General features: G+C 35.0%; 84 protein-coding genes and 1 tRNA gene. 26 read left to right on the forward strand and 59 right to left on the reverse strand.

The genetic code is table 11. The features are described from left to right. The 5 genes from AC5YGG_RS18780 to AC5YGG_RS18800 all read left to right on the forward strand — a co-directional run. On the forward strand, positions 1-1,257 hold a 1,257-nt coding region (locus AC5YGG_RS18780; RefSeq protein ID WP_496145960.1), incomplete at its 5' end, for an RHS repeat domain-containing protein. 1 nt (position 1,258) lies between these two features. Then, positions 1,259-1,966 carry a hypothetical protein gene (locus tag AC5YGG_RS18785; RefSeq protein WP_496145961.1) on the forward strand — a complete coding sequence of 236 codons (708 nt, stop codon included), beginning with the start codon at positions 1,259-1,261 and terminating at the stop codon, positions 1,964-1,966. A 434-nt stretch (positions 1,967-2,400) separates the two neighbouring features. Further along, entirely contained in the window at positions 2,401-2,658 is a 258-nt protein-coding gene (locus AC5YGG_RS18790) for a hypothetical protein (protein ID WP_496145962.1), read from the forward strand. A gap of 336 nt (positions 2,659-2,994) precedes the next feature. After that, positions 2,995-4,527 (forward strand): M20/M25/M40 family metallo-hydrolase, encoded by a 1,533-nt coding sequence (locus AC5YGG_RS18795; protein WP_496145963.1) that lies wholly within the window; start codon positions 2,995-2,997, stop codon positions 4,525-4,527. A 237-nt stretch (positions 4,528-4,764) separates the two neighbouring features. After that, the gene (locus AC5YGG_RS18800) at positions 4,765-5,460 is read left to right on the forward strand and encodes a hypothetical protein (protein WP_496145964.1); all 696 of its coding nucleotides are present in this window, start codon (positions 4,765-4,767) and stop codon (positions 5,458-5,460) included. Between the two features lie 98 nt (positions 5,461-5,558). Here the strand turns inward: AC5YGG_RS18800 and AC5YGG_RS18805 are convergent, their stop codons facing one another. From AC5YGG_RS18805 to AC5YGG_RS18815, 3 genes are all read right to left on the reverse strand, one after another. Further along, positions 5,559-6,386 (reverse strand): porin family protein, encoded by an 828-nt coding sequence (locus AC5YGG_RS18805; RefSeq protein ID WP_496145965.1) that lies wholly within the window; start codon positions 6,384-6,386, stop codon positions 5,559-5,561. Between the two features lie 204 nt (positions 6,387-6,590). Further along, on the reverse strand, positions 6,591-7,505 hold the full coding sequence (locus tag AC5YGG_RS18810; protein ID WP_496145966.1) for a hypothetical protein: 915 nt from the start codon (positions 7,503-7,505) through the stop codon (positions 6,591-6,593). 87 nt (positions 7,506-7,592) lie between these two features. Continuing rightward, the gene (locus tag AC5YGG_RS18815) at positions 7,593-8,135 is read right to left on the reverse strand and encodes a helix-turn-helix domain-containing protein (protein WP_496145967.1); all 543 of its coding nucleotides are present in this window, start codon (positions 8,133-8,135) and stop codon (positions 7,593-7,595) included. A gap of 357 nt (positions 8,136-8,492) precedes the next feature. On the opposite strand from AC5YGG_RS18815, the gene AC5YGG_RS18820 reads away from it, so the two are divergent. Continuing rightward, complete coding sequence (locus AC5YGG_RS18820; protein WP_496145968.1) at positions 8,493-10,964, forward strand: TonB-dependent receptor domain-containing protein; 2,472 nt, start codon at positions 8,493-8,495, stop codon at positions 10,962-10,964. A gap of 76 nt (positions 10,965-11,040) precedes the next feature. Here AC5YGG_RS18820 and AC5YGG_RS18825 read toward each other — a convergent pair whose 3' ends face one another. The 3 genes from AC5YGG_RS18825 to AC5YGG_RS18835 all read right to left on the reverse strand — a co-directional run bounded on the left by AC5YGG_RS18825 (position 11,041) and on the right by AC5YGG_RS18835 (position 13,491). After that, positions 11,041-11,775, reverse strand: coding sequence for a hypothetical protein (locus AC5YGG_RS18825; RefSeq protein WP_496145969.1), 735 nt, complete (start codon positions 11,773-11,775; stop codon positions 11,041-11,043). 554 nt (positions 11,776-12,329) lie between these two features. Beyond that, positions 12,330-12,416, reverse strand: a tRNA-Ser gene (locus AC5YGG_RS18830). 46 nt (positions 12,417-12,462) lie between these two features. Continuing rightward, positions 12,463-13,491, reverse strand: a complete 1,029-nt coding sequence (locus AC5YGG_RS18835; protein WP_496145970.1) for an asparaginase — start codon at positions 13,489-13,491, stop codon at positions 12,463-12,465. 160 nt (positions 13,492-13,651) lie between these two features. Between AC5YGG_RS18835 and AC5YGG_RS18840 the strand changes: the two genes are divergently transcribed. Then, complete coding sequence (locus AC5YGG_RS18840) at positions 13,652-14,332, forward strand: TrmH family RNA methyltransferase (protein ID WP_496145971.1); 681 nt, start codon at positions 13,652-13,654, stop codon at positions 14,330-14,332. A 75-nt stretch (positions 14,333-14,407) separates the two neighbouring features. On the opposite strand, the gene AC5YGG_RS18845 is transcribed toward AC5YGG_RS18840, so the two are convergent. Genes AC5YGG_RS18845 through tsaD form a run of 3 tightly spaced genes read right to left on the reverse strand, consistent with a single transcriptional unit; the run spans position 14,408 to position 16,508 of the window. Next, on the reverse strand, positions 14,408-15,103 hold the full coding sequence (locus tag AC5YGG_RS18845; RefSeq protein WP_496145972.1) for an RsmE family RNA methyltransferase: 696 nt from the start codon (positions 15,101-15,103) through the stop codon (positions 14,408-14,410). Further along, positions 15,100-15,495 (reverse strand): hypothetical protein, encoded by a 396-nt coding sequence (locus tag AC5YGG_RS18850; protein WP_496145973.1) that lies wholly within the window; start codon positions 15,493-15,495, stop codon positions 15,100-15,102. Before AC5YGG_RS18850 ends, AC5YGG_RS18845 begins: the two co-directional genes overlap by 4 nt. After that, positions 15,492-16,508, reverse strand: coding sequence for a tRNA (adenosine(37)-N6)-threonylcarbamoyltransferase complex transferase subunit TsaD (gene tsaD / locus AC5YGG_RS18855; protein WP_076553629.1), 1,017 nt, complete (start codon positions 16,506-16,508; stop codon positions 15,492-15,494). The genes AC5YGG_RS18850 and tsaD overlap by 4 nt, the downstream gene beginning before the upstream one ends. Positions 16,509-16,512: 4 nt before the next feature. Between tsaD and AC5YGG_RS18860 the strand changes: the two genes are divergently transcribed. The 3 genes from AC5YGG_RS18860 to AC5YGG_RS18870 all read left to right on the forward strand — a co-directional run bounded on the left by AC5YGG_RS18860 (position 16,513) and on the right by AC5YGG_RS18870 (position 22,368). After that, complete coding sequence (locus AC5YGG_RS18860) at positions 16,513-21,315, forward strand: translocation/assembly module TamB domain-containing protein (RefSeq protein WP_496145974.1); 4,803 nt, start codon at positions 16,513-16,515, stop codon at positions 21,313-21,315. A gap of 134 nt (positions 21,316-21,449) precedes the next feature. Further along, the gene (locus AC5YGG_RS18865) at positions 21,450-21,920 is read left to right on the forward strand and encodes an Lrp/AsnC family transcriptional regulator (protein ID WP_034682046.1); all 471 of its coding nucleotides are present in this window, start codon (positions 21,450-21,452) and stop codon (positions 21,918-21,920) included. Between the two features lie 70 nt (positions 21,921-21,990). After that, complete coding sequence (locus AC5YGG_RS18870; RefSeq protein ID WP_496145975.1) at positions 21,991-22,368, forward strand: hypothetical protein; 378 nt, start codon at positions 21,991-21,993, stop codon at positions 22,366-22,368. 206 nt (positions 22,369-22,574) lie between these two features. On the opposite strand, the gene AC5YGG_RS18875 is transcribed toward AC5YGG_RS18870, so the two are convergent. The 24 genes from AC5YGG_RS18875 to AC5YGG_RS18990 all read right to left on the reverse strand — a co-directional run bounded on the left by AC5YGG_RS18875 (position 22,575) and on the right by AC5YGG_RS18990 (position 46,257). Further along, positions 22,575-23,492: a hypothetical protein gene (locus tag AC5YGG_RS18875; protein ID WP_496145976.1), complete on the reverse strand. Its 918-nt coding sequence runs from the start codon at positions 23,490-23,492 to the stop codon at positions 22,575-22,577. 39 nt (positions 23,493-23,531) lie between these two features. Continuing rightward, complete coding sequence (gene gwsS / locus AC5YGG_RS18880; RefSeq protein ID WP_496145977.1) at positions 23,532-24,599, reverse strand: grasp-with-spasm system SPASM domain peptide maturase; 1,068 nt, start codon at positions 24,597-24,599, stop codon at positions 23,532-23,534. Positions 24,600-24,774: 175 nt separating this feature from the next. Then, on the reverse strand, positions 24,775-25,677 hold the full coding sequence (gene gwsG, locus AC5YGG_RS18885; RefSeq protein WP_496145978.1) for a grasp-with-spasm system ATP-grasp peptide maturase: 903 nt from the start codon (positions 25,675-25,677) through the stop codon (positions 24,775-24,777). Further along, complete coding sequence (locus AC5YGG_RS18890; protein WP_496145979.1) at positions 25,674-26,573, reverse strand: hypothetical protein; 900 nt, start codon at positions 26,571-26,573, stop codon at positions 25,674-25,676. Before AC5YGG_RS18890 ends, gwsG begins: the two co-directional genes overlap by 4 nt. 74 nt (positions 26,574-26,647) lie before the next feature. Beyond that, positions 26,648-26,863 (reverse strand): TIGR04139 family peptide modification target, encoded by a 216-nt coding sequence (locus tag AC5YGG_RS18895; protein WP_496145980.1) that lies wholly within the window; start codon positions 26,861-26,863, stop codon positions 26,648-26,650. Positions 26,864-27,581: 718 nt separating this feature from the next. Beyond that, on the reverse strand, positions 27,582-28,529 hold the full coding sequence (locus AC5YGG_RS18900) for a transketolase family protein (protein ID WP_496145981.1): 948 nt from the start codon (positions 28,527-28,529) through the stop codon (positions 27,582-27,584). Positions 28,530-28,540: 11 nt separating this feature from the next. Then, positions 28,541-29,686 (reverse strand): hypothetical protein, encoded by a 1,146-nt coding sequence (locus AC5YGG_RS18905; RefSeq protein ID WP_496145982.1) that lies wholly within the window; start codon positions 29,684-29,686, stop codon positions 28,541-28,543. Between the two features lie 30 nt (positions 29,687-29,716). Next, on the reverse strand, positions 29,717-30,571 hold the full coding sequence (locus tag AC5YGG_RS18910) for a transketolase (protein WP_496146037.1): 855 nt from the start codon (positions 30,569-30,571) through the stop codon (positions 29,717-29,719). Positions 30,572-30,678: 107 nt separating this feature from the next. After that, positions 30,679-31,197, reverse strand: a complete 519-nt coding sequence (locus AC5YGG_RS18915; RefSeq protein WP_496145983.1) for a hypothetical protein — start codon at positions 31,195-31,197, stop codon at positions 30,679-30,681. Between the two features lie 27 nt (positions 31,198-31,224). Next, complete coding sequence (locus AC5YGG_RS18920) at positions 31,225-31,914, reverse strand: SGNH/GDSL hydrolase family protein (RefSeq protein ID WP_496145984.1); 690 nt, start codon at positions 31,912-31,914, stop codon at positions 31,225-31,227. A gap of 24 nt (positions 31,915-31,938) precedes the next feature. Next, a complete protein-coding gene (locus AC5YGG_RS18925; protein WP_496145985.1) occupies positions 31,939-33,498 on the reverse strand; it encodes a sodium:solute symporter in 1,560 nt (519 codons plus the stop codon). A gap of 605 nt (positions 33,499-34,103) precedes the next feature. Next, positions 34,104-34,391, reverse strand: a complete 288-nt coding sequence (locus AC5YGG_RS18930) for a GNAT family N-acetyltransferase (RefSeq protein ID WP_002984420.1) — start codon at positions 34,389-34,391, stop codon at positions 34,104-34,106. 3 nt (positions 34,392-34,394) lie between these two features. After that, positions 34,395-34,790 (reverse strand): OsmC family protein, encoded by a 396-nt coding sequence (locus AC5YGG_RS18935; RefSeq protein ID WP_496145986.1) that lies wholly within the window; start codon positions 34,788-34,790, stop codon positions 34,395-34,397. Beyond that, entirely contained in the window at positions 34,790-35,008 is a 219-nt protein-coding gene (locus AC5YGG_RS18940) for a (4Fe-4S)-binding protein (protein WP_496145987.1), read from the reverse strand. Before AC5YGG_RS18940 ends, AC5YGG_RS18935 begins: the two co-directional genes overlap by 1 nt. A gap of 1 nt (position 35,009) precedes the next feature. Beyond that, complete coding sequence (locus tag AC5YGG_RS18945; RefSeq protein ID WP_496145988.1) at positions 35,010-35,588, reverse strand: TMEM175 family protein; 579 nt, start codon at positions 35,586-35,588, stop codon at positions 35,010-35,012. Then, positions 35,581-36,120, reverse strand: coding sequence for an NADPH-dependent FMN reductase (locus AC5YGG_RS18950; RefSeq protein WP_496145989.1), 540 nt, complete (start codon positions 36,118-36,120; stop codon positions 35,581-35,583). The genes AC5YGG_RS18945 and AC5YGG_RS18950 overlap by 8 nt, the downstream gene beginning before the upstream one ends. Positions 36,121-36,137: 17 nt before the next feature. Next, on the reverse strand, positions 36,138-37,037 hold the full coding sequence (locus AC5YGG_RS18955; protein WP_496145990.1) for a pirin family protein: 900 nt from the start codon (positions 37,035-37,037) through the stop codon (positions 36,138-36,140). Between the two features lie 39 nt (positions 37,038-37,076). Further along, entirely contained in the window at positions 37,077-37,388 is a 312-nt protein-coding gene (locus AC5YGG_RS18960) for a GNAT family N-acetyltransferase (RefSeq protein WP_496145991.1), read from the reverse strand. A 176-nt stretch (positions 37,389-37,564) separates the two neighbouring features. Next, on the reverse strand, positions 37,565-38,440 hold the full coding sequence (locus AC5YGG_RS18965) for a pirin family protein (RefSeq protein WP_496146038.1): 876 nt from the start codon (positions 38,438-38,440) through the stop codon (positions 37,565-37,567). A 122-nt stretch (positions 38,441-38,562) separates the two neighbouring features. Next, positions 38,563-39,966, reverse strand: coding sequence for an MFS transporter (locus AC5YGG_RS18970; RefSeq protein WP_496145992.1), 1,404 nt, complete (start codon positions 39,964-39,966; stop codon positions 38,563-38,565). A 139-nt stretch (positions 39,967-40,105) separates the two neighbouring features. Next, positions 40,106-40,918 (reverse strand): hypothetical protein, encoded by an 813-nt coding sequence (locus AC5YGG_RS18975; RefSeq protein WP_496145993.1) that lies wholly within the window; start codon positions 40,916-40,918, stop codon positions 40,106-40,108. Between the two features lie 291 nt (positions 40,919-41,209). Next, positions 41,210-42,877, reverse strand: coding sequence for an asparagine synthase B (gene asnB / locus AC5YGG_RS18980; RefSeq protein WP_496145994.1), 1,668 nt, complete (start codon positions 42,875-42,877; stop codon positions 41,210-41,212). A 322-nt stretch (positions 42,878-43,199) separates the two neighbouring features. After that, the gene (locus tag AC5YGG_RS18985) at positions 43,200-44,867 is read right to left on the reverse strand and encodes a GLPGLI family protein (protein WP_496145995.1); all 1,668 of its coding nucleotides are present in this window, start codon (positions 44,865-44,867) and stop codon (positions 43,200-43,202) included. A 184-nt stretch (positions 44,868-45,051) separates the two neighbouring features. Further along, positions 45,052-46,257, reverse strand: a complete 1,206-nt coding sequence (locus tag AC5YGG_RS18990; RefSeq protein WP_496145996.1) for an RsmB/NOP family class I SAM-dependent RNA methyltransferase — start codon at positions 46,255-46,257, stop codon at positions 45,052-45,054. 536 nt (positions 46,258-46,793) lie between these two features. On the opposite strand from AC5YGG_RS18990, the gene AC5YGG_RS18995 reads away from it, so the two are divergent. Next, positions 46,794-47,138 (forward strand): zinc ribbon domain-containing protein YjdM, encoded by a 345-nt coding sequence (locus AC5YGG_RS18995; RefSeq protein WP_496145997.1) that lies wholly within the window; start codon positions 46,794-46,796, stop codon positions 47,136-47,138. Positions 47,139-47,416: 278 nt separating this feature from the next. On the opposite strand, the gene AC5YGG_RS19000 is transcribed toward AC5YGG_RS18995, so the two are convergent. Further along, the gene (locus AC5YGG_RS19000; protein WP_496145998.1) at positions 47,417-48,352 is read right to left on the reverse strand and encodes a sulfate/molybdate ABC transporter ATP-binding protein; all 936 of its coding nucleotides are present in this window, start codon (positions 48,350-48,352) and stop codon (positions 47,417-47,419) included. A 75-nt stretch (positions 48,353-48,427) separates the two neighbouring features. Here AC5YGG_RS19000 and AC5YGG_RS19005 point away from each other — a divergent pair, with 75 nt between their 5' ends. Together AC5YGG_RS19005 and pheS are read left to right on the forward strand one after the other, a co-directional pair. Continuing rightward, positions 48,428-49,087: a YceI family protein gene (locus AC5YGG_RS19005; protein WP_496145999.1), complete on the forward strand. Its 660-nt coding sequence runs from the start codon at positions 48,428-48,430 to the stop codon at positions 49,085-49,087. A gap of 127 nt (positions 49,088-49,214) precedes the next feature. Continuing rightward, positions 49,215-50,225, forward strand: coding sequence for a phenylalanine--tRNA ligase subunit alpha (gene pheS / locus AC5YGG_RS19010; protein WP_496146000.1), 1,011 nt, complete (start codon positions 49,215-49,217; stop codon positions 50,223-50,225). 277 nt (positions 50,226-50,502) lie between these two features. On the opposite strand, the gene AC5YGG_RS19015 is transcribed toward pheS, so the two are convergent. Next, positions 50,503-51,273, reverse strand: coding sequence for a DUF3108 domain-containing protein (locus tag AC5YGG_RS19015; protein WP_496146001.1), 771 nt, complete (start codon positions 51,271-51,273; stop codon positions 50,503-50,505). A gap of 150 nt (positions 51,274-51,423) precedes the next feature. Here AC5YGG_RS19015 and AC5YGG_RS19020 point away from each other — a divergent pair, with 150 nt between their 5' ends. After that, a complete protein-coding gene (locus AC5YGG_RS19020) occupies positions 51,424-52,479 on the forward strand; it encodes an NAD(P)/FAD-dependent oxidoreductase (RefSeq protein ID WP_496146002.1) in 1,056 nt (351 codons plus the stop codon). A gap of 12 nt (positions 52,480-52,491) precedes the next feature. Continuing rightward, positions 52,492-52,821, forward strand: a complete 330-nt coding sequence (locus AC5YGG_RS19025) for a 2Fe-2S iron-sulfur cluster-binding family protein (RefSeq protein WP_212650648.1) — start codon at positions 52,492-52,494, stop codon at positions 52,819-52,821. 76 nt (positions 52,822-52,897) lie between these two features. On the opposite strand, the gene AC5YGG_RS19030 is transcribed toward AC5YGG_RS19025, so the two are convergent. From AC5YGG_RS19030 to AC5YGG_RS19055, 6 genes are all read right to left on the reverse strand, one after another. Beyond that, on the reverse strand, positions 52,898-53,731 hold the full coding sequence (locus AC5YGG_RS19030) for a GLPGLI family protein (protein WP_496146003.1): 834 nt from the start codon (positions 53,729-53,731) through the stop codon (positions 52,898-52,900). A gap of 25 nt (positions 53,732-53,756) precedes the next feature. Then, positions 53,757-54,194 carry a hypothetical protein gene (locus tag AC5YGG_RS19035; RefSeq protein WP_496146004.1) on the reverse strand — a complete coding sequence of 146 codons (438 nt, stop codon included), beginning with the start codon at positions 54,192-54,194 and terminating at the stop codon, positions 53,757-53,759. Between the two features lie 214 nt (positions 54,195-54,408). Next, positions 54,409-54,990: an LOG family protein gene (locus AC5YGG_RS19040; protein ID WP_496146005.1), complete on the reverse strand. Its 582-nt coding sequence runs from the start codon at positions 54,988-54,990 to the stop codon at positions 54,409-54,411. A 188-nt stretch (positions 54,991-55,178) separates the two neighbouring features. Continuing rightward, positions 55,179-56,621 carry an aminoacyl-histidine dipeptidase gene (locus AC5YGG_RS19045; RefSeq protein WP_496146006.1) on the reverse strand — a complete coding sequence of 481 codons (1,443 nt, stop codon included), beginning with the start codon at positions 56,619-56,621 and terminating at the stop codon, positions 55,179-55,181. Between the two features lie 111 nt (positions 56,622-56,732). Then, the gene (locus AC5YGG_RS19050) at positions 56,733-57,224 is read right to left on the reverse strand and encodes a hypothetical protein (RefSeq protein WP_496146007.1); all 492 of its coding nucleotides are present in this window, start codon (positions 57,222-57,224) and stop codon (positions 56,733-56,735) included. Between the two features lie 22 nt (positions 57,225-57,246). Continuing rightward, on the reverse strand, positions 57,247-57,852 hold the full coding sequence (locus AC5YGG_RS19055; protein ID WP_496146008.1) for an LURP-one-related/scramblase family protein: 606 nt from the start codon (positions 57,850-57,852) through the stop codon (positions 57,247-57,249). A gap of 355 nt (positions 57,853-58,207) precedes the next feature. On the opposite strand from AC5YGG_RS19055, the gene recR reads away from it, so the two are divergent. After that, positions 58,208-58,819, forward strand: coding sequence for a recombination mediator RecR (gene recR, locus AC5YGG_RS19060; protein WP_496146039.1), 612 nt, complete (start codon positions 58,208-58,210; stop codon positions 58,817-58,819). Next, positions 58,815-59,654, forward strand: a complete 840-nt coding sequence (locus AC5YGG_RS19065; protein ID WP_496146040.1) for a glycosyltransferase family 2 protein — start codon at positions 58,815-58,817, stop codon at positions 59,652-59,654. The genes recR and AC5YGG_RS19065 overlap by 5 nt, the downstream gene beginning before the upstream one ends. Before the next feature lie 82 nt (positions 59,655-59,736). Here AC5YGG_RS19065 and secG read toward each other — a convergent pair whose 3' ends face one another. The 3 genes from secG to AC5YGG_RS19080 all read right to left on the reverse strand — a co-directional run bounded on the left by secG (position 59,737) and on the right by AC5YGG_RS19080 (position 63,712). Next, on the reverse strand, positions 59,737-60,093 hold the full coding sequence (secG, locus tag AC5YGG_RS19070) for a preprotein translocase subunit SecG (protein ID WP_496146009.1): 357 nt from the start codon (positions 60,091-60,093) through the stop codon (positions 59,737-59,739). A 267-nt stretch (positions 60,094-60,360) separates the two neighbouring features. Beyond that, positions 60,361-62,391 carry a M16 family metallopeptidase gene (locus AC5YGG_RS19075; RefSeq protein ID WP_496146010.1) on the reverse strand — a complete coding sequence of 677 codons (2,031 nt, stop codon included), beginning with the start codon at positions 62,389-62,391 and terminating at the stop codon, positions 60,361-60,363. Positions 62,392-62,398: 7 nt separating this feature from the next. Next, positions 62,399-63,712 (reverse strand): M16 family metallopeptidase, encoded by a 1,314-nt coding sequence (locus AC5YGG_RS19080; protein ID WP_496146011.1) that lies wholly within the window; start codon positions 63,710-63,712, stop codon positions 62,399-62,401. Between the two features lie 306 nt (positions 63,713-64,018). Here AC5YGG_RS19080 and AC5YGG_RS19085 point away from each other — a divergent pair, with 306 nt between their 5' ends. Both AC5YGG_RS19085 and AC5YGG_RS19090 read left to right on the forward strand, forming a co-directional pair. Further along, the gene (locus AC5YGG_RS19085) at positions 64,019-66,349 is read left to right on the forward strand and encodes an ATP-dependent helicase (protein ID WP_496146012.1); all 2,331 of its coding nucleotides are present in this window, start codon (positions 64,019-64,021) and stop codon (positions 66,347-66,349) included. A 228-nt stretch (positions 66,350-66,577) separates the two neighbouring features. Continuing rightward, on the forward strand, positions 66,578-69,355 hold the full coding sequence (locus AC5YGG_RS19090; protein WP_496146013.1) for a TonB-dependent receptor plug domain-containing protein: 2,778 nt from the start codon (positions 66,578-66,580) through the stop codon (positions 69,353-69,355). A gap of 61 nt (positions 69,356-69,416) precedes the next feature. Here the strand turns inward: AC5YGG_RS19090 and AC5YGG_RS19095 are convergent, their stop codons facing one another. Further along, on the reverse strand, positions 69,417-70,448 hold the full coding sequence (locus tag AC5YGG_RS19095; RefSeq protein ID WP_496146014.1) for an alpha/beta hydrolase fold domain-containing protein: 1,032 nt from the start codon (positions 70,446-70,448) through the stop codon (positions 69,417-69,419). Between the two features lie 387 nt (positions 70,449-70,835). Here AC5YGG_RS19095 and AC5YGG_RS19100 point away from each other — a divergent pair, with 387 nt between their 5' ends. Beyond that, positions 70,836-71,261 (forward strand): S1 domain-containing protein, encoded by a 426-nt coding sequence (locus AC5YGG_RS19100; RefSeq protein WP_496146015.1) that lies wholly within the window; start codon positions 70,836-70,838, stop codon positions 71,259-71,261. A 21-nt stretch (positions 71,262-71,282) separates the two neighbouring features. Beyond that, positions 71,283-71,621 (forward strand): helix-turn-helix domain-containing protein, encoded by a 339-nt coding sequence (locus AC5YGG_RS19105; protein ID WP_496146016.1) that lies wholly within the window; start codon positions 71,283-71,285, stop codon positions 71,619-71,621. 73 nt (positions 71,622-71,694) lie between these two features. On the opposite strand, the gene AC5YGG_RS19110 is transcribed toward AC5YGG_RS19105, so the two are convergent. Together AC5YGG_RS19110 and AC5YGG_RS19115 are read right to left on the reverse strand one after the other, a co-directional pair. Then, a complete protein-coding gene (locus tag AC5YGG_RS19110) occupies positions 71,695-72,078 on the reverse strand; it encodes a DUF3037 domain-containing protein (RefSeq protein ID WP_496146017.1) in 384 nt (127 codons plus the stop codon). Then, complete coding sequence (locus AC5YGG_RS19115) at positions 72,065-72,838, reverse strand: HipA family kinase (RefSeq protein WP_496146018.1); 774 nt, start codon at positions 72,836-72,838, stop codon at positions 72,065-72,067. The genes AC5YGG_RS19110 and AC5YGG_RS19115 overlap by 14 nt, the downstream gene beginning before the upstream one ends. A gap of 71 nt (positions 72,839-72,909) precedes the next feature. Here AC5YGG_RS19115 and AC5YGG_RS19120 point away from each other — a divergent pair, with 71 nt between their 5' ends. Together AC5YGG_RS19120 and AC5YGG_RS19125 are read left to right on the forward strand one after the other, a co-directional pair. After that, positions 72,910-73,752, forward strand: coding sequence for an alpha/beta hydrolase family protein (locus AC5YGG_RS19120; protein ID WP_496146020.1), 843 nt, complete (start codon positions 72,910-72,912; stop codon positions 73,750-73,752). 55 nt (positions 73,753-73,807) lie between these two features. After that, entirely contained in the window at positions 73,808-74,326 is a 519-nt protein-coding gene (locus tag AC5YGG_RS19125; protein WP_496146021.1) for an Ivy family c-type lysozyme inhibitor, read from the forward strand. 64 nt (positions 74,327-74,390) lie between these two features. Here AC5YGG_RS19125 and AC5YGG_RS19130 read toward each other — a convergent pair whose 3' ends face one another. The 6 genes from AC5YGG_RS19130 to AC5YGG_RS19155 form a co-directional block, all read right to left on the reverse strand. After that, the gene (locus tag AC5YGG_RS19130; RefSeq protein ID WP_496146022.1) at positions 74,391-75,215 is read right to left on the reverse strand and encodes a flavin reductase family protein; all 825 of its coding nucleotides are present in this window, start codon (positions 75,213-75,215) and stop codon (positions 74,391-74,393) included. An 84-nt stretch (positions 75,216-75,299) separates the two neighbouring features. Further along, on the reverse strand, positions 75,300-75,713 hold the full coding sequence (locus AC5YGG_RS19135; protein ID WP_496146023.1) for a GxxExxY protein: 414 nt from the start codon (positions 75,711-75,713) through the stop codon (positions 75,300-75,302). A gap of 96 nt (positions 75,714-75,809) precedes the next feature. Then, positions 75,810-77,057, reverse strand: coding sequence for a fumarylacetoacetase (gene fahA, locus AC5YGG_RS19140; protein WP_496146024.1), 1,248 nt, complete (start codon positions 77,055-77,057; stop codon positions 75,810-75,812). A gap of 352 nt (positions 77,058-77,409) precedes the next feature. Beyond that, positions 77,410-77,943: a phage tail-like protein gene (locus AC5YGG_RS19145; RefSeq protein ID WP_496146025.1), complete on the reverse strand. Its 534-nt coding sequence runs from the start codon at positions 77,941-77,943 to the stop codon at positions 77,410-77,412. A gap of 13 nt (positions 77,944-77,956) precedes the next feature. Beyond that, positions 77,957-79,504, reverse strand: coding sequence for a phage tail-like protein (locus AC5YGG_RS19150; RefSeq protein WP_496146026.1), 1,548 nt, complete (start codon positions 79,502-79,504; stop codon positions 77,957-77,959). An 84-nt stretch (positions 79,505-79,588) separates the two neighbouring features. Continuing rightward, a complete protein-coding gene (locus AC5YGG_RS19155) occupies positions 79,589-82,351 on the reverse strand; it encodes a phage tail-like protein (protein WP_496146027.1) in 2,763 nt (920 codons plus the stop codon). 771 nt (positions 82,352-83,122) lie between these two features. Here AC5YGG_RS19155 and AC5YGG_RS19160 point away from each other — a divergent pair. After that, positions 83,123-84,961 carry a tetratricopeptide repeat protein gene (locus AC5YGG_RS19160; protein WP_496146028.1) on the forward strand — a complete coding sequence of 613 codons (1,839 nt, stop codon included), beginning with the start codon at positions 83,123-83,125 and terminating at the stop codon, positions 84,959-84,961. Between the two features lie 30 nt (positions 84,962-84,991). On the opposite strand, the gene AC5YGG_RS19165 is transcribed toward AC5YGG_RS19160, so the two are convergent. The 6 genes from AC5YGG_RS19165 to AC5YGG_RS19190 form a co-directional block, all read right to left on the reverse strand. Then, positions 84,992-85,453 carry a hypothetical protein gene (locus AC5YGG_RS19165; RefSeq protein ID WP_496146029.1) on the reverse strand — a complete coding sequence of 154 codons (462 nt, stop codon included), beginning with the start codon at positions 85,451-85,453 and terminating at the stop codon, positions 84,992-84,994. Between the two features lie 68 nt (positions 85,454-85,521). Next, entirely contained in the window at positions 85,522-86,652 is a 1,131-nt protein-coding gene (hppD, locus tag AC5YGG_RS19170) for a 4-hydroxyphenylpyruvate dioxygenase (RefSeq protein ID WP_496146030.1), read from the reverse strand. Between the two features lie 237 nt (positions 86,653-86,889). Then, complete coding sequence (locus AC5YGG_RS19175) at positions 86,890-87,681, reverse strand: hypothetical protein (protein WP_496146031.1); 792 nt, start codon at positions 87,679-87,681, stop codon at positions 86,890-86,892. A gap of 127 nt (positions 87,682-87,808) precedes the next feature. Further along, positions 87,809-89,083 carry an acetyl-CoA hydrolase/transferase family protein gene (locus tag AC5YGG_RS19180; RefSeq protein ID WP_496146032.1) on the reverse strand — a complete coding sequence of 425 codons (1,275 nt, stop codon included), beginning with the start codon at positions 89,081-89,083 and terminating at the stop codon, positions 87,809-87,811. 210 nt (positions 89,084-89,293) lie between these two features. After that, positions 89,294-90,805: a succinyl-CoA:acetate CoA-transferase ScpC gene (gene scpC, locus AC5YGG_RS19185; RefSeq protein WP_496146033.1), complete on the reverse strand. Its 1,512-nt coding sequence runs from the start codon at positions 90,803-90,805 to the stop codon at positions 89,294-89,296. Between the two features lie 407 nt (positions 90,806-91,212). After that, positions 91,213-92,364: a homogentisate 1,2-dioxygenase gene (locus AC5YGG_RS19190; RefSeq protein WP_496146034.1), complete on the reverse strand. Its 1,152-nt coding sequence runs from the start codon at positions 92,362-92,364 to the stop codon at positions 91,213-91,215. A 122-nt stretch (positions 92,365-92,486) separates the two neighbouring features. Here AC5YGG_RS19190 and AC5YGG_RS19195 point away from each other — a divergent pair, with 122 nt between their 5' ends. Together AC5YGG_RS19195 and AC5YGG_RS19200 are read left to right on the forward strand one after the other, a co-directional pair. Further along, complete coding sequence (locus tag AC5YGG_RS19195) at positions 92,487-94,556, forward strand: TonB-dependent receptor plug domain-containing protein (RefSeq protein WP_496146035.1); 2,070 nt, start codon at positions 92,487-92,489, stop codon at positions 94,554-94,556. Then, complete coding sequence (locus AC5YGG_RS19200; protein WP_496146036.1) at positions 94,553-95,014, forward strand: thioredoxin fold domain-containing protein; 462 nt, start codon at positions 94,553-94,555, stop codon at positions 95,012-95,014. The genes AC5YGG_RS19195 and AC5YGG_RS19200 overlap by 4 nt, the downstream gene beginning before the upstream one ends. The last annotated feature ends 426 nt before the right edge of the window (positions 95,015-95,440 follow it).

A 95,440-nucleotide genomic window follows, 5' to 3' on the forward strand; every position in this document is an offset into this window, starting at 1 on the left:
GCTAAAGTAACAGATTACACCTATAGAGCAGACGGAATAAAGGTAAAGAAGCTCTTTGGAGATATTGAAACCAATTATTTGGATGGATTTCAGTATAAATCTACAAAACCTTCGGAAGGAAACTTATCAGGAGGAGGAATTATTTCTGAACCAGATCCTAATGAAGTAGCTGTAATGAAGTTGAGAATTATACCAACTTCTGAAGGGTATTATGATGCGCTTTTAGGACAGTATATTTATAATTTTACAGATCATTTAGGAAATGTAAGACTGAGTTATACAGATACTAATAAAGACGGGATTATCCAACCAAGGCAATATTACTGGCAGCAATGTGATGGACCGTGGAACCCTATGGATCCCCCTAATTGCATTGATGGATGGAAACCCGGAGAAATTGTCGAAGTCAATAATTATTATCCTTTTGGATTGCTGCATAACTATACAGTAACTACACAAAATGCTTATCAATACAAATACAACGGAAAGGAACTTCAGGAGACAGGTATGTATGATTATGGAGCGAGATTTTATATGTCGGATATCGCTAGATGGGGAGTTGTGGATCCGCTAGCAGAGAAAACGAGAAGTTGGACACCATATGTTTATGCTGGAGATAATCCTATGAGATTTATCGACCCAGATGGAAGGACTTGGGGAGATCCAAAAGACGAAAAAAGGTTAACAAAAAAAGTTAGTAATAGAATTGCTGGCTTAAATAAAAGCAATGCTAAAATTCAAGCAAAGATTGATAAGGGAAAATTAAGTGATAAACAATTAGGCAAAGCTAATGCACAAATGGCAGAAAATAGGGCAATGATTGGAAATATGAACAAATCACTTAAAGATATACGAACGATTGCTGATGCTAAAGAAAACTTTTATTTAACGGGCCCTAGCCAAGATAATGGAACCCACGGTGTTATTAAGACAACAGGAAAAGATGGGAAAGAGAGAATAAATATAGAAGGAACGGAAACTTCATTGCATTTGCACGAAATAAGACACGTTGGTCAAAGCTATGAGGCTGGAGGAATGAAATTTAATAGCAAAGGTCAATTAAAAACAAGTGCAAAAAGTTTTAGCGAAGGAAGAGATGTGGAAGTAGAAGCTTATAAAACAGGATATTCGTATGATACAAATAGTTACCCTGTTTCTGTAAAATCGGTAAATGATATTAACGAGGAGAACTTAATGGATATTAAGACAAGTGATGGAACTCAAGTTTATAAAGCATTAGATGTTAAAGATAAGTAAGATGAAGAATTATATAATAATATTATTACAACTCTGTTTTTGTGGTTATTTACAAAGTCAAACTACAAATGATTATTCAGGTGTTTATAAAATCAAAGATTCTGGACAAAAATTGGAATTAAATTCAAAAGGATTTTATATTTTATATAACCCCGATTCTTTTGGACACCTCGCTACAGATTTTTGTGAATATGCATCTAAAGGACAGTGGAAGAAGTTAACTGATGTTATAGATGTAACAAGTGAAAATTACTATTTAAAACAAGAAGGATTCCAATACGATTTAAAACGTGAATCAAAACTTTCTCAGGATACTGTATACATTGATATAATACTTCCTAAAGATTTTCAAGATATTGCTACTCCAGAATTTGATCTCTTATTTAACTATAATACTTCTAAAAGAATCAGGAGTATTAATAATAAAATAAAATTATCAAAAAAAGATTACTCTTTGATTGGAGTTAAAAATCAGTTGACCTTAAATTTAATATTCAATGCTAAAGGTGAGAGATTTTTACATAATAGATTGAAATATAATATATTACAAGATTATAATTTAGATATCGATCAAAATAACTATTTTACTATTAGCCTTCCTAATTTTAATCAATGTTTTTATGATTTTGAACCCTATTATCACAGTTATATTTATGTAAAAGATAAAAATACATTAATGTGGAAAGGGGAAGAGTGGGTAAGACAATAAATAAAACTTATTCCCCGCTGCGCAAAGTCTCTCGACTTTGAGCATCTTATTAACATTAGACCTTTATAACTTAATACAACAGAATTAGAGCAGAAACTGTTTCTGCTCTTTTTTATATTAAACTGCTATATTTACCAATGCAGAGACCATCTTGGAAATAGTAGAGTAAGTTTTGCAAAAAACAGCGCAGGAGTTCCTGAAATTATAGATACAAATAATTATTATCCTTTTGGGCTCAACCACACCGGAGGAAATGGAATTAACAGTTCTAAGTTTGGTGCACTTTATTCCTATAAATACATGGTAAAGAGCTACAGGAAACCGGCTTCTTTGATTATGGTTGGAGACAGTATTTACCGGACCTAGGAAGATGGAGCGGAGAACTCTGAATCCAAAATATGTTAAACGTTGGTGGTGACCTTTTTAATAAAATTATGAAAAAAGTAAAATTAGAATATAATTTGTGTGTATTTTTATTTGCTTATTTAAATCAAGCAGATTTATCATTACACAGAGCGGGATGGACAAGCATCCGAGAATTGAAAAATTTTTATTCCAATCAGGCAAAACCCAGAGAAGTAGTGAAATTTTTAATATTAAATGCAGATGTAAATGTGAATAAACTAGGGTATTATTACGGAATAAAAGGATATTCGCTAAAAAAATTATTCTTTCCCGGATATTTTTTTTAATTGGATTTACTCCTGTCTTCCTTAAGGGTGAAATTTATTACATATGCCAAAAATTAATAGATTTTGCAGAAATGCTTGAAAAAGATACTGAGGTTCATCCTTTGGAAATGGAAAAATTAAGGCTGGAGATGTCAAAATTTTCTTTTGATATATTAAGGTATAAAATATCTTATAAAGACTATAATAAAGCATTAAAATTGAACATTACATGCAACATGATGGGCTAAAGGATATTAAAATAAAAGAGTTTATATCCTGAAAACCTCACTTCTAAAATTGTTAAAAACCAAATACTTTACTATATTTATAGAACCAAACCCATCATAAAATCCCTCTATGAAAAAGTTCCTTTTAGCAATCCTTGGAATTCTTATTATTCTTGTCGCTGTATTGTTGATTAAAACATACACTTATCCTTTTAAGAAAAATATATCAGGAACAGGTGAAGGATGGAAACCTGTAAAAAATGACTCGGCGGTCTCAAGACTTTCAGGAGGAATAAAGATCCCTACCGTTTCCACAGGAAGCTTAGGAGAATTCGACTATGCGCCGTTTGATCAATTTAAAGAATATCTTAAAAAAACTTACCCATTGGTGTATCAACATACAGAAAACGTTGAGGTCAATAAATATGGATTAGTGTTCAGGCTCAAAGGAAGTAATCCAGCTTTGGAACCTATTTTATTTCTCTCCCATATGGATGTGGTTCCTCCCGGTGATGCTGATATCAAAAATGATGATCAAAATGTTTTCCGTCCGGATGATAAACCTTTAGAGCCCGCTGCAAAAGTAGCTGAAGATTGGGAATATGCCCCTTTTTCAGAAGCCGTGGCAAACGGAAGAATTTACGGAAGAGGAGCGATAGATATGAAAGGAATGCTTTTCTCTCTCATGGAATCCATGAATAATCTGATTAAAAATAAACAAGTTCCACAACGTGACATCTATCTTGCCTTTGGATTTGATGAAGAAGTAGGAGGGAAGAATGGTGCCATTCAGATTGCTGATTATTTTAAGAAAAAAGGATTGAGATTTGATGCCGTATATGATGAAGGAGGATTGATCATGAGAAAAGGAAATGTTGCCGGAGTAGATGCAGATGTTGCTGTAGTAGGATGTGCAGAAAAAGGGTTCCTTTCCGCAAAAATAAAAGTAAAAGGACTTGGAGGTCACTCTTCAATGCCACCTATGGAAAGTGCAATCGGGAAAGCAGCTGTGATCATGCAAAGACTGGAAGATCATCAGATGAAACCGGAGATCACTCCATTAATAAAAGAATTCTTTACAAATATCGGTGGTGCAATGCCATTTACAACCAGATTGGCATTAGCAAATCAATGGCTTTTAAAACCCGTATTGATTTCACAACTCACAAAAAACAACACAACCAATGCATTGGTAAGAACCACCACAGCACTTACCATGATGAAAGGTAGTGACGGGACCAATGTATTGTCTCCGGAAGTAGAATTTGTAGTCAATTTTAGGCTGCTTCCCGGTAATACAGTAAAAGATGTTCGGGAACATATCGCAGAGGCGACAAAAGGATTTGATGTAGAAGTAGAAGAGATCGACAATACAAGAGAAGCCTCAGCAATATCACCATCCAACACAAAATCTTTTAAACTGATAGAAGCTGCTGTCAAAGAGATTCATCCCGGAGCAATTGTTTCCCCATACCTTACGATGGCTGGAACTGATGCCGGAAAGTATGAAATCGTCAGCAAAAATGTATACCGTTTTATGCCTATTAAAATTAATAGCGCCGAACAGCAAAGCATCCACAGTACCAACGAATATATCAGTATTGAAAACTATCTTAAAATGATTCATTACTTTGAGTATATGATGACAAATTATGATAAATGAAAGTAGTTCCGAGGCTCGTGATTCGGTGCTTAGAGAGTAGAAACGTCAATAGTGAATGGTCAGTTCGATTCGTTTGTCAATTTTATACACAATGGAAATTCACTGTTCACTTGCCATGCAAGATTCACTATTGAAATTTAATCGTCTCACATTTCATATCTTTTTTACAAAAAAATAAAACACGTCAAGTTTTGTCGCTTTACGTCAATAGCTTTGTCATATCAAAATTACAGAGCTATGGAATTGCCATTTTACTTAAACTTTAAAGACTTTGAAACCCATTATTACGATAACCTTGAAAAATGGTTCGAAGAGTATCATAATACAAGTGAAGCAGATTATCTGAAGACTCTTGCAGGCATGTATAGTCCTTACCTCTATTATAATTTTGCCGAGGACAGTTTACAGGCAGATGCTACCATTGAGATCAAAGACTGTTTCTTTCCCTACCATGAAAAGATCGGCATTTCCTTCTGTACAGGATGTGAAAACGGCAAATCACCTCAAAAAGGAATGAACCACGTTTTTGAATGGAAAACGATTTCCATGATGGAATACGCTCAGCATATTTTGGATAAGATCAATCGTTTTTGCTCGAAAAACAAAGAAGCTTTGGACGGCAATAAAAATATCCTGGATTATATCAATGATTATGATATTGTGACTTCCAGAGAAGGTGCCGGATACTGTGTAAGCTATAACAGGCATCAAATGACAATCCCTTTCCTGAAAGCGTATTTACCCTATTATGGACAAACAGTAAATATGGCATTATACAGAGACTTTATTTTCTCCATTGTTCAGATAGCAGAATGTATTGATCAGAAATTAAAGACCATTCAGGCATTTGAGCACACCATTTATGCACATTCAAGAGCTGAAGCCAAATTTAAGGTACAGATGAGCCGTCAGTTTCTGACTTTATGCAATTAAATTTTACACCAACATTCATACTTAATTATATTGCGGAAAATCTTATGTTTTCCAACAAAAATCCCAGACAGTAATGGCTGGGATTTTTAATTTTCTGTTTAATCAAGATGATCCTGATCAGTAGTCTCTTTCTTTTTATAAGGAATATTCCAAACAAGATCTGCCGCAAGGTAATGAACTCCTCCATGATGAATACTTCTGCTTCCTCTGATCAGATCATTCATATAACCAATGTCTACTGTAAAAGGCGAATAAGGAATATTAAACATATAATAAGCTGCAAGTCGTAGCTCTCTATATCCAAAAGAATTCCAGTGCTGGTCATGCTCATTAAGGTGGCTTATCGAAAATAAAGCTTCCGCACTCAATGCCAGTTTCTGATTGTTTTTTGGAGATAAATTATAGGTTAATTGACTCTTAAGACGGGTTCGTAACTGAAAGTCTTCTTCAACTTTATGAAAATCAGCGTCAAAAAACTTTCTGAATTCCTGGCGAACCGTATTTTTTAACTTAAGTTTTTTCCCAAGATCAAATGTATAGGCATATCTTCCGTAAATCCTGAATTCCTGCTCCGTATTTTCTTTATCGTACGGCGCTTCACTTTCATATTGAGGCTGTCTTCTGTAGCTGATAGCATAGCTGTATTGCTGATGAGGTGCAAAAGAATTGTAAACCTCATGATTCAAAACAAAAATTGCCTGCTTTGAAAATAAATTTTCATGATCCGGACTGCTTTTACGTCCGATGGCAATATAGCTCATCGATTGTTTTTTTCCTAGAGAATCCAATTGTCGCTTTACTCCAAATGCCGACCAGAATGCTGTTTTAGCATCTCCAAGTCCCGGTGGGCTGATCTGTGCCTGTAATGCATTTCCCATGAAACCTAATATACCTGATATTACAAAAATTTTCTTTATACTGAACATGCCGGATAACTTTTTATTACTGTTAAAACCTGCGAAATCATAAGATCAGATAAGGACATCGGCGATACGCAGAGAAGATATTTTATCATTACAAAATTAGATGTTTTATTCATTGAGTAATTTCTCAAACTCATTTAATACTGTTTAAAAACATGACAAAATTATAACCGGATTTAGGATAGATTTAGGAATAACAATATAACTCTACTCAATCCCGATTTTTCCCTGAGAACAATCAATATAAATAGTATGATTTAAAAAAATCTTATTACCAAGCATTCCTGTCATCCCTGAAAACTTCATGAGCATATACTGACTAGTAGTAAAACCTTCCACATACGTAACCTCGGTAAGTGGCAGATTAGCATTTTTAAAACTGATCACGTGGTTGGTTTTGGTTGTATAACTCGTTAAAATATGGTCTCTTGACTGGTTTTTTTCAATCACTGTTTTTGATTTTGCAAGCTTCAGCTTTTCCCAAACTTCTTTAGAAGTAAGCAATTCATAAGCACTTGTTCCTGAATCGTAAAGAAATTTTTCATCTTTTCCTTCCAGTTGAGCCTGAATAATGATCTTTCTCTTTTTAAACGTAAAATCAATAAGTTTGTTTTTAAATTCTTCAGGAGTTTGAGGCAGATTAAAAGCCACACAATTCTCTTTTAAATTAATTAATGTTTTTCTATCCTCAAGAATATCAGCACCCAGAGTTCCGATCACTTTAATTACTGAATTATTGTCACTTGATTTTCCGGTATTAGAAATAAGTATACGATTGGAACTGATTTTTGTTTTTCCAAGATAAAATGAAGCTGTTGCACGATCATGATGAATTCTAATGCCTTTTATATTCTGAATAGCATTCCCGTAAAATTCTGTGTAAGTAGCTCCGGTATCAAATTGAAGATAATAAGTAATAGAGTCACCTGAAAAACGGATAGGCAAAAGCAGCACATTTTTGTTATCACCAATCCATTGAATAGGAATGCTTCCGCTCGCATTTTCTAATGCTAAATAATTTTTTTCCGGAGTAAATTTTTGATTGAAATAAATAAATCCGCCAATTGTGGTAAGGATAATTAGAATTAAAACAGATACTAAAATTCTTTTGATGGTTTTCATGCTGATTTTTTGCACAAGATTCGGAAATCCAATGCTGATTTTGCATAAAAAAGATATGACAGTTTTACGACAATTCTGTGACTTTAGTTATAAGAAATTGGTTTTCAGTTTTATACTTAAAATCTGGTTTTGCTTCAGACTGATTCCATTTTTGATGATAACGAATAATTTTAAAATTAAAAACAGGATCAAAAAAGCAAGAAAAAGCGGAAATTTAAATGATAAAAACTTTTGAATGAACGGGCTGATGATCATTAAAACAGAAAAAATAAGTGATATGATAATCTGAATACAGAGAATACCTTTTCCAAGCTCTTTATTTCGTAAATCCTTTGTATGATATGTTAGTATTGCAGGAACAATGACACCTCCGAAAGGAATAACAAGCCCGGTTAATGCAGAAAGATTAATGATTTTTGCTCTTTGAATATCTATTTGATCTTTTGAACTGATAATCAGCTTTTCCGGTGAGATTTCCAAAGCCTGGGCAAGCGCTTTTAAAGTAAAACCTTTTAAGATATTACCTGCTTCAACCCGCTGAACAGTTCGAAGAGACAGCCCAGACTTTTCTGCAAGTTCATTTTGGGTCATATTCATTTTCTCTCTCAAAATCTTAACCTGATTTTCCATGGTCGGTTTTTTAAACTGTTTTGCTAATTTAATAAAAGAAGACTAAGCACAGATGATATGTATATTTTTAATTGTGGATAACTTGTTAGTAATTTGTGGAAAACTCAAAAATCCAATTTTCAACTGTTTATAAAAGCGATATTCATCTACATGATATAATCGGAAATGGGCTGATAGATAGGATTATTTTAGAATAGAATTTTGATATAAGCTAGAAATTATTTCATCTTTTATCAAGTATAAAGAAATAAGATTCTGGATTTTATTTAGAATAATTCAAATTAATGTTGTGAGAAAATTTGTTTATCCTTTATTTTGCACCTTTATTTATAATTATTTTAAATAAGGCTGAAAAAAATGATACAATCAAGTGAAAGTGTGCTTCCCGTGAAGCCTGAAATTCATTTCAAACAAGCAGTTCAGGAAGACACTGTAACACGTAAAATAATTCAATGGTCTAAACCATTTCTAATCTTCTTCTTTTCTCTCATCAGTATAAACCAAATCTATGCTCAGGATATAAAAACCGGAATAATCGGTAAAGTGAGTATGGTAGATGGGCAACCATTGAGAGCAATATCTGTTTCTCTATTGGAAACTAACCGGCAAACCCTTACAGATGATGAAGGAAATTACCATTTTGATCAGGTAAACGCTGGAAATTATACTGTAAAATTACAAATCTTAGGTTCTAAGGAAATCCGTATTCCCATTGAAGTAAAAACAGGAGAAACAGCAACATTGGATTATCAGTTGACGAAAGAAAATATTCAGGCAATCCAGGAAGTTGTCATCATGAAAAATACCAATAGATTTTCTAAAAAAGAAAGTGGTTTTGTGGCTAGATTGCCTTTAAAGAATCTCGAGAACCCACAAGTATATAATACGGTTACCAAAGAACTTTTTCAGGAGCAGGTAGCAGTAGATCTGGGAAGCATTTCTAAAAATGTACCTGGTGCAGGAGTTCCGATGATTGCCAATCAGGGAAGAGTAACATTCCGCTCAAGAGGTTTTGAAACCGAACCTAATGCAAGAAATGGAGTAGCAGGAGCAGCATTTTCTGTGATTGATCCTGTGAATTTAGAACGTATCGAAGCCATTAAAGGTCCTTCCGCAACTTTATTTGGGAAAAGTGTAGCAAGCAGTTATGGTGGTGTATACAACCGTGTAACGAAAAAACCATACAACAGTTTTGGAGGTGAAATTGGATATGTAGGCGGAAGTTGGAACTATAACAGACTGACAGTAGATGTAAATACTCCGGTAAATAAAGACAGAACAGCATTGTTCCGTTTGAATGCAGCCGGAACTTTTGAAAAGAGTTTTCAGGATTTAGGCTTTACCAATTCATTGGCGATTGCTCCAAGCTTTTCATATCAGATTAATGATCGTATGTCGCTTCTTTTGGATGTAGAATTCAACCAGGCAAAAGGAACGTCTGTAGTTCGTTTCAATCCTTATACAGGAGGTAATAAAATTCAGTCGATTGCCGACATGAAGTTTCCATATTATAAAAACTTTCTTGGAGATGACCTTGCTTATGAAACACAGATGATGAATATCTTTGCTCAGCTGAACTACAAAGTTTCTGAAAACTGGACTTCACAAACGATTCTTTCCCGTGCAAGATCTACTATCAATGGGTATATTTCTGCCATCAACGGAAAAACAGATTCTACGGCAAGTGCACAGGTAATGGTGGGTACCACCTCATTTATTGCTACCAATATCCAACAGAATTTTATTGGAGATTTTCATATCGGACGTTTCAGAAACAGAATGGTCGTAGGATTAGATTACTATAATAATTCTAATCATTTTGACCGTTACCATACCAATACAAAGGTTTTTAATTTTGTACATCCTTCAGCAGATTTCAGAGTAAACAGAAGTATTATTGATGCGCTTACGGCAACTTCTACAATGAGAAAGGAAAATAATAGTGATAATACGTATGCTGCATATGTTTCTAACGTATTTAATGTGACAGACCAGTTGATGGTAATGGCAAGTTTAAGAGTAGACAGGTTCCAGTTTAAAGGAGTTCGTGATCTTGTAACCGGAGAAATAAAAGGAGGGCTAAGCAATAGTGGAACCCAGGCTGGTCCTTATGAGCAGACAGCTCTTTCACCCAAGTTGGGTCTTGTTTATGAAATTCTTAAAAATAAAGTTTCTCTTTTTGGAAATTATATGAATGGCTTTAATAATGTAAGTGGTTCCGATATCAACGGGAATACTTTCAAACCGGAATATGCCAATCAATGGGAATTTGGAGTAAAAGGAGATATCTTCAATCACAGGCTTGTAGGAACATTGAGCTATTATAACATCCGTGTAGATAATATTTTAAGAACTAATCCTGATGATATCAATTACTCCATACAGGATGGAACACAGTTGAGCAAAGGATTTGAAGCAGAAATAACAGCGAATCCTTTTGACGGATTGAATATTGTAGCTGGTTATGCTTATAATGACAGTAAATTTACCAATGCAAACCCTTCTGTGAATGGCTTAAGACCCGCATTATCCGGACCTGCAAATATGTTCAATTTCTGGATCAGCTACAGGATTTCAGAAGGAAAACTGAAAGGTCTTGGAATAGGAGGAGGTGGAAATATGGGATCTTCATCCTATCAGACCAATACACAAACAGCAAAAGTGATTATCCCATCTTATAAAATGTTTGATTTAGGAATCTTCTATGACCAGCCAAAATACAGAGTAGGATTGAAATTTGATAACATTACCAATGAAAAAGCGTGGTCGGTACGTTTAACACCACAAGCTCCGGCTCGCTTCTTAGGAAGTGTTTCTCTGAAGTTTTAATAATGATATAATTGATCATAAAAAAGCCCTCGATTCCAACGAATCGAGGGCTTTTTGTTTAATATATTTTCTTTTTTTAATTAATCCAAAGACAGTAATTATTACGGTATCTTATGGCAGAATAAGAAGTCCCCTGAAACATTCCCTTAATTTTATCCTGCCAATCCTGTCGGATAACATAAAGTCCCGGCATTGTTACTTTAAAAATTGCTTTGTGATTTTCATCTACCGGAATATTTTTTTCCCAGTTTTCAGGATTAAAAATTCGAAGCAAAGTTCCCTTTTCTACAGGCTTCATATTGCGATATGGAAAAACGGTGTAAACTCTATTCTTTTCCTGAAGAATAATATCCATAAGCTGAAGTGGCGAATTATTATTAAATACCGTTCCTACCTGATAAGCACCACACATAAAATCTATCGGGCGTACATTATCCTCGGGATCTTTTGAACGGACCAAAACAGGTTGTTGGTCATTAATCCCCAAAATTCGGTAAGTACCTTCTTGGTCAGGAATAAAAGTTCCTTCCCAATGATTTTCTTTAGGTTGTAATTGAATCTTTGATTTTTCACCTTCAGCATTGACAATAACGAAGCTAAAGTCTTTGATCCTTTGAAATTCAGGACCTGTAGTTCTGTGCCGTTCACTGAGATCATCAATAAAACCATAGCAAACCTGAATTTTAACCTGCTCTTTTACCTTTCCCGAACCATGAATTTCCATCCAATATGCACTTGCTTTTGTCAGTTGAGGCAGAAGAAAAACAGTTAAAAATAACAGCAGAGAAAATGCTGTTCGTACTTTGTACATCGTAATTACATTATATTAATCGTGCTAATTTAGGAAAAAGGATTTTGAAATAAAATATTTGAATATCTTCCTTTGCGATTTTAAAAAATGGGTTTCTTCAATAAAAAGTATGCAGATATTTTTTTGCTTAGCTTCCAGCCCTCAACCTTTACGCCTGCTTATAAAGGATTAGGTGCAAAAGTTGAGGACTAAGTAAAAAGTGTAGGTAATCTGAAGAAAAAAACAAATTATCTTTTTACTCCTCTAAGCTTTATACTTAAATTTTATTTAAACGCAAAGACATGATGGAATTGATTATTGATAAGGGAGCTAAGAAAGCGACAAAAGTCGCTGATGAAGCGATGTAGATACGCGTACGCTTAGAAAGAATCAATACAATTGATTCAAGCTTTGCTTCCTAAAATACAACACCAGATAATAAAATCTTTGCGTTAAATTTTAAAATTAAACAGATCTAAATATTCTAAGCCCTCCAACTTTTCCACCTGATTGTCAATTTGATAAAGGGGGGAAAACAAAAAAGTCTCAAGCGTAAAACTTAAGACTTTTCTTTGCAGAAAGGAAGGGATTCGAACCCTCGATACAGTTACCCGTATACTACCTTTCCAGGGTAGCTCCTTCAACCACTCGGACACCTTTCTTTTTGAGATTGCAAAAATAGGATATTTTCTTTAAATACCAAATTTTTTAATGCAATTTTTCAGCTGTAATCTCTCCGCAAAGGCTCTGGGTAAAGTTATCCGCAAAACTTCCTGAATAATTAGGATTATCAATCAGGTGCATGGCTTTGGTAATAGCTGTCTCAGCCGTCATATCTCGTCCGCTGATAGCTCCTATTCTTGAAAAGATATTACTGTTTTCATACTTCCCGAATGAAATACCTCCTGAAATACACTGACTTACCACCACGATCTCCGTTCCGTTATTTCTGATTTCCTGAAGTGTTTCCTGAGTCTTTTCACTGCTGAAAATTGTCCCCGATCCAAAAACCTGTAAAATAAGAACCTTCATTTTAGGAATTTCTCTGAAATGACTCAGATGCATACCCGGAAAAATTCTCCAGAAAAGAATATCTTCAGAAATGTATTCATCAACATGAAATTCTACCGAAGGATCACAACGGAAAAGATTCTCTTTAATAATATTTAAATGAACTCCGGATTGTCCTAAAATAGGGTAGTTCGGACTTGCATAAGCGTCAAAATATTCTGCAGAATACTTCAGAGTTCTGTTTCCTCTCAATAATTTATATTCAAAATAAATGGCAACTTCCTGAATTACTGCCTCATCATTTTCATATAAACTTGCATAATAAAGACTTGTCAGAAGATTCTCTTTGGCATCCGTTCTTAAATCTCCGATAGGAAGCTGAGAACCGGTCATGATCACAGGTTTTCTAAGCCCTTTCAACATAAAACTCAATGCTGAAGCGGTGTAAGACATGGTATCCGTACCGTGAAGGATTAAAAAGCCATCGTAATCGTTATAATTTTCAAAGATATAATTAGCAATCACCCGCCATTCCGTAGGTCCCATATCTGAAGAATCTAATGGTTTGGCAAATGGATGTACGAAAACTTCACATTCCATAAGTTTCATTTCAGGCATCTTTTCAAAGATATTTCCAAAATCAAAGGCACGGAGACTTCCGGTTTCATAATCTTTTTCCATACCGATGGTTCCTCCGGTATAGATGAGCAGGACTTTTCGCTTCATGTACAAATTGTATTAAGAATTTATGCCCGATTAGGCATCATAGCCCAAAATTACGTTAATTTGCAAAGATTTGAAAATGAATGAAACGCTTACCGCAAAATTTTGTCAGAATAATATAAAAAATGTAAGCGTTCTCTTTGGCTACTGAAAAAATAACTGAATGCAGATGAAAGACTTAGCACAAACCTATGAATATTTAAAACAGTTTTTAACAGAAGAAAGACTTACAAAAATTGAACATTTTTCTCAGGAAAGTTCTGATTTTGTACTTCCGGTTGTAGAAGATGTTTATCAGTTTAGAAATGCAGCGGCAATTGTACGTTCTGTAGAGGCTTGTGGTTTTCATAAAGTAGTGGCATTGCAGGAGGAATATAGTTTTGAACCGAATCTTCGTGTTACAAAAGGAGCTGATACCTGGGTAGAGGTTGAGAAACTTCCCAGAAATATGGAATCCTTTCAGAACATTAAAGACAGAGGATATAAAATTGTAGCCGTTTCTTTAGAAAAGAATGCCAAAATGCTTCCTGAATATGAAGTGACTGAGCCTATTGCTTTGGTTTTTGGAACCGAAATGGAAGGCGTTTCTCAGGAAATTCTGGATTTTGCTGATGAGACATTAGCAATTCCAATGTATGGTTTTACAAGGAGTTTTAATGTTTCTGTAGCGGCATCCATTTGTATGTATGAATTAAAACAAAAACTGATGAAATCCGGAATTGATTATAAATTAAATGAAGAAAAGCTTTTAAGAATGAAAATCCTTTGGACGGTAAATTCCATAAGAAGCGGACAACAGATTTTTGATAAATATCTAAGAGAAAATAATATTGACTGGAAATAATTAATTTAAATAAAATAGGAGGCTAGTAAACTAACCTCCTTTATTTTTGTAGTAAATAGATAAGAAAACTATTTATTATATCATGTTGTAGTAATTCCAGGCAGCGACAAATACGCCAGCAGTTTCAGTTCTTAATCTTTGATTTCCTAATGAAACGGCTTTGATTTTATGGTCAGCCAGAAATGCAATTTCCTTTTCAGAAAAATCTCCTTCAGGACCAATTAAAAAAGTAATTTCTTGCATTTGAGGAATATTTTTAAGTTCCATTCTATCCAGATTTTCATGACAATGTGCCACAAAAGTATGTTCGGGATTGATGGTCTTCAAAAAGTCAGTTAACTTTACAGAATCATTAACAATCGGAAAATGAAATCTTAAACTCTGTTTAGATGCTGCAATAGCCTGTTTTCTGATCTTATCAATATTGATATTCTTACGTTCTGTTTTTTCCGTAACGATAATACTGATCTCAGAAATACCCATTTCCACTGCTTTCTCCACGAAAAATTCTATACGGTCAATATTCTTAGTCGGGGCAATGGCGATATGAAGTTTAGGATTAAAGTCTGGAAGGTTATTTTTAATTTCTGAAACCTCAATACCAGCTTTTTTTCCTTCAATAATCAGTTTCCCTGAAGCCAAAGCTCCATGCCCGTCCGTTACATGAATTTTTTCACCATCTTTCATACGAAGAACTTTTACAATATGCTGCTGTTCCTCATCATTGATGATAACTTTATTATCTGCTATTTCACCGTAAAATAATTTCATATATCCTGCGTTAAAAATGCAACTCCTGTTTTGATTGTTGTGTAGATATCTGTGTCACATTCACGGTAGCTGCACATGTATATTTCCTCTATCCACTTATTATTAATAAAGATCAGATTCAGATATTCCTGTTTTCTTAAGTTGTTCTTTATAGACAGATAATCACCTTCTTTAGGAGTATAAGGAAAGCTGAAGAGATTTTCAGCATTTATTTTTTCAAGAATTTCTTCTTTGATATCCTGAATGTATCCTGTTTCAGAGCTTGTCGGAAAATAATCCATAGGATTGTCAGAATCTTCATTTTTACCCGTCACTGTTTCCAGAACCCAGTAATATTTGGAGTTCTTTTTAGAGTGGGTTCCCAGTACTTTTTCTTCTAAGAGTATTTTCATAAGTCGTATTTTGCCGTTGCTGTAGTTCTCAGATCGGTAAATTCCCCTCTTTCAAACTTCAGTTGTGCTACCATAGCAATCATCGCAGCATTATCCGTTGTATATTCAAATTTTGGAATGTAAATATTCCATCCTAATTTTTCTTTATTGTCTTCCATCGCCTTTCTAAGCGCAGAATTGGCAGAAACTCCACCAGCAATTGCAACTTCTTTTACATTAAGTTCCTTTGCCGCTTTTTCAAGCTTATTCATCAGGATTTCAATAATCGTTTTTTGTACAGAAGCACAAAGATCATTGAGGTTTTCTTTAATGAAATCAGGATTTTTTCTGACTTCTTTCTGGATGAAATATAAAACAGATGTTTTAATCCCGCTGAAAGAATAATCGTAATTTTCTAACTTTGGTTTATTGAATTTAAAAGCATCCGGATTTCCTTCTTTAGCAAGTCTGTCGATAATAGGTCCTGCAGGATAATCAAGATCAAAAATTTTCCCGATTTTATCAAAAGCTTCTCCGGCTGCATCATCAATTGTTTTCCCGATAATTTCCATATCGAAGTAGTCTTTCACCAGGACGATCATGGTATGTCCTCCGCTTACCGTAAGGCAAAGGAACGGGAAAGTAGGCGGCACAGGATTTGCATCCTCGATGAAATGGGCAAGAATGTGCGCTTGAAGGTGATTTACTTCAATTAAAGGAACATTAAGGCTCATAGCCAAAGACTTAGCAAATGATGTTCCTACAAGAAGTGATCCCAAGAGTCCGGGTCCACGTGTAAATCCTATAGCAGAAATTGCATTTTGTTGTATATTTGCTTTGGTAAAAGATTTTTCAACAACGGGGATTATATTTTGTTGATGGGCTCGCGAAGCCAATTCAGGAACCACACCACCATATTCTTTATGGATAGCCTGGTTCGCAGCTATGTTTGAAAGAATAGAATTCCCCTTGATGATAGCTGCTGAGGTGTCGTCGCAAGACGATTCAATACCTAAAATTATAGAGTCGCTCATAATAATGGCAAAGTTAGAGAATAATAACGAGAATGAGAATAAAAAATCAGTAGCTGAAAACCTAGGGGATCAGGTACAGAAAACTGTGGAGAATGTAGAGGGAAAGGTACGGGAAACAGTGAAAGAAGCATCTGAGCTCGCTTCGGATGCTATTAATCATCCTGTAGAAACAGCTGGAGAATTCGGAAAACAGGCAATAAAAGATGTTACCAGCTATACCTGGTGGGCAAAGCTTCTTCTTATTCTATTCTGGCTAGGTCTTTTTCTTGTTGCAGGAGTTCTTATAACAATCAATCTTCCGGTAACCAAACAATGGGCAGCGGATCAGGCTTTAAAGCTTGTAAATAATGATTTTAAATCTGGATTTTCCACTGAAAGTGTAGATGTAAACTATTTCGGAGATGTTACCATAAAAGGATTAAAAGTAAAAGATTATAAAGGATTAGACTTTATTCAGGCACGGGAATTTCGTGCAGATTCAGACTGGATTTCCCTTGCAGTGAATGCTATTTCTGGGAAAAGTAATTCTTTAAGCTTCAACTCCCTTACCCTTGTCAATGCAGATGTAAAAGTTATTACTTATAAAGGAGATAGTATTTCCAATTTTGTACGTTTCACAGAACTCTTTGATGACGGTAAAAAAAGAGATCCGAAGAAACCTCCTTTTCAGTTGAATTCAAGAGTGCAGATTCTGGATTCTAAAGTTTCTATTGTTAATGAAAACTCTCCCGGTGAGCAAGGAAAATGGCTTACCGCAACCAACTTTAATTTAAAAGCACCCAATGTAAAGGTTAACGGACCCAATATTTCGGCTTTAATTAATAATATGTCTTTTGTGACGACAAGATGGGGGAAATCTCATATCGTTGACACATTTTCCACTGAGCTGTCTTTAACCAAGCAGTTTCTATCATTAAAAGACCTTACTTTAAATACAGATCATACTTTACTTCAGGGAGATATAAAATTTAATCTCAACGATGGCTCATGGGCTGATTTTGCAGATAAGGTACGTTGGGATATGAATATCCAGCAGGGAAGCCAGATAAGTGGTTATGATATCAGTTATTTTGTAACGAACTGGGACAATATTAAGCCATTCAACCTTTCAGGAACAATGACGGGTCCTTTGAATAAATTTCATTTGGAAAACTTTCTCATCCGAAATCCTGATGTAAATATTGCTACCAAAACAATGAAGGTAGATAATATTCTGAAAGGGAATTTCTCTATCGAGACTAAAAATCTTTCCACAGACTTTACTTATAAGGATTTAAAAGCAATGATGCCTTCCTTTATCTCTAAAAAGATGAAAAACTTTGCAGATGATTTTGGAAAGCTGAAGTATAACGGAACAGCAAAGGTAAATCCACAGCAGGTATACGTGGATAACGGAAATCTGATAACGGGAATAGGGCAGGCGAAAATTTCAAAACTTTCCTTAACAGGCTACAGTACTGCCATGCCAAAATATTCAGGGTATCTTGAAGTAAAAGACCTGAATACCTCTGTCATTACTAAAAATAAAGCCGTAGGACTGATCTCCGGTAAATTTGATCTTAACGGTCAGAGCTTTGACGTGAATACCATGCGTCTTACCACAAAATCTCAGATCGCCAGCATTGAAATTATGGATAAGGAGATCAATAATCTTTATCTGGACGGATTGCTGGATCATAAAAAATATAACGGGCTTATCACGGTAAATGATGAACAGGCAAAAGCTACAATTAAAGGACTGATCGATTTCAGTACCTCAAGAATAGCAATGGATGTAAATGCAGATGTAAGCTATCTGAACATGAATTATTTCACCAATAAACCGGGAAATCAGATTGTAAGCGGACAGGTGGAAGGGAAAATGGCAATGTCATCCATTAATGATCTTACATTGGATGTTAATGCCAATAATCTGAACTTTGCTACCGCAACACAAAAATATAATATTCCGAATGCTAAATTAAAAACTTTTGTAGACGGAGGAGGACGTGTAATAGATGTAGATGCGCCAGGTGCAGCAACAGGTAAAATATCAGGAAGATATAGCCTTGCGGACCTCGCCGGAATGGTAGAAAACGGAATTGGGAAAATTCTTGTAGGACCACCACCCAGAAAGCTGTACAGAGGACAGAATTTTGCCATGAAATTTGATGTTCAGCAAGGATTGGTTAATTATTTCTTACCGGATCTTAAACTTCCTAACGGTGCTTTGGTAGAAGGTGAATATGATGGTAATTCCAATAATCTGGTACTCAATCTGGATGCAGCAGCATTGAAATACCTTATGACCAAAGAACAGGAGATTACAGATGCTGATAAGGCTTTGGCAGATTCTAATCCTGATTATAAGGTGAATGAAAGAAAAAACCTTAGTAAGGACAGCGCGATGGTAGACAGTGTGAAGGTAAGGATAAACACGGCTAACCTTGATCAGCAGATCTATGCAAGAATCAACAGATTAGAGTACAATAAAAATATTATCAAAGATTTCGAGCTTAAAGGAAATAACGAAAACGGAAATACTCTTCATCTTGCGACTGTATTCAAACACGGAAGTCCTGATGATGAAATCAATGAAAAGCTCAAAGAATATGCTATTAATGTAGATCAGTCTACGGATGCAGCAGGGGATTATGTCTTTAGGTTTGAACCTACCGAAGTTAAATTCAATGAGGTTACATGGGCAATAGATACCAGCCCCGAACTTAATCATTCCATTACTTACAGAAAAAATACCGGAGATTTTGATATTAGGAATCTTAGGGTTTATTCGGATAAAAGTGCTTTATTTATTAAGGAAGCTCAATTCAAATCTGCAAAAGACTTTTATGTAGATGCTGATATCAATGATTTTGCGATTGAAAAACTATTGGAAATGCAATCAGGAGGAAACGGTATGAATATTCAGGGTCTAGCCAATGGAAGTGTAAAGATCAAAATGGATAAAAGTACTTTGCAACCGCTTGTGGATCTTACTGTAGATGATATCAAGATGAATGGTAATGATATGGGAGATATTTCCATTTCAGCTACCAATGGATTCTCCCTGAATGTGTATGATATTGATGTAAAAGTACATTCTGCAGGTGTTTTAGGAAATAACAGCCTGAATCTGACAGGAACGGTAAATAATAATACATCCTCACCTGTCATTGATCTGACCGCTGAAATGCGCGATTTTGATTTATCTTTCACACAGCAGTTTGTTCATACGGTTTTTGGAAATCTAAGAGGAAAAGCAACAGGAGATCTTAAAATCAACGGGAAATTAAATAATCTTGATTATAGTGGTGATATTGCTTTAAAAGATTTTGGATTAAAACTTTTATTTACAGGAGTAGACTATTCATTCGATGATACCGTAATTCAGCTTACAAAAGGGCTTGCCATCCTGAATAATATTGAAGTACACGACGGAAGATCCAATTCAAAAGGGAATATTTCCGGGGCGATTCAATTTGAAACCCTTTCTTCTATGGGAGTATCGCTCGTAATGAGAGCAGATAATTTACTCATGCTAAATACCTCCCAAAAAGATTTTGACCTTTTCTGGGGAAGAGTTTACGGACAAGGAGATCTTTATGTGGACGGACCGGTTTCAGGATTAAGTATTACAACACCGAATATGAAGGCGCTTAACGGAAGTACCTTTACATTTAACTCGAGTTCTACATCAAACGTTGAAGAATTTAAGATGCTGAGATTCCTTAAAGAAGGTAAAGACGGATTGGTAACGCTGGATGAAAAGAAAAAAACCGGAGCTAATATGAATATTGATTTCAATTTGGCTGTGGATAAGGGAACAACCGTAAACGTACTTGTAGGCGATGATGTAGGAAATATTACTGTACAGGGAGTCGCAGATCCGCTGAAGTTCCAAATGAACAGACAGGGAAATATTGCCATGAGCGGTACATATAAAGTAGATAACGGGACTTTTGTTTCTAAGGCAATTCTTAATAAGACTTTCCAGATTGAAAGAAACAGTAGCATAAGATGGGATGGTGACGCGATGAAGCCAGCGCTGGATATTACCGCAAACTATGTAAGAATGGTTTCCAATGCCGGGGAATATCTGAGTATGGGGAAATTACAGCCTATCAGTATTTTGCTGCAGGCGAATATTACCCAATCTCTTACAGATCCGAAAGTAGAACTTAATGTAACAGCTTTGGATGTATCCAGTCAGGTAAGAGAAACACTGGCTGCAAAAATGAGTCAGGAAGGAGAAAAAGTACTTCAGTTCGGTTCTGTCCTTTTGTTAAGTACATTCAATGTATCAAACACGGGTGGAGTAGATGTTAACGTAGGAAATGTTGCAGAATCTTCCGGATATAACATGCTTCTTAAGCAACTAGGTTCCGTGTTGAATACGATGAGTAATGAATTCCAGATTGATCTTAATTACGTAAAAGGTGATCAGAATGCAAACATAGGTGATAGAGCGAATGCAGGTTTCAGTGTGGCAGTATCACCTAGAGTAAATATTAAAACAGGATTGGGAATTCCATTGTCAAAAACTGATGCCAATAATAGTGGTGCCCAAAACAATTACTTGTCTGGAGAAGGATCTATTGAATATGATCTTTCTAAAAAGAATGACGGTACTTTATTAGTTCGTGGGTATTCTAAACCTACCAATATTGGTATGGTAAGTACTAACGGTTCTGCAAATCAAGCCTATGGAGTAGGGGTGATGTGGAGCAAAAGCTTCAATTCTTTGTTTAAAAAGAAGAAAAAAGACAAAAAACCTGTTGACGCCAAGACTGAAATAAAAACAGATTCTATAAAATCAAACGGTAAATAATTTGAATATTTTAATGATTTTTATCATCCGTGTTAATTATTGTTAATATTTGATATATATTTTTTAGTTAAATTATTTTTCGTAAATTTGCAAAAAATACATAGATTTTTTAAAGAAATTGTAATTTAACTAATATGAACTATCAACTGGACGAAATAGACAAGAAGATTCTTGATTTCTTAGTAGAAAACACAAGAATGCCTTTTACAGAGATTGCTAAGCAGATGGATGTTTCTGCTGGAACAATTCACGTAAGAGTGAAAAAGATGGAAGATGCAGGTATTATTTTGGGATCATCTCTTAACATCGATTATGGTAAGCTGGACTATCACTTTACAGCTTTCATCGGAATCCTATTGACAAAATCAAACCGTACTCAGGAAGTATTGAAAGAATTGTCAACTATTCCTAACGTAATCGAAGCTAGTGTTATTTCCGGAAAATATAATATTTTCTGTAAAGTAAGAGCGAAAAACACTGATGACGCAAAAAGAATTATTTATCAGATCGATGACATTCAGGATGTAATGAGAACTGAAAGTATGATTTCTATGGAAGAATACTTAAGTGACAAAAATAGACTGATCAACGCTATCTCTATTTAATTCAAATTTTTAAACGAATAACTATAAAAGAACTTATGAAATCTCTCATAAGTTCTTTATTTTTGTACCTATGGAAGAATACAGCTATTTTGACGAAGATCCTAAGAAAGGATGGGGATTTGTGTTGGCATTTGCAGCCTTAATGTTGTTTACCGTAATGGGCTTGGGAATTGATGTTGATGAATACCTTCAGCACGAATATCTTGATATCCCAAGATGGTATTTCTACGTTATCTTTTCAATTGATGCGCTGATGATGATAGGTTTGATCCTGATGTTCTTCTACAGAAAAGTAGGAATCATTATGTTCCCGGCGCTATTGGTGCTGCATTTTTTTATGCATAATTATTATCTTTCTACTTTCCTGTATACGGATGTTACCAACCTTTTCCTTTTCACAGGCTTTGGAATGCTTGCCATTATTCCGAAATGGAAGTTTTTTAAATAGAACGAAGAATTTATTTTATAATACAAAAAGCTTTTAAACATGATTTAAAAGCTTTTCTTTATTTAAGTAGAGGAATAGATAGAAATGAGTTTTTCTGCTTCTTTTGAATGTCTTCTGTGGCTTTAAAAGAGTGTTTTAACAAAAGTAATTTTCCTGTCCTCATCTATCTGTAAGAAATCAGTAGAAGAAAAGCTCCTATCGAAATACTATTTGGATTTATCTTTCTTTTTTTGCTTCATTAAAAAATCTTTAGTGATTTTCTGTGCATGCTGCATACTTGGAAGACCTATACTTTTACGATTACGGTTTATGCTGGCAGAATCTTTTATATTTTCATAGCCTATATAGACTCCATAAGGAACCTCTTTTTTGATCACATGCAGATAATAGCGGTCCATCATAGCAGCATAATCCCGAGGAGGACAGTCACCGGACTTTACATATTCCAATACTTTTGTTTTGAAATACTGATGATACTCTTCATAATCTGCCATGTGAAGCAATACAGGTCCTGATGGTATGAAAAAATCATTATTCCATAAACCAATTTTCTGTAAGCTTGGAAATCCGTAATTCTCAAACATCCATTTCAGAAGCTCAGCATTTTTTTTGTCATTTTTAATAATATCCTTTGAATTGATTCGGCTATCCTGATCACGTTTGAATGCCACCGTAAAAGAATCTATAAGTTTCTGATTAAGATTTTTTTTCCACTGGGAAATTTGTCCTTCCATGTACTGTCTGCTAATACCGTATTTCTGATACAATCCGATAAAACCGGAATCCTCTTTTTTATACTTCCAGTAAGGCGCTATCAATGGAATTAATTTATAGAGACTTTTTTTTCCGCCAAAATTCTTATGGAACTTATCAGAAAATAGAATATAGTTTTCAAATTCATCAATGCGATCCTGATTTTTAGGAGGATATTTTTTGAATAACTTTTTGTATTGTGCGATAGTCGTTAAAGTATCTTTTTTAAGCCTGAAAGTACTGTCAATATTATATACCTGATGATAGTAATCTATGTAGTTTAATTTCTTGCTTCTACAGGATAATAAGATCAAGGCAAAGATAGCCGTACAAGCAAAAATTTTTGTATTTGTGATTCGAATGTTTTTCATTATATGATACTAGCAAGACCAATGTAAGAAAAAATATCGTTAGAAGTTATAAAACGTAATAGCCGTTTGTTTTAAATAATTTTTACTCCAGTCTTCCCACTCGTTGGTGTATGGATTATAGCCGCATTTTAATGGCTTTGATACATCCAGTCCGCTGTTATCATAGTGAGAGCGTTCCGTGTATGCCCTGCAGTCTGTACAGATATACCTGAATTCACAATCCTTACAACCTTCTATATTATCTTTAGTGATATTCCAGTATTTTTTGAAACCAGGCTGCTGTAATGCTTTTTCAAGACTTCCCTGATGAATGTTTCCATAACTTTCAGACATCAAAGGACAGTTTTTGATATTTCCATGACCATCAATTCCCATCTTTTTATGCAGGCACGAATTATGACTAATGGCTTCCTGTACTTTTGGCAGATTTGTATTGAAATATTTCAGATCTACTTTTCCACAGGCTGATATTTTTAAATGCTCTTCTATAAATTGTAATGTAAACCGATATTCATCTTTATTGGTAAACGGAATATGTGGGCAGTCGAAAAAAATAATGTTATAGATCCTTTTCGTATTCTCATTAAGAATTTCTACAAATATCTGATCTACCTCGTCATGAAAAGGTGAAAATATTTCTATCCCTGATAATACTGAATCTCTGAAAACTTCATCAATGTCAATAAAATCCTCTTTTGTTAATATTTTGGAACTGTATATAATTAAATGCTTAATTCTCAGATCTTCTACTGAAGCTCTTAATTTTTTTAAAAGACTGATAGACGGGTTTTCTACAAACAATTCGGTTATTCTGCTGGCTTCATAATATTCATAAGACAAAGAAGGAAAATTGTTGTCCCATTTGTTTTTTGTAATAAAGCCAAATTCCTTTTCCTGCAAAATATTGAGATAACCCTCGATAGCTTTTTTTGATTCTTCATCATACATTTTCATTGTATCTTCAATAGAATATTTTTTTAGATCTTCTATCATTTCGTACAATTCTAGCGGATAAAGCTCTGAAACATTTCTTTGTAAATCAGAAATTAAAATTCTTCCAAATCCTTTTGTAACCAATATGTTTGAAAATAAATTAAAATAAGTCATAATAATCTAATCAATGATTTTACAGGTCGCTCTCTAACGTAGAAACCGGTTTGGTATTTTTCACTTTTTAGGATGTAGAGTGCATTGGATCCTATTTTTTTAAAGCTCTTATTTTCAAAAAAATCAATATGATTAAATATCAGGGGTAGCTTATGTTTTTCTTCAATTTTTTCTTTCATAGATAATCAGCGATTTTTTTAAATAGTGGATAATTACAATGATAGGATACATTTGCAAACTGTCCTACAGGATTAACTTCTAAAAAATAATATTGATCTCCGCTTTTGATAAAATCCAATGAACCACAATTTAAATCTATACGCTGCATGAACTGCTGAATTTTACTTTCAATATCAGCAGGAAGGGTGTATCGTATATTTCTGTTGGGCTTTTCATTGTTATATTTTCTGAAGTCAGTTTTAGTTTGTTCGTCATTTTGTGAAAAAATAGCCATCGAAAAACATTCTCCATTGAAGTAAAATGTCCTTATTTCAAAGTCTTTTTCTATTCTTTCCTGAAAAAAAGAAATAAAGAAGTTTTCTTTTTCCTTTTTACTTACTACAGTTGTGTAGAGTATGCCGTCCAGATTTTCATGCACATCGTCCAATATTACGTTGCCGGTGATTGATTTGGTAATCATTTCATTTATTACAACTTCATCAGTATTTTCAGCAAGGAAATATTGAGGAACATCAAAACCTGATTTTTGTGCATATTCCAGGATCAAAAGCTTGTTTACGTGAACATTGCTCTGTTTGTTGATATGCTTTTTAGATTCTAAAGTTTTCAATACATAATCCTCTAACCAGTGTTGTGTTTCATTCATATGAATATTGACAGATTTATTAGAGTAACGCAGTCGTTTAAACTGTAATCCGCCTCTTCTGTACCATACACTTTGTATTTCATCAATGAAAAAACTAATGTTTTGACTTTTTAAGAAAAATCGTTTTTTAAAAATTTCAATCTCAAAAAAAACATCTTCCTGTACAAGAATAAACCTTTTGTTCATCGAAACTAGCCAACGAATTACTTCTATTGTTGTTCTGTCGTTATTATCTGAAAAAATTAATATCATTTGATTTTTAAACTGTCGGATAAATCTTTAGCTAATTTATTTCGGTATTGTAAACTTGGAAGTCCTATGCTTTTCCGATTCTGATTCACCTTTACCGAGTCTTTTATATTTTTATAACCTTGGTATACCCCATAAGTAGGAGGCAGATTGTTATGCATATTATTCCTGTCCACCATTGCTGCATAGTCTCTGGGAGGGCATTCACCCGTTTTTACATATGCTAATATTTTAGTTTTGAAATAAGGGAAATACTCATCATAATCTCCCATATGAAGCAGTAAGGGTCCTATTGGCATAAAAACATCTCCATTCCATAGCCCTACTTTTGCTATACTGGGAAAACCATAATTTTCAAGCGTCCATATCAGAAGTTCTGCGTTTTTCTTATCATTTTTAAATACTTCAGAACTGTTTTTGCGACCATGATACTGGTCTCGTTTGGCTATTAAAGTAAAAGAATCGATAAGCTTTCTATCCCGTTTTTTTGTCCATTTTGTAACTTCACGCTCCATTTCTAAGCTGTCGATTCCGTATTTCTTAAATAGCATTAAGAATTTTGGATCTTGTTTTTTATATTTCCAATACGGAGCAACCAAAGAAATAAGTTTATATAGGCTTTTCTTCCCCCCGAAATTTTTCTGATACCTGTCTGAGCTTCTTATGTAAGTTTCAAATTCTTCAATACGCTCTTGGTTAAGTGGACGGTATTTTCTGATGAGTTTATGGTATAGATCTGCTGCTTTTTCCGGCTGCTTAGCTATTCTGTATAAACTGTCAATCTCATTGACTCTGTTATAATATACAAAATAGTTTTTGCTTTTGCAGGCAGAAAATAAGAAACAAATAACCCAAAAGTATCCTATATATTTTATAGCATTGTTTTGATTTCGTTTCATGTTCCGGTTATTAATAATTCAATAGAAGAATAAAGGTAAACAGGACTAAGAGAGTCCTGTTTATTGATTTAATACTAATAAGGATCTGTTTCGTTGGGTCCCTCAATAGTTAAAGTCATTGTCTTTACTCCATCTTTATAGTATGCTGTATCAGAAGAATTACCGCCTGATCCTGTTTGTGATGAAGTTCTTTCATTTGTTCCGCCACCACCGTGAATGGCTTGAAGGTTTTTTAGCTTTTTGTTTTCTAATGAAGAGAAATTACCCTTCATTCCATTTAATTTTTTCATTTTGATAGTTTTTTAATTAATAAAAATTGTTTTGTTCATTTCTCCCCTAACATTGGGTGAAAAATTCTTAGTTTTTTATCATGCACTGTACACATACAATTAAAAAAATGTAGAATTCAATGATCAACGTTGATGGTTCCAAAACTAAAAAATAATACGTCACTTTAATGTGATAAATATTGTGAATTATATGCGTATTTCTTTACTGTTTTCCGTAATTAATCACGGAATTTGTACAGAAAATTAATGATGAGATGAAAGGTTATTTAATCATGCAGCTAAAATCCAAAAAAGGATAAACTGCTGTTTTGCAAAATGTAAGTAAAATATAAAATGATTATAAAAAAAATTAAGATTACATTCTTTTGTACAAAAAACATATTCATTCCGATTTGTGTAAGAATTTGTATGGGAATGACTTTTGAAAAATAGGGGGCTCAAAATAATAGACTCGGAATTAAAATATTTTGAAAATAAAAGAATAATTATGAAAATACACTCTGGAAAAAGTATATGATGCGGTATTCTCATTCAGACTACCTTATGTCAGAAGCTGCTGGAACCTTCTTTATGCTGAATATGAACCTGGGTAAACAGTTATTTTTTATTTCGGAGAAGTAGGTCTAAAAACAAATTTCCAGCATGTGATCCTTTAAAAAAGACCAGAGGCTGTTTCGGAGAAACAGCCTCTGGTTATAATATTAAAAGAAAGCTAATATTAGTTAGCTAAAATTCTTTTTACAGCTTCTTTCACTGCTGCTGAGTCAATTTTATACTTCTTCATCAATTCAGCAGGTGTTGCAGATTCTCCGAAAGTATCGTTTACAGCTACAAATTCCTGTCTTGTAGGTCTTCTTCTTGCAAGCATTCCCGCAATAGATTCACCTAAACCACCAAGATAGTTGTGCTCTTCAGCCGTTACAATTTTACCTGTTTTTTCTACAGATTTTAAGATGATCTCTTCATCAAGAGGCTTAATTGTGTGAATGTTGATCACTTCACAAGAAATACCTTCTTTTTCAAGCTCATCAGCAGCTACAAGAGATTCCCAAACAAGGTGTCCTGTTGCAACAATCGTTACATCAGTACCTTCCTGAAGCATGATTCCTTTTCCGATTTCGAAAGGCATATCTTCAGGGATGAATACAGGAACAGTAGGTCTACCGAATCTTAAATATACAGGACCTTCGTGGTCAGCAATAGCAAGAGTAGCCGCTTTTGTCTGGTTGTAGTCACAAGGGTTGATTACTGTCATTCCAGGAAGCATTTTCATCATCCCGATATCTTCCAATACCTGGTGAGTAGCTCCATCTTCTCCTAAAGTAAGACCTGCGTGAGATGCACAGATTTTTACGTTCTTACCAGAGTAAGCGATAGACTGACGGATCTGGTCATATACTCTTGAAGTAGAGAAGTTCGCAAAAGTTCCTGTGAAAGGAATTTTTCCAGTGATGCTAAGACCTGCAGCAAGTCCCATCATGTTTGCTTCTGCAATACCTACCTGGAAGAATCTTTCAGGAGCTTTTTCAATGAATTTCTCCATTTTCAAAGAACCGATAAGGTCTGCACAAAGTGCTACTACATTAGGATTTTTGTCAGCAAGTTCCGCTAATCCGGCTCCGAATCCTGAACGAGTGTCCTTTTTTTCTGTATATGTATATTTCATTTTTATTTTTATTAATCGAGATTGTTTAAATAGTTGTTTAATTTCTTTTTATCGGTCGGATCAAGTTTGTCCTGAATTTCGTTGAAGTATAAAACTTCCCGCCTTATTTCATCCAATGTTGCTTTAATGCCTACAGAATGGGGTTCAAACTGTGAAAGATACATGTCGCACGTTTGTCCTGTATAATTTCTCAAGTGTTCCTTTAATTCTTTATTCTTGAATTGAGGAATATTTTTCTCAAAATTAACGCAGTGCTGAGGTAATCCTTTCCAAAGCTTATCATTATGGATATTATGAATGGCTAACCCATCTTCTGAAGAAAGTTTTTTCTTATAGTCAGAAACATAATCAATGACGAATGAATACTCTTCAAATTCTACTGCTGCGGAATCAGCTGCCACAGCCGCCGAGTCAACATTGCTGTTTGTATTATATTCATCCAGCTCTTTTTGATAAGCAAGCATTATAGAATCCCGTCTTCTCTGCTGATCTGTAATGATTTTCTTATGATCTACAGAAATAAAATCTTTAGAATCTGATATAGATTTCATGACAAGATATTCACGATCATAATCCTTTTCAGGTGCCACTTTCAGAATAAGTCCTTTTAACCCGGATTTTTCAAGCTTAGGTATGGTAAGGTATTGCTTCACTAATCCGTTGAAAACAGTAAAGCTGTTATAAGGAGAAGTTTCATCAATACATACCTTTAAGAAATCATCCTTACGGGTATATTGTGGGGCTTTTTTGGGTTTGAAATTAACCAGATAATGGCTGCATGGAATACCTAAGATAGTTTCTTTGGTATTCAGCTTTTTCGTTTCAAAAAGATATTCTTCATCAGGATTTTCTGAGTAAGAACTTTGTATGGAACTCCAAAAATGCTTTCCCATTCCTTCACCGGTAAGACGGTTGTTCATTTTCAGACTTACAGGGCTTGTAGCCAATGCATCTGTAAAGAAATACATCGGAATATCCTTGAAGGTAACATTGGTGAAAAATTCATTATTATTGCTTACATACATTTTTACCTGAGAATTGGGAACCTGATTGCCCATCATCTGATAGGTAAGCTCCTTAGCAAAAGAAACCTTCTTTTCCTGAGCAATCCCAAGAATAAAACTGGTAAGAAAGCAGATTAAAATGAATTTTTTCATGAAAATTTGATGACTGATTTTTTAAAGATATTAGTAGTCAGCAGGAGCTTCTAAATACAATTGCTTGAATGCTGTTTCCATTTGCTCATCATTAGGAGCTTTACCATGCCAAGCATGACTTCCCATCATAAAGTCTACTCCCGCACCCATTTCTGTATGAAGAAGGATAGCTACCGGCTTACCTTTTCCTGTTTCTGTTTTAGCTTTCTCAAGGATCGCGATTACAGCTTCAAGATCATTACCGTTTTTCTCTTCTAAAACAATCCATCCGAAAGCTTCAAGCTTAGCATGAAGATTTCCTAGGCTTAATACATCATCAGTATCTCCATCGATCTGACGTCCATTGTAATCGATTGTAGAAATAATATTATCTACTTTTTTAGCGGCAGCATACATAAATGCTTCCCAGACCTGACCTTCCTGAAGCTCACCATCTCCGTGAAGAGAGTAAACAAGAGACTGATCCCCATCCAATTTTTTACCCTGAGCCACACCAAGTGCCACAGAAAGACCTTGTCCAAGAGAACCTGAAGCAATTCTGATCCCAGGAAGTCCTTCGTGAGTAGTAGGGTGTCCCTGTAATCTTGAATCAAGCTTTCTGAAAGTTCTCAATTCATCTACCGGGAAGAAATTGAATCTTGCCAAAGTAGAGTAGTACACCGGTGAAATGTGTCCGTTTGATAGATAAAAATGATCTTCATTTTTGCCCTCCATAGTGAAAGGAAGATTATAGTTCATTACCTTTCCGTAAAGTGCTGTGAAATACTCTGTACAACCTAAGCTACCACCCGGGTGTCCTGAATTTACAGCGTGAACCATTCTTAAAATGTCTCTTCTGATCTGCGTAGTAAGAGATTTTAACTCTTCAATACTTTTACTCATTATATCTGATTTATTTGCACGCGAATTTACAATTTTTTACCGGCTTATGGAAATGCAAAAATCCGGATATCAAAACCCGGATTTTAAATTATTTGAATATTTTCCTTCTTTTAGCAGCCTTCGTTGATGTAAACTGTAATTTCAGTAACAATATTATTAACAAATTTAAAGGTAAGTTGTGTTCCTGCATCATAATCTTCAATATTAAAGTATCCTGCATCTTTAACACGTTTACCATTATCATCAACTTCCGGGCGAACACTGAATATAGGATAGTTCCTGTAAGCATTGATAAGTTCATCTCTGGTACTTCCAACACCCATTCCGCTTTTTGTTTTAAACTTTTTGCTGGTAGTTGACATTCCTGTAATAGTAACAGCATCAGGTTTTGCTTCACCTCCATACCCCTGAAAAACTTCAATATTAATCAGCTCGCCATTGTATTTTACCCCGTTCTTCTGCTGTCCATCAGAAATTTTGATCTTAGTACCTGCAATTTTTTCTGCTTCACTTTTTTCCATGAAGATCTTGTAAGGACCAATCCTTAAAGTAGATACTTCAAAATTCTCCTGAGCACTCATACATCCGAATGCCAGTACGAAAATGAAGAGTGAAATAATTTTTTTCATAGCTAATAAAATATATTTTTTGAATTTTTATTTTTTTTCCAATGTTTTATTGATAGCCTTTTTAATCAAAGGTTCCATAATAGCATATCCTGTAGGAACCGGATGAATGCCATCTTTTGACAGCCCCTCACGCATTCCGCCTTTTGCATCCCGCATTGCAGTATTATAATCTACAAATATGAGTTTATTGTTGCTTGCATACTGCTTTAATCTGATATTCAGGGTATCTACTTTTTGGGAAACGTCCGTTATTTCTTTACGCCACGGGAATACTGCTGCAGGTAATACGGAAGTAATAATTACTTTAATTCCGTTGTTTTGAGCAATATCAACCATAGCTTTAATATTATTAAAAGTAAAATCAGGATCATAAATGCCTGTATTCTGAGCTATATCATTGATTCCTGCATTTATGATTACCAGTTTTGGGTGTAAAGCAACAACATCATTCTGAAAACGAAGTAACATCTGTGATGTCGTTTGTCCACTGATTCCTCTGCCTGCATAATTATTTTCAGAGAAAAACTCCGGATGACTCTTTACCCATGCTTCTGTAATGGAATTACCCATAAAGACAACATCCAATTTTTTCTTTGAACTTAAAATGCTTGTGTTTTCATCCTTATACCTTGTAAGATTGGCAAAATCAATGGCACTTTGTGCGTGAACAAATATGCCGGAAAACAGACTAAAGGTTATAAAAATGAGTGCTTTCATCAATAAGATTTTTGATTACATTGATTAAACAACTCTCAAATGTTGTTTATTTTTTACCAGCCATAGTCCTATAAACGTCAGCAATCCATTCAGTATAATCAGTTCCACACCAATTCTGTAGTCTGTATAGGTTGTCACTAAATAGTTGATAATATAAGTAAATATCGGAGCAAGGATCGTTACCGTAAGAATAGAATACTTTTTTGAAATCTGAAACTTGGTGAAAATTCCAAAAGCAAAAAGTCCTAATAACGGTCCGTAAGTATATCCTGCAACTTCCATGATCAGATACACAATCGATTTATCATTCAATGCCTTGAAAACCATGATCAGGATAAAGAAAACTACAGTGAACGTTAAATGCACTTTCATACGAAGCTGTTTTTTCTCTTTTTCAGACTTTGTTTTATCTTCATTAAGGTTTAGTAAATCTACACAATAAGAACTTGTAACCGCTGTTAAAGCTCCATCAGCAGAAGGGAATAATGCCGAGATCAATCCAATGATGAAAATAACTGAAATTGTCATTGGGAAATATCCCTGAAGCGATAAAGCTGGGAAAAGGTCATCTCCCATGATATTTTTTATATTTCCTGAAGCGTCTTTAAAACCGAAAATATTACTTATCGGGTCAGTTCCTGTAGTTCCATATTCTGCACCATGCTGTATTGCAAAAAGGTAAAGTAATCCGCCTAAAAACAGGAAGGCAAGATTTACCAAAAGAAGTGTTCCTGCAAACGTAAGCATGTTTTTCTTTGAATTCTTAAGGTTATCCACAGAAATATTCTTCTGCATCATTTCCTGATCCAGCCCTGTCATGGCAATTGTAATGAAAATTCCGCCCAAAATGGTTTTAAGAAAAAAGGTCTTGGAATTCGGATCAAAATTGATAAAGTGAGTATAATTTTTCTGCTCTAAAATAGTATAAGCTTCACCAAAAGAAAGGTTAAGATTAGATAAAATATAAACGATGCAAGCCACCAGACTGATGATCATAAAAGATGTCTGTAATGTATCTGTGATCACAATGGTTTTTACACCTCCTTCAAAAGTATAAAGAAGAACCATCAGTAAAAGTACAAGAGAAGTAACCCAAAAAGGAACTCCCAAGCCTTCTAATAAGAATATCTGTAAAACATTTACAACAAGATATAATCTTGCTGTAGCGCCTATGGCTCTTGAAATAATAAAAAATATTGAGCCAATTTTATGAGCTTCCACGTTGAATCTTTTTCCCAAATACGTATAAATGGAAGTCAGGTTCATCTTATAATACAACGGAAGTAATATCGCTGCCACAATAAAATATCCGATGAAAAAGCCAATTACCATCATGTAATATTCAAAACCTCCGTAGATATATTCTGAACCGGTCATTTTTCCTACTGTTCCCGGAACCGAAATGAAAGTTACTCCGCTTAAACTGGTTCCTATCATCCCGAATGCCACAAGCCACCATTTACTTTTTTTATTACCAATAAAAAATGACTGGTTATCAGAATTTCGGCTGGTGAAATAAGAAATCACCAAAAGACCAATAAAGTAGATAAAAACGAATAGCAAAAGGATAGTTCCTGGATTCATGCTTAAATTTTAAATTTTAGCAAATATATAAAAAAGAACCATCGTGAATCGTGAATTTCGTTCAGAGTGGATTTTTATGCCGTTACTTTAGAAGGTTTGAAGATAGGAGAGAGAAGGGGGAAGTTATCAAGCTCATGAAAGCAATTATTCACTCTGTTTTCATCGTTTCTATTTTTTAATGATAACGAGTGGCAGGTCCACTTCATCAAATCGATTTAAAATTGATTCACTCTTAGCTCTCTTAAAATATAACAGTAAGCTAATTATAAATTTGCGTTTAAGAAAACAGTATGCAATCCAACCTTTGCTGAGTGACCCCCCTTGCGAACAATTTTATTCTCAATGTTTTCTTTTTTTATAGGACAGGATAACAATCCGCTTCATCAAATCGATTTTAAATCGATTCACTCTTAGCTCTCTTAAAATATAACAACAGGCTAATTACAACTTTGCGTTTAAAAAAACAGAATCTAACCTATTCTGAACAAAGCACCCTACGAACGATTTGTAAGAATTTAAATAAAGTCCTTGTGAATTTAGTATTAAAATAAAAAACCTCCCAGATTTACTCTGAAAGGTTTGTATTGTAAGGGTGGAAGCAGTAATTAATTTACCAAAACATCCTGCAATTCCTCACTCTTCTGAAAGCTGGCTTTAGCAAAAGGACAGAGAGGAATAATTTTCTTCCCGTTTTTTCTTGCAAAATCTACAGCAGCCAAAAGCATTTCCTTACCTACCCCTTTTCCGTTGTAGGCTTCTTCCACCTCCGTGTGGTCAATAATAAATCTTTCTTCTCCTGCCCAGGTGTACGTCATCATTCCTGCGCGTCTTCCATCTATGAAGGCTTCAAAACTTCCGTGTTTTTCGTCGTTGTTTTGTTTTACTTCGATCATATTTTATGAGAATTTAGTTAGTATTTCTATGTCGTTTGTTAATATTTTGTGTACAGGACAAGCATCTGCAATTGTGTGAAGTCTTTTCATCTGCTCGGTATCTAAAACTCCATCAAAAGTAATATCTCTTTTGAAAATTGCTCTCTTAGTTAATGGATAGTTTTCAAGTTCCACTTCCACATTGATGTTTTCTACATCCCATTCTTTTCTTTCGATGTACATTCTTAATGTAGCAGCTGTACAGCTTGCCAGAGAGGTAGCCAGAATTTCCATGGGGTTGAAACCTTTATTCTGTCCGCCTTTATCTATGGGTTCATCCGTAATGATCCTATTTTCACCAGCCGTTACTTCAGTATAGTATTTTGTTTTTCCTAAACTTGCTTTTACCGTTACTGCCATTATTTTTCTGTATTGAATTTATAACTTAATGCTCCTGATGGGCATTGATCTATTTGTCTTTTTAATTCTTCAGGTGTTGCATTTTCTGCTTTTATCCAGGGTCTTTCGCGTGGATTGTAGACTTTGGGAAGCATTTTTACACATACAGCTGAGTGGATACACTTATGAGGCTGCCAGATAACAGTAATGTCGCCGTTAATATATTCGTGTGTTTCCATATTAATTGTCTTTTAATGATTTTTCGATTCTTCTGTCCGGAATCAGCCATATGAGAGCCACGATATAATAAAAACCTATGGCAATATAAGGATAAAAAAATGAAGTAGCGATTCCCAGAACATAAAAAATAATAGATATATTCTCTTTAGATTTTGAATGTATAGCTTCTTTCAGCTTTGAACTTTCGCCTTCATGCCGGATAATGACATGCTCCAGAATAGTATAGGCAATGGCACAGAGGATGAGTATAATTCCATACATTGCAACAGGGTTTTCTGCAAATCCCGTCGTTCCGATCCATTCTGTAGCGATAGGCATTAAGGACAGCCAGAACAAAAGGTGAAGATTTGCCCAGAGAATTCCGCCATTTACCTTTCTTACCGTCTGAAACAAATGATGATGATTGTTCCAGTAGATTCCCACATAAATGAAGCTGAAAATATAAGCTAGAAATTTAGGGAGAAGAGGTTTGAGACTTGCCCAGCTGCCTCCCTCAGGCACTTTCAACTCAAGAACCATAATTGTGATAATGATGGCTAAAACTCCATCACTGAAAGCTTCCAGTCTTCCTTTAGTCATTGTTTTTTACAAGATTTTTAAAATTTTCGATCTTCGTTTTCAAATCATTAAGCATATCAGGATTGATTACTCCGCTTTCCAGGTCAAAATTTTCATAAAACTTCGGCAGCGAAAAAGTATCTTTCACATCCGCAGCAAATTGTGGAAAGAACGTTTTTGCTGTATTCATAACGTTTCCGCCACCATAACCTCCCGGAGATGTACTCATAAGGAGCATCGGTTTATTTTGGAATACTTTTACATTAATTCTGGATGCCCAATCGAAAATATTTTTAAAAGCCGCACTGTAAGACCTGTTATGCTCTGCAAGTGAACATATAATGACATCACATTCTTCGATAGCCTTTAAAAAACGATGAGCTTCATCGGGAAAACCTTTCTTTTCAAGATCTACGGAAAAAACGGGCATACTGAAATCATTAAGGTCAATGAGATTGATCTCGTCATTTGTAAAGTCTTTTAAAACAAACTTTACAAGCTCTCTGTTAATAGAAGTAGATGAAGTACTTCCTGCAAATGCTAATATTTTCATGGTTTTTATAGGCTGAATTACTTTCTGTTTAAAATTGCCTTTGGCAATGGAACATATTCCTGATCATCACCAGGAACCAATGGAAAAGCATCATGATTCTGATCATTCCAGTTCACTTTTGCCTGATCAATTAATTCTTTATCAGAATTTACAAAGTTCCAGAAGATAAAACGTTCTTCATCGAAAGGCTCTCCTCCGAAAAGATAAACCGTACCGTTTTCGCTCATATCAAATTCACAAAGCTTTGTATCTTTGGCAATCATCAGTTGTTTTGAACCATAAGAGTTTCCTTCAGTAGTTACCGTTCCTTCCAGAACATACATTGCCGCTTCACCATAAAGATCTTTTCCTATGCTGATTTTCTTAGCTTCTTTGGTTTTGATTTCAAGAAAGAATAACTTACTGTGTACGGGAACTGGAGATGTTCTTCCAAATGCTTCTCCGGCAATTAATTTATACTGAATTCCATCTTCTTCCCAAACAGGAATCTCACTTTCTTCGATATGATGGAAAGTAGGCTCAGACTGCTCAAGATGTTTAGGAAGACCTACCCAGATCTGAAATCCGTGAAGGCTTTTATCACTGTTTCTTAAATACTCTGGTGTTCTTTCAGAATGTACCACGCCTTTGCCGGCTGTCATCCAGTTTACGGCACCGGGTTTTATTTCAACGGCACTTCCAATGCTGTCTCTATGGAAAATAGATCCTTCCAGAAGATAAGTTAATGTAGATAAGCCGATATGCGGATGTGGCGGAACATCAAGGTTTTGATAATCCTTTAATTCTGAAGGTCCCATGTGATCTATAAACACAAAAGGTCCTACAGCTCTTTTTTCACGGAACGGAAGTAGTCTTCCAACGAGAAAATTTCCGATGTCTGCCGCTTTTTCCTCAATGATAAGTCCTATATTTGACATAATGGGGTGATGCTTTTAAAGTTTAATTAAATATAAAAATTACAGTTTGTCGTATCCATCAAATTTTTCATCAACGATACGTTTCCACTCAGGATGTTTTTTGATAAATGCAAAAACATAAGGACAAAATGGGAGAAGTTTTTTACCACTTTCTTCAATATAATGAAGTGTTTTTTCTACCACAGCTGCCGCGGCACCAGTTCCAGCCAGTTCAGGCTCTGCTTCAGTGTGAATCAAAGCAATCTGATGAGATGTCTCACGATAATCAATAAAAGCATAATGCCCGTTGTATTCTATTTCAAATCTTTTTTCTGCTTTTACAAGAGGTATATTTTCAAATTCTGGTTTCATAATTTTTCTGTATTAAAATGGAATAATCCTGTATGTTTATGAAGGTAAACCTTATAGGTTTCTGAAACCTATAAGGTTTGCCAACTATATTTATTTTATAAATTGATTTTCAAACTAACATTATATAAAGTTAGTAAAAAAGGAATAATCGGATATTAAGTTTAATTTAAATCCTTTTAATCTTCAAGATATCCGAATTTCCCGGTATTGAAATCTTCAAACGCCTGCATGATTTCCTCTCTGGAATTCATTACAAACGGTCCGTGAGGGAAAATAGGCTCATTGATCGGTTCTCCGCTGATGATTAATATAACTGCATCTTCTTTTGCCTCAATAGTGAATGTTTCACCTTCGTTTTTAAACAAAGCAAAATGATCGGGTTTAACATTTTCAGTCCCGTTTATAGTAATGCTTCCTTCAATAACCAATGCTGCGGTATTGAAATGAGCCGGAAAATTAAATTCTGCCTTTCCACCAGCTTTAAGCTTAGCATTCATCATGTGAAGAGGAGTGAAAGTGAACGCAGGACCTTTATGTCCATCGTATTCACCAGCAATCAATTCTACAAAACCATTTTCACCAAGATCTACTCTTTCCATTTGTGAGTTTTCAATTGCCTGGTACTTAGGATTGCTCATTTTATCTTTTGCAGGAAGATTTACCCAAAGCTGAACCATTTGAAAGATTCCGCCTTCTTTTGCCCATTTCGTTTCATGATATTCTTTGTGAAGAACTCCTTTTGCGGCAGTCATCCACTGTACGTCACCTTCTCCGATGATACCACCGCCTCCTGCACTGTCGTGGTGTTCTACCTTTCCGCTGTATGCTATTGTTACCGTTTCAAAACCTCTGTGCGGGTGAACCCCTACACCTCTTGGTCTGTCTGAACCATTGAAATGGAATTTTGAATTATAATCAAGCATAATAAACGGATCCATTCTTTTCATGTCTAATCCCGGTACACCTGGGATAAAATTATGGACTCTAAATCCATCACCTACAAAATGTGCAGGTCTTGGAGCTACTATGGTTTCTACTTTTTTAGTTGCCATCATATTGTTGATTTTATATACACAAAAATACCATACTTATGAAGGAAACACATTGATCTGTGGTAAGATCGTCAGAGCGCAAAAGGGTAAGGAAGAAACCTGGTGAAGGCTGTTTATCAATATTATTCTTCCTTAGACTTCATATTTTTTCCATCGGAAATGTGGAGTCTTCTAAAGACTAATCCCGATAAAATAGTTAATATCCCAACTGTAAGGAAAGTATATCGGAAGGCATTATGAGTTTCTCCTTTGATGAGGTCAGAATTTTCAAATATTTTTAAAACAATCAACCCGAATGCAATTCCAAATCCAATGGCAAGCTGCTGATTTACCGAGATTAAAGAATTACCGCTGCTGGTCTGGAAGTTTCGCAGATCAGCGATGGAAATGGTATTCATAGAGGTGAATTGTATGGAATTGAAGAATCCCAAAACCGCAATAATCGGGATAAACCAATATAATGATGTATGAATATCGGGAATCGCAAGCATGCAGATCAATGTTCCTATAATAAAGGTATTGACCATTAAGGTCTGGCGGTATCCATATTTATCCAGAATTTTAATTACAGATGACTTACCGAATATAGCCGTTATAGCCATAGGAGCAATGATCCAGCCGGAAGTCACGGCAGACTGTTTATAAGCAATCTGAATCATCAGTGGAAGCAATAACGGAACAGAGCTGATCCCTAATCGTGTCGCAAGGTTTCCTACAATTCCTACACGGAAAGTTCTTACCTGAAACAGATTTAAAGGAAAAATAGGATGTCCTTCTTTTTTTGCATGTTTATAGTAATAATAAAGAAACAGGAATCCAAGGATGAATACAATGAGAACCGGTGTTATATTCTGCATGTCTCCGAAAAGTTCTAAGGAAACGGAGAGTAGGAGAGAGGCTGCTGCAAAGATTAAAAACCCTTTAAAGTCAAAATCTACATCATCAGATTTATAATCAGGCATGAATTTTAATCCTAAAATAATTCCTAAAAACCCAATAGGAATATTGATCAGGAATATCCAGTGCCATGACAGATAATCCACCATATAACCACCTACTAACGGACCTAAAACCGGACCAATAAGAGCGGGGATAATAGCAAAGTTCATAGCTTTCAGTAATTCACTTTTGTCAAAGGTTTTAATAAGTGCCAGCTTTCCAACCGGGGTCATCAAACTTCCTCCCACACCCTGAATAACCCTTGATATTACTAAATGAGTAAGGTTTTGCGATAAAGAACAAAATAGAGAACCCAGGCTGAACAATATTAATGAGAAAATAAACACTTTTTTAGTCCCGAACCTATCCGCAAGAAATCCACTCGCCGGCATGAAAACGGCTAATGTAAGAACATAGCTGATGATAGCGTTCTGCATATTCAGGGGAGATTCATTCAGATCCTTTGCAATGGAGGGAAGTGAAGTATTAAGAATGGTAGAATCCAGCATTTGCATAAAAATAGCAGTCGCCAGAATCAGAGGGAGAATTTTCTTTATTGAGTTTTGTTGAGGAGTTGTTTCTGTCATTTTCTATAGGCTGAAATATTTAAAAATTTCCAGACTTATTTAATTTGAAGAAATGCTTACTTTAAGCGATTCGATTCTTAGATAAAGAAATCCATATAAAATTAAAAAAGTCCTGCGAAATATCACAGGACTTTTTGATTTATTTTCTAGGTTTTTCTACTCCTTTCCATTCGTCACCGGCTTTTCTATACTGGCTTAAAGTGAAATTTTTGAAATCCTTTGTTTTATATTCTATATTATCGGTATTCTGCTCGAAAGGCATGATGTAATAATATTCGATGTCTGTTTTATCAGATTTGTTTCCTTTTTTTACAGATGGAACATATTTGGAAAACTTATAGTTAGGAAGATATTGCTTTAATCTTGTATAGAATGCTTTATCATCTTTTTCACTAGGAATAATATCAACAATGTTTAAGTCGTCCTTTTTCTTGTCAATCCAAAGATAATATGTTTTTTCTTCTCCTATATTTCTATTGAAAGAATTGAAAGCAAATAACTCTTTCGGAACCAATTCTTTGATTTTTTCAGGATCTACCTTTGTATAGTATTGTCCCTTTGAAGGGTCAACATAAGTTTCAAGGTTATACATCAAAACTGAGTTATTTTCAAACTTTTTGTTTTTAAAATATTGATTTAAAGATAATTCTGCAGTTGCTCTAAGCTCTTTTCCTCTGCTGTCTAATTTCTTTGTTGGATTTTGAGGATTCACATATTTTACAAATTCATACAGAACTATAGGTTTAATGTCCTTAAGGTGAGGATACGTTTTAAGTTGTTCAGCTTTTACCAACCAGTAGAATTGTTGGTAGTAGTCGTCCTTATCAGCGTCTTTCACAGTTTTATAAGCCAAAGCAAGCTTTTTTGAGTTCAGGTATTTGCCATATTTTCCCTGTCCAAAAGCAAAACTAATGGATAATAAGGCAAATAAAACAGTAAGGTTTCTTCTCATTTTTTTATAATTGATATTTTCGATTTCCAAATATAATTATTTATTAGATATTATTTTTGATTGTCAGTTAAATTATGCCATATTGTTATTGTTATTTCAAAAAATAATCCCGTATTACTACAGGATTAATAAATTATTGTGAAAAAAGAGTGGGAAGGGTGTAATTTAATAATGATAATTGTCAATAGTTAATTTTGCTTCGCAAGTGAATCGTGAATACCTTAAGTATTATGATATTTTAAGCCTTTAATATTCAATCTAATCCTAAAACCCTCTCACTCTCAAGCTCAATTAATACGAAGTTTCATGCACTTTCACTGCTCTTCCGCTAGGATCATTCATTTTTTTGAAAGCTTCATCCCATTCCAAAGCGATAGGAGTGGAACATGCTACCGATGGAACCGATGGAACCGTTGCTGCTGCAGTCTCACTTGGGAAATGCTCTTCAAAAATCGTTCTGTATCTGTATTCTTCTTTATTTTGAGGAGTGTTTAGCGGAAATCTGAACCTTGCGTTAGCCATCATTTCATCCGTAACCTCTTTCTCTGCAACTTCTTTTAAAGTATCGATCCATGAGTAACCTACACCATCCGAAAACTGTTCTTTCTGTCTCCATACGATGGAGTCTGGCAGAAGATCCTCAAAAGCTTTTCTTAATACCCATTTTTCAATTTTCCCTTCAGAAGCATTGATCATCTTATCTTTCGGGTTAATCGTCATTGCGATATCCATAAATTCTTTGTCCAGGAAAGGAACTCTTCCCTCGATTCCCCAGCTCATCAATGCTTTGTTGGCTCTTAAACAATCGTAAAGGTGAAGTTTTCCAAGTTTCCTTACAGTTTCATCATGGAATTCTTTGGCATTAGGTGCTTTGTGGAAATATAAATATCCTCCGAACAATTCATCTGAACCTTCTCCTGAAAGAACCATTTTTATTCCCATGGATTTGATTACTCTAGCCAAAAGATACATTGGAGTAGATGCCCTGATCGTTGTAACATCGTATGTTTCCAAGTGATAAATTACATCACGTACAGCATCCAGCCCTTCCTGAACTGTAAAGTTTACTTCATGGTGTACGGATCCTATATGTTCTGCTGCTTTTTGTGCTGCAGCCAAGTCTGGTGATCCCACAAGACCTACAGCAAAACTGTGAAGTCTTGGATACCATGCTTCCTGAGTATCACCGCTTTCAATTCTCTGTCTGGCAAACTTTGCCGTGATAGCTGAAATAACAGAAGAATCCAGTCCTCCGGAAAGTAAAACTCCATATGGTACATCACTCATCAATTGTCTGTGAACAGCATCTTCAAGTCCTTTTCTTAAAGCAGCAATATCAGTTTGGTTTTCTTTTACATGATCAAAACTATCCCATTCTCTTGTATACCATTGTTGAAGTTCACTCCCATCTTTGCTGTAAACAAGATGTCCTGGTAAAAAGGTTTCAATTGTCTTGCATACTCCCTCCAGTGCTTTTAATTCAGAGGCTACGTAATAGTTTCCGTTTTTATCCCAACCTTGATAAAGAGGGCAGATTCCCATATGATCTCTGGCAATCAAGTATACATCGTTTTCAGTATCATATAATGAGAATGCGAAAATACCGTTCAGCTTTTCAACAAAGTCTTTTCCGTATTTTTGGTAAAGTGCAAGAATTACTTCACAGTCAGATTGAGTCTGGAATTCATAATCAGGAAATTCTTCTTTTAATTCTCTATGGTTGTAGATTTCACCGTTTACGGCTAATACAATTTTTCCATCTTTTGTAAATAAGGGTTGTTTTCCAGAAGTAGGATCTACGATAGCTAATCTTTCATGAGAAAAAACTACTTTTTCGTCCTGAAAAACTCCGCTCCAATCCGGTCCTCTGTGACGGATTTTTTTTGACATTTCCAAAACCTGAGGTCTTAATATATCGGTTTTCTGTTTGGCGTCAAATAGACATACAATTCCACACATATTTTATTATTTATTTATGAAACAAAAGTATAAGGGATGTTTATAAATAACAATGAAAATTTTTAATAAGTTAATAATTTTAATCAATTAATTTAAAATAAAGAAAATTATTAACTATTTGCGAAGATTAATATGTTTTTGATTAATTTTTTTCGTTAGCCAAAAAGCATGATAATTCCCATACGAAATAAAAATGACATATTTATTAATATATGGTAATTTATTATATGAATTTTAGCCCTTACTTTGTGGCTCGAAATAATTTTTTTTCATCATTTGTGTTTTTACCTTCTTGCAATTCTCATGCAAGAAGGTTTTGTTTTTATTGGGTTCCTAATAAAACTCCAGAAACATTCCATGAGCTGAAACTTGTTCCTTCTGTAGGTCCTTGCGGAATTTTTATTTGCACCGTATGTTTTCCTGCTTTCAAGTCACCCAAAGGAATAAAGTTGGGATTAGTCACTGTTCCCGGGCACCAGTTTGATCTGCTGAGGTCGGAAGAAGAAAGCCCATCCTGAAAATTTCCTGAAGCCGGATTATATAAACGATAAGAGCCACAGTCTGTTCTCCACGGTATAAAAGAGAATACAGACTTACCATCTACAAAAATAGAATTGGTCTTAGGAACAAATTCATCACCATTTTCCCAACCTCCATGTCCGGTTGTCGTATATCTTAATTGGGCATTTTTTAAATCTTTATCTAAAATAAAGTCTACAAGAAGCCCTTTGTCTTGATTGAACATGGTTGAATAATCCTGTCCAGCCATTTCCATAATATTTAAAGTGTTGAATAATGGTATGGAAACATTGTTTTTATGAACTGTCTGGTCACTTTTATGGATGGTGATTTCCAGACTCACTGTATGTCCGCCTTTATCATAATTACCGATAAATGCACCTACCCACAGTTCTTTATTGGAAAGAGAAGGCTTTAATTCTGTAATATCTTGCCGGAAAGGGCTTATTGTCTGCCAGTTTTTATCTTTAAGTTGAATATGATTGAACTTCTGAATTCCAAATGCAGTAAAGAACCTCATCATTTCCATTGCCGGAGCATAATTTTCTGTAGCTGTTACGCCATAATACTGTTTTCCGTTTCCGTTTTCAAACACAGGAAGTGTCTTTGCTCCCTTTTCCAATCCGTCAAAAAAAGATTTTTCTTTATCCTGAGGAATAAAAAATACAGTTCCGGTTCTGTCATAAGCATCACCATTGGATTGCTGTTTCAGTTCTACAAAAATATTCTCACCTTCTGTTATAGCCGGAAACTTAATCTTTTTAAGAATAATAGTTCCTTTGGCATATCTTTTTATCTGATCATCGGATTTTGAAGCATCAGAAAAATTAATCGTTTCGTGATCAAAAACTTTTAACGTTGTAAATCGGCTTTTCCACAAAAGGTCTTTATAACTTAATGGATCTACCGACTGAACAGAGCCTTTGATCAGGTTTTCAATGCCAGTATTTTTAATTTTCTTGATTGAGCTAGCAGTAACTAAAGAGTTTTTATTTCTTTCAACTTCTAAAACCAACCCTAAATTCTGCCCTAAAACAGAGGGTCCTCCCTGAAGTTTCAAGTCATTGGTATACCAAATTTCAATAGTATTTGAATTTACTTTTGTAACTGCTTTTTTACAGGTATAACCCAAAATTTTCTTAGTTTCATTGGTGAACTCAAAGTTTTGTTTTCCTACCGATTCAGAATCAGAGCTGGAAATGATTTCACCAGGTTTTAAAAATGCATAAGAAACAATCGTATTGGATGGTTTTTCCACTTTCGTAATTTCAAAAGGGAAAGAACTTTTTTGTTCTTTGATGGTACTGGTAAGGATGAAATTCTCTTTTTCACCTGCCCATATAATAGTGGAAGGCTGATCAGATACTGTTTTTCCGTTGTAAGAACTTCTGTATTGAATTTCATAGGTCTGTGCAGAAAACAGACATACAGAGAAAATGAATATTATATTGAATACAATTCTTTTATACATATCGGATAAGTTTACCATAGAGTTATTTAATTTTATAAACTAACTGTACAGCTCAAAACGGGGTTTAATCTATAGAGTTAGTAGAGAATGGGTAGAAAATGTTACACTTTATTTTAAAAAATTAACAGTACAAAACGAAAAAACTACCCGTTAGAGTAGTTTTTATATTGTATTTTATGAAAGATTATGATACTCTTTCAATCAATGCCATGTAGAATCCGTCGTATCCTTCACTAGGCATAACTTTCTCATCTTTAATCATTTTGAATCCAGGATTGTTCTTGATAAATTCCTCAACTTGTAAATTGTTTTCAGACGGAAGAATAGAACATGTTGCGTACACCATTTTTCCTCCTTTTTTCACCATTTTTGAATAGTCCTGAAGGATTTGTTGCTGTTCTTTCTTAATTCTGTCAATGAAATCCTGATCAATTTTCCATTTGCTGTCCGGGTTTCTTTTTAAAACTCCAAGTCCTGAACATGGTGCATCGATCAATAATCTGTCTGCTTTTTCATGAAGACGCTTGATCACTTTGTTGTCAGCAATCATACGAGTTTCAATATTGTGAGCTCCGGCTCTTTTTGCACGACGCTTCAACTCGGCAAGTTTCCATTCGAAAATATCTAAAGCAATAATCTGTCCTTTGTTTTTCATCAATGCAGCCAGGTGAAGGGTTTTTCCACCAGCACCGGCACATGCATCTATAACTCTTTGTCCTTCTTTTACATCAAGGAAGTACCCGATTTTTTGAGAAGAAGCATCCTGAACTTCAAATAATCCTTCTTTGAAAGCTGTGGTAAGGAAAACATTCTTTTTTTCCTCAAGCTGTACTGCATCCGGATAATTTTTGATAGAGAAGGATACCACTCCTTCATCTGAAAGATCAGAAATAAGTTCTTTTGTAGTTGTTTTCAGAGAGTTTGTTCTTAAAACTGTAGGCGCTTGCTCATTTAAAGCAATCATTTCTCTTTCCCAATTTGCTCCAAGCTCTTTTTCAAGAGTTTCTGCTAACCAGTCCGGAATAGAGTGCTCTATTGCTTTTGTAGGAACCGTGTTCTTTTTAAGTTTGGTAAGAATGTCTGCAATCTTGATTCCATCAAATTCTTCAAACTTTTTATAATTGGTCTTGCTCCAAAGAAGGTAAGCAATGATAAGTTTATAGATGTTGTTAGGTTTTACCCCTTCGCCCATATAATATTCAAGGCGTTTTTTCCAACGGATAATATTGTAGAAGATCTCAGAAACAACGGCTCTGTCCTGGCTTCCCCATTTTCTGTTTGCCTTTAAAAGTCTTTCAATAACTTTATCGGCATATTTGTTTTTCTCAAAAAATGTTTCTTGTAAGGCATCGTGAATTCCGATAGCCAGGTTTCTGTGAATAAGTTCCATAAATTTGCTTCGCTGTTTGAATCTGCAAAAATACGAATTTAAGTTGAGAGTTGAGGATTGAGTTGCAAGAGTTTGAGGATGAGTGGGTTTTGGAGTAGTGGAGTAGAGAGTTTTAGGGTAAATAGTCAGTTTGGGATATTTATGAATTTTTATATCACATACATTTAACGTGGAGCTCGCTAAGAATTTTTTAATATTCTGTGTATTAAATAGATCATTATGGCGTCCTATTCAGCAATGAAACAGTTGATTTTTTAAATAATAAAAAAAATGTGCAGAATTTTGAAGGTTCCTGTACTTTTTTTTCAGGTATGAATATTCTTAAATTCTTGTTTAAATTAAATAGTTTGGGCAAATATAATATATACGGTTAATAATATGTTTGTTTTCTTTGCATTTAACTTATCTAAGATATCGTAATTCTCTTATTAGTGATTAGTATTGGGGTGATATATTGTAGCTTAATATCTATTATTGTGACCTTTATATCTTGACTTCAACCTTTAAAAAGCCCTACCTTTGCAAAAAATTAAAATATGAGTGATACAATACTTTGTCCGAAATGTAGCTCCGAGTTTACCTATCCGAGCGATAATATGATGGTATGTTCTCAATGTTTCTACGAATGGAACCCTGAGGAAGCAGCCGCTGAATCGGCAAATGAAGGTAAAATATTGGACTCTAACGGAAATGAACTTCAGGATGGTGATTCTGTAGTTGTAGTGAAAGATCTTCCTGTGAAAGGAGCTCCAAAACCAGTGAAAGCAGGAACTAAAGTGAAAAATATCCGTTTAAGACCAGGAAGTGATCACAATATCGATTGTAAAATAGATGGTTTCGGTGCAATGGCTTTAAAGTCGGAATTTGTAAAGAAAGCATAAAAAAAGGAAAAAATTGGACAGTGTAATCTTTCAATAGACCTAATTGCAAGATTGCTAATGTCCGTCTATAAGGCAGAAAGAGAATTAACCAAAAATTTCCTTATGCTGTGTGAATACAAATGTAAGAAAAAGTTTAATAACTGATTCTTGCATTTGTATTTTTTTACATATAAGTACGAGTGAACGTGTAAGTTATGTTTGGGGTGGTGAGAGAGTGAAACGGTGAAAAAGCCAATTAATCTTACTTGCTTTTACAGTTTTTTTACTCTTTTGATTTTCTATATAAACGAAATATTTACTATTCCTGATATTTTTTCATCAGTATAAATTACAAGTTCTTTTCCTTTTGCTCTGATCTTATTCCAGTAGTAATTTCCTGCAAATCTGCTTTCGAGTACTTCGGATTCTATTCCGTTTTCTGAAATTTTTACTTCTTTTGGATAATAGGAAAATTTTGAAAGTTGGAAGTCTGCAACTTCTGTTTCGTTGAAAATATTTACTTCTCCGAATAATTTGGCAACGTAGGAATTGTAAGGATTTCGATAAGTTTCTTCCGGACTGTCATTCTGAATTAATCTTCCGTTCTGAAGAATCACGATCTGATCCAGCCACGGCATTATATCCTGGATCTCATGAGTGGAAATAACCAACGATATCTGATGTTCCTTTACATATCTGAAAAGTCTTTCCCTGAGCTCTATTTTTCTTGGAAAATCAAGGTTACTGAAAGGTTCATCTAAAATAAGCAGTTTTGGTAAAACAGAAAGTGCTCTTGCAATAGCTACTCTTTGCTGCTGTCCTCCGCTCAGGTATTTGGGAAGGATGTCTGCAAACTCCTGAAGCCCTACAACCTCCAGAAGATCCATAACGGTTTCTCTTTTCTTTTTTAAATTGATATTCGAAATAAATTTGCCCACATTTTCTGCAACGGTAGCATAAGGCATAAGATCAAAATTCTGTGCTACAAACTTCATTTCTGCTTCTCCGGGAACAATATTTCCTTTAGGACCAAGCAGTCTGATCCCATCAAAAATAATATCTCCGCTTTCCCAATCAAGCAGCCCGTATATTAAGCTAAGAAGGGTAGATTTTCCACATCCGCTTTCTCCGGCAAGAGCAATGATTTTATTGGCTTCAAATCTTAAATTAAGGTTCTGAAACAATGGTTTGTCTTTGGTGTGAGAGAAAAATAAATTGTTTATTTCTAATAGCATATTACAAATGTAAGGTTTTTATGAAAAAATAATTTTTTTTATTATATTAGCGGAAGTAATAAAAATAAATCAAAAATGAGAAAAAAACTGTTTTCACTAGCAATTCCTGCTTTATTGGTGACTGCTGTAATGGTTTCTTGTAAAAAAGATAAACCGCTTACCAGTGAAAGTAATGAGGTGACAACTACCAAAAATGGTAGCCAGTACACTTTGGATACGCTAAACAGTAAGGTTGAATGGAAGGGATACAAAGTATTTAAATCTGAAAATACGAGCCATTTTGGAACGATTAAGTTTGAAAGTGGAGATGTAACCGTGAAGGATGGGAAACTGGAAAGTGGTAAATTCGTTGCTGATATGAATTCCCTTACTTCTGTAGACTTGAAAGACAGTCCTGAAGATATGGGGAAATTAAATGGTCACCTTAAAAGCGGTGATTTCTTTGAAGTAGAAAAATTCCCAACAGCTTCTTATGAAATCACAAAGGTTACTCCTGCTACGGAAGGTGATTATAATACTCTTTTAGATGGTAATTTAACAATCAAGGGAATTACAAAGCCAGTTCAGTTTAAAGCTAATATTTCTGTGAAAGAAGGAGAGGTAAGTGTAGCTACTGAGCCGAAAGATATTAAAAGAGAAGAGTTTGGGGTGAAGTTCCAGGCTCCTGCTGAAAACGGAGTGATTAAAGACGAGGTAACTCTTCAGATCAACGTTAAAGCTTTAGAAAAGAAATAATTTTTTTATTTAAGTGAAATAAGTGATTGAAGTCTGCCTCCAGAAAAAGGGGCAGATTTTTTTATGACGGACCTAATATTCAACTTAAAAGTCGTATTTTTGCAAAACATTTTGAAAGGGTAAAATAATGATAGAAAAGATAGAAGAACTACTGATCGAAGTAAACGGCTTCAATGCTACCTCTAAGGAAGAGATAGAAAACTTCCGTATCAAGTACAACGGTAAAAAAGGAGTTCTGAATGATTTTTTTGAAAAATTTAAAGAAGTTCCTAACGACCAGAAGAAAGAATTCGGACAGAAGATCAATACTTTAAAACAGGCAGTGGCTGTGAAACTGGAAGACTTAAAAAGTGCTTCTGCATCTTCTGTTGTGACAGAAAAAGAAGATCTTACAAGACCGGCTTTCCCATTGGATTTAGGATCAAGACATCCGATTAACCTGGTTAAAAACAGAATTATTGAAATCTTTAAATCAATTGGATTTGCTGTTGCAGACGGTCCGGAGATTGAAGATGACTGGCATAACTTTACCGCATTGAATCTTCCGGAATATCACCCGGCAAGAGATATGCAGGATACCTTCTTTATTGAACAGAATCCGGATATTCTTTTGAGAACGCATACTTCTTCTGTACAGACTCGTTTCATGGAAGAAAATCAGCCGCCTATCAGAATTTTATCTCCGGGAAGAGTATTCAGAAATGAAGCAATCTCTTCACGTTCTCACTGTATTTTCCATCAGATTGAAGGATTATATATTGATGAGAATGTAAGCTTTGCAGATTTAAAGCAAACGATCCAGTTCTTTACTACTGAGCTTTTCGGAAAATCTAAAATCAGAATGAGACCTTCTTACTTCCCGTTTACTGAGCCAAGTGCTGAGATCGATGTATATTGGGGATTAAACTCTGAAACTGACTACAGAATTACAAAAGGAACAGGTTGGTTAGAAATTATGGGTTGTGGAATGGTAGATCCGGCTGTATTGAAGAATGTAAATATTGATTCTGAGAAATATTCAGGATATGCATTCGGAATGGGGATCGAAAGAATTACAATGCTTCTTTACCAAATGAGTGACATCAGAATGTTCTTTGAAAATGACATCAGAACCTTGGAGCAATTCAAGACTTTATAAAAATCAAACCTCCGGAGCTCCGGAGGTTTTTGTTTTTAATTACTGACCTAAGAAACAAAACGCAATTAAAAACTGATCTTATTGAAAAATTTACACGTGTCTGTTTCTTATGTCTATACTTCGGTTCGAATCCGCTAGATACGGAATGAAGTATTGACATCACAGCTTTTTTGCTGCTTCTATTATAAAGACAACCGATACTCTTCATCTATTACATTCAGCATAAAAAAATGTCTGTAAAAACTACAGACATTATATTATTAAAAAAATTGTTTCTTTATTTGGTAAACTTTAAAGGATATTTTACGTTTTTATAACTATCAATACTAGCTTTGAGCGATCCAACTGCCAGTTCTGCTTTCAACAACATCGGAATATGATTGGCGTCATTGGAAACCCACATGGTAACTCCTTCTTTTTCTTTAAATACTCTTCCGCTTTTTACAGAAGGGATGATCTTTAAGCAATTGATCGTGCCAAATTTCGTCTTCAGATTTTCGGTTCCTGCTACTTTCAGCTGAAATGGAAACATTTCATCGTCTATCCATACATTCATATTAATGATGGTTCCTACTTTTAATTCGTCAGGGCTTTTGCTTCGAAGATAATAAAAGCATGAAAGCATATCCTGCACACCTTTTACAGATTTTATGACTTTGGAGCCATTTGCCGGTGTTTTTTTATCCGTTAAAATCAGGGTATTGTTATCATGGTTGAAGGCTGTTTCAAGATGCTGACGATAGCTGCCTTCACGTACATTTCGGACGTAGAAGCTTGGTAAGCCGGTAGCCGTATCAATGAAACTTTCATACAGATCTTCTACTTTGAAGAATGCTTTTACAGCGCCGGTAGTTTCCCCGGTCCCTTTTACATATAAATGAGGTGTTCCTTTATAAGTTGTTTTTTTGGTGGTAAGATTGGCTGTTCCGGCATTTAAGAATCCATAGTGAATTCTAAGGGTGATCGATTCCCCGTCTGCAACGTTATCAATCTGTGCCGAGCCTAGAAAAAATACAAAGATTGCTAAAAGGTTTAAAATTTTCTTCATAATATGTCATTTACAAATACATTGCCAAATTTAAAATCTTAATTGATAGATATTTGACAAATCTCAGGTTTTTATTTAGAATCAATTAAATATGCTTCGCATTAAAATTAGTAAATTTGCAGCTACATGTATAATTAAATTATCTAAATTATGATAACCACTGATATATTGATCATAGGAGCAGGTCCTACAGGACTTTTTGCAGTTTTTGAAGCTGGTCTTTTAAAAATGAAGTGTCACATTATTGATGCGCTTCCACAGCCAGGAGGGCAATTGGCAGAACTTTATCCTAAGAAACCTATTTTCGATATTCCGGGGTATCCTTCAGTGAATGCTGGAGAATTGGTGGATAATTTGATGGAGCAGATCAAGCAGTTTCAACCTGGGTTTACATTAGGAGAAACAGCTATTTCTTATACAAAGGTTGATGATGAATGGTTTGAGGTAGTAACGAACAAAGGAACGGTTCACAGATGTAAGGCTATTGCTATTGCAGGAGGATTAGGGACTTTTGAGCCTAGAAAACCTACTTTCGAGAATGTAGCTGATTATGAAGAAAAAGGGCTTGAGTATTTCGTTAAAGAGCCTGAGCATTTCAGAAATAAAAAAGTGGTAATTGCCGGAGGTGGAGATTCTGCTTTAGATTGGAGTATTTTCCTTTCAAACGTAGCAAGTGAGGTTACTTTGATTCACAGAAGAAATGAATTCAGGGGAGCTCTGGATTCTGTAGAAAAAGTACAGGATCTTAAAAACCAGGGGAAAATTAAATTAATTACTCCTGCAGAAGTTACAGGTATCAGAGGTGACGGAAAAGTAGAGGCAATTACGGTACAGAAAGATGGTGAGGATGCTTTTGAAATCGAAACAGATTATTTCATTCCATTATTCGGATTGACGCCTAAGTTGGGTGAGATCGGAAACTGGGGATTAAATATTGAAAAGAATGCGATTGTTGTAAACAATGCTCTTGATTATCAGACAAATATTGATGGTATTTATGCTATCGGAGATATCAATACTTATCCAGGGAAATTGAAGTTGATTCTTTGTGGTTTCCACGAGGCAACATTAATGTGTCAAAGTGTTTATAACAGACTAAATCCTGGTAAGAAATTCGTATTGAAATATACAACGGTGAGTGGAGTAGACGGATTTGACGGAAGCCGTAAGGAAGCAGAGAAGGCGGTTGTGAAAAAAATTGACTAATTTTGCAGAATTATGTCAGATATTAATATTAAAATCACCGACAGAGAAGGGGTGACCCACGATGTCGTAGCTCCTACGGATATGTCCATGAACTTAATGGAGATTATCCGTTCCTATGAACTAGCAGAAGAAGGTACTATTGGTGTATGCGGCGGAATGGCAATGTGTGCTTCATGCCAGGTTTATGTAATTAATGATCCTGGATTGGAACCAATGGGAGATGAAGAAGATGCAATGCTTGCTGAAGCTTTCCATGTGAAAGATAACAGCCGATTAGGTTGTCAGCTGCATATTGCAGATGCTATGGAAGGGCTTGAAGTGGAGATTGCTCCTTATCCTTAGAAAATATTTTTTAATCTTAATAAGAAACCCGTTCGAGCTTTTCGGACGGGTTTTGTTTTTTCGTGTCTAATAGGAACTAAGGGTATTTTATGACATCAGCCAATTCTATCGGGTTGTTATTAGTCTTGATGCTTTCTTGTTCTTCTTTAGTCAGCTGGTTATAATTAGGCTCAAATTCTTTACCGTTTTCATCCAGCCATTTTACTTTTAAGCCTCCAGCCTGCGCTTTAATTTCTCTGTAAGGATCGTTATAATGATCTAACAATGCCTTATTAAGCTGCTTTTTAGTAATGAGCAAAGGTTTTACATGAAGATAATCAATATCTGTGTCTGTATCTTTCTTTATTCCTGTAAAGCTGAAAGAATAATCTCTTTTTTTATCCTTCATATCAATAATCAGCCCTGGTAAACCGTTAAAAATGTATGGACCATCCTGAATGGCAACATCAGTAGTAAACCATGCCTCCCAGTCTCTTTTGGAGTAATTTAGGGTGGCTTTCTGGCAATTATAATTGTTGATTTTCTTTGTTTCTGCGCTTATTTTCCAGTCGAATTTCGGGTTGTCTTCGGAAATTTCATAAAGATCCAGTAACTGTTTATTAAACTTTAATTGTTTCTTCGTTTTCTTATCTTTTATGAGCATAAAGCCGTAGTCATGTTTTGCAGTTCCTCTGATACCTGCTTTTTTATTAGCTATGAATAAGGAATCACTATTGAACTGCTCCAATGAGTAGAACTTGGATTTGTCTTTATTCACCAACAAAACCATTTCTTTTTTTCTCAGTTGGGTTGCCAAAGAATCAGTTCTGTAGTTCATATCATAAGAAACTTTGTAATTCTGAGCTTTTGAGAAGTTGAATAGTAAAAATATAAAGATAGAACTTAGTTTAAAGAAGTTATTCCATTTCATAATATCATAGTTTAGTGATGAAATTTTATTCGTTGGTTTTAAGGTTTTCCGAGATGAATTCCCAATCGTATTTAGAAATCGTTTTGCTTGCTGCTAACGTAATTTTATTGCCGTTAATAAGAGTGTCTTTAATCAAATACTGATCTTTGTACTTAGTTTTATCCGTGTTGTCATTGAGCAGAATATAATATTCATATGGCGGATGATATGTTTTTGCATATAGAAGTATATTTTTGAAAGGAATTTTTTCAGTCTTAAGGTTTTTTATTTCCTGCTGGTTTTTCGAAAATTTAAAATCTCCGAATGTGGAGGAAGCTATTTTAGCGCTGTCGTTTTTATAGAGAAGGTATTCTTGGCTTTCATCAAATTGATTGTATTTGGCAAGGCGAGAAAAGTGATTTGAAGTACAATTCGTAGATAAAATAAGTATTAAAACGAGATAAATAGAAATAGTTTTTTTCATGGTTATCAAGGGCATTAGTTTTTGTTGGATAAAATTGGAGATATGATCTTGGAAGATATACGTGCTTTTTGATGTTGTAAATTACTAAATAAATTTTTATTAGATGTTTTAATTGATGTTCATTCATTATTTATAATTGGATATTCTCAGGGGACTATGAAGGATTGATTATAAACAAAAAGAAGCACTACTTCTAATGCCTCTTTTTTATGAATTAAATTTCTTCTTTTGAAATCCATTTTCCAACGGTAGGAGCCTGGTAATTTCTCATTTTCTCAAGCAGATCATCTATATTGTCACTGATGAGAAGCATATCACGATTTACAGACTTCAAAAATCCTTTATCAACCATATTCTGAATAAGATTGATCAGGTCATTGTAAAATCCATCAATATTTAAAATCCCGATTGGCTTTTTATGAAGCCCGAGTTGTGCCCAGGTAATCATTTCGAAGAATTCTTCCAATGTTCCATAACCTCCGGGAAGTACGATTACACCATCACAAAGCTCACTCATTTTGGTTTTTCTTTCGTGCATGGTTTCTACCAAAATCAGTTCAGTAAGGTTTTTATGAGCAATTTCTTTAGCTTGTAAAAAATGGGGAAGAACACCCGTCACTTTACCGTTTTCACTTAACGCTCCGTCTGCAATGGTTCCCATTAAGCCTGTTTGTGAACCTCCGTAAATTAATTGTATACTTTGTTTGGCTAGAGTTTTACCAAGCAGAAAAGCCTGTTCTTCATATATTTTATCTGTGCCAAAACTTGAACCACAGAATACGGTTATACTTTTCATATTTAAATGTTTTGGAATCATTAAGGTTTTTAAGTGATTAAGGAAAGTTAAGAAATATCTGAGAAATTTTTCAATTGCTTGTAGATTCTTAATACTCTTAATAACGTAAAAAAACTTAATGGTTGAAATAAAATTAAAATATCCAAAATCATAAGACTTTGGATATTTAGTATAATTATTTTAATGTTCTATTTCTGAGGAATATTTGCTAAAATATCTTTCAGGAAGCTCCAGAATTTCTGAGCAGATGGAATATTGGCTTTCTCATCAGGTGAGTGTGCTCCTCTGATTGTTGGTCCAAAGCTTACCATTTCCATTTCAGGATAATTAGCTCCGATGATACCACATTCTAAACCTGCGTGACAAGCTACTACGTGAGGTTTTTCATTGAACTTTTGAGTGTAAATCTTTTCCATGATCTGTACGATTTCAGAACCTGGTCTTGGTTTCCATCCTGGGTATGAACCACTGAATTCTACATTCATTCCAGCTAGTTCTGCAACAGATTTTAATTGCTCGGCAGTTGAATATTTAGAAGAATCTACAGAAGATCTTGTAAGATTTAAGATTTTAAGTTCACCTCCTTTTAACTCTACTCTTGCAACGTTATTAGATGCTTCCACAAGGTCTGCTACATCTGGGCTCATTCTGTAAACTCCGTTGTGAAGAGCTTTTAAAGTAAGGATCAATTTCTTGGAATCCTCTTCTGAAATAGCTTTTTCGGATGATGTAGAGTTTTCAATATTGATCTGAAGTCCTAGTTCTACCGTAGCAAATTCTTCAAGAATATCTTTTTTAAGATTTGTTGCTTCTTCAATGAATTCCTGAGCATTTCTTACAGCAATAATTGCAACACCTTCTCTTGGAATAGCGTTTCTTAATCCTCCGCCATCAATGGAGATTACTTCAAGATTCTGCTTAGCCAATCCGGTGTAAAGAAGTCTTCCTAAGATTATGTTTGCATTTCCGAAACCTTTATGGATATCCATTCCTGAGTGTCCACCCTGTAAACCTTTTACTTCAATTCTTACAACCTGTCCTTTCGGAGCTTCTACGGCGTAATTTTGAGTGATAGTTACGTCTACACCTCCTGCACAACCGATATCGATCTCATCATCTTCTTCAGTATCAAGATTTAATAAAATTTCTCCTGTAAGCTGTCCTGGTTTTAAACCAATAGCTCCTGTCATTCCTGTCTCTTCATCAATAGTAAATAAAGCTTCCAGAGCAGGGTGAGGAATATCGGAACTTTCAAGGATAGACATGATGGTAGCAACTCCTAAACCGTTATCAGCTCCAAGAGTTGTTCCTTTTGCCTTTACCCAATCACCATCAATTTCCATTTTAATTCCTTCTGTTTCAAAATCGAAATTAACATCATTGTTCTTCTGGCAAACCATATCCAGGTGTGATTGAAGCACGATGGATTTTCTGTTTTCCATTCCCGCCGTTGCAGGTTTTTTGATAATTACGTTTCCTACCTCATCTACAGTAGTTTCAAGTCCCAGGTCTTCACCAAATCCTTTGATGAAAGCAATTACTTTTTCTTCTTTTTTAGATGGTCTTGGAACAGCATTTAATTTGGAAAAGTTTTTCCAGATTATTTGCGGTTCTATATTAGATAATGCCATTGAAATTTATTTTTCTCAAATTTACGAAATAAAAAATGCTTCCGTGGGATACAGAAGCATTTTTTATTGATCGTTAAAAGGTGAAATGCTGAACCAGCATATTCTCTTTTATTAACATCCACATTCTCCGTAGATAGGTGTTGAAATCACAGAGCCATCCGGTTTTTCAATGGTAAGAGTACCTTCAAATAGTAAGGCTTCCTCACCTTTGATCTTTTTACCTTTTACAGAGATTTTATAATCATTACTTTCTATTTCCTTAGTCAGTTCATCTTCAACTTCCATATCACTTGAGGAAATAAGATTCATCGTCAGTCTTTTACCATCCAGTTTCATATATGCTGTTTTACCCGCATCATCTGCATAGATGTATTTCTCTGCTTCAAAATCAGTTTTATTTCTGGCAAAATAACATGAACATTCCTTTATTTCTTCAGGAAATGAAATGGTTTCAATCTGAATTTTTCCGGAAGGAATACTTGCTGTAGCAGAATCTTTAACGATGTTTAAAGAATCGGCAGGGGAAGACCCTGAAACTGTTTCTTTGTCCTTTTTACAGGCTACCAATAGAATTGCGGAAAAGAAAATGATTAGGTATTTCATTTGTATGTTGTTTTATTATTTTTTAGCCTCTTGCTCTCTCAAGAAGGGTCATCATTAATAAGGAAAGGATTACTAAACTTTCTTCCTCATCATCAATATCGATCAGTCTGTCAAGCTGGAATCTTCTTCCAAAGAATGAAGGCATTTTTTTCAGTTTAAAGTAAGCTTTACCATCAATACCGGTTACAGTATAAGACGGGTTAAGAAAATACCCTGTAAACATACCGATAATAGGAAGTTCACCTACGAAGCTATCCCAAAACCTTACCCATGCGCTGTCTTCCTGCACTTTGAACTTGGGTTGATCCTTAGCATCAAGAATGTCATAGCTCGCCTTCCAGATAGAACGCATTCCTTTTCTTGCTAATCTACCATAATTTTTATTGTCAACAATATCATTCAGAGAATAAGAAGCATTGAAATCGATCCATTTATTAGCTCTGATTCTAAAAAGTTCTTTAGATTTGGTTTCATCATTGAAAACAATCACATCCTCTTTTAATTTGAACATTTTCTGACGAACGTAAGCCACATAACTTCCATTCTTGTCAGTAATGTTAAAATCACTCGCTAATGTTGAGATTTTGAATTTGAAGTCCAGAGGATAATTTAAATTTTTAAGTACCATGTTAGTTTATTTTTCTCATATTTAAGCCGCAAATATAGTTGTTTTTTTAGAGTTATCCTGAATAAGAAGGGAATGAGTATTTAAAATATCAGAATGAGACATTGAGTGGACGAAAGTTAGATAACAGATGAAGGAAAATAGACATCGGATGCAGTAATAACCATTGGAATCTTAACATTCTAAATGTGAATATTGAATTGATAAGACTGTAATGAAATTGTCTCTAACTCTTTAAATATCCAAATTGACTAGCGAAGCGACTTGAAATAGATCATTTACTTTCCAACATTTTAAAGCTCAAAAACTCCACTTGGGAATAGATCATTTTCCTCAAATAATCCTTATTTTTGTGGCTATGGATTACCCAAGTAAAGTTTTGGCAAAGGCAGTTGATGAGATTGCGGGATTACCAGGAATCGGAAGGAAGACCGCTTTGAGATTAGCATTGCATTTATTGAAACAGCCTAGTTCAAGAGCAGTGAGTCTTGGAAACTCTCTGATTAATCTTGTTAACGAGATAAAATACTGCAAAGAATGTCATAATTTTTCTGATTTTGACATCTGCGAGATCTGCAGCAACGAAAAAAGGAACGGTGAGCTGATCTGTATTGTAGAAGATGTTCGGGACGTTATTGCTATTGAAAATACAGGGAAATATACAGGGAAATATTTGATTCTCGGCGGAAAAATTTCTCCAATGGAAGGAGTAGGACCCAGTCAGTTGAATATTCCAAGTATTGAAAGAAAACTAAACGAAGGCAAAGTGAAAGAATTTATTTTTGCTTTGAGTGCCACGATGGAGGGAGATACAACAGCCTATTACATTTACAAGAAATTTAAAAATTCCAGTGTGAACTTTTCAAGTATTGCAAGAGGAATTTCTGTGGGGGATGAGTTGGAATATGCTGATGAAATTTCACTCGGAAGATCCATTATTAATAGATTACCGTACAACGAAAAGGATTAATATGAAGCTGTCTGTTATTATTGTCAACTTTAACGTTACCCAATTACTCAGAAACTGTCTTTTATCTCTTCAGAACTATATAAAAGATGTGGATTATGAAGTGATTGTCATTGATAATGCTTCTACAGACACTTCCTGGAAAAATCTTATTTATGAATTTTCAACGGTACATTTTATTTCTTCCGATATTAACGGAGGATTTTCAAAAGCGAACAATAAAGCTATACAAGCAGCGAAAGGTGAATACATACTCCTTCTCAATCCTGATACAGAACTGGAAGGTTTTTATATGAAAGAACTTCTTGATTTTTCTGATTCTAAAGCACATTTTGGATGTCTGGGGGTAAAAATGCATGATGCAGATGGAAATTTTCTGCCGGAAAGCAAACGTTCAGTACCGGATATATTTAATTCTTTTGAAAAGCTATTCACTAATATAAAAAAGAATAATTCTAAGTCATATTACAGAAATGATATTGATGAAGATGCTATTGCTGAGATAGAAGTCATTACAGGAGCTTTTTTATTGATTAAAAAGGAAGTTTATCAAGAAATAGGAGGATTGGATGAATCTTATTTTATGTATGGTGAGGATATTGATCTTTGCTATACCTTATTAAGAAAAGGATACCAAAATTATTACTACGGAAAAGCTTCCCTTCTTCACCATAAAGGAGAAAGTACGGTGAAAGATGAAATTTATCTGAACCGGTTTTATGGGGCGATGCAGATCTTCATCGATAAATATTATAAAGAATCAAAACCGATGCAGTATTCTTTCTTAAAAGCAGGATTAAAGCTGCGTCATCAGATAGAGAAAATCAGACTTAAATAAGAATTTAGAGATTATATGAAATATTAAAATAAAAAAGCAACTCAATTTGAGTTGCTTTTGTTATGTGTAGAAAATAATCTTCTTATTTAGCCGGTGCCACTGGTGCTGGTGCCGGAGTAGTAGTTGTAGAAGAAGCCGGAGCAGATTGTTTTGCCGGAGCTTCTTTTTTAGCAGGTTGCTGTTGAGTAGCCGCAGCTTGTGACGGTTTACCTGTAATAACAACGCTTAAAAGGATAAGAACGATGATAGTTCCGCCTAGAGTCCATGTTGCTTTTTCCATGAAATCATTGGTTCTCTGTACTCCAAACTGTGCAGATGATGCCCCTCCGAAAGTACTGGAAAGACCTCCACCTTTAGGGTTTTGAGCCATAACAACAATTACCAATAAAACACTGGCAATCATAATAAGAACCATCAATAGTGTAAATATAGTATCCATTAATTCTGATATCTTTTTGAATGGGCAAATTTAATCTTTTTTTACTGAACGACAAAAAAAGATGTGGAGAAATATGAATCAATACCGAAAGTTTAAAGATCAGATAATGATTTTCGACTAAAAATAAGGTGAAAAGAGAACTTTGTACTTGTTTAAAAGCCACGAATTCACGAATAAAATGTGCGCAGTTTCGTGTATAAAATTAAATACATAGAAACAAAAAAGCTGCCTCAAAATGAGACAGCTTCTATTATAAAAAGATACTTCTTATTTAAAATCAGAGTCTTTAGCCTGATTAAGCTGATAAGATTGTACAGCCAGATTAATATCCATCCCCCCCATATTCTGAATAATAGTGAACGGAAGTTTTACTCCCGATACATCTTTATAATCCGCATAGCTTGTAGGAATAGAACCTCCTTCTCCAGCTTTTACTTCTCCGGTTTTCAAACCTGTTTTTACGCTGTAATAATATGTTTGTTTCGGACCTTTTACAACATAAGAATCTTCATTGTTATATTTTTCGATTCCAGCCAATTTCAACTCTGCTGATTTAGAAAAAGTAAGTTCCGGAAAAAGCTCAGGTTCTGTCATAGATGCTTTCTGTTGGTCATTCAGGGGTATTTTCTGTCCCTGAGCTTCCATATATCCATCTTTACCATCGAAAACGATTTTTTGTAGTGTATTGCCCATCATTTTCATTTCCATCATCATTTTTCCACCTTTTCCCTGAATAAGTTTCATTGTCATATCCATTTTCTGAACTTTGGTCGTAGCATTAGCTGTAATAGAAGTCACTTTTTGAACAGCAGCTAAACCTCCGATTGCATTGATGTACTTATCCGCAACAGAAGCAATCGTAACATTAGCATCAACTTTTTGTGCAGCTGGCTTTGCTACCGGATTAGCTTCCCTATCGAAATACTTTACCGGATATCCTAGTTTTTCAAGTCCTTCAGAAATATCGGATGCTTTACCTGCAACAAAAATTCTGCTTTGGTTGGGAAGAATTGTTGCTTTTACTGCATTAGAAACATCGGCAGCACTTACTTTGTCGATAGACTTCAAATAATTGGTATAGAAATCTGCCGGAAGATCCTGAACCTTCTGGTTTAATGCAAATCTGGCAATTGTTTCAGGTTTCTCCAAAGACATAATGAAGGCACCTTTCAGCTTTGCTTTGGCATTGTCAAGTTCATCAGGTTTTACCGTAGAAATGGCATTAAGCTCGTTCATTAATTCCTTAATAGCCTTATCTGTCACTTCATTTCTTACACTGGTTTCAGCGGAAAAATCAGGTGAATACTTGCTTGCTGTCATGCTGGAATAAGCTCCATAAGTAAATCCGTTCTTTTCTCTAAGATTCATGAAAAGCCTTGCTTCACCACCGCCCCCTAAAATATAGTTGGCAATCGTAGCCGGGAAGTAATTCGGATCTTTCATTTTAAGGGTGTTTATATTGCTTACCGCTAATACAGATTGTACCGCAGAAGGTACATCCACCACATTGATTTCAGTTTTTGAAACATTAGAAGCAGGCTCTAACGCAGCAAATTTTGTGTTTGACTTTTTCCAGTTTCCAAAAGCTTTTTCAACTAAAGGTTTGATCTGATCGAACTTTACATCTCCTACAATAACTAGATAAGCATTATCAGGAGAATAGTATTTATTATAAATATTCTGAACGTCCGCTAGCTGTATCTTATTGATAGATTCCACAGTTTCAAATTCTCCTCTTGAAGTATTTTTTCCGTACATCAGAGCATTAGATACTCTTTCAGCGATGGAAGAAGCGTTTTTCTCGTCAGCCTTTAATCCCTCTATAATTCTTTCCTTAGCATTCTGAATTTCATCAGCAGAGAATTTAGGATTAACAATAGCATCAGCCATTAAGCCCAATACTTCAGGGAAATATTTTGACAGTGAATTGGATGACGCTCCATTAGATGAAAAGCTTAAATTTGCTCCTAAAAAGTCTACTTTTTTATTAAATTCATCCTTGCTCAGATTCGTTGTTCCATTATCAAGCTGTTCTGCCATCACCTGGCTTACTCCTGAGATATTTCCTTCATAATATGGAGGTCTGTCCATAGAAAGAGTAGTGTTTACTCTTGGTAATTTATTGTTTTCAACCACCATTACGGTTAATCCGTTGCTTAGCTGAAAAGTTTTTGGTTTTGCAATGTTGATGGCAGGAGTAGGTCCTGGTTTAGGCATTGCGTTAACATCTATTTTTTGGGCAGTAAGCATTCCTGCAAATAAAAATGCCGCTGCTATATATGTAAATTGCTTTTTCATGGGTAAATTATTTTTTCTCAGGAACGTAATTGATGATGATTCTTTGGTTGGAATTTAGATATTTCTTAGCTGCATTTTGCAGATCTTGCTTGGTGATAGATCTGTAAATGTCGATTTCCTTATTGATAAGATTTGTATTTCCCATCAATACATGGTTGGTTGCTAATGAAGCTGCAATTCCCTGAATGCTTGAATTCTGATTGACAAACTGATTTTCAAACTGATTCTGAATTTTTTGATAATCCTCATCAGAAATTAAAGTCGTCTGAAGTTTTTTGATTTCTGCATCAATATCAGCCTGTAAAGTCTGCTTGGTAGTTTGTCCCATAGGAATTGCAAAGAATGCAAAAATGCTGTAGTCCTCAAGCCCCTGATTGAAAGCCGCTACCTGTAATGCTTTTTTATCCTGATCTACTAATTTCTTATACAAAACAGAAGATTTACCATTACTTAAATAAGAAGAAAGCATATCTAAAACATATGCATCCTTTTCTTTATTGGCTGGTGTTCTGTAAGCAAAAATATAAGCTGGAAGTTGAATGTTCGGATCAGTTGCGGTAACTTCTTTTTCCTGTGTGATAGGAGTCTCTTTAGGGAAATCTTTTGGATAAATTGTTCCTTTTGGAATACCTCCGTAATATTCTTCGATCCATTTTTTAGTCTGATCAGGCTTGATGTCTCCTGCTACCACTAATGTAGCGTTGTTTGGTACGTAAAATTTCTTGTAGAATGCCTGGAACTCTTCAAGCTTTGCAGCATTAAGATCTTCCATAGAACCAATGGTTGGCCAATTGTATGGGTGATTGGTAAACAGGTTTTTCTGAATTGTTGAGAAAAGATTTCCATAAGGCTGATTATCCATTCTCAGTCTTTTTTCTTCCTTTACTACTTCTCTCTGTGTGTCTACACCAACCTGATTGATTACGGCATGACGCATTCTTTCAGCTTCCATCCATAATCCAAGTTGCTCATTATTGGAAGGAAAAGTTTCGTAGTAATATGTTCTGTCGTTGGTTGTGTTGGCATTGTTCTGCCCTCCGTTGGATGATACGATTTTAAACCATTCACCTCTTTTAATATTAGGAGTTCCTTCAAACAAAAGGTGTTCAAAGAAGTGAGCAAAACCAGTTCTTCCTTTCACTTCATCTTTTGCTCCTACATGATACATTACGCCTGTGGTTACTACAGGAGCAGAATTATCCTGATGAAGAATTACATGAAGACCGTTGGGAAGATCATACTCTTCGAATTTGATTTGCTGTGCATTCAGCATTAGCCCGAAGAAAGCTACGGCAGCAGCAGAAAGAAGTCGCTTTTTCATAAAGTTAGAAATTGTTTATCAATTAGTAGGAAAAGTGAATTAAATGTTACACTTTGATGAAAACTGAATGATGAATTTGCTTTACTTGCTCTAGGTCACTCGATATTCACTTGCGAAGCAAAATTGACCATTTACATTTAAAATAGATTGAAAATACGATAAATGTTTCCCTCAACAAACTGATCTACTCTTATAAACAGCACCCATTCACTAGCTATTTACGATACAAAACTGACTATTGACATTTCATAATTTGAATTCTCCTCTGAATACATTAATTTTGTATTCCCAAATTTTTTTTGCAGTATGGACTATTTGAAAGGACTCAATGAATCACAATATGAAGCTGTTACCTCTTTACAAGGACCTCTGATGGTACTTGCAGGAGCCGGTTCCGGAAAAACACGTGTGCTTACCATGCGTATAGCTCACCTTATCCATAACGGAATAGACCCTTTCAATATTCTGGCGCTTACCTTTACCAATAAGGCAGCTCGAGAGATGAAAGAACGTATTGCAAAGGTAGTAGGAGACAGTAATGCAAGAAGCCTCTGGATGGGAACATTCCACTCTGTTTTTGCAAGAATCTTAAGAATTGAAGCTCATTTATTGGGGTATCCTTCCAACTTTACCATTTATGACCAGCAGGATGCATTGAATGTGATTAAAAAAGTATTGAAGGATATGAACATTGATGCTGATCTTTATAAACCAAAGAAAGTTCAGGCAAGAATTTCAACCTATAAAAACAACCTGATTACAGTAAAAGCTTATTTCAACAATCCAGAATTGATGGAGGCTGATGAAAAGGCAAATATGAAGTTCATCGGGCAGATTTATCAGAGATATGTAGATGCCTGTTTCAGAAACGGATCCATGGATTTTGATGACTTGTTGCTGAAAACCAATGAGCTGTTGACACGTTTTCCTGAAGTACTGGCTAAATATCAGGACAGATTCAGGTATATCATGGTAGATGAGTACCAGGATACCAACCATTCGCAGTATCTTATTGTGAAAGCACTGGCTTCCAAGTTTGAAAATATTTGTGTGGTAGGAGACGATGCACAATCCATTTACTCATTCCGTGGAGCGAATATTTATAATATTCTGAACTTTAAAAAGGATTATCCGGATGCAATTACAGTATCATTGGAACAAAATTACCGCTCTACACAAAATATTGTAAATGCAGCCAACGTTGTTATCGCCAAGAATTTACAGCAGTTCAAGAAAAATGTTTTCAGTGATAACGAAGAAGGAGATAAGATCAAAATTTACCGTTCTCTTTCCGATGCGGACGAAGCAAACTTTGTTGCCGGAAATATCTGGGAACTTCGTAACCGTGATCAGAGAAAATACAGTGATTTTGCTATTTTATATAGAACAAACTCTCAGACCAGAGCATTTGAAGATGCGCTGAGACGTAAAAATATTCCATATAAAGTATATGGCGGACTTTCTTTCTACCAAAGAAAAGAAGTTAAAGACTTAATCGGGTATCTGCGTCTTTTGATCAATGAAAATGATTCAGAGGCTTTAATGAGAATCATTAATTATCCTGCAAGAGGTATTGGTGATACGACACAAAATAAACTGATCGTTTTTGCAGATGCTCAGAACATTGCTGTATCTAAAGTTCTGGATAATTTACCAATGTATGCTCCTCAATTAGGACTTAATAATGGTGTTTTAAACAAACTGAATGATTTCTGGTCCATGATCAAAGCATTCCAGGTGCTGTTAAAAACCGAAACAGCCTACAGTGTTGCAATGGAAGTAGCAAAACGTAGCGGATTGATCAAATTTTTAAAAGATGACCAGACTCCTGAAGGTATTTCCAGAGTAGAAAACGTTCAGGAATTGATGAACTCTATGCAAGGATTCATTGAAGAGCAGATGCAGCTGGAAGACGGTGACCCAAGTCTATCTAATTTCCTTGAAAATATTGCTCTTTCAGCGGATACTCAGGATAAAGAGCTTGAAGATGATATGGTTTCACTGATGACGATTCACCTTTCTAAAGGACTTGAATTCCCGGTTGTACACCTTGTAGGTCTTGAAGAAAATCTTTTCCCGAGCTTTATGAGTTCTGCAACAAGAGAAGATCTTGAAGAAGAAAGACGACTGTTCTATGTGGCATTGACAAGAGCTGAAAAACAAGCGTTCTTCTCCTATGCAGTTTCACGTTTCCAATGGGGAAAAATTACAGATGCGGAACCGTCAAGATTTCTTAGCGAGATTGATGATGAATATATAGAATTCCTTAATCCGGCATTGGAAAAAAGGTTTATCAATAATGCAGGAGTGAAATCTAATATTTTTGATGAGCATCCATCTGAAATGAGATCCTTCAAAAAGGTAGAAAAGAAAACGATTGGTAAAAATGAACAATCAGCGCCGGCTCCGGAAGTAAGAAAACTGAAGCCTGTGAGTACCGCAAAAATTATTAATCCAAGCGGGGCTTCATCCCAGGATATTGAAGTGGGAGATAAAGTAAGACATGACCGTTTTGGGATAGGAGAAGTTACTTTTCTGGACGGAACAGATCCTCAGAACATCAAAGCAAAAGTTATTTTCATCCATGAAGGAGAAAAGAACCTGATCTTAAAATATGCTAAGCTTACAAAAATTTAGGTAAAGAGCTTTAGATTTTAACAATACAAAACGGATTCAATTTTGAATCCGTTTTTTTATTAGATTTTTTATAATTTATTTTAAAAATTAGTAATTTTAATAAGGGATAGATAGAAACGATTAACATTTTTTACAAAAACAAAGTCTATTATTTTTGTAGACTAATAAATAAGCTTTACATTTGCACCTGCAAAAAACATAAATGTTTAATCAAATTGATCAAATGATATGAGAAATAAAAAAACTATTCTTTCCGCTTCTGTTCTGTTCTTCCTGGGAGTTTTTACTTATGGACAGGAAAAAGACAGTATTTCAGCAAAAAAAGACAGCGTAAAAACAAATAATGTAGAAGAAGTCGTTATCCTGGGATCAAGAGCCGGGGCACGATCAAAGACAGACAGTCCTGTGCCTGTAGATGTATTTAATCTAAAGGAGGCTTCAGTAGTTCTTCCACAGTCGAATATAGGGCAAATCCTGAATGCTATTGCACCATCATTTACTTCTACGGTTCAGACCAATTCGGATGGAACAGACCATTTGGATCCTGCACAACTTAGAGGATTGGGACCGGATCAGGTATTGGTTTTGGTGAACGGAAAAAGAAGACATACTTCAGCATTGGTGAATGTAAATGGTACACCCGGAAGAGGAACTGTGGGTACAGACCTTAATGCTATTCCTTCATTTGCTTTGAACAGAATTGAAGTTCTTAGGGATGGTGCTGCCGCACAATATGGCTCTGATGCAATTGCCGGTGTAATGAACCTTGAGCTTAAAAGAGATACGGGAAAACTTACCGGACAGATCAGTTATGGAGGAAACTTAACGCCTACTGCCAATGATCATACAGGGAATTTTGACGGACAAAATATTCAGTTGGATTTAAACTATGGTACTAAAATCGGGACCAAAGGCGGTTTCTTCAACATTACCTGGTCTTCACAGTTCAGAAATCCTACTTACAGAGCCGGAACAGAGAAAGGTCCTATTTTCAATGCTTATAATGCTATTGAACAAAGAGCGATGCAGGACGGCGTAAATCTGTCTTCTCTTTTTACCAATATAAAAGATACTCCCAATACTCAGCAGATCATTGATTACGTACATCAATATGCTCAGGGAGTAAACTATTTCAGTGCTTCGCAGCTATCAAATATTCAGAATGCCAATACATTTGCAGATTTTACAGATGGAGCAGGAAATCCTCAAAAAGGACTTTGGTCTTTATTAAGTGCTGATGTTACGGATCAGGAACTTGCCTACAGAGGTTTGACAAGAAAAGATTTCAATATGCAGGTAGGGCAGTCTAAGCTTAATAATCATCAGCTATTTATTAATGCCGAACTTCCTGTAAGTGAGGATTGGAAAGTATATACTTTTGGCGGTTATAGTTTGAGACATGGTACTTCCGGAGGTTTTTACAGAAAGCCAAGAGAGAACAGAACCTTTACAGCATTGTATCCCAACGGATATTTACCACAGATAGGAACTGATATTCAGGATGTCTCATTAGCAGCAGGAATTAAAGGAAAATGGGAGGGATGGTATATTGATTTCAGTAATACGTTTGGGCAGAATTCCTTTACGTACAATATTGGAAACACAGGAAATACTTCAATGCGTTTTGCTTCTCCAAGTGAATTTGATGCCGGAGGATTGCGTTTTACTCAAAATACAATCAATTTAGATTTTTCTAAAAAATATGATGTTCTGGAAGGAATGAATGTAGCATTCGGAGGGGAGCATCGTTTTGAAAATTTTAAAATAACTGAGGGAGAAAGAGATTCTTACCAGACTTACGATCAGTATGGAAATATCTGGAATGGAAATCCAAATATAAGAGCTACAGACTTTTTTGGACAGGCTTTGCCGGGTGGTTCACAGGTTTTTAACGGGTTCAGACCTGAAAATGCGGTCAATAAAAACAGACAATCATTGGCAGCTTATGCAGATGTAGAACTAAACTTTACCAATTGGTTATTGGTAGATGCTGCTGCGAGATATGAAAATTATTCAGATTTTGGATCTACGTTCAATTATAAATTGGCTTCAAGGATTAAGGTTGCCCCTAACTTCAATGTGAGACTTGCGGGATCTACAGGGTTTAGGGCTCCATCTATTCACCAGATTTATTATAATGTAACTTCTACTTTATACACAAATAATCAGCTTATGGAAGTAGGAACATTCAGTAATGATTCTAAACTGGCTGAACAATTAAATATGCCTAAGCTGAAGCAGGAAACCTCTAAATCGGCAAGTATTGGATTTACCTATAAAATACCATCTGTGAATCTTACATTTACAGCCGATGGATACTTTACAAAAATCGATAACAGAATCATTCTTACAGATCAGTTTCTAAAAGGAAGTGTACCGTTGGAAGCACAATTGGAATTTGAAAAATTAAATATCAATGGTGCTCAGTTTTTCACCAATGCTATTGATACGGAAACAAAAGGGGTGGATGTGGTTATTTCCCATAATGCAAGATTCTCAGGGATCAAGCTTGATAATAATTTTGCAATTAATCTGAACCAGACAAAACAGGTGGGAGAGATCCATTCAGCAGGAATGCTAAAATCTCCAACATTGGAAAAGATTTATTTCTCTGAAAAATCAAGAGTATATCTGGAAGAAGCGGTTCCGAGAGTAAAAGCAAGTTTATCTCATACACTGACATGGAAAGACCTTAGTTTCTATCTTAGAAATACTTATTTCGGAAAAGTGACGGGAGCTGATGTTCTTGATGCCAACGGAGACGGAATCATAGAATTCAATGAGCACCAGAAAATAGGAGATAAGATTATTACAGATATTTCCTTTGCCTATCAGTTTACCAAAAATATAGGGCTGACTTTAGGAGTCAACAATCTATTTGATATTTACCCTACCAAAAATCTGCCTGCATCCAGCAATAATGATCAGTTCGTTTATTCTCGTTCTACTTCACAATTTGGACAGAATGGTAGATATGTCTTCTCCAGATTGAATTTCAATTTTTAAATTGATAAATTAATGAAAATGGACCTCTTATTGAGATCCATTTTTTTTGCCTATTACAAAATTATTTTTTCTGTGAAACAACAAAATCCACCATCTGATCCGTCATTTTATCAAGAGGATCCTTATCTGTCGTTGAAAAGCTGTGAACCCCTTTATCAATAACAATTAATGATGTTTCAATTTTTGCTCGCTTCAATCTTCGATGCAATTTTTTTGATTGGCTTAAAGGAACTACTTTATCCGCATTACCCTGTACAATAAGAGTCGGAACTCCACTTGAAGTAAAACTCACAGGAGAGATCGTTTTGAAATATTCTATTACTCTATCCTGATCTTTGTTAACATCCAATCCCGAAAGCCCTTTAACCAGATTTTGTTGCAGACTAATGATCTTTTTTGAAATCAGCCCAATCATAGAAACAGGTATCGTACCTGCTCTGGTATGGAAAAGCTTGTTTAAATCAGCCGGACCGTAATGATCAATCACATAATTTACTTTTGCGGAATAAGGCAACAATTCCGAACTTCCCTTGAATGTATCATCAGGAGTATAAGCTGCAAGCAAAGAAAGATGTGCCCCTGCCGAAGCCCCGAAAAGTCCAATATTATTCACATCAAAATTATATTTTTCAGCGTTTTTTCTTACCCATCTTACTGCATCTTTAGTATCTTCCAAAGGTAAAGGAAAATGAGTGTTCTCATTCAGAAGTGTATAGTTAATACTGATTACTGCATATCGTTTAGCTATTAATTTTTTAATGGTATTTTCTACATAATCATCGGCAAGAATCATTTTATTACCTTCTACCCAGCCACCGCCATGCACATAAATTAAAACCGGAAATTTTTCCGTTGATGTATTTTTAGGCGCATAAAGATCAAGAGAAATTGAATCTCCTTTTTTATTGGTTTTATAAACAATGTTTTCTGTAACCGAAGCTATTTCAGGAAGTAAAGTACTTTTTACACGGGGCGCTTTGACTGGTGCTTGTGAAAATGATTGCGAAAAAAATAAATGAGAATGGCTTAAAAGTAAAACAAAAAACAGGTTTGTGAAGAACCTGTGGGTGGATATATCGATAGATGATTTCATAATGGAATTTTTTTAAGTAATGTGTTACTAATACCTCAAAAAGCTTACCAAAAAAGCTATTCAGAATTATGATTTTCCAGACGGTAAAGAACCTTTTTGGGTCCTGATTTTAATCTTATCTCCCCGATTGTACTCATAAAATTATTTACAAAACTGCTTTAAATTCGTGAGTATTGAAATAATGTTTATTGTTTTTTATTATTATGTTTTTGATTTTACTCGATTGTTTTACAGTGTTTTATGTTGCAAGTGTCAAGTTTTAGTATATGTTTTGTATACGCAGGAAAAAGTTAGTGTATACAAAATATAATCTCGGTATGACTTTATAAAAGTAGGGTTGTCTTTAGCTTTGCAATTGTAGTTCTAAACAATGCTATTTATTTAAAAATGAATTTTAAAGATATACATATCGGGCAGATTATAAAAACCAGGGTGAATGAAACTAATATAGATTCGGAAAGAATTTCCAAGTTTATGAAATGCACGGAAGATGAGGTTGCTGAAATGTATACCCAAAGCAATTTGCCTACTGATATTGTTTTAAAATGGAGTAAACTTTTAGAATATGATTTTTTTAGAATTTACTCTCACCATTTGATTTTATTTTCACCTCAAAGAGAAGCCATATACAGTGTGAAAGATTCTGGAGCATCACAGCTTCCTAAGTTCAGAAAGAATATTTATACTAAAGAAATTATAGATTTTCTGTTAGATCTTATTAAAACAGGAGAGAAAACAAAAGCAGATATAATTAAGGACTACCGTATTCCTAAAACAACGCTATATAAATGGATCGAGAAGTATAAAAAATAATCAGAAATAAAAACACTATATATGGAAAAAAACTCAAGACCCTGCTACAAAAGCATTTATCTGGATATGATGACAAAAAAATTTCCGGACAAAATTGAAAAATATCAAGCCATGTTTCAGAAAGAAGAATTATCTGCATTGGATGTGATAAAGCTTAATGAAGACCTTTTCGGAAAACAAAATAAAACAGAAGACTCTGAACCTAATTCCAGCCAGAAATACCGTTCATATCTTAAGTCTGATATTCTTCAGATATTAGATTATCAGAGAAAAAATAAACTGAATAATTCTGAAATAGCCAGACATTTCAAATTAAGCCGAAATACGGTTAAAAAATGGAAAGATGTTTTTGTACATTAGAAAGAAACCATAACAATACTAAATTATAAAAAAAGAATCTACATATTTACTGTAGATTCTTTTATATGGTGAACTATTTTACAAGCTCTTCAAAAAGTTTATCAAAAGTGATATTCAGGTCTTTGGATTTTCCGGGATGAGGTCTCGAAGTCTGTACAACTGCACTTCTTACAGCAGTAAGCCATCGGAAACGTTCAGGAATTTCCAAGAAAGAAATAGGTCCGCCGCTTTTGTCACCATTGGCAATCTTCTGGAAACTTTGCAAATTTTGAATCACATCTTCATAATCCAGTTTGCTGTGCATCAACTTAAATTTATCAGGACATAAATAAAATTCTACCCGGATAAACTTTTCCTTTTTAGAAAACATCACCAATCCTATATTGAAAAATTCTTCTCTTTCAACTTTCGGTACCAAGCGAATTACCGCATATTCATATATTTTATCCTCTTGCATTTTTAGCTTCGTTTACAAAGATTTGTGAATTTTCGAATCGGGTTTTTAAAAACTGAAAATAGATCTCACGAATTTCTTCAGGTGTTTCATCAGCATCATCCCAATGTAACCAGTCTTCAGGAATTGAATTGACCATATCTCTGAAAAAGGTCTCATTCAGTACTTCGTGAGCAAATTGATCTGCTTCATCAAGCTTTGTAGCTTTCGGTAAGAGCACATGGTCTTTTACATACTTGAAAGGCGTTTTTGCCGCAGCATCAAAGTTTTGCCATGAGTGATGGAAGTAGAACGATGCTCCGTTATCAATAATCCAAAGTTCCTTATGCCACATCAGCATATTTGTATTCTTAAAAGTACGGTCAATATTTGTAATAAAAGCGTCAAGCCAAACAATCTTTGAAGCCAGCAGAGGATCTACGCTTACGCCCGGATCATAGGTAATAGATCCCGAAAGATAATGTAGCCCAAGATTTAAACCCTCAGAAAATTTCAATAAATCCTGAATTTCTTCATCTGCCTCAGTTCTACCAAAATCAGCATCAAGATTTATAAAGACAAGTTCAGGGATTTTTAAGCCTAAAGCTTCCGTAATCTTCCCTCCTAGAAGTTCAGAGATCAGCATTTTTACTCCATGACCTGCGCCACGAAATTTTAAAACATATTTAAAATCATCATCAGCTTCTGCCAAAGCGGGAAGAGAACCTCCCTCTCTCAAAGGCAAAATGTAACGTATCACGGTTACCGTTCTTAAATTCTGCATAAAGCAAAATTAAGGTTATTTTTTGATAGTTTTTTTCATAAATTTCGATTTAAATTAAATGGCTTTGTCTTATGAGATTGATTATTAAAAAGAATATACACCTGGAAAACAAGGAAACACGAAGTTTTCTTGCGGATACTTACTATAAAGAAACACAAGAAAAACTTCCATTGGTGATTTTCGTTCATGGATATAAAGGATATAAAGATTGGGGAGCATGGGATTTAATGGCTGAAAAGTTTGCTGAGGCAGGTTTTTATTTTGTGAAGTTTAATTTCTCCCATAATGGAACCAGTGTGGAAGACCCTCATCATTTTGCTGATCTGGAATCATTCGGGAATAATAATTATTCTAAAGAACTTTCCGATCTTGGAGTGGTGATTGATCATTTTATTCAGGATCCCAATGTAGATTCGGAAAAAGTTGTTCTTATCGGTCATAGCAGGGGAGGAGGCATTTCTATTATTAAAACTTTCGAAGATGTAAGAATTAATGGATTGATTACTCTGGCAAGTGTAGACACTTTAGATCGTTTTCCTAAAGGAGATCTCTTTGAAAATTGGAAAAGAGAAGGAGTTTATTATGCTTTAAATGGCAGAACCATGCAGGAAATGCCCCATTATTACCAATTCTATGAAGATTATGAACAGAATATTCATCGTTTTGATGTGGAACGTGCTACCGAAATGGCTAAAGCCCATATGCTCATTATTCATGGAACACAAGACGAAGCTGTAGATGTAAAACATGCTGAACATCTTCATATCCTGAATCCAAACTCTGAAATGTTCCTTATTGAAGATGGCAATCATACTTTTGGTGCTAAAGAGCCCTGGACAGAAACAAATCTGCCAAAAGACCTGAATATTGTGACCGAAGCATGTATTGAATTTATTAATAATAAAATGAACTAAGAAAATAATGTTATTTTAATGACGTTATTTATATTAACCTCTATATGATATAATTATGAAAAAAATTATGTACAGTGCAATGGGACTTGCCTTATTGACAACAGTTTTTTCCTGTAAAAAAGAAAATAAAACCCAATCTTCTGTAAGTACAGATACTTTGGCTACAGTAATGCCAAAAGATTCTGCTGGAACTCCAAAAACAGATTCTGCAACTACAACTACGCCTGCGGTTTCTGCTGTTGGTGAAAATATTATTACTAAAAACGTAGGGAAATATCCTCATGATATTAAATTCTTTGAAGATAAAAACATTACAGAAAGGCTAAAAAAATTGGTAGGAAGTCAATATGAGGAAATGGTTAAGTACTTTGATGTAACAAGTCCAATATCCTTAGAACACGATATCTATTTACTTACAGGATGCAAACAGCATGACTGTCCCGGATATTCTACAAAAATCTATTACGACCCTAAAAATGATAACTTGAACGTTTCGATTGATAATAATGGTAAAATCTCCGATTTCAATGAAAAAGGAAAGATTGCCGGTGTTGAAAAATTGGATAAACACTAGAAATTATAGGTACAAAACAAAACAGCCTGAAATATTCAGGCTGTTTTTTGTCTATTGTAATGGCTTACTTAATGGCAAGTAAGGTCCATGCTTCTTCCACTTTACTTTGCACAAGCAGCTTCTGAGCCTCAAGATGAATATTTTCTTCCGCATAGAAATTTTCTGCTGGAAGTACTTCTATATTGGCAAGCATTCCCAGATCATTTCCTGTGAAGATCTTACTATACTTAATAGAATCGGGTAGTAGATCAAATCCTATACCTTTGGTTACCAATGGTTTTGGAACTTCAAAAAGACTGTTTTCATTACTTCTTGAATACCAGTTGCTTCCTAAGCGTGCCACCATATCAAGTTTTTGCTGATCAAGATTTCCAGCCTCATTCAGATATTCTTCCCTAATATGAATTTTCTGAACTTCACAAATCACCAGATTTCCCGCACCCCCCTGATCACCTAACGATTTTATCTCTAAAACTTTACATTCAAAGTTTACAGGACATTCTTCTATCAGCTTAGGTTTTACAAGATCTGCATCCTTCATGGTAAGCCCGGATTTTATGAACTCATTCACTCCCGTTTCATACTCTGTAGAAGCAAGAGATATTTGCTGTACAATTGGAAAATTGACTGTTCCAATGACCACTTCCGGAACTTCCAACACATTTTCAAGAGTATGTTTCGTCGTATTATCACGTACTCTCCTTGATGGTGAAAAGATCAGAATCGGCGGCACCGTACTGAACATATTGAAAAAACTAAATGGAGATAAATTATTATTACCGTCTTTATCCACCGTAGATGCCAATGCAATCGGTCGTGGTGAAACGGCTGTCTGCATGATGGTTTGTAACTGTACGGAGGTTATTTCGGAGGGGATTACTGTTTTCATATTTTCTTTTTAACACTTAAGTTTTTTTAGTTATTTCTAATTCTGTCTATAGAAGATCACCTAAGTTTTGAAAATCTCTGATTTTCATTCTTTTGGAAGTTCCCTATATATTTTGGAGGCAAAAGATTCATACCCTTCATGGTAGAGATTTGTTACATTGAAATTAACTAAGATTGAGCGAGGTGCTTTTAAAAGATTCATATAATTCATGGTCTGGGCTTTATGAATTTGATGAAGTTCAGCAACAGATTTTAATTCTAAAACGATTAATTCTTCAACTAAAAAGTCACATTTTACTTTACAATCTATATGATTACCTTTATATATAAATGGAATTTCAAGTTCACTTCGATATTTTAAACCTAACAAATCAAATTCTTTTTCCAGACACTGATGATAAACTTCTTCATACAATCCCGGACCTGCTAGTTTATGTACTTCTATGCAAGCTCCAACGATTTTGTAAGACAAATTATTAATCAATTTTTGAGTTATCATAATGTGAGAAAATGAAAATCGTAGGTTTTCAAAGCTTAAGTGAACTTAATTTTACCATTTTCATATAACTTAAAAACTTAAGTGTTTAAACTACTTTTAAAGTGTTGGAATTATTTTACCTGAAACTTCACCGAAACCTACTCTCACACCGTCTTTTTCTGCCCATGCTTTCATGGTAACGGTATCGTTATCTTCTATGAACTTTCTTTCTTCACCGTTGCTTAAAGTAATAGGGTTTTGACCTCTCCATGTCAGTTCAAGCATAGAACCGAAAGATTTTGGATCGCTTCCTGAAATGGTTCCGCTCGCATACATATCACCTACTTCTACATTACATCCGTTTACGGTGTGGTGAGCCAGTTGTTGGTTCATATTCCAGTACATGTGCTTGTAGTTGCTTTCGCAGATCAGGTTGTGTTCACCATTTTCTGGTTGGATATACACTTCAAGGTTGATATCATAATTTTTGTCACCTTCAAATTTTAAATAATCTAAAACTTCAGGATCTTGTGTAGGAGAAGTGGTTCTGAATGGCTCTAAAGCTTCCAAAGTAACCACCCATGGAGAAATTGAAGAACCGAAATTTTTAGCAAGGAAAGGTCCTAATGGAACGTATTCCCAAGACTGAATATCCCTTGCAGACCAGTCATTGAAAACCACCATTCCAAAGATGGCATCTTCTGCATCTTTTATAGAAATACTTTCGCCCATCTCTGTATTTTTATTAACGATGAAAGCCATTTCCAATTCAAAATCCAGTTGCTTGCATGGACCAAAAACAGGCTTGTCGGCATCAGCAGGCTTCATCTGACCTTTTGGGCGGTTGATTTCTGTTCCGGAAACAACAATAGATGATGCTCTTCCATGGTAACCAACAGGTAAATGTTTCCAGTTGGGTAATAAAGCGTTGGCAGGATCACGGAACATTTTTCCAACGTTAGTGGCATGTTCAATGCTGCTGTAAAAATCCGTATAGTTTGGGATGTGAACCGGCATCATCATTTTCACTTTATCCAGGTCATAGAATGCATCTTCAATGGTTTTCTGATCTTTAGAAAGAATAGAATCTTCCTGTAATAAAGTCTGAATTTTAGCGCGGACAGCATTAGTAACCGGTTTTCCCAGTTCAATAAATTCATTGATTGTGTATGCTTCAAAAACATTGTCGTCCAATCCTTCAATATCTTCAAAATAGCCAAGGTCATACAACGTGGCAAGATCAATGATCTGATCTCCGATTCTTGTACAGCATCCGATATATTCTTTATTAAAAACTGCTACTCCGAAAGGAATATTATGTATAGAAAAATCCGAATTTGAGGAATAGTCTACAAATGATTTCATAAGTCTGGAATTATTAATATGAATTATACTTTTTATATAGATTAAAACTAATCGTTTACGTTCCGAAAGTTTGAATTATTAATATGTCGTTAATATAATAAAATTCAAATATTTCTTCTCAAAAATACTCAAAATTTTATTTATATTCTTTACAGAACCCGCTAAAGAAAATGAAATTGGAATTATTTAATTTAAAAACAATGAATGTACTTGAATACACAAATGATATGATAGGTTTTGAATATAAAAATGTAGGACTGAAATCTTTGATTTCAGTCCTACGGAAAAAACACACCAACTTAACTTAATATGATGTTAATGAGAAATTGTAGTCATTATTCTGTTCCGGATTTTATTTCCAGAATGTCCATTGGGTACCATTAAATGTAGCGATATAATCGTTTGTAGGATCATATACAATCATTCCGGCAGATGGATTGGCTATAGTGCCTGCCGGGTTTGTTACCTTGGGCAGTATCATTGTTTTATTAGGGGATTCCAGTACCAGAACTCCGTTTGCAGCAGATGTTTTAGATCCTATTACCGTTTTTCTGCCCGCATCCTCCGCTAATGCATTTTGTGCGTTAATGATTGTTGGTGAAATGGCATTGGAATTATTGGCTGTAGAGGTTAAATCTTTCCATCCGGTGTTGTCTCGAAGCTTTATTTTTTTTGTCGTGTAATCGAAAATCAAAGTTCCGGCTACCGGACTTACAACAGTAGCTTCACCGTAAATATAGGGTAGTACCAGCCCTGCATTTTTTGTATCATCGAATTCCAGTAATGAAGACGAACTGCTGGGAGCTGTTTTCTTACCAATAATGTTTTGCCCGAATAACAGAAAGCTGATATTAATTAAACCTACTGTAAATAATCTTTTTTTCATAACAAACTGTTTTTTAATTAGGACAATATTGGCTTTTGAAAACTTTCCAACCCGTTGTTGAAACCGGAACTCCATTTGCTCCCGGACTGGTTGCTGTGTTATACACTTTTAATTCATTGGTGGTAGTATCATAAACCACCATTCCTTCAACCGGATTTTGTAGAGCCGTAATCTGTGCTGTTGTCAAACGATTCAGTACAAAGCCGTTTGTTTTTGATTCTGTTACTAGCTGTGCTCCGCTGAAATTATCCAGCCAGGTCTTGGCAGTGGTTGTTTTCACAAGGTTGGATATTCCTGTTACAGGTTTAACAACTGTACCTGTTGTAAGAGGATTGGAATAACATTTTGCACATAAAGTATTTGAGGAATCAAAATTGATAGTAATAGCATCTGATAATGGACCCGAGCAGCCAAATTCATTACTTACAAGATAGGCTTTAAAATAATGATTTCCCGGAGTTCCCGGATTATAGTTTTCCGGATTATCAATAATAGTTCCTGTTGTTGCATTTACATCAGAAACTTTCATGAATACAAGCTTAAGGTTGGAAGGAGGAGAACTAATAATATAATTGAATAAGTTGACATTCATTAGATTACAAACCGTGGCTTGGGGAGTAACATAAGGTTTGATGTTATCTGCCGGACATTCATATATCTGGGTGGTAGAAGTAGAATAGGTTCCCGGAGTAGAGCCATAATTCATAGATATTCCTAAACCTCCATCATTAGCAGGTGATGATATTTGGGGTGATACTGATTTATTGAAAATCATATTAACAATTGATTCCGATACTTTTTCTGCACCATCAGCATAGTATCCGCTCCAGGGTATCCCTGAATTATATTTAATTGCATTAAAATGTCCTTGAAAATAACGCTCTTTCGTTCTGATGCTTAAAACAGGTTGAGCTCCCGATTTATATTCCCCTGATAAAATATCCGCACCGAAAGAATCCAGCTGCCAGCCATGTGCCAACTTAACTTCTTCAGTATTACCTTGTGGTATCTGCACGCTATAAATAAGATCAAATTTAGTGTCAGGATAATTATAAATATATTTAAGAGTAAATAAATAATCTTTATTATTTTTGGTAACCTTAAATTTTAATTCATTGGTTTGGTTAGTACCGTAGGGATTACCAATCAGGTTCTGGCAGGTCTGGCTTTGTAGGATGAATTTTCCTCCATCATTAAATATCTGTCTATCTGCTGTACTAGGGATTAGATTCCCACCATAATAATAAGTATTACCTATAGATACTACCAGTCCATGCTGTAAGCTAGGGGTTACATACGGATACGTAGTCGCGAAGGTCAATCTGTCTCCTCCTCCGGCTGAAAAAGCTCCTTTAATAATATTATTAAAGATGCCCACATTATTAAGGAAGTAATTTTTCACGACCTGCATATTACCTGCTGAAGATAAAATTACCTGTAGACCTTTTCGGTTGTCTGGGGTGGGAAGGGCTCCTAAAGTTGTACGTCCGTAGCAGTTTCCTGATGCATCAGTACGTTGAGACTCCTGAGCGTAGTTTTTTCCACCTGCAAATAATATCAAAAAAAGCAGTAGATATTTAAGTAAATTAATAGATGATCTCATAGTCATTAATATATAATTCAAATAATGAATAGATTTAAAAGATTATCGTGCTGATTGGTTTTCCAGTTTCTCTAATCTTGATTCAAGATCATACATTTTTTGCTCTAAAGTTTTTATTTTAGTTTCTTTAGCTTCTAATTGTTCCTGCTGTTCAATAACATGTAAGTATAATTCCTCAAGTTTTTCCAACTGTTGTATTGCTAATGAAGACATATCAAACTTATAGCCATTGCTTTCTTTTTTCAAATCAGTAATAGGAGTTACGCCAGGAAGGTGATGGTTTTTTTCTACAAAAGATTTTACATCTTTTAATAAAGTGAAATTATATTTGTTATTGATTTCAGATTTTCCTGTAAAATATTTTTCAAAAACATAATCAGCATAGGTAGAACTTGCAGAATATACTTTTCCTGAAGTGGCAATATCACCATTTACATCTAACATAGCTGTAGGGTTGGTAGTTCCTATCCCCACTCTTCCGTTATTGCTGTCCGTAAGGTACATAAGCTCATTAAGGGTATTACCAACACTGAAAGAAAGGTATTTTGACTTTGCTATTCCGGTCATACCTACGTCCCCAAAGTTAATTCTGGCAATAGATCCTGGTTGTGCGCTTACATCAGACTTTATGTGAATACCAAAATTCTCCTTTCTGTTCCCATAAGACTGCCCATCTTTTCCAATATTAATTTCCAGGGCATCGGTTGTATCTGCCCATGTAGGAGCAGCATTGAAAAGTCCGGTTCCCACTACATTTAATTTTCTGGTAGGAGTTGTCGTGCCAATTCCCACTCTGTCATTAGCTGCATCTACAGAAAAGGTGCTTCCGTCTATGGAAAATGCATTGGCAGCAGTACCTGTGAAAGCTAATGTATTGGCTCCTTGTGTTACCGTTCTGTTATCTGTTAGAGAACCATTTATATTGTAAATATTACTTGAAATAGATGCTTTGTCAATAGTTTTTAAAACTCCTGAAGCATCAGCAACTACAATGTTTGGTGCTGTGGCATCAGCCTGTAAACCTTCTAATTTAACAGGATCAGCTGTTGCTTTTACATGTAAAGTATTAGCAGGAGCTGTAGTTCCTATCCCCACTCTTCCGTTATTGCTGTCCGTAAGGTACATAAGTTCGTTAAGTGTATTCCCAACACTGAAAGAAAGGTATTTTGTTTTTTCAACAGAAGTTGTACTTGTATCCCCAAAATTAATTCTTGCAATAGACCCCGGCTGGATACTTACCTGAGATTTTATATGAATACCAAAATTCTCTTTTCTGTTTCCGTAGCTATTTCCATCTTTTCCGATATTAATTTCCAGGGCATCTGTTGTTTCGCTCCATGTACGTACAGGGTTGATAAAAGCAGGTCCTTCAACGTGTAGTTTTCTGGTAGGAGTTGTCGTTCCAATTCCCACTCTGTCATTAGCTGCGTCTACAGAAAAGGTGCTTCCGTCTATGGAAAATGCATTGGCAGCAGTACCTGTGAAAGCTAATGTATTGGCTCCTTGTGTTACCATTCTGTTATCTGTTAGAGAGCCATTTGTATTGTATATATTACTTGAAATTGAGGCTTTGTCAATCGTTTTTAAAACTCCTGAAGCATCAGCTACTACAATGTTTGTTGCTGTCGCATCAGCTTGTAGACCTTCTATTTTCACAGGATTAGAAGCTGCTTTTACATGTAAAGCATTGGTAGGAGCAGCAGTTCCCATTCCGACTCTGTTATTGGCTCCGTCTACAGAAATCGTTGTTCCTGCTACAGAGAAACCATTGGTAGCCGTACTTGTGAAAGCTAATGTATTAGCTCCCTGAGTTACGGTTCTTGGACTTGTTAAAGTTCCGTTTGTATTGTAGATATTGCTTGAAATAGATGCTTTATCAACCGTTTTTAAAACACCTGTCGCATCAGCTACTACAATGTTTGTTGCTGTCGCATCAGCTTGTAAACCTTCTAGTTTCACAGGATCAGCTGTTGCTTTTACGTGTAAAGTATTAGTAGGAGCTGTAGTTCCTATACCCACTCTTCCGTTATTGCTGTCTGTAAGATACATAAGCTCATTGAGCGTATTACCAACACTGAAAGAAAGGTATTTTGACTTGGCTATTCCGGTCAGACCTATGTCCCCAAAGTTAATTCTGGCAATAGATCCTGGTTGTGCGCTTACATCAGACTTTATGTGAATACCAAAATTCTCCTTTCTGTTCCCATAAGACTGCCCATCTTTTCCAATATTAATTTCCAGGGCATCGGTTGTATCTGCCCATGTAGGAGCAGCATTGAAAAGTCCGGTCCCCACTACATTTAGTTTTCTGGTAGGAGTGGTTGTCCCAATTCCGACTCTGTTATTTAAAGCATCCACAGAGAACGTATTTCCTGCTACAGAAAAAGCATTAGCCACTGTACTACTGAAGGCTAGTGTATTGGCTCCTTGGGTTACGGTTCTGGGACTTGTTAAAGAACCATTCGAATTGTAAATATTGGTAGAGTCACCTGCAAATTTCACCCATTTTCCACCATCAAAGTAATAATATCCTATTGCATTAATATTAGCAGTAGCACCTGTTGCTGTTCCGGTGATATCGTTAATGTAAATAATGGCTCCAATCTGATTGGCTCCATAAGCACTTTTAGCATTAAGGTTAGCAAGAGAAATTCTGGGAGCAATAATACCGTCTGCAATGGTGGCTGCAGTTGGTTTTCCGGTGACATCCAATGTTGCTCTTGGAGAGTCTGTAGCGATTCCTATTTGTGCTTTAAGATGAATAGCCAGGAATATAAAAATGGCACTAGAAAAAACTTTTTTCATAATTTGTTAGTGTTTTTTGTATAAGATTTATTTCGTCATTATAGATGTTAGTAATGCTTTACTAAACAGGTGAATAAAAAGAAAGGTGTTATGATCGAAATAATTTGAGCGCATGACACCTTTCATTTTAAATTGTTAGAGGTATCAAACTCTAACTGGGTTTATTTAAATTGTGTTTTTTTTTGATGCTGCAAATTTGAATAAAATAAAATATGTGTTAAGAATATGAAGTGTTTCACTTTGTTTACATTTTAATTTGAAAAATGTGTAGAATGTTTACAGTTTTATTTAATATGTTGAATATTAGTGTTTTGTGTGTTTTTTTAAAAAATTTCATTCAAAAGACATCTATTTTAAACTGAGCTTTTTAGTCTTTATTTTATTGAATTACAATGTGTTATGTAGTGTTTGTTGTTAAGTTGATACTTAATAAAATTTTTGAGAGTTTATATTTTTAATTCAGTAATTTTTAATTTCAAGAGTGTTATTTAAGTTTTTGATTTTCAGTGCCTTGTATTATTTTGTACATGTTTTGTTATTATTTTGTATACGAATTGGAACGCTTTTGGTTTGCTGGGTAAATCATTTTTTCATGAGTTTTGCAAACCCTTTAAAAACATCAACAAATGATATTCTAGAAAAAAATAAATACAATTCTGTTGTGGAAATTGTATAGTAGTATAATAATGAATTGATAATAATTTATTGCTTTTTAAAAACTAATAAGGATAATTTTCTATATTTATTATCTAACCATTTAAACGAATCAAATTGAATAAGTCGCTTTTATTTCTAATTCTATTTCTTTTTCCATGTTTTGGCTTTGCACAAAGTGATTTGGATGAGGATCAGCATCAATTATGCCTTTTAATATTTTCTAAAAATTTCGAAAAAGCTAAAGAAATCGCCGAATCCAGACTGGTAAAATCAGATAATGACTCCCGAAAAGTGATCGGCTATGCATATTTATCCCGATGCTATGAAAAGCCAGGGGATGAAGGTAAGAAAATAGAAGCTCTGGAGAATGCAAAAAAAATTGCGCTGAAAACAAAAAAAGCAATTGATATGGCATATGTAAATTATGGCTATGCTTTGTATTATGCTTACCTTGAAAAAAATGATCTTTTCATGAAAGCAGTTAATGAAAGTATCAATACATTTATTAAATCTCCACAGGAGAATTTTATTCTTAGTATTCTCTATACCAATAAGTTTTTATATGCGTCAAAAAATCAGTTAAATAGAGATGATAAACGCACCAGACAGGATTGTATGTCTGCATACAATTATGCTTTAAAATCTAAAAATGATTTTTTGATTTTTCAAAGTTCGAATAATGTTTGTGCTTATTATGCGTATCAACATCTTGCAGTGGATGGTCCTGATTCTAAAAAATATCATGATTCAGCAATGATTTACCTTCAGAAAGGGTATCCTCATCTTACAAATATAAAAGATAAAACGGCTCAAAAAAGAGCTTTACTTACCTACTATTTAAATATTAACGGTCTTACAGATGAAAATCCTGAAAATATATCGAGCATTTTAAGGCTTTATGATAAAATGTTAGCATTAACGGAAGGTGATGATTCTTTTAAAGAATTAAGATGTGCAACGTATAATAATTTGGGTCTGCTATATGAAAGGCAAAACAATGATAAAACGGCTGAAGAGTATTTTCTTAAAGCATATGCATTGATTCCTAAAAGTAAAGTAGCCAACAGTAATGAATTTTCTACGATTAAAATTGTCTCTTTCTTAGAAAGGTTTGCCGGTTTTTATGAAAGATTACACCAGCCCGAAAAAGCGTTGAAGTATTTAAAAGAGGCAAGAAATTTTGAAAAACAGGGTTATCAGGAAAAGTATGAGAACAGTACCAAATCTCTGGAATTGTTCTATGAAACCGAAAAGAAAGATAATCAGATCAAACAGCTCGAAGAGAGAGATAAGATGTATAATAAATATAAGTTTCTTTATTTATGTATCATTTTACTTGCCATTATTGGGGTAATCTTCCTGTTTTATATGTTGCGTTACAGACAAAGACTCAGCAGACAAAAGATCGATATGCTGGAAAGTGAGAAAAATGAAGCTAATTTATTGCTGCAATTAACTCAGAAAGAACAGGAACGTCTAAAGGCAGAACAGGAATTGCTTGCTCTTCAGCAGGAACAGCTTCAGAAGCATGCGATGGCAACTTCTCTACAGCTGGATCAGAAAAACTCTTTTATTAATGAAATTAAAGAGAAAGCTAAAGATGAGAAAAACAGTAATCTCAGCCGTGCATTAAAAGAAGAACAGTTTATTGATCATGATTTTAATGTAATGCAGAAAATTGTACAGGATGTACACCCGGATTTTTTTAAACGCCTTCAGGAAATATCAGTAACAAAGCTTACCAATCAGGATTTGAGATATGCTTCCTATATTTATCTTAATATGGATAATCAGCAGATATCAAATATTTTAAAATCCAGCCCTATGGCAGTGAGAATGACTAAATACAGACTGAAACAAAAACTGGGGCTAGATAAAAATGATGACCTGAAGTATTTTCTTCAAAACTATGATATATTAAAAGGCTTTACGAAGACAAAAGAAAAAGAATAATAAAAAAAACGAGGATTATTTCTCGTTTTTTTATTTCTTCTTGGAATAGGATTCTTCATCAATCCATCGGTCTCTGGTATTGACATCGATGAGGTAGAGGATATTGTCCTGTTTAGTCAACAATAATGTTTTGGTTACCGGCATTGGGATTTTTTTGCCTTCTAACACATCTGCTCTTAAAGAAACGATATTCTTCTTTCTTACAATATCACCGGTGAATACATTGGAACTGCTCTCTCCTGTAGCTTTGTCATCGAAGACTTCTACATAAGTAGCATTATTCCCTTTGATTACAATAAAATCTCTTTCCGTATGATCTGCTTCATCTTTAATGAAAACAAACTTTTTATTGTCAATGTTTACATTTTCAAGATTTTGATTGATACCTTTTCTGGCTTCAAGTTTGTCGAGAATAGCATTCAAAGTTCCATATTGAGCTTTTACCCCTAAAGTAGTTCCTAAGAATAATATTCCGATTAAAAATTTTCTCATATGCTGTGTTTTATAAAAAAGTTTTGCCAGAATTAATATCCTGACAAAACTTAATATTGTATGTAAAATTAAAGATTACCTCTTCTTTCTTGTTCTCTTTCTAATGCTTCGAATAAAGCCTTGAAGTTTCCGGCACCAAAACTCTGTGCACCATGTCTTTCAATGATTTCGAAGAATAGAGTAGGACGGTCTTCTACAGGTTTAGTAAAGATCTGTAAAAGATATCCTTCTTCATCATGATCAATAAGTATACCTAACTCCTGTAATTTTTTAAGATCTTCATCAATATGACCTACTCTTTCAGGAACCATGTCATAATAAGCTTCAGGTGGAGCAGAAAGGAATTCTACGCCTCGTTTTTTAAGCTCACTTACGGTATGAATGATATCTCTTGTAGCAACAGCAATGTGCTGTACTCCTTCACCTTCGTAGAAATCAAGGTATTCTTCTACCTGAGACTTCTTTTTACCTTCTGCAGGTTCGTTGATCGGGAATTTTGCATATCCGTTTCCATTTGACATTACTTTAGACATCAATGCAGAGTATTCTGTATTAATTTGCTTATCATCAAAAGAAAGAATATTTACAAATCCCATTACTTTTTCATACCATTCAACAGTAGGGATCATTCTGTTCCAGTCTACATTTCCTACACAGTGATCTACATATAATAAACCTGCTTCCTCAGGATTATAAGCACTTTCCCACTTTTCATATCCTGGCATGAAAGCTCCGTTATAGTTTTTTCTTTCAACAAACATGTGAACCGTTTCTCCATAAGTATAGATCCCGGACATTCTTACTTCACCATGCTCATCAGTTAACGTTACAGGCTCTAAGTATGGTTTTCCACCTCTTTTTGTAGTCTCTTCAAATGCTGCGTAAGCGTCATCTACCCAAAGTGCTAAGATTTTTACTCCGTCACCATGTTTTTTTACGTGTTCATTGATAGGAGAGTCAGAATTAAGCCCTGTTGTAAGTACTAATCTGATTTTTCCTTGTTGAAGCACATAAGATGCGCGGTCTCTTACTCCTGTTTCAGGACCAGCATAAGCTACAGACTGAAAACCGAAAGCGGTCTTATAATAATGAGCAGCCTGTTTTGCATTTCCTACATAAAACTCAATATAATCCGTACCGTTAATCGGTAAGAAATTTTCTGCTTGAGCAATTTTCTCGGCAAATGTAAGTGTTGACATATTTTCTCTTTTACTTTTATTTTATTGGTATGCAAATTACAAAAATCTTAGACATGGCGAAAATAATACTGCCGAATCGTTGAATATATTTAACATAAAGTCCAAGAAAAGTACACTTAAGTATATTTAAGTTTCCTAAGTTTAAAATGAGCAGAGTACATTTGTAATACAAAAAACAAGTGGAGAAAAAAATATTTCGAACATGAAAGCCGCAGAGGTCATCTGCGGCTTTCTTATTTATAGTGTTTCTATCTTTCTGTTGAGCGTTCCGGCATCCGGATTATAATTGTCCCAGATCTTCCAGGTATCATCTATTTTTTTAATAAAATAAATCTGTGTACTAAGCTGGTTCACAAAATGTTCCTCTCCGGTTTCTCCTACTTTAAATAAAAGATTCCAGAACTCCTGAGTTTCCAGGATTTTTTTGTCAGGTTCATCGGTAACAATACGAATATCAAAAACTTCGTAATTGGAACGGTTGTTTTTTGTTACCAAATGGAAGTCTTTGTCACACAGTTCTTTACTGAATTGTGATACTCTTTCCAAAAAAGGAGAATCATCAAATATAAAATCTTTGAAAATATCCATATTATGCGTTGGAAACTGTTTGCAGAATTCAAATGCTATAGAACAATAATCATAAACCATTTGTGTCAGAAATGACTGGCTATCAGTTTCTTCATGATTTTCTTTTTTTTGTCTTACGGAAAGGATATAGTCATTCAGATCTTTATAACCTAAAAAAATGCATATTTTGTCAAGAGTTTTTAAAAATCTTAAATCACTGTGCGTTTTGTCCTGGTAGTCGTTTTCAAAGAAACGCTGTAGGGTAACATGAGAAATGGTGGTGCCGATTTCAAATTTTCTGCCTCCTTTAAGTTCTTCAGCTTCAGATAGTTCATCTTTAATGATTTCGGAAAGAATAATATAATGGCTTCTCTTCCATTCATTCATATTCCCCAAAACAGAATTCCTTACCTTCGAATGCTTTACAACTTCCTCTCGTATCGAATTATATATAGTCTTCAATTTCCTCGTTTTAGAAAGAGTTTTATCAAAAATATTGCCAAAATTTTAAAGTTTTTTAGCCTGAATGTCAAAACTTTTTTTAAATTATTAATAAAAATACCTTTTTTTAAATGTTAGGAACTGATTATCAGTGTTTAAATCTTTCATAAGCAGCTCTTTCCAACATTTCTCTATCATCAGGGTGTGCGATGCTGATAAGCTCCTGTGCCCTCTGGCGGAGGTTTTTTCCGTATAAATAGGCGGTTCCGTATTCGGTAACAACGTAGTGAATGTGTCCTCGTGTTGTAACCACTCCAGCACCCTGTTTAAGATAAGGAACAATTCTGGAAATTCCTTTTTTGGTTCTTGAAGTAATAGCAATGATAGGTTTTCCATCATCACTTAGTGCAGCCCCTCTCATAAAGTCCATTTGACCGCCGATACCACTGTATTGCAGGGTTCCGATAGAGTCGGCACAAACCTGTCCCGTAAGATCTATTTCAATGGCGGAATTGATAGCTACCATTTTCTTATTCTTCATGATATTGATGGGGAAATTAACCTCGCTTACATCTCTGAAGGCAAAGACCGTATTATCATCTACGTAATCATATAATTTTCTGGTTCCGAAGCAGAAACTGGTAATCGTTTTGTTGTCGTTGTAACCTTTGTATTTATTATTAATGACATCATTTTGAATCAGATCTATAACTCCGTCACTCAGCATTTCAGTATGAATTCCCAGATCTTTGTGGTTATGAAGACATTGAAGCACGGCATCAGGAATGGTACCGATACCCATTTGAAGGGTAGATTTGTCTTCAATAAGCTCAGCTACATTTTTACCTACCAGCATTTCTTCGGGACCTACTTTTGAGCCATAGTCTACGGTATGAAGTTCTTCCTCATGCCATACCAGTTTATGGATTCTGCTGATGTGAATCATACCGTCTCCATGAGTACGGGGCATCCTTGGGTTGACCATTGCGACGATGGTTTTTGCCGTATCTACGGCTGCTCTTGCAATATCTACTGAAGTTCCCAATGTGCAGAATCCGTGTCTGTCCGGTGGGGAAACAGTTATAAGAGCTACATCAAGAGGGAGTATATTCTTTCTGAATAGAATAGGGATTTCGCTTAAAAATACGGGTACAAAGTCACCTCTGTCTGAGTTGACAGCATCACGTACCGGGGTAGAAACGAATAGGGAATTGACGAAGAATTTATCTTTATATTCTGGTTTCGCGATTTCTATATTTCCCTGCTGGGTAATGGAAACCATTTCTACATTTTCCAATCTGTGCGCCTGTCTTGCAAGCTCATCAATAAGATAATTGGGAGTACAGGCACTACCATGGAAAAATACACGATTGCCGCTTTTTATGGTATACATTGCTTCTTCAGCGCTGATATAATTATGCATATTTTATCTTTTTTATTATAAAATTCCTGACTGATTTTTATTCATAACTACCTAACCTCTCTCAAAGATAACTTTTATATTTCTATTTATTTCAAATAGGGTAGGAGATCTTAAAAGACTTTTATCATATTAATGAATCATATAAATTTAATAAAAAATAAAGACCGAATGCATCACATCCGGTCCTTAATATTAGATCTTTGTAAAATTTTAGTTGGAAACTTCCATCGTTGTTGTCTGTTTCATACTTCCTGTTTCTGAGAAACGTAAATGCCAGCTGAAGGCTTCTTCCAGTAAGTGTGGAGTGTGTCCGCCTTTTTCACAGGCTCTGTCAAAATATGATTGTAATTCTTCTTTATAGTCAGGATGAACACAATGATCAATGATTTTCTGAGCTCTTTCTCTTGGTGCTAATCCTCTTAAGTCGGCTAATCCTACATCTGTCACTAAAATATCAACATCATGCTCCGTGTGGTCTGTGTGTGAAACCATTGGAAGAACGTGTGAAATATTATTTCCTTTTGAAGCTGCCTGAGTTACAAAAATACTTAAGTAAGCGTTTCTGGCAAAGTCACCGGAACCACCGATTCCGTTCATGATCTTTGTTCCTCCGATATGAGTGGAGTTTACATTTCCGTAGATATCGAATTCAATAGCTGTATTGATGGCAATTACTCCCAGTCTTCGGATTAATCCCGGAGTATTGGAAATATTCTGTGGTCTTAAAACAAACTTTTCTTTATATTTCGAAAGGTTTCCAAGCACTCTTTCGTAGCATTCTTTGGAAACAGTGATTGAAGATGCAGAAGCAAAACTTAGTTTACCTGAATCTATTAAATCAAATGTACTGTCCTGAAGCACTTCTGAGAACATGGTTAAATCATAGAAATTACTATCCTTGAATCCTGTAAGCACTGCATTGGCAACTTTACCGATACCCGCCTGAAGTGGAAGTAATCTGTCTGTAAGTCTTCCTAAACGAACTTCATTTTCAAAGAATTCAAGAAGGTGTTTTGCGATAGCTGTTGTTTTCTCGTCTGGCTCAGCAATGTCTGCAGGGCTGTCTTTAAGATTGGTGAAAACAATAGCCTCAATTTTATCAGGGTCTACGGGAATGCTTTTTCTACCAATTTTGTTCCATGGAGCAACAATTGGGATAACATTTCTGTAAGGATAATCTTCAGCCTGATAAATATCGTGAATTCCGTAAACTTCTTCCGGAACTTCGGTATTGATTTCAATGATGATTTTTTTAGCCAGAGCAGCAAAAGTAACAGAGTTTCCTACTGATGTTGTAGGAACAATGCTTCCGTCTCTTTCAATATAAGTAGCTTCAATAACTGCTACATCAATGCTTTGAAGGTTTTTGGTATGAAGAAGCTCGGCACTTTCACTTAAATGCTGGTCGATGAAAAGAATTTCACCATTATTGATCTTGTTCCTCAAGATAGGATCTACCTGGAAAGGCATTCTTTTTTTCAGAACGTTAGCTTCTGCCAGTTTTCCATCGGTACCGTGTCCTAATGAAGCTCCGGTCATTAAAGTGACTTTAAGGTCTTCTGTTTTTCCTCTTTCTGCTAATGCCGGCAAAATTGCTTTGCTGTCACCTGCTTTTGTAAAGCCGCTTGACCCTATGGTCATTCCGTCTTTAATGATTTTTACAGCGTTTTCTGCCGTAGTTACCTTTTCGTGTAGACTTTCTAATCTGATTCTTTCTAACATGTAATATTGATTTTTATTAAACCACCATTACTTAGGATGCGATATGAAAAATAATGATGGTCATATGTGAACCATACCTCACAAATTTACGAAAAAAGACGCTTCAAATAAAGGATTTGAAGCGTCTTTTGTATGTATTCAGTAATAGTTTTTTGCTAAACTATGTAAGCTCTTTAGTATTAAATAAATCTATCCTGTTTTTTAACCATAAAAGTCACAAAAGCGTTTTTTTTAAACACTTTAGTTCACTTAAGTAAGTTTAAAAATCCTGGATATAAGTACACATTAGAAGAAATATTAACTTAAGTGCTCTTTTTAAAGATGCATTATTTACTTTTGAAACTTAAGTGTTTACATCTTTTGTGATTGAAATTAATCAATTAAGAATATTTCGTGATAAGGACATCTTATTCCAGCCAAGAAGTTTTGTAAGACGGATCTTCCACTTTTAATGCTTCTTCTGTGATTTTTAAAGGACGGAAAGGATCTACCATTACGGCATATTCTTCTGTAAACTTTTTACCAATACTTCTTTCCATTGCTCCTGGGTGAGGTCCGTGTACAATTCCTCCCGGGTGAAGAGTAAAGTCCATAAGATCAATGTGGTTACGGCTCATAAAATCACCTTCGGTATAGAACAATACCTCATCGGAATCAATATTGGAGTGATTGTAAGGTGCAGGAATAGCTTGTGGGTGGTAATCGTACATTCTTGCGCAGAATGAACATACTACAAAGTTATGGGCTTCAAAATTCTGGTGAACCGGTGGCGGCTGGTGAATTCTTCCGGTGATGGGTTCAAAGTTTTTGATATTGAATTTATAAGGATAGAAATATCCGTCCCAGCCTACAACATCAAACGGATGAGTTGCATAAATAAAGTCTGTGATCTGGTTTTCTTTCTTTACTTTAATTAAAAATTCTCCTTTTTCGTCCACAGGTTCTTTGAAAACAGGAGCAATCATATCTCTTTCACAGAACGGAGAATGTTCCAGAAGCTGCCCGAATTCATTTCTGTATCTTTTGGGAGTATAAATAGGAGAATGGCTTTCCAATACAAAGAATACTGTATTTTCAGATGTTAATTCTACCTGATAAATAGTTCCTCTTGGAATGATAAGATAATCACCAACTCCAAATTCAAGGTCTCCTACAAATGTTTTTAAAATTCCTGTTCCTTCATGAACGAATAAAAGCTCATCACACTCAGCATTTTTGTAGAAATAATCCATAGATTTTCTAGGTTTTGCTAATCCCATTTTCAGGTCGTTGTTCATCAAAAGGATCTTACGGCTATCCATGAAATCGTCCTCAGGAGTTACGTTCATTCCCTTAAACATTCTTGGAGTAATGTTTTTATCTACCGCTATTTTTGGAGTCACATCTTTCGGCTCCCCGATGGATTTGATCTGCGTAGGGCGGTGAATATGGTATAACAGAGAAGAAATACCGTGAAAACCTTCCGTTCCGAAAAGCTGTTCATAGTAAAACTTATCTTCCGGAGATTTAAAGACTGTATGTCTTTTTTGTGGGATATTTCCCGCTAGATGATATCTCATTTTACTTTCATATGTAGTTTCTCAAATTTAATAATTTTTCATGAATTGGCTTAATCAAAAAAAATCTCACAAGTTTTGTATGTTAAAAATAATTGTTAGATTTGTCTAACAATTTTAATTTCATGAAGCGAATATTATTTTCTATTACTTTTTTATCTTCGTATTGCTTTGCCCAAGAGACGGACAGTTTGCGTTTAAATCAAACAAAAAATACTGATTCTGTAAGGGTCTACAAAAAAGAGATCAAGACAAGTACTATTGAGGATGTAGTGGTAACGGGAACCATAAAACCGATGAGCAGATCAAAAAGTCCGGTAGCCATAGAGATCTACAGTCAGAAATTTTTTCAGAAAAATCCTACACCAAGTATTTTTGAAGCCATAGGAATGGTAAATGGGGTAAAACCTCAACTGAACTGCTCTGTTTGTAATACCGGAGATATTCATATCAATGGGCTGGAAGGTCCGTATACGATGATTCTTATTGACGGGATGCCGATTGTAAGCTCACTTTCCACGGTATATGGATTGAGTGGTATTCCGAATAGCCTTGTTGATAGGATAGAAGTGGTAAAAGGTCCTGCGTCTTCCATTTATGGTTCGGAAGCAATGGGTGGAGTTATTAATATTATTACCAAAAATGCGTTGACGGCTCCCAAATTGAGTGTAGATATGATGACGAGTTCCTGGGCTGAAAATAATATTGATCTTTCCACAAAATTTAATCTTGGGAAGAATGCTGCTTCATTATTAAGTTTAAATTATTTCAGCTTTAAAGAAAGAATAGATCAGAATAAAGATAATTTCACAGATACTACTTTACAAAGCAGAATTTCAGTTTTTAATAAGTGGAATTTTAAAAGAAAGGAAAACAGACAGGCGAGTTTTGCAATGAGGTATCTGTATGAAGATCGTTTTGGCGGTGAAATGCAATGGAATAAATCTTATCGTGGAAGTGATGAGGTATATGGCGAAAGTATTTATACAAACAGAGCTGAAATTTTCGGGTTATATGAATGGCCAATGAAGGAACATATTGTGACCCAGTTTTCCTATAATTATCATGATCAGAATTCTTTTTACGGATCAAATCCTTTTAATGCTATTCAAAAAGTAGCTTTTGTACAAACCTATTGGGATAGAAGTTTTGGGAAGCACGATATCACAGCCGGATTTACTTTTAAAAGAACTTTCTATGATGACAACACTCCGGGAACACTGGCTTCTGACGGGATCACCAATGCACCGATGAAATCTCCGATCTGGGGAGCGTTTATTCAGGATCAATGGGAGATCAATGATAAGAATACGTTGTTACTCGGCTATCGTTATGATTATGATAAGGTACATCATTCCGTACATTCTCCAAGATTAGCGTGGAAATTCTCTCCAAATCCTTATCATACTTTACGTTTCAATTTCGGAACAGGGTTCAGGGTTGTGAATCTTTTTACAGAAGATCATGCGGCTTTAACCGGTTCAAGGGAAGTGATTGTAAAATCTAATCTGGAGCCGGAAAGATCAGTGAACGGAAACCTGAATTATATCTGGAAAATTCCTCTAGGAAACCGAATGCTGAATCTTGATGCTTCTGCTTTTTATACTTATTTCAGTAATAAAATTGTTGGTGATTTTGATTCTGATCCGAATAAAATTATCTATGACAACCTTCATGGATACGGAATTTCCAGAGGTGCTTCTCTGAATGTAGATTTTACTTTTCAGTTTCCTCTAAGTGTTAATCTGGGAGTAACTTACCTTGATGTGTATCAAAAGTATGATAATGAAAATCAAAAAACACAGCAGCTGCACGCTCCCAAATGGAGTGGAACTTATAATCTGACGTATAAATTTCCACACAATCTGACCGTAGATTTTACCGGACAGTTTTATGGACCGATGAGGCTTCCTGTTCTACCGAACGACTTCCGACCAGAATATTCACCGTTTTATTCTCTTGCCAATATTCAGGTGTCAAAAAGTTTCAAATCTGGTTTTGAAGTGTATGGCGGTGTGAAAAACTTATTCAACTTTACTCCTAAAGATCCCTTGATGAGACCTTTTGATCCATTTGATAAACATGTTGATGATCCTATCAATAATCCCAACCATTATACTTTCGATACTGCATATGGCTATGCTCCAATGCAAGGAATCCGAGGGTTCTTGGGAGTGAAATATACACTGAAATGAGAATTTTAGCTTTATTTTTAATGTTTGTGCCCTGTTTTTGTCTGTCTCAGATGAAGACAGGGACTTTTTCGGAATTAGAGCTTCAACAAAAGGAGTTTTCAAAACCTATTGTTATTCATATTTATACGGATTGGTGCTCAGTCTGTAAAATTGAATCCTTTCATTTAAATAAAGATAAAGCTTTAGTGAAGATGCTGAATGAAAATTTTTACTTCATCAATTTTGAAGCGGAAAAGACCAAGGAAAGAATTAGGTTTCAGGGACGGAATTTTGAGTATTTGTCTAATGGAGGTTCCGGAATTCATGAATTGGCGTTGGCATTATCTAAAAATAAGGAACAGCCGGTTTATCCATTGTGGATTTTCTTAGATAAGAATCAGAATTTGTTGTATTATCATGAGGGATTGCTTACTCCTGAAAACATGAAACAGAAGTTGAAGGTGATTTCGGCTTTATGATATAGTAATTGTTGGAAAACGCTAAGACGCAAATTTTTCTATTTTGTTGTGTTGTATTTAAGGCGCTAAGATTTTATCTGCGATAAAATTGAATGCTGTTTATTTTAATGCCACTAATACACGAATAGTTTATATACAGTTCGCCTATGTGGTAAAAATTATTATAGTAATTGTTGGAAAACGCTAAGACGCAAATTTTTCTATTTTGTTGTATTTAAGGCGCAAGGATTTTATCTGCGATAAAATTGAATGCTGTTTATTTTAATGCCACAAATGCACGAATAATTTTATACAGTTCGCACATTTGGTAAAAATTATTAAACCACATAGACATTCTTCATAAAGTTATATAAGTATCATTTTCTTCGTGTATTCTAAGACATATGCAAATTATATCTTGTTAAATTTACAAAAGGCTCTTCTCTT

Source organism: Chryseobacterium sp. CS2K3 (genome assembly GCF_059515185.1).

Excerpts from the sequence above, each read along its gene's own strand:
- AC5YGG_RS18785 (WP_496145961.1), top strand. The coding sequence starts at position 1,259 with ATGAAGAATTATATAATAATATTATTACAACTCTGTTTTTGTGGTTAT.
- AC5YGG_RS18790 (WP_496145962.1), top strand. The coding sequence starts at position 2,401 with ATGAAAAAAGTAAAATTAGAATATAATTTGTGTGTATTTTTATTTGCT.
- AC5YGG_RS18795 (WP_496145963.1), top strand. The coding sequence starts at position 2,995 with ATGAAAAAGTTCCTTTTAGCAATCCTTGGAATTCTTATTATTCTTGTC.
- AC5YGG_RS18800 (WP_496145964.1), top strand. The coding sequence starts at position 4,765 with ATGGAATTGCCATTTTACTTAAACTTTAAAGACTTTGAAACCCATTAT.
- AC5YGG_RS18805 (WP_496145965.1), bottom strand. The coding sequence starts at position 6,386 with ATGTTCAGTATAAAGAAAATTTTTGTAATATCAGGTATATTAGGTTTC.
- AC5YGG_RS18810 (WP_496145966.1), bottom strand. The coding sequence starts at position 7,505 with ATGAAAACCATCAAAAGAATTTTAGTATCTGTTTTAATTCTAATTATC.
- AC5YGG_RS18815 (WP_496145967.1), bottom strand. The coding sequence starts at position 8,135 with ATGGAAAATCAGGTTAAGATTTTGAGAGAGAAAATGAATATGACCCAA.
- AC5YGG_RS18820 (WP_496145968.1), top strand. The coding sequence starts at position 8,493 with ATGATACAATCAAGTGAAAGTGTGCTTCCCGTGAAGCCTGAAATTCAT.
- AC5YGG_RS18825 (WP_496145969.1), bottom strand. The coding sequence starts at position 11,775 with ATGTACAAAGTACGAACAGCATTTTCTCTGCTGTTATTTTTAACTGTT.
- AC5YGG_RS18835 (WP_496145970.1), bottom strand. The coding sequence starts at position 13,491 with ATGAAGCGAAAAGTCCTGCTCATCTATACCGGAGGAACCATCGGTATG.
- AC5YGG_RS18840 (WP_496145971.1), top strand. The coding sequence starts at position 13,652 with ATGCAGATGAAAGACTTAGCACAAACCTATGAATATTTAAAACAGTTT.
- AC5YGG_RS18845 (WP_496145972.1), bottom strand. The coding sequence starts at position 15,103 with ATGAAATTATTTTACGGTGAAATAGCAGATAATAAAGTTATCATCAAT.
- AC5YGG_RS18850 (WP_496145973.1), bottom strand. The coding sequence starts at position 15,495 with ATGAAAATACTCTTAGAAGAAAAAGTACTGGGAACCCACTCTAAAAAG.
- tsaD (WP_076553629.1), bottom strand. The coding sequence starts at position 16,508 with ATGAGCGACTCTATAATTTTAGGTATTGAATCGTCTTGCGACGACACC.
- AC5YGG_RS18860 (WP_496145974.1), top strand. The coding sequence starts at position 16,513 with ATGGCAAAGTTAGAGAATAATAACGAGAATGAGAATAAAAAATCAGTA.
- AC5YGG_RS18865 (WP_034682046.1), top strand. The coding sequence starts at position 21,450 with ATGAACTATCAACTGGACGAAATAGACAAGAAGATTCTTGATTTCTTA.
- AC5YGG_RS18870 (WP_496145975.1), top strand. The coding sequence starts at position 21,991 with ATGGAAGAATACAGCTATTTTGACGAAGATCCTAAGAAAGGATGGGGA.
- AC5YGG_RS18875 (WP_496145976.1), bottom strand. The coding sequence starts at position 23,492 with ATGAAAAACATTCGAATCACAAATACAAAAATTTTTGCTTGTACGGCT.
- gwsS (WP_496145977.1), bottom strand. The coding sequence starts at position 24,599 with ATGACTTATTTTAATTTATTTTCAAACATATTGGTTACAAAAGGATTT.
- gwsG (WP_496145978.1), bottom strand. The coding sequence starts at position 25,677 with ATGATATTAATTTTTTCAGATAATAACGACAGAACAACAATAGAAGTA.
- AC5YGG_RS18890 (WP_496145979.1), bottom strand. The coding sequence starts at position 26,573 with ATGAAACGAAATCAAAACAATGCTATAAAATATATAGGATACTTTTGG.
- AC5YGG_RS18895 (WP_496145980.1), bottom strand. The coding sequence starts at position 26,863 with ATGAAAAAATTAAATGGAATGAAGGGTAATTTCTCTTCATTAGAAAAC.
- AC5YGG_RS18900 (WP_496145981.1), bottom strand. The coding sequence starts at position 28,529 with ATGAAATATACATATACAGAAAAAAAGGACACTCGTTCAGGATTCGGA.
- AC5YGG_RS18905 (WP_496145982.1), bottom strand. The coding sequence starts at position 29,686 with ATGAAAAAATTCATTTTAATCTGCTTTCTTACCAGTTTTATTCTTGGG.
- AC5YGG_RS18915 (WP_496145983.1), bottom strand. The coding sequence starts at position 31,197 with ATGAAAAAAATTATTTCACTCTTCATTTTCGTACTGGCATTCGGATGT.
- AC5YGG_RS18920 (WP_496145984.1), bottom strand. The coding sequence starts at position 31,914 with ATGAAAGCACTCATTTTTATAACCTTTAGTCTGTTTTCCGGCATATTT.
- AC5YGG_RS18925 (WP_496145985.1), bottom strand. The coding sequence starts at position 33,498 with ATGAATCCAGGAACTATCCTTTTGCTATTCGTTTTTATCTACTTTATT.
- AC5YGG_RS18930 (WP_002984420.1), bottom strand. The coding sequence starts at position 34,391 with ATGATCGAAGTAAAACAAAACAACGACGAAAAACACGGAAGTTTTGAA.
- AC5YGG_RS18935 (WP_496145986.1), bottom strand. The coding sequence starts at position 34,790 with ATGGCAGTAACGGTAAAAGCAAGTTTAGGAAAAACAAAATACTATACT.
- AC5YGG_RS18940 (WP_496145987.1), bottom strand. The coding sequence starts at position 35,008 with ATGGAAACACACGAATATATTAACGGCGACATTACTGTTATCTGGCAG.
- AC5YGG_RS18945 (WP_496145988.1), bottom strand. The coding sequence starts at position 35,588 with ATGACTAAAGGAAGACTGGAAGCTTTCAGTGATGGAGTTTTAGCCATC.
- AC5YGG_RS18950 (WP_496145989.1), bottom strand. The coding sequence starts at position 36,120 with ATGAAAATATTAGCATTTGCAGGAAGTACTTCATCTACTTCTATTAAC.
- AC5YGG_RS18955 (WP_496145990.1), bottom strand. The coding sequence starts at position 37,037 with ATGTCAAATATAGGACTTATCATTGAGGAAAAAGCGGCAGACATCGGA.
- AC5YGG_RS18960 (WP_496145991.1), bottom strand. The coding sequence starts at position 37,388 with ATGAAACCAGAATTTGAAAATATACCTCTTGTAAAAGCAGAAAAAAGA.
- AC5YGG_RS18965 (WP_496146038.1), bottom strand. The coding sequence starts at position 38,440 with ATGGCAACTAAAAAAGTAGAAACCATAGTAGCTCCAAGACCTGCACAT.
- AC5YGG_RS18970 (WP_496145992.1), bottom strand. The coding sequence starts at position 39,966 with ATGACAGAAACAACTCCTCAACAAAACTCAATAAAGAAAATTCTCCCT.
- AC5YGG_RS18975 (WP_496145993.1), bottom strand. The coding sequence starts at position 40,918 with ATGAGAAGAAACCTTACTGTTTTATTTGCCTTATTATCCATTAGTTTT.
- asnB (WP_496145994.1), bottom strand. The coding sequence starts at position 42,877 with ATGTGTGGAATTGTATGTCTATTTGACGCCAAACAGAAAACCGATATA.
- AC5YGG_RS18985 (WP_496145995.1), bottom strand. The coding sequence starts at position 44,867 with ATGTATAAAAGAATTGTATTCAATATAATATTCATTTTCTCTGTATGT.
- AC5YGG_RS18990 (WP_496145996.1), bottom strand. The coding sequence starts at position 46,257 with ATGGAACTTATTCACAGAAACCTGGCTATCGGAATTCACGATGCCTTA.
- AC5YGG_RS18995 (WP_496145997.1), top strand. The coding sequence starts at position 46,794 with ATGAGTGATACAATACTTTGTCCGAAATGTAGCTCCGAGTTTACCTAT.
- AC5YGG_RS19000 (WP_496145998.1), bottom strand. The coding sequence starts at position 48,352 with ATGCTATTAGAAATAAACAATTTATTTTTCTCTCACACCAAAGACAAA.
- AC5YGG_RS19005 (WP_496145999.1), top strand. The coding sequence starts at position 48,428 with ATGAGAAAAAAACTGTTTTCACTAGCAATTCCTGCTTTATTGGTGACT.
- pheS (WP_496146000.1), top strand. The coding sequence starts at position 49,215 with ATGATAGAAAAGATAGAAGAACTACTGATCGAAGTAAACGGCTTCAAT.
- AC5YGG_RS19015 (WP_496146001.1), bottom strand. The coding sequence starts at position 51,273 with ATGAAGAAAATTTTAAACCTTTTAGCAATCTTTGTATTTTTTCTAGGC.
- AC5YGG_RS19020 (WP_496146002.1), top strand. The coding sequence starts at position 51,424 with ATGATAACCACTGATATATTGATCATAGGAGCAGGTCCTACAGGACTT.
- AC5YGG_RS19025 (WP_212650648.1), top strand. The coding sequence starts at position 52,492 with ATGTCAGATATTAATATTAAAATCACCGACAGAGAAGGGGTGACCCAC.
- AC5YGG_RS19030 (WP_496146003.1), bottom strand. The coding sequence starts at position 53,731 with ATGAAATGGAATAACTTCTTTAAACTAAGTTCTATCTTTATATTTTTA.
- AC5YGG_RS19035 (WP_496146004.1), bottom strand. The coding sequence starts at position 54,194 with ATGAAAAAAACTATTTCTATTTATCTCGTTTTAATACTTATTTTATCT.
- AC5YGG_RS19040 (WP_496146005.1), bottom strand. The coding sequence starts at position 54,990 with ATGAAAAGTATAACCGTATTCTGTGGTTCAAGTTTTGGCACAGATAAA.
- AC5YGG_RS19045 (WP_496146006.1), bottom strand. The coding sequence starts at position 56,621 with ATGGCATTATCTAATATAGAACCGCAAATAATCTGGAAAAACTTTTCC.
- AC5YGG_RS19050 (WP_496146007.1), bottom strand. The coding sequence starts at position 57,224 with ATGAAATACCTAATCATTTTCTTTTCCGCAATTCTATTGGTAGCCTGT.
- AC5YGG_RS19055 (WP_496146008.1), bottom strand. The coding sequence starts at position 57,852 with ATGGTACTTAAAAATTTAAATTATCCTCTGGACTTCAAATTCAAAATC.
- recR (WP_496146039.1), top strand. The coding sequence starts at position 58,208 with ATGGATTACCCAAGTAAAGTTTTGGCAAAGGCAGTTGATGAGATTGCG.
- secG (WP_496146009.1), bottom strand. The coding sequence starts at position 60,093 with ATGGATACTATATTTACACTATTGATGGTTCTTATTATGATTGCCAGT.
- AC5YGG_RS19075 (WP_496146010.1), bottom strand. The coding sequence starts at position 62,391 with ATGAAAAAGCAATTTACATATATAGCAGCGGCATTTTTATTTGCAGGA.
- AC5YGG_RS19080 (WP_496146011.1), bottom strand. The coding sequence starts at position 63,712 with ATGAAAAAGCGACTTCTTTCTGCTGCTGCCGTAGCTTTCTTCGGGCTA.
- AC5YGG_RS19085 (WP_496146012.1), top strand. The coding sequence starts at position 64,019 with ATGGACTATTTGAAAGGACTCAATGAATCACAATATGAAGCTGTTACC.
- AC5YGG_RS19090 (WP_496146013.1), top strand. The coding sequence starts at position 66,578 with ATGAGAAATAAAAAAACTATTCTTTCCGCTTCTGTTCTGTTCTTCCTG.
- AC5YGG_RS19095 (WP_496146014.1), bottom strand. The coding sequence starts at position 70,448 with ATGAAATCATCTATCGATATATCCACCCACAGGTTCTTCACAAACCTG.
- AC5YGG_RS19100 (WP_496146015.1), top strand. The coding sequence starts at position 70,836 with ATGAATTTTAAAGATATACATATCGGGCAGATTATAAAAACCAGGGTG.
- AC5YGG_RS19105 (WP_496146016.1), top strand. The coding sequence starts at position 71,283 with ATGGAAAAAAACTCAAGACCCTGCTACAAAAGCATTTATCTGGATATG.
- AC5YGG_RS19110 (WP_496146017.1), bottom strand. The coding sequence starts at position 72,078 with ATGCAAGAGGATAAAATATATGAATATGCGGTAATTCGCTTGGTACCG.
- AC5YGG_RS19115 (WP_496146018.1), bottom strand. The coding sequence starts at position 72,838 with ATGCAGAATTTAAGAACGGTAACCGTGATACGTTACATTTTGCCTTTG.
- AC5YGG_RS19120 (WP_496146020.1), top strand. The coding sequence starts at position 72,910 with ATGAGATTGATTATTAAAAAGAATATACACCTGGAAAACAAGGAAACA.
- AC5YGG_RS19125 (WP_496146021.1), top strand. The coding sequence starts at position 73,808 with ATGAAAAAAATTATGTACAGTGCAATGGGACTTGCCTTATTGACAACA.
- AC5YGG_RS19130 (WP_496146022.1), bottom strand. The coding sequence starts at position 75,215 with ATGAAAACAGTAATCCCCTCCGAAATAACCTCCGTACAGTTACAAACC.
- AC5YGG_RS19135 (WP_496146023.1), bottom strand. The coding sequence starts at position 75,713 with ATGATAACTCAAAAATTGATTAATAATTTGTCTTACAAAATCGTTGGA.
- fahA (WP_496146024.1), bottom strand. The coding sequence starts at position 77,057 with ATGAAATCATTTGTAGACTATTCCTCAAATTCGGATTTTTCTATACAT.
- AC5YGG_RS19145 (WP_496146025.1), bottom strand. The coding sequence starts at position 77,943 with ATGAAAAAAAGATTATTTACAGTAGGTTTAATTAATATCAGCTTTCTG.
- AC5YGG_RS19155 (WP_496146027.1), bottom strand. The coding sequence starts at position 82,351 with ATGAAAAAAGTTTTTTCTAGTGCCATTTTTATATTCCTGGCTATTCAT.
- AC5YGG_RS19165 (WP_496146029.1), bottom strand. The coding sequence starts at position 85,453 with ATGAGAAAATTTTTAATCGGAATATTATTCTTAGGAACTACTTTAGGG.
- hppD (WP_496146030.1), bottom strand. The coding sequence starts at position 86,652 with ATGTCAACACTTACATTTGCCGAGAAAATTGCTCAAGCAGAAAATTTC.
- AC5YGG_RS19180 (WP_496146032.1), bottom strand. The coding sequence starts at position 89,083 with ATGCATAATTATATCAGCGCTGAAGAAGCAATGTATACCATAAAAAGC.
- scpC (WP_496146033.1), bottom strand. The coding sequence starts at position 90,805 with ATGTTAGAAAGAATCAGATTAGAAAGTCTACACGAAAAGGTAACTACG.
- AC5YGG_RS19190 (WP_496146034.1), bottom strand. The coding sequence starts at position 92,364 with ATGAGATATCATCTAGCGGGAAATATCCCACAAAAAAGACATACAGTC.
- AC5YGG_RS19195 (WP_496146035.1), top strand. The coding sequence starts at position 92,487 with ATGAAGCGAATATTATTTTCTATTACTTTTTTATCTTCGTATTGCTTT.
- AC5YGG_RS19200 (WP_496146036.1), top strand. The coding sequence starts at position 94,553 with ATGAGAATTTTAGCTTTATTTTTAATGTTTGTGCCCTGTTTTTGTCTG.